This window comes from Croceibacter sp., from assembly GCF_002716225.1.
GTDB lineage: Bacteria > Bacteroidota > Bacteroidia > Flavobacteriales > Flavobacteriaceae > Croceibacter > Croceibacter atlanticus.
Genome location: NZ_PAZX01000007.1, coordinates 288,358 through 403,700 on the forward strand (window position 1 = coordinate 288,358; position 115,343 = coordinate 403,700).

At 34.3% G+C, this 115,343-nt stretch carries 99 protein-coding genes and 1 tRNA gene (2 of these 100 only partly in view); 58 read left to right on the forward strand and 42 right to left on the reverse strand.

Annotation, left to right across the window (positions count from 1 at the left end):
• The 6 genes from CL818_RS05065 to CL818_RS05090 form a co-directional block, all read left to right on the forward strand.
• Positions 1-116: the final stretch of a SusC/RagA family TonB-linked outer membrane protein gene (locus tag CL818_RS05065; protein WP_286972014.1), read on the forward strand. It extends 3,100 nt beyond the left edge of the window; 116 of the gene's 3,216 nt are visible here — the last part of the coding sequence; its start codon lies off the left edge, out of view; it ends in the stop codon at positions 114-116.
• A gap of 35 nt (positions 117-151) precedes the next feature.
• The gene (locus CL818_RS05070) at positions 152-1,594 is read left to right on the forward strand and encodes a SusD/RagB family nutrient-binding outer membrane lipoprotein (RefSeq protein WP_286972017.1); all 1,443 of its coding nucleotides are present in this window, start codon (positions 152-154) and stop codon (positions 1,592-1,594) included.
• A gap of 29 nt (positions 1,595-1,623) precedes the next feature.
• Complete coding sequence (locus tag CL818_RS05075) at positions 1,624-2,958, forward strand: SLC5/6 family protein (RefSeq protein ID WP_286972020.1); 1,335 nt, start codon at positions 1,624-1,626, stop codon at positions 2,956-2,958.
• Positions 2,943-3,767, forward strand: coding sequence for a metallophosphoesterase family protein (locus tag CL818_RS05080; protein ID WP_272972734.1), 825 nt, complete (start codon positions 2,943-2,945; stop codon positions 3,765-3,767). Before CL818_RS05075 ends, CL818_RS05080 begins: the two co-directional genes overlap by 16 nt.
• A 60-nt stretch (positions 3,768-3,827) precedes the next feature.
• Positions 3,828-5,138 carry a hydroxymethylglutaryl-CoA reductase, degradative gene (locus CL818_RS05085; protein WP_272972733.1) on the forward strand — a complete coding sequence of 437 codons (1,311 nt, stop codon included), beginning with the start codon at positions 3,828-3,830 and terminating at the stop codon, positions 5,136-5,138.
• A 2-nt stretch (positions 5,139-5,140) separates the two neighbouring features.
• Entirely contained in the window at positions 5,141-6,067 is a 927-nt protein-coding gene (locus tag CL818_RS05090) for a GYDIA family GHMP kinase (protein WP_272972732.1), read from the forward strand.
• A 49-nt stretch (positions 6,068-6,116) separates the two neighbouring features.
• Here CL818_RS05090 and CL818_RS05095 read toward each other — a convergent pair whose 3' ends face one another.
• The 7 genes from CL818_RS05095 to CL818_RS05125 all read right to left on the reverse strand — a co-directional run bounded on the left by CL818_RS05095 (position 6,117) and on the right by CL818_RS05125 (position 13,771).
• Positions 6,117-8,219, reverse strand: a complete 2,103-nt coding sequence (locus tag CL818_RS05095) for a peptidylprolyl isomerase (protein WP_272972731.1) — start codon at positions 8,217-8,219, stop codon at positions 6,117-6,119.
• Positions 8,220-8,315: 96 nt separating this feature from the next.
• Entirely contained in the window at positions 8,316-9,605 is a 1,290-nt protein-coding gene (locus CL818_RS05100) for a hemolysin family protein (RefSeq protein WP_013186605.1), read from the reverse strand.
• Entirely contained in the window at positions 9,605-9,799 is a 195-nt protein-coding gene (locus CL818_RS05105; protein ID WP_272972730.1) for a hypothetical protein, read from the reverse strand. The genes CL818_RS05100 and CL818_RS05105 overlap by 1 nt, the downstream gene beginning before the upstream one ends.
• Positions 9,800-9,830: 31 nt before the next feature.
• Positions 9,831-10,397, reverse strand: coding sequence for an LPS export ABC transporter periplasmic protein LptC (gene lptC, locus CL818_RS05110; protein ID WP_013186607.1), 567 nt, complete (start codon positions 10,395-10,397; stop codon positions 9,831-9,833).
• A gap of 1 nt (position 10,398) precedes the next feature.
• Complete coding sequence (locus tag CL818_RS05115; RefSeq protein WP_013186608.1) at positions 10,399-11,775, reverse strand: tetratricopeptide repeat protein; 1,377 nt, start codon at positions 11,773-11,775, stop codon at positions 10,399-10,401.
• A 14-nt stretch (positions 11,776-11,789) separates the two neighbouring features.
• A complete protein-coding gene (bamG, locus tag CL818_RS05120) occupies positions 11,790-13,043 on the reverse strand; it encodes a BamG family beta-barrel-assembly machinery protein (RefSeq protein ID WP_286972029.1) in 1,254 nt (417 codons plus the stop codon).
• Positions 13,040-13,771: a type III pantothenate kinase gene (locus CL818_RS05125; protein ID WP_272972728.1), complete on the reverse strand. Its 732-nt coding sequence runs from the start codon at positions 13,769-13,771 to the stop codon at positions 13,040-13,042. The genes bamG and CL818_RS05125 overlap by 4 nt, the downstream gene beginning before the upstream one ends.
• A 97-nt stretch (positions 13,772-13,868) precedes the next feature.
• On the opposite strand from CL818_RS05125, the gene CL818_RS05130 reads away from it, so the two are divergent.
• Positions 13,869-13,941, forward strand: a tRNA-Phe gene (locus CL818_RS05130).
• Between the two features lie 113 nt (positions 13,942-14,054).
• On the opposite strand, the gene CL818_RS05135 is transcribed toward CL818_RS05130, so the two are convergent.
• The 7 genes from CL818_RS05135 to CL818_RS05165 form a co-directional block, all read right to left on the reverse strand.
• Positions 14,055-14,564 (reverse strand): OmpH/Skp family outer membrane protein, encoded by a 510-nt coding sequence (locus tag CL818_RS05135; protein ID WP_013186626.1) that lies wholly within the window; start codon positions 14,562-14,564, stop codon positions 14,055-14,057.
• A gap of 55 nt (positions 14,565-14,619) precedes the next feature.
• Positions 14,620-15,447 carry an OmpH/Skp family outer membrane protein gene (locus tag CL818_RS05140; protein ID WP_219359769.1) on the reverse strand — a complete coding sequence of 276 codons (828 nt, stop codon included), beginning with the start codon at positions 15,445-15,447 and terminating at the stop codon, positions 14,620-14,622.
• Between the two features lie 33 nt (positions 15,448-15,480).
• Positions 15,481-18,039, reverse strand: a complete 2,559-nt coding sequence (gene bamA, locus CL818_RS05145) for an outer membrane protein assembly factor BamA (RefSeq protein ID WP_272972727.1) — start codon at positions 18,037-18,039, stop codon at positions 15,481-15,483.
• A 7-nt stretch (positions 18,040-18,046) separates the two neighbouring features.
• The gene (gene uppS / locus CL818_RS05150) at positions 18,047-18,787 is read right to left on the reverse strand and encodes an undecaprenyl pyrophosphate synthase (protein WP_272973097.1); all 741 of its coding nucleotides are present in this window, start codon (positions 18,785-18,787) and stop codon (positions 18,047-18,049) included.
• Between the two features lie 4 nt (positions 18,788-18,791).
• Positions 18,792-19,481, reverse strand: a complete 690-nt coding sequence (porG, locus tag CL818_RS05155) for a type IX secretion system protein PorG (protein ID WP_272972726.1) — start codon at positions 19,479-19,481, stop codon at positions 18,792-18,794.
• Between the two features lie 102 nt (positions 19,482-19,583).
• Positions 19,584-20,468: an NAD kinase gene (locus CL818_RS05160; protein WP_286972034.1), complete on the reverse strand. Its 885-nt coding sequence runs from the start codon at positions 20,466-20,468 to the stop codon at positions 19,584-19,586.
• A 3-nt stretch (positions 20,469-20,471) separates the two neighbouring features.
• Positions 20,472-21,128, reverse strand: coding sequence for a CBS domain-containing protein (locus tag CL818_RS05165; protein ID WP_272972724.1), 657 nt, complete (start codon positions 21,126-21,128; stop codon positions 20,472-20,474).
• A gap of 83 nt (positions 21,129-21,211) precedes the next feature.
• Between CL818_RS05165 and CL818_RS05170 the strand changes: the two genes are divergently transcribed.
• From CL818_RS05170 to murI, 9 genes are all read left to right on the forward strand, one after another.
• On the forward strand, positions 21,212-21,925 hold the full coding sequence (locus CL818_RS05170) for a pyridoxine 5'-phosphate synthase (protein WP_013186633.1): 714 nt from the start codon (positions 21,212-21,214) through the stop codon (positions 21,923-21,925).
• Between the two features lies 1 nt (position 21,926).
• A complete protein-coding gene (locus CL818_RS05175) occupies positions 21,927-22,688 on the forward strand; it encodes an alpha/beta fold hydrolase (RefSeq protein ID WP_272972723.1) in 762 nt (253 codons plus the stop codon).
• A gap of 107 nt (positions 22,689-22,795) precedes the next feature.
• Complete coding sequence (locus CL818_RS05180; RefSeq protein WP_272972722.1) at positions 22,796-24,043, forward strand: OmpP1/FadL family transporter; 1,248 nt, start codon at positions 22,796-22,798, stop codon at positions 24,041-24,043.
• 23 nt (positions 24,044-24,066) lie between these two features.
• A complete protein-coding gene (locus tag CL818_RS05185) occupies positions 24,067-25,575 on the forward strand; it encodes an SGNH/GDSL hydrolase family protein (RefSeq protein WP_272972721.1) in 1,509 nt (502 codons plus the stop codon).
• A 66-nt stretch (positions 25,576-25,641) separates the two neighbouring features.
• Complete coding sequence (locus CL818_RS05190) at positions 25,642-25,989, forward strand: phage holin family protein (RefSeq protein ID WP_272972720.1); 348 nt, start codon at positions 25,642-25,644, stop codon at positions 25,987-25,989.
• Between the two features lie 81 nt (positions 25,990-26,070).
• The gene (gene tig / locus CL818_RS05195; RefSeq protein ID WP_013186638.1) at positions 26,071-27,393 is read left to right on the forward strand and encodes a trigger factor; all 1,323 of its coding nucleotides are present in this window, start codon (positions 26,071-26,073) and stop codon (positions 27,391-27,393) included.
• Positions 27,394-27,482: 89 nt separating this feature from the next.
• On the forward strand, positions 27,483-28,157 hold the full coding sequence (gene clpP / locus CL818_RS05200) for an ATP-dependent Clp endopeptidase proteolytic subunit ClpP (RefSeq protein WP_272972719.1): 675 nt from the start codon (positions 27,483-27,485) through the stop codon (positions 28,155-28,157).
• Positions 28,158-28,178: 21 nt separating this feature from the next.
• Positions 28,179-29,411 (forward strand): ATP-dependent Clp protease ATP-binding subunit ClpX, encoded by a 1,233-nt coding sequence (gene clpX / locus CL818_RS05205; RefSeq protein ID WP_272972718.1) that lies wholly within the window; start codon positions 28,179-28,181, stop codon positions 29,409-29,411.
• A 68-nt stretch (positions 29,412-29,479) separates the two neighbouring features.
• Positions 29,480-30,271, forward strand: a complete 792-nt coding sequence (murI, locus tag CL818_RS05210) for a glutamate racemase (RefSeq protein ID WP_272972717.1) — start codon at positions 29,480-29,482, stop codon at positions 30,269-30,271.
• Here the strand turns inward: murI and CL818_RS05215 are convergent.
• A complete protein-coding gene (locus CL818_RS05215; RefSeq protein WP_272972716.1) occupies positions 30,268-31,611 on the reverse strand; it encodes a cytochrome-c peroxidase in 1,344 nt (447 codons plus the stop codon). The two genes, murI and CL818_RS05215, sit on opposite strands and share 4 nt — an antisense overlap.
• 60 nt (positions 31,612-31,671) lie before the next feature.
• Positions 31,672-32,949, reverse strand: a complete 1,278-nt coding sequence (gene brnQ, locus CL818_RS05220; protein WP_272972715.1) for a branched-chain amino acid transport system II carrier protein — start codon at positions 32,947-32,949, stop codon at positions 31,672-31,674.
• A 36-nt stretch (positions 32,950-32,985) separates the two neighbouring features.
• Here brnQ and CL818_RS05225 point away from each other — a divergent pair, with 36 nt between their 5' ends.
• Complete coding sequence (locus tag CL818_RS05225) at positions 32,986-33,777, forward strand: alpha/beta fold hydrolase (protein ID WP_272972714.1); 792 nt, start codon at positions 32,986-32,988, stop codon at positions 33,775-33,777.
• On the opposite strand, the gene thiL is transcribed toward CL818_RS05225, so the two are convergent.
• Positions 33,737-34,789: a thiamine-phosphate kinase gene (thiL, locus tag CL818_RS05230; protein WP_272972713.1), complete on the reverse strand. Its 1,053-nt coding sequence runs from the start codon at positions 34,787-34,789 to the stop codon at positions 33,737-33,739. The two genes, CL818_RS05225 and thiL, sit on opposite strands and share 41 nt — an antisense overlap.
• Before the next feature lie 48 nt (positions 34,790-34,837).
• Between thiL and CL818_RS05235 the strand changes: the two genes are divergently transcribed.
• From CL818_RS05235 to CL818_RS05315, 18 genes are all read left to right on the forward strand, one after another.
• The gene (locus CL818_RS05235) at positions 34,838-36,247 is read left to right on the forward strand and encodes a choice-of-anchor B family protein (RefSeq protein ID WP_272972712.1); all 1,410 of its coding nucleotides are present in this window, start codon (positions 34,838-34,840) and stop codon (positions 36,245-36,247) included.
• Between the two features lie 174 nt (positions 36,248-36,421).
• Positions 36,422-37,927: a choice-of-anchor B family protein gene (locus CL818_RS05240; protein ID WP_013186647.1), complete on the forward strand. Its 1,506-nt coding sequence runs from the start codon at positions 36,422-36,424 to the stop codon at positions 37,925-37,927.
• Positions 37,928-39,214, forward strand: coding sequence for a choice-of-anchor B family protein (locus CL818_RS05245; RefSeq protein WP_272972711.1), 1,287 nt, complete (start codon positions 37,928-37,930; stop codon positions 39,212-39,214). It begins immediately after the preceding gene.
• Positions 39,215-39,216: 2 nt separating this feature from the next.
• Positions 39,217-40,662: a hypothetical protein gene (locus CL818_RS05250; RefSeq protein ID WP_272972710.1), complete on the forward strand. Its 1,446-nt coding sequence runs from the start codon at positions 39,217-39,219 to the stop codon at positions 40,660-40,662.
• An 8-nt stretch (positions 40,663-40,670) separates the two neighbouring features.
• The gene (locus CL818_RS13535; RefSeq protein WP_353743979.1) at positions 40,671-41,441 is read left to right on the forward strand and encodes an MbnP family protein; all 771 of its coding nucleotides are present in this window, start codon (positions 40,671-40,673) and stop codon (positions 41,439-41,441) included.
• A gap of 7 nt (positions 41,442-41,448) precedes the next feature.
• Positions 41,449-42,528 carry a cytochrome-c peroxidase gene (locus tag CL818_RS05255; protein WP_286972050.1) on the forward strand — a complete coding sequence of 360 codons (1,080 nt, stop codon included), beginning with the start codon at positions 41,449-41,451 and terminating at the stop codon, positions 42,526-42,528.
• Between the two features lie 146 nt (positions 42,529-42,674).
• A complete protein-coding gene (locus CL818_RS05260) occupies positions 42,675-43,004 on the forward strand; it encodes a HesB/IscA family protein (RefSeq protein ID WP_041240912.1) in 330 nt (109 codons plus the stop codon).
• Between the two features lie 40 nt (positions 43,005-43,044).
• On the forward strand, positions 43,045-44,490 hold the full coding sequence (sufB, locus tag CL818_RS05265) for a Fe-S cluster assembly protein SufB (protein WP_286972053.1): 1,446 nt from the start codon (positions 43,045-43,047) through the stop codon (positions 44,488-44,490).
• Positions 44,491-44,523: 33 nt separating this feature from the next.
• Entirely contained in the window at positions 44,524-45,387 is an 864-nt protein-coding gene (locus CL818_RS05270) for an N-acyl homoserine lactonase family protein (protein WP_286972056.1), read from the forward strand.
• Positions 45,388-45,397: 10 nt separating this feature from the next.
• Positions 45,398-45,793: a hypothetical protein gene (locus tag CL818_RS05275; protein ID WP_013186655.1), complete on the forward strand. Its 396-nt coding sequence runs from the start codon at positions 45,398-45,400 to the stop codon at positions 45,791-45,793.
• A 26-nt stretch (positions 45,794-45,819) separates the two neighbouring features.
• A complete protein-coding gene (gene sufC, locus CL818_RS05280) occupies positions 45,820-46,572 on the forward strand; it encodes a Fe-S cluster assembly ATPase SufC (protein WP_286972059.1) in 753 nt (250 codons plus the stop codon).
• Positions 46,573-46,688: 116 nt separating this feature from the next.
• Positions 46,689-48,002, forward strand: a complete 1,314-nt coding sequence (gene sufD, locus CL818_RS05285) for a Fe-S cluster assembly protein SufD (protein ID WP_286972241.1) — start codon at positions 46,689-46,691, stop codon at positions 48,000-48,002.
• Positions 48,003-48,024: 22 nt separating this feature from the next.
• Entirely contained in the window at positions 48,025-49,263 is a 1,239-nt protein-coding gene (locus CL818_RS05290) for an aminotransferase class V-fold PLP-dependent enzyme (RefSeq protein WP_286972061.1), read from the forward strand.
• A 10-nt stretch (positions 49,264-49,273) separates the two neighbouring features.
• Positions 49,274-49,687: an META domain-containing protein gene (locus CL818_RS05295; RefSeq protein WP_286972066.1), complete on the forward strand. Its 414-nt coding sequence runs from the start codon at positions 49,274-49,276 to the stop codon at positions 49,685-49,687.
• 5 nt (positions 49,688-49,692) lie between these two features.
• A complete protein-coding gene (locus tag CL818_RS05300) occupies positions 49,693-50,118 on the forward strand; it encodes a SufE family protein (protein WP_502692209.1) in 426 nt (141 codons plus the stop codon).
• Between the two features lies 1 nt (position 50,119).
• A complete protein-coding gene (locus tag CL818_RS05305; protein ID WP_013186661.1) occupies positions 50,120-50,446 on the forward strand; it encodes an SUF system Fe-S cluster assembly protein in 327 nt (108 codons plus the stop codon).
• A 1-nt stretch (position 50,447) separates the two neighbouring features.
• Entirely contained in the window at positions 50,448-50,966 is a 519-nt protein-coding gene (locus CL818_RS05310; protein ID WP_286972069.1) for a DUF2480 family protein, read from the forward strand.
• 118 nt (positions 50,967-51,084) lie between these two features.
• Positions 51,085-51,999, forward strand: a complete 915-nt coding sequence (locus tag CL818_RS05315) for a DUF3078 domain-containing protein (protein WP_286972071.1) — start codon at positions 51,085-51,087, stop codon at positions 51,997-51,999.
• Between the two features lie 203 nt (positions 52,000-52,202).
• On the opposite strand, the gene CL818_RS05320 is transcribed toward CL818_RS05315, so the two are convergent.
• The 4 genes from CL818_RS05320 to CL818_RS05335 all read right to left on the reverse strand — a co-directional run bounded on the left by CL818_RS05320 (position 52,203) and on the right by CL818_RS05335 (position 60,389).
• The gene (locus CL818_RS05320) at positions 52,203-54,083 is read right to left on the reverse strand and encodes an OmpA family protein (RefSeq protein ID WP_286972074.1); all 1,881 of its coding nucleotides are present in this window, start codon (positions 54,081-54,083) and stop codon (positions 52,203-52,205) included.
• Positions 54,084-54,100: 17 nt separating this feature from the next.
• The gene (locus CL818_RS05325; RefSeq protein ID WP_286972077.1) at positions 54,101-55,033 is read right to left on the reverse strand and encodes a PorP/SprF family type IX secretion system membrane protein; all 933 of its coding nucleotides are present in this window, start codon (positions 55,031-55,033) and stop codon (positions 54,101-54,103) included.
• A 35-nt stretch (positions 55,034-55,068) separates the two neighbouring features.
• The gene (locus CL818_RS05330; protein ID WP_286972080.1) at positions 55,069-59,109 is read right to left on the reverse strand and encodes a T9SS type B sorting domain-containing protein; all 4,041 of its coding nucleotides are present in this window, start codon (positions 59,107-59,109) and stop codon (positions 55,069-55,071) included.
• Between the two features lie 305 nt (positions 59,110-59,414).
• Positions 59,415-60,389, reverse strand: a complete 975-nt coding sequence (locus CL818_RS05335) for an endonuclease/exonuclease/phosphatase family protein (RefSeq protein ID WP_286972083.1) — start codon at positions 60,387-60,389, stop codon at positions 59,415-59,417.
• Positions 60,390-60,518: 129 nt separating this feature from the next.
• Between CL818_RS05335 and hflX the strand changes: the two genes are divergently transcribed.
• Complete coding sequence (hflX, locus tag CL818_RS05340) at positions 60,519-61,742, forward strand: GTPase HflX (protein ID WP_286972086.1); 1,224 nt, start codon at positions 60,519-60,521, stop codon at positions 61,740-61,742.
• Between the two features lie 96 nt (positions 61,743-61,838).
• Here hflX and CL818_RS05345 read toward each other — a convergent pair whose 3' ends face one another.
• The 3 genes from CL818_RS05345 to leuS form a co-directional block, all read right to left on the reverse strand.
• The gene (locus CL818_RS05345; RefSeq protein ID WP_286972088.1) at positions 61,839-62,525 is read right to left on the reverse strand and encodes a zinc metallopeptidase; all 687 of its coding nucleotides are present in this window, start codon (positions 62,523-62,525) and stop codon (positions 61,839-61,841) included.
• 86 nt (positions 62,526-62,611) lie between these two features.
• Positions 62,612-63,001 (reverse strand): DUF1801 domain-containing protein, encoded by a 390-nt coding sequence (locus tag CL818_RS05350; protein WP_272972698.1) that lies wholly within the window; start codon positions 62,999-63,001, stop codon positions 62,612-62,614.
• A gap of 148 nt (positions 63,002-63,149) precedes the next feature.
• The gene (gene leuS / locus CL818_RS05355) at positions 63,150-65,984 is read right to left on the reverse strand and encodes a leucine--tRNA ligase (RefSeq protein WP_286972092.1); all 2,835 of its coding nucleotides are present in this window, start codon (positions 65,982-65,984) and stop codon (positions 63,150-63,152) included.
• A gap of 162 nt (positions 65,985-66,146) precedes the next feature.
• On the opposite strand from leuS, the gene CL818_RS05360 reads away from it, so the two are divergent.
• The 4 genes from CL818_RS05360 to truB all read left to right on the forward strand — a co-directional run bounded on the left by CL818_RS05360 (position 66,147) and on the right by truB (position 68,992).
• On the forward strand, positions 66,147-67,031 hold the full coding sequence (locus CL818_RS05360; protein ID WP_286972094.1) for a cell division protein FtsX: 885 nt from the start codon (positions 66,147-66,149) through the stop codon (positions 67,029-67,031).
• A gap of 131 nt (positions 67,032-67,162) precedes the next feature.
• Positions 67,163-67,423 carry a DUF3098 domain-containing protein gene (locus tag CL818_RS05365; protein ID WP_286972097.1) on the forward strand — a complete coding sequence of 87 codons (261 nt, stop codon included), beginning with the start codon at positions 67,163-67,165 and terminating at the stop codon, positions 67,421-67,423.
• 16 nt (positions 67,424-67,439) lie between these two features.
• Positions 67,440-68,234 (forward strand): undecaprenyl-diphosphate phosphatase, encoded by a 795-nt coding sequence (locus tag CL818_RS05370; RefSeq protein ID WP_286972100.1) that lies wholly within the window; start codon positions 67,440-67,442, stop codon positions 68,232-68,234.
• Positions 68,235-68,275: 41 nt separating this feature from the next.
• Positions 68,276-68,992, forward strand: coding sequence for a tRNA pseudouridine(55) synthase TruB (truB, locus tag CL818_RS05375; protein ID WP_286972102.1), 717 nt, complete (start codon positions 68,276-68,278; stop codon positions 68,990-68,992).
• Positions 68,993-69,726: 734 nt separating this feature from the next.
• Here truB and CL818_RS05380 read toward each other — a convergent pair.
• On the reverse strand, positions 69,727-70,350 hold the full coding sequence (locus CL818_RS05380) for a thioredoxin family protein (RefSeq protein WP_286972105.1): 624 nt from the start codon (positions 70,348-70,350) through the stop codon (positions 69,727-69,729).
• 66 nt (positions 70,351-70,416) lie between these two features.
• Between CL818_RS05380 and CL818_RS05385 the strand changes: the two genes are divergently transcribed.
• Entirely contained in the window at positions 70,417-70,986 is a 570-nt protein-coding gene (locus CL818_RS05385) for a DNA-3-methyladenine glycosylase I (RefSeq protein WP_286972108.1), read from the forward strand.
• A gap of 565 nt (positions 70,987-71,551) precedes the next feature.
• Entirely contained in the window at positions 71,552-72,247 is a 696-nt protein-coding gene (locus tag CL818_RS05390) for a DUF2490 domain-containing protein (RefSeq protein ID WP_286972112.1), read from the forward strand.
• Between the two features lie 7 nt (positions 72,248-72,254).
• On the opposite strand, the gene aat is transcribed toward CL818_RS05390, so the two are convergent.
• The 5 genes from aat to CL818_RS05415 all read right to left on the reverse strand — a co-directional run bounded on the left by aat (position 72,255) and on the right by CL818_RS05415 (position 77,839).
• Positions 72,255-72,893: a leucyl/phenylalanyl-tRNA--protein transferase gene (gene aat / locus CL818_RS05395; protein WP_286972114.1), complete on the reverse strand. Its 639-nt coding sequence runs from the start codon at positions 72,891-72,893 to the stop codon at positions 72,255-72,257.
• Between the two features lie 331 nt (positions 72,894-73,224).
• The gene (locus CL818_RS05400; RefSeq protein WP_286972116.1) at positions 73,225-74,190 is read right to left on the reverse strand and encodes a carbon-nitrogen hydrolase family protein; all 966 of its coding nucleotides are present in this window, start codon (positions 74,188-74,190) and stop codon (positions 73,225-73,227) included.
• Between the two features lie 703 nt (positions 74,191-74,893).
• On the reverse strand, positions 74,894-75,805 hold the full coding sequence (locus CL818_RS05405) for a geranylgeranylglycerol-phosphate geranylgeranyltransferase (RefSeq protein ID WP_286972118.1): 912 nt from the start codon (positions 75,803-75,805) through the stop codon (positions 74,894-74,896).
• A gap of 3 nt (positions 75,806-75,808) precedes the next feature.
• Positions 75,809-76,747 (reverse strand): mevalonate kinase family protein, encoded by a 939-nt coding sequence (locus tag CL818_RS05410; protein ID WP_013186685.1) that lies wholly within the window; start codon positions 76,745-76,747, stop codon positions 75,809-75,811.
• A 9-nt stretch (positions 76,748-76,756) separates the two neighbouring features.
• Positions 76,757-77,839 (reverse strand): diphosphomevalonate decarboxylase, encoded by a 1,083-nt coding sequence (locus tag CL818_RS05415; RefSeq protein ID WP_272972685.1) that lies wholly within the window; start codon positions 77,837-77,839, stop codon positions 76,757-76,759.
• 102 nt (positions 77,840-77,941) lie between these two features.
• Here CL818_RS05415 and CL818_RS05420 point away from each other — a divergent pair, with 102 nt between their 5' ends.
• The gene (locus CL818_RS05420; RefSeq protein WP_013186687.1) at positions 77,942-78,418 is read left to right on the forward strand and encodes a TspO/MBR family protein; all 477 of its coding nucleotides are present in this window, start codon (positions 77,942-77,944) and stop codon (positions 78,416-78,418) included.
• On the opposite strand, the gene dnaE is transcribed toward CL818_RS05420, so the two are convergent.
• Positions 78,415-82,779, reverse strand: a complete 4,365-nt coding sequence (gene dnaE / locus CL818_RS05425) for a DNA polymerase III subunit alpha (protein WP_272972684.1) — start codon at positions 82,777-82,779, stop codon at positions 78,415-78,417. The genes CL818_RS05420 and dnaE overlap by 4 nt on opposite strands.
• A 199-nt stretch (positions 82,780-82,978) precedes the next feature.
• Between dnaE and CL818_RS05430 the strand changes: the two genes are divergently transcribed.
• Together CL818_RS05430 and CL818_RS05435 are read left to right on the forward strand one after the other, a co-directional pair.
• A complete protein-coding gene (locus CL818_RS05430; RefSeq protein ID WP_272972683.1) occupies positions 82,979-83,674 on the forward strand; it encodes a carboxypeptidase-like regulatory domain-containing protein in 696 nt (231 codons plus the stop codon).
• Between the two features lie 37 nt (positions 83,675-83,711).
• Entirely contained in the window at positions 83,712-84,287 is a 576-nt protein-coding gene (locus CL818_RS05435; RefSeq protein ID WP_272972682.1) for an outer membrane beta-barrel protein, read from the forward strand.
• A 54-nt stretch (positions 84,288-84,341) separates the two neighbouring features.
• Here the strand turns inward: CL818_RS05435 and CL818_RS05440 are convergent, their stop codons facing one another.
• Both CL818_RS05440 and CL818_RS05445 read right to left on the reverse strand, forming a co-directional pair.
• Complete coding sequence (locus CL818_RS05440; RefSeq protein ID WP_013186691.1) at positions 84,342-84,842, reverse strand: ferritin-like domain-containing protein; 501 nt, start codon at positions 84,840-84,842, stop codon at positions 84,342-84,344.
• A 183-nt stretch (positions 84,843-85,025) separates the two neighbouring features.
• Positions 85,026-85,832: a DUF6252 domain-containing protein gene (locus CL818_RS05445; protein WP_272972681.1), complete on the reverse strand. Its 807-nt coding sequence runs from the start codon at positions 85,830-85,832 to the stop codon at positions 85,026-85,028.
• Between the two features lie 137 nt (positions 85,833-85,969).
• Here CL818_RS05445 and CL818_RS05450 point away from each other — a divergent pair, with 137 nt between their 5' ends.
• From CL818_RS05450 to CL818_RS05475, 6 genes are all read left to right on the forward strand, one after another.
• The gene (locus tag CL818_RS05450; protein WP_013186693.1) at positions 85,970-86,545 is read left to right on the forward strand and encodes a 30S ribosomal protein S16; all 576 of its coding nucleotides are present in this window, start codon (positions 85,970-85,972) and stop codon (positions 86,543-86,545) included.
• 14 nt (positions 86,546-86,559) lie between these two features.
• A complete protein-coding gene (gene rimM, locus CL818_RS05455; protein WP_272972680.1) occupies positions 86,560-87,084 on the forward strand; it encodes a ribosome maturation factor RimM in 525 nt (174 codons plus the stop codon).
• A 380-nt stretch (positions 87,085-87,464) separates the two neighbouring features.
• Positions 87,465-88,175: a tRNA1(Val) (adenine(37)-N6)-methyltransferase gene (locus CL818_RS05460; RefSeq protein ID WP_272972679.1), complete on the forward strand. Its 711-nt coding sequence runs from the start codon at positions 87,465-87,467 to the stop codon at positions 88,173-88,175.
• Positions 88,176-88,234: 59 nt separating this feature from the next.
• Entirely contained in the window at positions 88,235-89,413 is a 1,179-nt protein-coding gene (locus CL818_RS05465) for an acyl-CoA dehydrogenase family protein (protein WP_272972678.1), read from the forward strand.
• Positions 89,414-89,501: 88 nt separating this feature from the next.
• A complete protein-coding gene (locus tag CL818_RS05470) occupies positions 89,502-90,278 on the forward strand; it encodes a DUF3050 domain-containing protein (protein WP_013186697.1) in 777 nt (258 codons plus the stop codon).
• A 10-nt stretch (positions 90,279-90,288) separates the two neighbouring features.
• Positions 90,289-90,882 (forward strand): glutaredoxin family protein, encoded by a 594-nt coding sequence (locus CL818_RS05475; protein WP_286972129.1) that lies wholly within the window; start codon positions 90,289-90,291, stop codon positions 90,880-90,882.
• Here CL818_RS05475 and uvrC read toward each other — a convergent pair.
• Positions 90,879-92,675, reverse strand: a complete 1,797-nt coding sequence (uvrC, locus tag CL818_RS05480) for an excinuclease ABC subunit UvrC (RefSeq protein WP_272972676.1) — start codon at positions 92,673-92,675, stop codon at positions 90,879-90,881. The two genes, CL818_RS05475 and uvrC, sit on opposite strands and share 4 nt — an antisense overlap.
• Positions 92,676-92,808: 133 nt before the next feature.
• On the opposite strand from uvrC, the gene CL818_RS05485 reads away from it, so the two are divergent.
• Together CL818_RS05485 and CL818_RS05490 are read left to right on the forward strand one after the other, a co-directional pair.
• A complete protein-coding gene (locus tag CL818_RS05485; RefSeq protein ID WP_013186700.1) occupies positions 92,809-93,264 on the forward strand; it encodes a hypothetical protein in 456 nt (151 codons plus the stop codon).
• Positions 93,265-93,494: 230 nt separating this feature from the next.
• Positions 93,495-95,693 carry a TonB-dependent receptor gene (locus CL818_RS05490; RefSeq protein ID WP_502692213.1) on the forward strand — a complete coding sequence of 733 codons (2,199 nt, stop codon included), beginning with the start codon at positions 93,495-93,497 and terminating at the stop codon, positions 95,691-95,693.
• Between the two features lie 68 nt (positions 95,694-95,761).
• Here CL818_RS05490 and CL818_RS05495 read toward each other — a convergent pair whose 3' ends face one another.
• The 5 genes from CL818_RS05495 to CL818_RS05515 all read right to left on the reverse strand — a co-directional run bounded on the left by CL818_RS05495 (position 95,762) and on the right by CL818_RS05515 (position 103,486).
• Positions 95,762-96,898: an ATP-binding protein gene (locus CL818_RS05495; protein ID WP_286972137.1), complete on the reverse strand. Its 1,137-nt coding sequence runs from the start codon at positions 96,896-96,898 to the stop codon at positions 95,762-95,764.
• Between the two features lie 120 nt (positions 96,899-97,018).
• On the reverse strand, positions 97,019-97,768 hold the full coding sequence (locus CL818_RS05500) for a succinate dehydrogenase/fumarate reductase iron-sulfur subunit (protein ID WP_272972674.1): 750 nt from the start codon (positions 97,766-97,768) through the stop codon (positions 97,019-97,021).
• A gap of 6 nt (positions 97,769-97,774) precedes the next feature.
• Complete coding sequence (locus tag CL818_RS05505; protein ID WP_286972140.1) at positions 97,775-99,778, reverse strand: fumarate reductase/succinate dehydrogenase flavoprotein subunit; 2,004 nt, start codon at positions 99,776-99,778, stop codon at positions 97,775-97,777.
• A 7-nt stretch (positions 99,779-99,785) separates the two neighbouring features.
• On the reverse strand, positions 99,786-100,505 hold the full coding sequence (locus tag CL818_RS05510; protein WP_013186705.1) for a succinate dehydrogenase cytochrome b subunit: 720 nt from the start codon (positions 100,503-100,505) through the stop codon (positions 99,786-99,788).
• Between the two features lie 122 nt (positions 100,506-100,627).
• Positions 100,628-103,486 carry a WD40/YVTN/BNR-like repeat-containing protein gene (locus CL818_RS05515; RefSeq protein WP_286972143.1) on the reverse strand — a complete coding sequence of 953 codons (2,859 nt, stop codon included), beginning with the start codon at positions 103,484-103,486 and terminating at the stop codon, positions 100,628-100,630.
• A 271-nt stretch (positions 103,487-103,757) separates the two neighbouring features.
• On the opposite strand from CL818_RS05515, the gene CL818_RS05520 reads away from it, so the two are divergent.
• The 4 genes from CL818_RS05520 (at position 103,758) to CL818_RS05535 (ending at position 107,610) form a co-directional block, all read left to right on the forward strand.
• Positions 103,758-105,050: an aminopeptidase P N-terminal domain-containing protein gene (locus CL818_RS05520; RefSeq protein ID WP_286972145.1), complete on the forward strand. Its 1,293-nt coding sequence runs from the start codon at positions 103,758-103,760 to the stop codon at positions 105,048-105,050.
• A 123-nt stretch (positions 105,051-105,173) separates the two neighbouring features.
• Complete coding sequence (locus tag CL818_RS05525; protein WP_286972147.1) at positions 105,174-105,923, forward strand: SDR family NAD(P)-dependent oxidoreductase; 750 nt, start codon at positions 105,174-105,176, stop codon at positions 105,921-105,923.
• A gap of 17 nt (positions 105,924-105,940) precedes the next feature.
• Positions 105,941-107,086, forward strand: coding sequence for a methionine aminotransferase (locus CL818_RS05530; protein WP_286972149.1), 1,146 nt, complete (start codon positions 105,941-105,943; stop codon positions 107,084-107,086).
• An 86-nt stretch (positions 107,087-107,172) separates the two neighbouring features.
• Complete coding sequence (locus tag CL818_RS05535) at positions 107,173-107,610, forward strand: CARDB domain-containing protein (protein WP_286972151.1); 438 nt, start codon at positions 107,173-107,175, stop codon at positions 107,608-107,610.
• A 65-nt stretch (positions 107,611-107,675) separates the two neighbouring features.
• Here the strand turns inward: CL818_RS05535 and CL818_RS05540 are convergent, their stop codons facing one another.
• Positions 107,676-108,620 carry an NAD-dependent epimerase/dehydratase family protein gene (locus CL818_RS05540; protein ID WP_286972153.1) on the reverse strand — a complete coding sequence of 315 codons (945 nt, stop codon included), beginning with the start codon at positions 108,618-108,620 and terminating at the stop codon, positions 107,676-107,678.
• A 790-nt stretch (positions 108,621-109,410) separates the two neighbouring features.
• On the opposite strand from CL818_RS05540, the gene CL818_RS05545 reads away from it, so the two are divergent.
• The gene (locus CL818_RS05545) at positions 109,411-109,953 is read left to right on the forward strand and encodes a nuclear transport factor 2 family protein (RefSeq protein ID WP_286972156.1); all 543 of its coding nucleotides are present in this window, start codon (positions 109,411-109,413) and stop codon (positions 109,951-109,953) included.
• Between the two features lie 818 nt (positions 109,954-110,771).
• Here the strand turns inward: CL818_RS05545 and CL818_RS05550 are convergent.
• Positions 110,772-113,123, reverse strand: a complete 2,352-nt coding sequence (locus CL818_RS05550) for a M28 family peptidase (RefSeq protein WP_286972158.1) — start codon at positions 113,121-113,123, stop codon at positions 110,772-110,774.
• 143 nt (positions 113,124-113,266) lie between these two features.
• On the reverse strand, positions 113,267-115,343 hold the 3' portion of the coding sequence (gene alaS / locus CL818_RS05555) for an alanine--tRNA ligase (RefSeq protein WP_286972160.1). 536 nt of this gene lie beyond the right edge of the window; 2,077 of the gene's 2,613 nt are visible here — the last part of the coding sequence; its start codon lies beyond the right edge, outside the window — the gene reads right to left on this strand; its stop codon occupies positions 113,267-113,269.

Genomic DNA, 115,343 nt, shown 5'->3' on the forward strand with positions numbered 1-115,343 from the left:
CGCATTTTGATCCAGAGCAATTAGCCGTACAAGGACAAAGTTTTGTAAGTGGTGTAGAAGATATGAGTTATGCCACAACAAGAAGTATAGGTTTTAAAGCCGGATTTAATTTCTAATAAACACACTCGTTTGAGTGTTAAACACATACACAATGAAACATTTAGTATACATATTAAGCCTGTTTTGTCTATTAGGATTAAGCAGTTGCACCAAAGATTTTGAAGATATAAACACTAACCCGAACGCACCTAATTCAGTCCAGCCAAGTTTATTACTACGTCAAGTAATTTATGATTTTGGTGAGCAGATGAGTTATGAGGGCTTTGTGGCTGGAGATTTACTGTNACAACATCGTACAGCACTAGACTTTAATTTGTTTGACAGGCACGCATTAAAATCNCCACAACTAGGAGGAAATCCTTGGCCAATTTTTTATACAAANTTAAGAGATAACGAAATTATTATAAACCAATCTCAGAATGTTGAAACGTTTGCNGTATATGAAGGTCCTGCNCTAATAATGAAAGCTTATATGGCAGGTNTCCTAACAGATTTATTTGGAGACGTTCCTTATTCAGAAGCATTTAATGGTATAGATGGTACAGTAAAACCTAGCTATGACTTACAGGAAAATATATACAATGCAGAAGATGGCATATTTGATAATCTAGAAAAAGGAGTTGCAGCAATTAATGCATACCAAGGTGCAATACCTTTAGAAGGAGACATTCTTTTTAACGGAAATCTTCAGGCTTGGATAAAATTTGCAAATTCATTAAAAATTAAACACTTAATGAGAGTGTCTAATAAAATGGATGTGTCTTCAGAGTTACAAGCAATTTTTAATGAAGGCAATTATATTTCTTTAAACTCAGAAAATGCAATATTCAATTTTACGGCAACAGAACCAAACAGTTTTAGGCTAGCACAACTTAGAATAGGAGATTTTAACAATTTCGTTTTATCTGAAACTATGGAAAATGTACTTCAAGATCTAGAAGACCCAAGATTAGGAACATTTTTTAGACCATTCGATAATTCAGATTCTGGAGAATTTAACGGCTTAATTAATGGGATAGATGCTTCTCAAACAAGTATTGCACTANCAGATTATTCAAGAGCTGGCACNTTATTTAGAGAAGACACGTCTGGCTTAGATGCTAACTTTTCAACAGCTTGGGAAACAAATTTTTTCTTAGCAGAAGCTGCAGAACGTGGNATAATAACAGCTAACGCTCAACAACTATACGAAATAGGTGTACAGCAAGCTTTTGAGTTTTGGCTTACAGATCTTCCAGAAACATATTTAACTACTGGAAATGCTGCTTATGGCAACACAGGAAANAACTTATCGCAGATTCTAACCCAAAAATGGATAGCTAATATNATAAACGGTTATGAAGGTTGGACAGAATGGCGCCGAACAGGTTTCCCAGAATTTATGCCTGTAGATGCTAGCTTAAATGATGGGCTTATTCCTGTAAGAATGCCCTATCCATCTGAGGAAGAAGCTCTAAATGCAGATAATTATAATGAAGCTGCATCTGCTACAAATGGGAACAGTATTAATGCAGAAGTTTGGTGGAACGAGTAATTATTGGCTTTGCCTAAAAATTAAAACGTATGAGTGTAGANTACTGGCAATGGATTTTAGTAATAGGCTCAAGTCTGTTATTATTTTTNTTATCACCATTAGCAAAAAATGCATCAGANTTTTTTAAAGCAACTCACCGCAAAAAGGCTCCTAACGCATTAATGCTAACNGGAAGCCTTATAATCTCTTGGATTTTTGCTAAAAGCATTACNAATGCTGCAAACTTAGGATTAGATTATGGTATTGTTGGTGGTGTTGCATATGCTGGTTATTACTTAAGTTTTGCTGTTGCTGGTTTAATAATATATAAGATTAGAGTAAANGGTGGCTTTAGCAGCATACACGAGTTTTTAACTACAAAATTTGGAAAAGGTGCTGTTGCACTTTTCTCTATACTTATATGCATACGTTTATTTAATGAGGTGTGGAGCAACACTATAGTTATAGGAACTTATTTTGGAGATCAAGGTACACAAGCTTATTATTGGTCAATTTTAATATTCACAGCGCTTACATTAGCCTATGCATTAAAAGGCGGTTTAAGTAGNTCTATTTTTACAGATGTTATACAAATGGGGCTTTTTGCCATTTTACTCTCAGTTATCTTAGGCGTAATATTTACAGCAGAAGATTTTACNATAAAAGATGCCGCTACTTCTGGAACTTGGTCGTTAGACTTAGGTCTTAATTTATTTTTCGCAGCACTCATACAGTCGTTTAGTTACCCATTTCACGACCCTGTTCTTACAGATCGTGGTTTTTTGAGTTCACCAAAAGTTACACGGCGTAGTTTTATAATGGCAAGTATATTGGGCGCTATATGCATTATAATGTTTAGCATTATTGGGGTGTATGCACAAAGTGAAGGTTTTAAGGGTCAAGCAGCAGTTGAGGTTGGTAAGGCATTTGGTGTGGTTATATTATTGGTTATTAATTTTATAATGATTACTTCTGCAGCGTCAACATTAGACTCTACGTTTTCATCATTTTCTAAATTATTGGCTGTAGATCTTAATTTAGGAAACACATTAAAATTTGGTCGTTTGGCAATGATAGCAGTTGCTATCTTAGGAACCATACCAGTTTTTTTAGATGCTGAAATATTATCTGCTACCACAATTTCTGGAACTATGGTTATTGGGCTTACACCTGTTTTCTTATTCTGGAATACAAAGGTTCCTAAACTAAGCTTTTACCTAAGTGTGTGTTGCGGATTAGTATTTGGCTTTTTACTTGTTTTTGGCTGGTTTCCTGAAGCTCTTAAATTTTCAACCGGAAAATATGCAGATTTACTCTGGATTAATGTCTGGGGAATACTATGTTGTATGATGTTATATATGTTACCGAAATGGATAAAAAACTAACAGATTTAGGGACTGTAAATGGTAAAATGCTTTTGTTTGGAGGCGTTTATAGCAATTTACAAGCTCTTGAAGAACTTATAAGAATTGCAGATAAACAAGGTATACCGCCAGAAAATTGTATTTGTACTGGAGATATCGTTGGGTATTGCGCGCAACCAGAAGAGGTTGTTCAAACATTTAAAAAATGGGGCGCTAGGAGTATATTAGGTAATGTAGAGATACAGCTTCGTGATGGTGCAGAAGATTGCGGTTGTGATTTTAGAGAAGGTTCTAGATGCGATGGTTTTTCTCAACTTTGGTTTCCATATGCGCAAAGCAAACTCAGCAAATCCTCTTTAGATTATATAGCATCGCTTCCAGATCATATAACATTTAACTACGCTGGAAACCAAGTGGGCATTTTACATGGGTCATATTTTAATGTATCAGAGTTTATATACAAATCAACTAATTGGGAAGTTAAAGCACCAAACTTTTCAAAATTAAATGCAGATATAATTGTTGGTGGCCATTGTGGCTTGCCTTTTCAGCATTTGGAAAATGAAAAGTACTGGTTAAACCCTGGCGTTATTGGTATGCCTGCAAATGATGGCGAGCCACACGTTTGGTATATGACTTTTAATGACGATGGCTTATTTACATACAACCATCATACCCTTAAGTACAATTATAAATTAACAAGTTCTTTAATGCAAAATGGGTTGTTGCCAGAAGAGTATGCCAGAACCATAATTACAGGCATTTGGGATAACACAGAAATACTGCCTGCTTATGAAAGTGGCCTGCAAGGGTTTGGTATTGTGCTTTAAAGAGGTTAGTGTAAAAGAAACTAACCAAAACAATTATCTTTGCAGTCTTAAACTATTACTATGAGTAAAACCATTACTGGGTTTTCTAAGCTAAGCAAAGAAGAAAAAATTGATTGGCTAGTTACTACGTTTTTCGAAAAAAGTTCAAGCGCTGTACATATACTTAAACAATACTGGAACACCAATCAACAGTTACAACAACTGCATGACGAGTTTACAGAAAACACAATTTCAAACTACTATTTACCTTTTGGTGTAGCACCAAACTTTTCAATAAACGGGAAAAACTATGCTATACCAATGGCAATAGAAGAAAGCTCTGTTATAGCAGCAGCAAGTAATGCCGCAAAATTTTGGTTAAATAGAGGTGGCTTTAAAGCAGAAGTTTTAGATACTCAAAAAGTAGGGCAGGTTCATTTTACATTTCAAGGAAATGCAGAAATATTAAAGTCTTTTTTCTCTGAAGTTAAACCTAAATTACTGGCCTCTGTAGCAGCACTCACTAAGAATATGGAAAAGCGTGGAGGTGGCGTTTTAGATATTTCATTAGTTAATAAAACTGATGCTTTACACGGATATTACCAATTACATTGCACATTTGAGACGGTTGACTCTATGGGCGCGAACTTTATAAACAGTTGTTTAGAGCAATTTGCTGAAACTTTTAAGACTGAAGCGTCTTCATATGCAGCATTTAATGAGGAGTTACCACATATCGTAATGAGTATTCTTTCTAACTATGTCCCTAATTGTATTGTTAGAGCAGAAGTCTCTTGTCCTGTTGAAGAGCTTTCAGATTCTAAAATTCCTGACGGAAAAGAGTTTGCTGAAAAATTTATACAAGCCATAAATATTGCAGAAATTGAACCTTTTAGAGCCGTTACTCATAATAAGGGAATAATGAACGGAATAGATGCAGTTGTGCTCGCAACAGGAAATGACTTTAGAGCTGTTGAAGCAGGCATACACGCCTATGCTTCTAAAGATGGACAATATTCTAGCCTTACACACGCAAGTATTGATAATGGTATATTTAAATTCTGGATGGAAGTGCCTTTAGCCTTAGGAACCGTTGGTGGCTTAACAAGTTTACATCCTTTAGTAAAGTTAGCAATGCAATTATTAGGAAGTCCTAATGCAAAAGAATTAATGAAGATTGTTGCAGTTGCTGGATTGGCTCAAAACTTTGCTGCTATAAAATCTTTAACTACAACAGGAATACAGCAAGGCCACATGAAAATGCATTTAATGAATATTTTAAATCAGTTTAATGCTACTGCAGATGAGAAAATAGCAATGGTAAAACACTTTACTACAAATACTGTTAGCCATAGTGCAGTGGTTGATGCATTGGAAACTTATAGGTCTTAACTATGGTAGTAGAAAACCCTAAATATTTTTACAGTCCAGGTAAATTATTACTTACTGGAGAATATGTGGTTTTAGATGGTGCTAAATCTTTAGCAATCCCTACAACATTTGGTCAATCACTTAAAATAACTTCTATTCCAGAACAGGTTTTGCGTTGGCAAAGTGTAGATGTAAATAATAATATTTGGTTTCAAGCAGATTTTGAATTAGATACAACCTCAAAAGTAGTCACTAACTCAACTCTTGAAGTTGCCCAACGGCTTACACAAGTCTTACAAGTTGTTTGTGATTTAAATGATGGCTTTAAAGATAACTTTAAAGGAACACTTGCAATTACAGAGCTTGAATTTCCAAATAATTGGGGTTTAGGTAGTTCTTCTACGTTAATTAATAACTTAGCCAACTGGGCACAAGTTGATGCCTTTAAATTGCTTAAGCAAACTTTTGGAGGCAGCGGTTACGATATTGCTTGTGCACAACATAGAGCACCAGTTTTGTATCAACTAAATGATGGCTTAAATATTAGCACAGAGGTTTCTTTTAAGCCATCCTTTCATAAAGAGCTATTCTTTGTACATCTTAATAAAAAGCAAAACAGTAGAGACTCAATAAAGCATTATAGAAGTGTTCCTAAAGATACCTTACGTAATGTATTGTCGAAAATTTCTAAATTAACAGAACGTGTTTTAACTGCTAATTCAGTTCAGGAGTTTTCAGATACTTTAAATAAGCACGAAACTATAATTTCGCAACTTATTAAAACACCTACAATTAAGGAACAGCTATTTTCAGACTATCCTAAAACTATTAAAAGTTTAGGAGGTTGGGGTGGCGACTTTGTCTTAGTAGTGGGGAACCCAGAAGATAAAATCTATTTTAAGGAAAAAGGATACCATACTATTTTATCTTTCGCTGAAATGATTGCATAAAAAAACCTCCAACTTTAAATTGGAGGTTTTTTTTTGAATTAAGATTCTACTAGTAAAATCTAGATCTATTATCTTCAATCTCTGTAGCTTCTTTTAAAGCATTGTAAGCTTTAGTGTTTACTCCAGATGTTCTTTTATTAGATTCCTGAACTGAAAACGCTTTGTAGTTGTCTAATGGTGTAGCTTCGTTACGCTTTACAACTTTAACAACATACACTCCATTTTTACCTTGTAATGGAGCACTTGTAGCACCTTCTTTAAGGCTAAACGCTGCGCCAACAACTTCTGGCTCATTACCAGCACCTGTTAATGTTGGACTTTTAAGGTTTAGAGCGTTAGAAGTTTGAATTTGCACGCCTTGGTTTTGAGCAATTTCTGCTAAAGTATTTCCTTTAATACGAGATTTAAGAATCTCTGCTTTCTTATTATTCTTGATAATTGGAGTAGCAGTAATTGATGCATCTTCAACATTCATTAACCCTTTTTCATTCTCTCCAGTTACTTGCACTACAACATAACCTTGAGGAACGTCAAAACGCTTAACATCTCCAACATTAGTTTCTTCATTAAATGCCCAGCTTACAATAGAACGTTGTCTACCAACACCAGGAATATTTTCATCTAAAGCTTTAACACCTTTTACTGGTCTAGCAGTAAGATCACTAGATTTAGCTAACTCTGCAAAATCACCTTTTTTAGCTGCGATTTCAAACTTAGTTGTTTCAGCAAATAAATCGTTAGTAGTTTTTTCTGAAGCTTCAATCTCTCTTACTATTGTTGCAAGTTTAACAGCTTTTTCTTTATCTGTCTGTTCTTGTATGTCTATAATATGAAATCCGAATTGAGATTTTACAACTCCAAGATCTCCTTCATTATTTTGAAAAACATAATCGTTAAATACAGGAACCATACGACCTGGTGTAAAGAAGCCTAAATCTCCACCTTTTGCACCTGAAACCTTATCTGCTGAATAGGTAGTTGCAAAATCTGTAAACTTATTACGATCTCTTCTTAATACAGATGCAAGGCTATCTGCAAGTTGCTTAGCTTCTTCTTCTGTACGTTCAACATCTGTAGCAGTTTGTAAACCTGTATAAGATATTAATATGTGTCTTGCCTTGGCAGAATCTGGCATAGACTTAGTGTCTTCTAGTCTAGAAAGCTTTAAAGTGTTACCATCTCTGTATGGGCCATAAACCTCACCTTTATTTAAGTTGAATAATTCATCTGCAAAATCTTTAGGTAGGTCTTTTTTAAACTTGTAGTTACCATCGTAACGCACATCTGAGTTTGCATTAACAAAAGTCTCTAAGTTTTTAGAGTTTTTTAATCCTAAAAGTGTGTCTCCAGACTCTACTCTGTTTTCTGCCATTGCAGCAACTTCAGCTTTCATGTCTTCTACATCTGCATCTGAAGCTTTTTCTTCAAATAAAACATATTGTAAATCTCTACCAGCTTCGACAGTATACTTATCTGGGTGAGCTTTTATATATGCTTTAATTTCATCTTTGCTTACTTGTGCTTCACTTTCATCAACAGCTGTCCAAGGTATTTTTACATATTCTACATCAACAGTATTGTTTTCTAGTAAGTATGCTTGCTTACCTTCTAATAATGTTGCACCAACACCAGCTTTAATCATATTAAAGTACTGAGTTTCTTTAGCTGCTAAAGCAACTTGGTCTTCGTAGTTTTTCCACTGTTCGTAAGCTTGAGGAGAACTCGCTTTAATGTTAGCTAAATACTCTTGTAGTTTTTGCTCGCTAAACGTACCATTTTCATCAGAAAATGTAGGGTTACCTTCTAATTGTAAAGCCATTGTTGCTTTTAATTGTTCTGGGCTAACCTCTATACCTAGCTTTTCAAATTGCTGTGCCAATACTACTTCTCTAACTTTTGCATCGTAAACTCTGTTTACTGCTTGCATAGTAGATGCATTTGGTCCTAGTTGCTTAGAATATAAGTCAACTTGTTTAGCAAATTCTGTACGGTCTATATTTTCACCGCCAACTGTAGCTACTGTATTTTCACCTTTACCTGATGAAAAGCCGCCGTTTCTGATAACATCTGCTAATACAAATGAAAATAACGCCAATGCTATAATGATGATCAAGAAGATTGAGCGTTCTCTAATTTTGTTTAATACTGCCATTGTAATTTATTCTTTTGTCTTGAATAGTGGGCGAAAATAAGGTTTTAGCACATAACATGAAAGAAAATGTGTGTAAAAGTTACACGGTGTAAAGACCTAGTTTTCTTGGAGGTTATGTAGCTCTACTAGTTCTATTTTTGTGTTAGAAACTTCAAGAATGTGTAGTTTAAAGTTTTCAATTTCTACAATTCCGCCTTGTTCTGGAATGTCTTCTGTAAAGTGAACAATCATACCACCTAGGGTTTCATAATTTTCACTTTCAGGTAACTCTAGCTTATAGGCTTCATTAATATAATCTACTTCTAATCGAGCAGAAAATTTATACACATTATCATTAAGTACTTCTTCAGTAAGTATTACAGAATCATGTTCATCTTCTATCTCGCCAAATAATTCTTCTACAATATCTTCAACGGTAATCATGCCGCTTGTGCCACCATACTCATCTATAACTACAGCAATACTTTTTCTCTTTTTTATAAGTGTATTAAGAATATCCTTTATTAGCATAGTTTCAGGTACGAAAACTACTGGCATTAGAATTTCTTTTACCGTTTTAGGTTGCTTAAAAAGTTCGAATGAATGTACGTAACCTATAATATCGTCATTTGTGTCTTTGTACACTAGTATTTTAGATAGGCCTGTATCTGTAAATAATTTAATTAGATCTTTAGGTTCTGTAGTAATATCAACAGCAACAATCTCTGTACGTGGAATCATTACTTCTCTAGATTTTACTTCTGAAAACTCCAAAGCATTTTGAAAAATCTGTATTTCACTATCTACTTCTTCATGTTCCTCGATAGCCTCCATTTGTTCTGTAATGTAGTTACCAAGCTCTACTTTACTAAAGGCTAGCTGTACTTCATCTCCATCTGTTTTAAAGAATTTTTTTAATACAAGGTCTGAGACCCATATTACAAACGATGAAATAAAGCCAAATAAGATATAAAATACATATGCTGGTGCAGCAAATATCTTAAGTAAAGAATTGGCATAAATTTGAAAGAAGACTTTTGGTAAAAACTCTGCAGTAAGTAAAATTACGAGTGTAGAAATTATAGTTTGGGTGAGTAAACTAAGGTCTACAAAAATATATCGAAGTATCTCATTTTCTACAGGAAGCATGTTTTGAAACAATGCCAAGAGTAAATCGCCCATAAAAAATCCATAGATAACTAGGGCAATGTTATTGCCAACCAACATGGTTGCAATAAATTTTGAAGGTTTTTTGGTAAGACGTCTTAAGATATTGGCCAAGAAGCCGGCTTGCATCTTCTCTATTTCAATATGTATTTTGTTAGAAGATACATAAGCTATTTCCATTCCTGAGAAGAAAGCAGAAAGGATAAGAGATAAAACAATGATAATGATTTCAGAATGCATTATTCTTGACGATTGTTATCTTCAATTTTACGCCTAAATTTTCTTTTAAAAAAGAATAAAAATAGCGCAACTGCAGCAAACGCAAGAAGCATATAAGATCTGCCTCTGTCTGTTTCCCATATGCTTATAGCTTCACCAATAAACCAAACGGCTATGGCAATATAAGCGTATTCAAAAAATTTATAGAGTTTCATAATACTGTACAATAAGGTTGTAAAAGTACAGCTATTTTTCTTCTTCTTCTAAATACATGACACCAACGTCTGATCTGGATAGAAATTTGGTGAAATCCTTATTGCTGTCAAATCCTTCTCCATTTGTGGTAGAGCCACTAGGAAACAATGCAGTATAAGGTTGGTCTGTAAAGACCCATTGCTTTTGTTGGTCATAATATAATTGTTCTGCGTAGACAATAGTACTATCGCTAGTAACAATTTTTACATTTCCTTGTAAATCTATTAAGCCCGTTGGTTCATAGATTATTCCATAATCTGCATAAACTGTATTCTTTTTGTTACTGTCATCAAAAAAATCTACTGTTAATCCATCTGGAAATTCCCGATACGGAAATTCTTGATTTGAGTAATCTTTAAGTTTAGCACTTTTAAGGTTGGCTACCACTTTGCCAGAATCTGTATAAAAAAGATTTATCTCTTGTCCAATTGCCTGTGGGCCATCCTGTAATAACTCGAAGCTACGAACCTCGTTTAATTTTCCTTTACAAGAAAAAAGCATTGCTATAACAAAAGTTACAGCAATGCTCTTTATATATATATTATATGTGTTTTGCATTTTACAAGTTAGGAACCTTCACAGAAGATCCAATCCAGCATCCTATGTTTACTGTCTTTCCAGCCATGTTTGCTGAGAAGATATCAGATTTTTGTGGAGCTCTACCTCTGTAAGCTGCAGCAGCTTGATCTGCATTACTCTTAATTGAAGGATCTACACGACCAGCTTTAGACGCCATATCTGCAGCTAACCAATATACAGATCTCTTTTCAAAAGAAGTACCACCACAGTTGTTTACACTTTTAGCGTACATATCTGCAATTTTTAAGTATGCAACACCTAAAGAAGGCTTGTTTTGTAATGCTTTGTTGTAAAAGCTTCTTGCAGTACTGTAGCTACCTTTAGCTTTAGCGCTTTCTGCCAATCTGTAGTATACTTTAGCTCTCTTAGTTGGGTCTGTCTGTAACTCGGCAGACTCGTTGTAATATTTAAGCGCTTTAGTCATATTTCCAGCTTGCTCTTCTAATCTACCTAAGTAGAACGCAGAATCTGCAGAAGGCTCATTGGTGTGTAATGCTTCAACTAGTTTCTTAAATAAAGGATCATCTGTACAATCCTTACCACTTAAACGACCAGCAGCACTTTTTAACCAGTTGCTATCAGTTTTCTTTTCTTCAAACTGTCCTTGGTATAAAGGGATAAGATTTTCACAATCTGCAATTTTTCCAAACTTACCGTTAATACTTCCAGCTACTACACTGTAGTTTTTAAGATAAATTTCTCCATTCTTAAGACTAATCTTTTCAGATCTGTTAAGAGACTCTTGGTTATCTTGCTTTTCAATAAGAGGAGTTACTTTAACAGCTAACTCATCATTTTCTTTTTCAATTTTAGTGATTACCTCATCATATTTATCAAACACTTCTTGAAGATCTTTTTTACCAGCTTCTTGAAGGTCTATTAATAAAGAAAAGTAAGTAAGTAAACCTTTAGGACTTTTAAAAGATGCCTTATCTGTAGTCCAAGCTTTATCAAAAGCAGCATATTGCTCTTCTGTAGTACCTAATTTGTTATCGTACATTACTTGTGCTATATCTGCAAGAACATCTCCCTTATCTACTTTAGGGTCATTCTCAAAATATTTAAGTTTTGCTTGATGTGCAGCAATTAGATTTTCTGCATTTTGCTTTTTATTAGCTTCTGTGCTTTTATCTAAAAAATGCTTGTACATACGCACACCATATTGGTATGTTGCTAATGAGTATGAAGGGCAGTCTTTCACTAATGTTTCATAGTGAGGTTTTGCTGCGTCGTATTGCTTATTCTTAGCACTTGTTGCAAAAAGCGACAATTGTGTTGCACAGTCTGCAGCTTGTGCATTAGTGAACTGTATGCCTAGAAATAAAGCTGTTATTAATAAAGTTGCTTTAGTTTTCATAGTATTTAAAATGGTTAATTAAACTTAGTTTTTTCAAACCACTTGTCATTTAAAGACAAGCCGATTATAATATTGTAAAACGATTCTTTTATTAAGCCTGCATCTGTTGTACCACGTTGTCCGTATTCAAAAGATAGGTTAGCATTTGTAAATAATCGTCCTGCTGGTATACCTACTCCAAAAGATATGCCAAACTCGTTAATGTCTTCTCCTCTTAGGTTTAGACCGGTTTCTTCATATCGTGCTCCAAACCTATAAACAATTCTGTTTAAGTAACTTGTAAGGTCATTATATTTTGGAATATAAAAACCTCCAACTTTAAATTTAGAGGCGTCGTCAAAAATAACGTCTTCATTATTAAAAGAACGATTATTAAAGTTACTTTTTTGTGAATTTACATACTCAAGGCCTGCATACCACTTATTCGCTTTTCCTATCCCTAATCCTAAACTAATTTCTGAAGGGTTTTTAAAATCTGAATCTTCTAACTCAATATCTTGTCTGTCTGCTACTAATTCTTGTCCTGAGTTACCCACAATTACTGTAGCCAATTCCCTGAAGTTTTCAACATTTATAGTTGTTGAAGGCATATAGGTTGCTGTAGCTGTTAAGTCTAAATTCTCAGTTAATTTAGTGTCGTAAATAGCACCAACCTTAAAACTGAAGCCTAAGAAATCTGATCGGTTAATTTCTCTAGTTCCAAACTGAATGTCGTCTTGAAAGCGAATGCTTTTGTTTTGAATATTTCCAAAGTTATATTGAAAATCTACACCAATGTTAAAGTTGTCTGTAACTTTATAAGCGGTAGAAAGCGCTACTTTATTTAAGCCACCTCTACCAGTAAATTGGTCTGATGAGCTTAATGACTCACCATTATCAGGTTTTATGTTATAGCCAACTGTTGTGCTAGGATAAACTGAAAGTCCAAATCCTAGTCTACCTGCTGGAAATCCTAATGCTAAATAATCAAAGGTGGTGTGAGAAGCAGACTCAGAAGCATTTGCGTCTTCTAAACTTAAAGATTGGTGACTAGCTCCAACTGAGTAAGCAGTTAGGCGTAATTTCGCGAAACTTGCTGGGTTTTGTAAATTTATGTGAATGCTATCACTATAGGCACCCAAACCAGCCATTCCTCGCTGTTCTGCAGTTCCTCTAAATTTGGTTAAACCAATACCATAAAATGAATATGGAGATGAGGTTCCTTCCTGTGCACTTGCCGTCAACACTATACCTAAGAGCGCTACGATTACTACAAATCGTTTAATCATGTGTCTTTGTTAAATTCTAAAATATGGTTTAATCCTTCCAACAAAAAATTAGAGTTGGCAAAGATGCTATTTTTTATACGTTTAGACAAAAAATCAGCGTCTCCACCAGTAAAAATAACTGTTAAATCAGGATATTTTTCTTTATAACGGTTTATAAAACCATCTATTTCATTACAAGTACCCCAAATGGCACCACTTTGCATACTCTCAGATGTACTTTTTCCTATTAAGTTTACATTATCTGTAGCCTTAAGTAATGGAAGTTTTGCTGTAAATTCATGCATAGCCTTAAAGCGCATTTGTAATCCAGGTGAAATAGAACCTCCATGATATTTATTTGTACTATCAATAAAATCATAAGTTATACAAGTACCTGCATCTATAATTAAGATATTTTCATTTGAATATGCCTTAGCAGATCCAGCTACTAAACCTATACGATCTAAACCTAAAGTTTCTGGCGTATTGTAATTGTTTGTATAAGGGACGCTGGTAAATTGATTAAGTTGCAAAACAATAGTATACTTTTCTAAGAAATTTAAGTGTTCTATTGGGTAAGAAGACGTGTTAGATATTATAGAATGTGAGATATTAGACCAATTTTCTAATATTTCTTTAATTTTTTTTTCAATTTCATTAGATGAACAAATTGTTCTTTCCTTAAGGGTAACGTCCTCAAAAACTGCAAGTTTAGTTCTCGAGTTACCTATGTCTATTATCAAATTCATCTTTTTATTTATGGTTTTGTAAAATTACAAACGAATTTTTTAGTCTTTATGTTGTAGGGTTTCAAAATTGATTTTATATTTGCGCTCCTTAATAATAGGTACCTTAGCTCAGTTGGTAGAGCAACGGACTGAAAATCCGTGTGTCCCTGGTTCGATTCCTGGAGGTACCACAAAAACCCTGAAACATTTGTTTTGGGGTTTTTTGTTTTTTAATGTTGAGCATTCTATATAAAAAAAGCGCTTCAAATTTTGAAGCGCTTTTTAAGTTCTTAAAAGAAAAAGATTAGATACCTAAGTCTTTCTTTACGTCTGCCATAAGATCATAACCATCTGCAAGGATTACTCCAGTTCCAGTTGTAGAGTCTATAACATAATCAAAACCTTTAGCTCTAGCTACTTTTTGAACAGCAACACGAGCTTTCTCGTAAACTGGCTTTAATAGCTCAACTTCTTTCTTTTGAAGATCTTGTAATGCGTTTTGACGGTACTGTGCAATTGTTTGCTCTGTAGTTTGCATTTCTTGGCTACGCTTTGCATTTTCTTCAGCAGTTTTACTTTCTGCTTCTTGTGAGTATTGCTTGTATGTATTAGAGAACTCTGTCATCATTGTTTTGATCTCTGCATCATACGTGTTTTGAAGCTTCTCCAAATCGCTCATCGCTGTTTTATAGCCTGGCATAGCTTCTATTAGCTCTTGAGATGCAATGTGGGCTACTTTGCTTTGTGCCTGTGTAAATGCAACTGCTCCAATAGTTAAAGCGAATGCTATAATGAGATTTTTGTACTGTTTCATTTTAAAAATAATTAAGTGTTAATTTTTGTATTTATTATTATGTTGATTTTTTGGTCTATTGACCTCCGTTTTCTCGTTCTTCTTTTGCTTTTTCTCTTGCTTCGAGTATAGAGTCTTTGCGTCTTTGGCGCTCTTCTAAAAGCTTAGCTCTTCGAGCTTCATATTCTGCTTTTCTAGCATCTCTTATACTGTCACGTTGTCTTTTACGTTCTTCAATTAAAGTTTCGCGCTCGTTTTTCTTTTCTTGAATTTCTTGTTCTTTAGCTTCATCTGCAGCAGCTTCTTCTACACTTTTGTACTCTTCTTCAAGTACTTCTTCTTTTTCCTTTTTGCTAGAGACTTGCTTTCTCTTAGCAGCTCTATTAATGCTTCTTAAAATTTGGTCACTAATATCGTGACGCTCTGCAGCAAATAACATAACTAAGTCATTGCTTTTTTCAAAAACAAAATCGTACTTTTTTGCTTCAGATATTTCTTGAACTGCTGCAAAAACTTGGTCTTGTACCGGTTGTACAAGTCTTCGCTTTTGTATCATTAAATCTCCTTCTGGACCAAATCTGTCTTGTTGGTAGCTATATATTGCTTCACGTTCATATTTAATGTCTTCCTCGCGCTCTTCAATAAGTTCTTTAGTAAGTAGGGCTCTTTCATTGTCAAGATTTCTCTGCATATCTTCAATTGCAGCCATTTTCTGTTCAATTTCAGATTTCCACTTTTGTACTCTACCGTTTAGTTGCGTTTCGGCTTCTTTATACTCAGGTACATTCTCTAAAATGTAATCCATATCAATATAACCTACTCTTAGACTTCTGCCTTGAGCTTGAGATTGATGAAGACCAAAAAACAACAATGCTGTTACTACTAAAAGAACTCTTGTTTTCATACGTATTATGTTTATAGAAATAATCGTGCCAAATTAAAACTGTTGTCCAATAATGAAATGTGTTTCCCAACCATTAGAACCTGTTGTACCTGGAATAGGATCAAATCCGTATCCGAAATCTATACCTAATAATCCAAATGCAGGCATAAATATACGTAATCCTATACCAGCAGACCTATTTAATTGAAATGGATTAAAATCTCTAAATCCATCATAAGAAGCTCCACCTTCTGCAAATGCTAACATATAAATAGAAGCTGCAGGTTTAAGTGTAATTGGGTGACGTAACTCTAACGAGTATTTGTTATAAATTGTTGCACCATCATTTTGAGTGGCTTGACTTAAAGAACTTCTGTCAATTGGTACAAGAGATTGGTTAGGGTAACCTCTTAGTGCAATTGTTTCTCTACCATCTAAGCTAAATCCTCCAAGACCGTCTCCACCTAAGAAAAATCTTTCGAATGGAGGAACACCTCTATCTGAATTGTAGGCGCCTAAGAAACCATACTCTGCACTTGTTTTTAATACAAATTTTCCAACTAAACGATTATACCAAGTACCGTTAAATTTAATCTTGTAGTACTCTAGCCACTTAAATTTTTCTTGATCTACTTCAGCAGCTGTTAACGTACCTTCTTCCTGTTGTTGATTAAGCGCTTCGTAATCTGTACCATTCCATAATGAATATGGTGGTGACAATTTTGCAGTTACAGAAAACTGAGAACCAGACGTTGGGAATACCGGATTTGTTGCAGTGTTATCTCTGCTCAATCCAACTGTTAAAGCAAGGTTGTTTGAGTATCCGTCTCCAAAAGTAAATAAACCAGTATTGTAGTTTTGAAGGTTAAAGTGCTGAAAGCTAATTGCTCCAGATAATGTAAAGAAGTCATCTGGTACTCTTAGTCTTTTAGCAAGTCCTAAAGAACCACCAGTAATTAAAAACCTTCTATTTCTGTCTGTGTCTCTTTGTTGTGCGTTATAAAAATACTGTACAGTATGAGAAAGTGACGCAGAAAGTCTTACAGGTTTCTTGCCGCCTAACCAAGGTTCTGAGAAGCTTAAACTATACGTTTCGTAAAAGCTACTAGCTTGTGCTCTTACAGATAGTTGTTGGCCATCTCCCATAGGTAATGGTTTGTAGGCTTCTTTGTTAAATATATTTCTTATTGAAAAGTTGTTAAAAGATAGCCCTAGTGTCCCTACAAAGCCACCGCCACCATAACCACCTTGTAGTTCAATTTGGCTCGACCCTTTTTCTACAACAGGGAAAACCATATCTAAGGTTCCTGAGTTAGGATCTACGTTTTTAAACTGTGGTTCTAAAACTTCTGGATCAAAAAACCCAAGTTGCCCTAATTCTCTAATGGATCTTACCACATTACTCTTGCTGTATTTTTGACCAGGTTTAACGCGTAATTCTCTATATATTACATTGTCATTAGTCTTGTCATTACCAGTTACGGTAACGTGATCAAAATAAGCTATCTTGTTTTCTGAAATTCTAATTTCAAAATCTATGGTGTCATTATAAACTCTAGTTTCAACAGGGTTAATGGTTGAAAATAAATAACCATTATTTTGATAAAGGTTGGTAAGATCTACAGCATCTGGTTTTGTAGGGTCTGCAATTTGCTTTTCTAATAATGTACCATTGTAAACGTCACCTTTCTGAACATTAACTATTTGTTTTAACTGCTCATCTGTATAAACGCTGTTTCCTAAGAATGAGATGTTACCAAAGTAGTAACGGTTTCCTTCTTCTACATCTAACTCTAAAACAATACTATTATCATCTTTCTTTATAATAGTGTCATTAGTAATCCTTGCATCTCTATAACCTTTTTCTTTGTACTTTTTAATAAGGCTAGCCTTGTCACTTTTATACTCTTCTGCAATAAACTTAGATCTTTTCCAGAATCTCCAGAATTTCTTCTCCTTAGTTTTTTTCAGTTGTTTACTAAGCTTAGCGTCTGAAAGTGCTTCATTGCCATTAAATTGAATGTCATCAATTTTTACTTTTTCACCTTTATCTACATCAACAACCATTAGCACCTTATTGGAGTTAGGTAAGGTATCTTCAACTTTTACGGTGTTAATCTTAACTTTAGCGTTTAAGTATCCTTCTTCTTTATAAGAATTGGCAATACGGTTTTGTGTTGTTGTAATGAGGTTTTCTGTAACTCTTTTTCCTGCAGTTAACTTATTTTCTTTAATAAGTTCTTCCTTTTTCTTTTTGCGTTTAAGACCTCTAATTTTTGTTTCGGCAAGTTCAGGAAGTTCTTGAATTTCTATCTCAAGATCAACTACATCTCCTGTTATCTTAGTTACATATATATTAATGTCTGAAAACAAACCTAAATCCCATAGCTTATTAAGTACTTTACTAATCTTAGTACCTGGAATGAAAATTTGTTCACCAGTTTTAAGGTTTGTAAATGCAATTACTGTTTGCTCGTTATAACTCGTTGTTCCAGTTACATTAATTTCACCAATAGTATACTTAGTACTGTTAGGTGGAAGTTCTTTATCTTGAGCTTGGGTTGCAAAAGTTACTCCTATAAAGAATAGAAGGGTAAATAGTTTTTGTGTCATTCCTGCTTTAACTAAGTTGTTCACTCGTTTTTCCAAATCGGCGTTCTCTATTTTGATAATTGTGAATGGCATTTAATAGGTCCTTCTTTCTGAAATCTGGCCATAATACCTCGGTAAAAAATAATTCTGCATATGCAATTTGCCATAAAAGAAAATTGCTAATACGTTGTTCTCCGCTTGTGCGAATAAGAAGATCTACATCTGGTAAAAAATTTGTGTATAAATGCTCTTCTATTAATTTGGTGGTAATATCTTCTGGTGTAATTTGATTAGAAGCAACTTGCTCTCCAATACCTTTAACCATTTGAAGTATTTCTTCTCTAGAACCATAACTTAATGCAAGTGTTAGGTTCATATGAGTATTGTCTTTTGTTTTCTCTTTTACTTCTGCCAGTTCCTTTTGGGCTTTTTTAGGAAGACTTGTAATTGTACCTATTGTAGAAAGTTTGATTTTGTTATCCTGCAGTGTTTTAATCTCTTTTTTTAGAGAAGACACTAAAAGATTCATAAGCTTATCCACCTCAAATTTAGGACGATTCCAATTTTCTGTTGAAAATGCATAGAGTGTTAAATTCTTAACTCCTAATTCTGCACAACCCTCAACAGCTTCTCTAACTGCTTTTGTGCCCTTTTCATGACCAGCTACTCTTAACAAGCCTTGCTTTTTTGCCCATCTTCCATTACCATCCATAATTATGGCAATGTGTTTTGGTAAAGCGTCTTTATTTATAGTATAGTCTTTGGCCATATTATTAGAAGTTGCAATAACAAGGTTTTCTACCAAAAGAGTAGGTTAGTGTAATGCCTGTAAAGACATACCAATCATTAGTGTTTATATTTCCAAATGGTTGTGCACCGCCATCAGAACCTAGTTCTTCTGGATTGCTGCCATCTAAATTGTCTGTAAGTGTATAGCGTGCGCCTACTTCAAAACCAGCAATTAAATGCCTGCCAATGGTTGCTTTAAAGCCTACAACTGCAGGTATTGCTATATTTATATTATCGCCACCACGCTTTAGCTCTATACCATCTCTAAAAATTTGATTAGCATAAAAGCCAGTTAATCCTGTGTATAGGTAAGGTACGGCTTGTCTTTTGCCGTTATGCAGATTCCATTCCCAAAATGTATACTCTATACCCAAAGAAGCTTCTGTAATATTGTTAGTAAACTCATAACCTCTTTGTTGCCTTCTTGGCTCGTCTGAGTTAGCATCATCTGCATTAATTTCTGCGTGCAATAATGAAAACCTAAAAGAGTGCCTGTCACTGCGATTCCATTTGAACAACAAGCCGCCAGCCAACGAGTTAGGGTTTACGAAGCTAGAGTTGCCGACGTCTCCAATATAATTGGCGCCACCAACAAAGCCACCTATCTCATAGGTTTGTGAATACGTGTAAGTTGTACAAAAAATCATGATGATAAATGCGGTTAAATGCCTCATAGATTTTCAAAAGTTTGCAAATATAACAATAAAGTTCTCGTGCGTTGAATTTTCGACGATTTTGTCGTATTCTTAAAACACATCTATTAGATATTTATTGCTTTAATTGCGCTTGTCCTGACCCCAAAGTAACTTTTTCCTTAAAGTCTTAGGAAAGCTTGAGCCGTTTAGTTCTACTAAATGAATTTGAAACGGCGCCTTTTGTACTGTAAGGACGCTGTTTTTTTGAAGTGTTGCAATTCTTGAGTCCATACTTACTAAAAAAGTATCTTCTCGGGTAGAAACTTTTAATTTAATCTTGGTGTCATCCTTTATGATTAAAGGTCTGGCGTTAAGGTTATGTGGAGCAATAGGAGTTAATACAAAATTTTGAGTGTCTGCCATTATAACTGGACCACCACAACTTAAAGAATATCCTGTAGATCCAGTTGGCGTGGATACAATTAAACCATCTGCCCAATAAGCATTAAGATAATTGTCATTCAACCAAGTTTCCACAGTAATCATTGAAGTAGTGTTTCTCCTACTTACAGCAATTTCGTTTAATGCAAAGTTAAAATCGTTTATAGTTGCAGGCTCTTGTTCTGAGTTGATTTGTAAAACACTTCGTTTAGAAATAGAGTAATCTCCAGATAAAATATGACTAATACTTTCTTTTATCTCTTCTTTTTGTATTGTAGCTAGAAAACCTAAGCGGCCAGTATTAATTCCTACAATGGGAATGTTGTGGTGCCTTACATAGTAAATGGTTTTTAAGATTGTACCATCGCCACCTATGCTAAAAAAAAGATCATAACTGTCATCCAACTCTTCAAAAGTAGAAAAGTGATTGTACTCTTTCTTTATAGTCTCGTGGTGATTAATTATATCTAGGAAGTTTTCCTCTATAATTACATCAATTTGAGCTCTATCTAACTCATCTAGTAATTCTTGTATGTACTTACCAGCGTCTTTATGGTAAAATTGACCATATATACCTACTTTCATAACTTATATATTTAGGTATTTGTCAAGATATTTTGAGCGGTCTTTTAAATTCTTGTAAAAGGTGTCTTCTTGATGGGAAGAAACTATACTATAACCATATCTTCTAAAAGATTGTAAGACTTCATTTATGGCAGATTGCCCAATCTTTATTGTAAGCTGAACCATATCTTTTTCCATTTTTGAAATAAACGCACCAAGCACCTTTGCCTCGTTAGATTCAACTATCTGTGAAATTTCACTAAATGAGTAATCGTTTATACCTTTTTCTACAACTAAAATACCACCAGCTTCATTCAAGAAAGGTGTTTCATTAAATAAGTTTAGAATATCATTTAACTCAACGTAGCCAAGATATTTTTGATTTTCATCTAATACAGGCATTAGATTGGTATGGTTTTGAGCAAAATTCTCTAAAACATCTAGCCAGTTATCTGTAATTCTGCAGAAAAAAGTTTCAAATGCATACTGGCAATCTTGCAATGTCTTTCCAGATTCAAAACAACGCACATCATTTTCAGAAATACAGCCAATATAAACACCATCTCTAGCAACAGGAATATGTGTATAAGTAAGTTGGTCAAAAACATCTTTAACTAAGGCTATGTCCTGATTAATATCCTGTATGTCTATATCATTAATGATATAATCTTCAAAAAGCATATGCAAATTTTACTTGCAAATTAATCAATTTTAAAGACACCACCATGGTGCAACTTTGTATTTTTGTAATTCAATAATAAGTTATGACAAAATTAAGTGTAAATATTAATAAGATAGCTACTCTTAGAAACTCGAGAGGTGGCAATTATCCAAATGTAGTTCAAGTAGCTAAAGATGTGGAGCGTTTTGGTGGTCAAGGTATTACTGTGCATCCTAGGCCAGATGAGCGCCATATACGTTATCAAGATGTTAGAGATTTGGCACCTATTGTGACTACTGAGTTTAATATAGAGGGAAATCCAAATCCTAAGTTTATAGATTTGGTGTTGCAAAACAAACCGACACAAGTTACTTTAGTGCCCGATGCTGTTGATGCTATTACATCTAATGCTGGTTGGGATACTGTAAAGCATAAAGACTTTCTAACTGAAATTATTTCAGAGTTTAAAAACAACGGTATCCGTACATCTGTATTTGTAGATCCTGTTGCGGCAATGATTGAAGGTGCTTCAAAAATTGGAGCAGATCGCATTGAGCTTTATACAGAAGCTTTTGCAGATAAATTTACTATTAGCCCAGAAGAAGCTGTAAGACCATATACAGAAAGTGCAATGTTGGCACATTCTTTAAATTTGGGCATAAATGCAGGGCATGATCTGTCTCTTAAAAACATTGCTTATTTTAAAGAAAAGGTGCCATATTTATTAGAGGTGTCAATAGGGCATGCATTAATAGGAGAAAGTCTTTACTTGGGTCTTGAAACTGTTATTTCTAATTATTTAAAAGCATTAAAATAATATGAAGTTGCATTCTAATATAATAGGAGAAGGAAAGCCATTGTTAATATTACATGGTTTTCTGGGAATGGGAGATAATTGGAAAACACTTGCAAAGCAATTTTCTGAAGATGGTTATCAGGTTCATCTAATAGATCAGAGAAATCACGGTAGGAGTCCACATTCTGATGACTTTTCTTACGAGTTGTTAGCTGAAGATTTAAAAGACTATTGTAAACTTCATAATCTTGAGTCCAGTATTTTACTTGGTCATTCTATGGGAGGAAAAACAGCAATGCTGGCAGCTACTAATGCACCAGAGTTGTTTGAAAAACTAATTATTGTAGATATTGCACCCAAATCTTACCCGCAACACCATCAATCTATTCTTAAAGGATTGTCGTCATTAGATTTTAACACCATTAAAAGTCGAGGTGGTGCAGACAAAAAACTTTCAGAATATGTATCAGAATTAGGTGTAAGGCAATTTTTGTTAAAAAACTTATACTGGATTAAAAAGGGACAGTTGGCCTTAAGGATGAATTTAAAATCTTTAATTGAAAATATTGAAGAAGTAGGAAAGTCTCTACCTAATGGTAAAACATATAGTAAACCAACATTATTTATTAAGGGAGAACGTTCAGATTATATCATATCTGAAGACGAATCTTTAATTTTGAATCATTTTCCAGAGGCTAAAATTGAAAAAATTAACAACTCAGGACATTGGGTTCACGCTGAGAATCCTGACGCTTTTTACGCTAAAATTATGAAATTCATATAAATGCACTGTCTATATTATGTATGCATAATAATTTTGCCTAATCTGTTGTAGAGTTCATATTTTATTTTAAATTTACGACGTTAACAAAACCTTAAAAAACATATAATATGAAAAAATTATTAACGCTTGCTGTATTTACCTTGGCAATGGCATCTGTATATGCAGGTGGTTATCGAGTAAGCTTACAGGGACAACGTGCCTTGGCTATGGGACACACAGGTGTCGCTGTTGTAAACTCAGCAGAATTGGCATTTTTTAATCCTGCAGGTTTAGTATATTTAGAAAATAAGCTAAACGTATCTGTCGGTGGTTTTGGTGTCTTTTCAGATGTAACTTATCAAAACACAGAGTTTGGAACGTCTTCTCAAACAGACAGTCCAGTAGGAACACCTCTTTATCTTTATGCTTCTTATAAAGTGACAGATTGGTTTACAGCCGGTTTAGCCGTTTATACACCTTATGGTAGTACTGTAGAGTGGCCAACAGATTGGTCTGGATCTCATCTGGTAAACAGAATAGACCTTCAGGCTATTTACATTCAGCCTTTAGCATCATTTAAGATTAATGATATCTTGAGTATTGGTGGTGGTCCAATTTATGTAACTGGTGCAGTTGAGTTTAATAGAAACATTAACAGAACTCTTACAGACGAACAAGGTGTAAGATCTAATGTTACAATAGAAGATTCTGGAGTTTCAGAATGGGGATATAGTGTAAGTGCTATGTTTACTCCAACAGAAAAATTAAGAGTAGGTTTTAACTATAGAAGTGAGATAATTCTAGATTCTACAGAAGGAACAGCAACGTTCTCAAACTTCCCTAACTCTCCAGCAGTACCAGCAAATGGTGACCAAGGCTTTTCTGCAAGTCTTCCTTTGCCAGCAGAATTAACTGTAGGTGTATCTTATGAATTCTGTGATAAATTTACTTTTGCTTTTGATTATAACAGAGCTTTCTGGGATGTATACAATAATTTAGATATTCAATTTGAAGATGGTAACGAATCTTTAAACCCAAGAAATTACGAAAACGCAAATATTTGGAGATTTGGTCTTCAGTATGATGCTACTGAGAAAATCACTTTAAGAGGTGGTTACTATTTTGATGAGTCTCCTGTTCAAGAAGGCTATTTTGCTCCAGAGACGCCAAGAAACGACTCTCACGGATTTACTGGTGGTTTATCTTTCCAAGTAACGCCTAGCTTAGCAATAGATGCTTCTTTCTTATATGTACGATTTGAAGAGGTAGATGCTTCTTACGATTTTTATCAAGAAGATGGCCAAAATGTACCATTTGAAGGAACATATAAATCTAGCGCGTTCTCACCAGGTTTAGGTGTAACATACAAACTATAATAACACATTATATAAATTAGCATATGAAAAACTATATAAAATACTTTGCAATTCTTGCCTTAGGCTTTGTAGCTTGTGAGCCAGAATTAGACAATCCTATTGAAGATGGAGGCGTGTATGACTCTGGTGATGCAGACTTCTCTAACTTTGTTGCAGTTGGTAACTCTTTAACTGCAGGTTTTGCAGATAATGCATTATACCTTCAAGCACAACAAAGTTCTTACCCAAACATTCTTGCAAATCAATTTTCACTTTTAGGTGGCGGCGAGTTTACGCAACCATTAGTAAATGATAATGCTGGAGGTTTACTGTTAAGCGGTACTCAAATTACAGACAATCGTTTTGTGTTAGCTTTTGATGCTGCTGGAAATCCTGGTCCTGCTGTTTATACAGGACAAACTCCTACAACAGATATCTCAAACGTACTAAGTGGACCATTTAATAATATGGGTGTTCCTGGTGCTAAGAGTTTTCATTTAGGATTAGAAGGATATGGTAATGTAGCAAACTTTCCTGCTGCTGCAAACCCTTACTTTATAAGAATGGCATCTTCTCCAAACGCTACTGTTATAGGAGATGCTGTCTCTCAAAACCCAACATTCTTTGCGCTTTGGATAGGTAATAACGATGTATTAAGCTATGCTACAACTGGTGGTATAGGTGTTGATCAAACAGGAAATTTTGATCCTACAACTTATGGATCTAATGATATTACAGACCCAAATGTATTTGCACAGGTTTATAGCGGTTATGTATCAGCTTTAGCTTCTAATGGAGCAAAAGGAGTTTTAGTTAATATTCCAGATGTAACTTCTATTCCATATTTTACAACTGTACCTACAAACCCAATACCTTTAGATGCGCCTACGGCTGCATTTGCTAACGACGCTTATACGGATTATAATAACGCAATTGCACTTTATGCATCATTTGGAGTAATATCGCAAGAAGAAGCAGCGCGACGCAATATTAGTTTTCAGGCAGGTCAAAATGGAGCTGTAATCTTAGACGAAACATTAACGCCATTGGTAAACCCAACAGATGGATCTCAAATCCCACCATTACGTCAATCTGCGTCAGGTGATTTAATTACATTGCCAGCAGCATCTGTATTAGGAACATTAGCTAACCCAGATGATCAAACATCTGTAATTGGTGTAGCAGTTCCTTTACAAGATCAATTTGTTTTAATCCCAGAAGAGCAAACTTCAATTTCAAATGCATCTGCAGCTTACAATGCAACGATTCAAGGTTTAGCAGAAGCTAACGGCTTGGCTTATGTTGATGCTAGATCAGAATTAAATGCAGTAGCAAATGGAGGCATTAGTTTTGATGGCGGTACAATTACATCTGTTTTTGCAACAGGAGGCGCATTTTCATTAGATGGTGTACACCCAACGCCAAGAGGATATGCATTTACAGCTAACGCTATTATAGATGCGATTAACTCTACTTATAATGCTACTGTGCCAAAAGTTAATATTGGTTCTTATAGCACTGTTAACTTAAGTAATAGTGTTGGTGGAAACTAATTAGATAAAATTTATTAAATTTATAAAAGCGCTTCAAATTAATGAAGCGCTTTTTTTAATGATACTATGAAACTTATATTAAGACTTTTACTAACTGCATTAGCAGTTGTTTTATTAGCAAAACTCCTTCCTGGTATAACAGTTACGGGATACTTAAGTGCAATTATCGTTGCAGTGGTGTTGGCATTACTTAAATTAATTGTAAGACCTGTTTTAGTTATACTAACACTACCAATTACCGTGTTAACATTAGGGCTTTTCCTATTGGTTATAAATGCAGTAATTATTTTACTTGCAGATGCTTTTATAGATGGTTTTGCGGTAAGTGGTTTTTGGATAGCATTAGTGTTTAGTATCTTATTATCTATTATTCAATCTATATTGTTCTCTGTATTAGATACAGACAACGACTAATTAAGGCACAGCATTTTAGGAGTTGTAGGGTCTCAAGAAAAGCCGTATTTTTGCACTCCAATTTTTAAGAGGTTTTACAGAATGAATATCAAAAGAGAAGACATCGACTCGTTAAATGCAATAGTAACAGTTGATATTGCTAAAGAAGATTACAGCGAAAACGTAGAGAAAATACTAAAGAACTACCGTAAGACTGCTAATATACCTGGTTTTAGAAAAGGCCAAGTTCCTATGGGAATGGTAAAAAAGCAATATGGTAAAGCTGTATTGGTAGATGAAGTAAACAAATTACTAGATCAAGCCTTAAACAAATATTTAACCGAAGAAAAGTTAGATGTTTTAGGAAATCCACTTCCAAAAGAACAAGCAAACTTTGATTGGGATGCAGATGACTATAAATTTGAGTTCGAACTTGGTTTAACTCCAGAGTTTGAATTAGATCTTCAGCCAAAAAAGGCAATAACATCTTATAAAATCATTGCAGATGATAAGATGATAGATAGCCAGATAGAGCGTATACAAAAGCAATACGGTAAACTTGAAGCTAAAGATACAGTTGCTGAAGGTGATCTTGTTGCCGGTACTTTTAAAAATGAAGAAGAAGGTATAGAAAACACAACTACGCTTCCTTTAGAAAAGCTAAAAGGCAAAGCAAACCTTAAAAAGTTTGTGGGAGCTAAAGTTGGAGATACAATTAGCCTTAAAACAAAAGGTCTTTTTGAAGATGATCATGACCTAATGGAATTCCTTAAAGTTGAACATGACAAAGCACATGGTCTAGATATTCCAGTGACATTTGAAATCACAGAAGCAAATAAGCAAATTCCTGCAGAACTTGATCAAGAATTATTTGACAAGCTTTTTGGTAAGGATACAGTGAAAACTGTGACTGAGATGAAAGAAAAAATCAAGGAAGATGCAGAAGGGCAGTTTAAGCAACAGAGCGATCAGCAATTATTAACTGATGTTTCTGAGTATCTTATTGAGAACACAAAATTCGATTTGCCAGCAGAATTTCTTCAGCGTTGGATAAAAGCAACATCAGAAGAAGAAATCACTTTAGAGCAATCTAAAGAAGAATATGAAAAAAGTGAAAAAGGGCTACGTTTTCAGTTAATTGAAGCAAAGCTAATAAAGGACAACAACCTTAACGTTAACTTTGAAGATCTTAAAGCTTTTGCTAAAGATCGTATTAAGATGCAGATGGCTCAATTTGGTCAGATGAATCCTTCAGATAAAGAGTTAGAAGATATTGCTGCACGTGTACTAGGTAACCAAGATGAGGTTAAGCGTATGACAGAGCAGTTAATGAATGAACGTCTTTTAGGATTCTACAAAGAAAACGTGAAACTTAAAGAAAAAGAAATGAGCTACGAAGACTTCGTAAAGGAAGTTTACGAATAGTCGTTTAGCAGAATTAATAGTATCTTTAAAGCGTTAAGTCTGTTATAGGTTTAACGCTTTTTTTGTCAAAAAAGAAAAAGAAATTATCTATGGATTACGGAAAAGAATTTGAAAAATACGCAACGAAACATCACGGTATAAACAGCAATTATTATAATGATATTGTTAGTAGCATGATGCCAGTAGGGCTAACTCCAAATATTATTGAAGAACGCCAGATGAACATAGCAATTTTTGATGTGTTTTCTAGGCTAATGATGGATCGTATTATATTTCTAGGTACAGGAATTAACGACCAAGTTGCTAACATTGTACAAGCACAACTATTATTTTTAGAAAGTACAGATGCAAATAAGGATATTCAAATTTACATAAACTCACCAGGCGGAAGCGTTTATGCAGGTCTTGGTATTTATGATACTATGCAGTTTATAAAGCCAGATGTTGCAACTATCTGTACTGGTATGGCAGCTTCTATGGGTGCTGTGCTTTTATGTGCAGGCGCAGAAGGTAAGCGTAGTGGTTTGCCTCATTCAAGAGTTATGATACACCAACCTTTAGGAGGTGCACAAGGACAAGCAAGTGATATAGAAATTACAGCAAGAGAGATTCTTACGTTAAAAGAAGAGCTTTATAAAATTATCTCTAAGCATAGTGGTCAACCTTATGATAAAGTTTATGAGGATAGTGATCGTGACTATTGGATGAAAGCAGATAAAGCCAAGGAATATGGTATGATTGATGAAGTGCTTAAAAGAGAATAAGCAGAAACTAAAAAAAAAGTTATGGCTAAGGAAACCTTAGAATGCTCGTTTTGCGGGAGAAAAAAACCTGAAACCAATTTATTAATTGCTGGGTTAGATGCACATATTTGTGATAGGTGTATTGAACAGGCACATGGTATAGTTTTAGAAGAATCTAAACAAGATGCTACAGGAGAGCTTACTACAGAGTTAAAATTAAGAAAGCCTCATGCAATAAAGGCCTTTTTAGATGGGTATGTTATTGGGCAGGAACACACTAAGCGTGTTATGTCTGTAGCGGTATATAACCACTATAAGCGTTTATTGCAACAACCAAGTGATGATGATATTGAGATACAAAAAAGTAATATCATTATGGTTGGTCAGACAGGTACAGGAAAGACGCTTATTGCTAAAACCATTGCAAAGATGTTAAACGTACCTCTTGCAATAGTTGATGCTACTGTTTTAACTGAAGCTGGTTATGTAGGAGAAGATGTAGAGAGTATATTAACGCGCTTATTACAGGCAGCAGATTATAATCTGGAAAAAGCACAGCAAGGTATTGTCTTTATAGATGAAATAGATAAAATTGCTAGAAAGAGTGATAATCCATCTATTACTAGAGATGTTTCTGGAGAAGGTGTGCAGCAAGCATTATTAAAGCTTTTAGAAGGAACAACAGTAAATGTACCACCAAAAGGAGGAAGAAAACATCCAGACCAAAAGTTTATTGAGGTAGATACCGAGAACATTCTTTTTATAGCTGGTGGAGCTTTTGATGGTATAGATAGAAAGATTACTAAGCGTTTAAATATGCAGGCAGTTGGCTTTAGTGCATCTCTTAGTGAAGATCAAATTGAGAGAGATAATTTATTAAAGTATATTATACCTAAAGATTTAAAAGATTTTGGTTTAATACCAGAAATTATAGGACGCTTGCCAGTACTAACTTATATGAATCCTTTAGATAAAGGTACTTTAAGAGCAATACTTACAGAGCCTAAAAATGCCATTATTAAGCAATATAAAAAGTTGTTTGAGATGGATGAGGTAGATTTTCATATTACAGATGGAGCCTTAGATTATATTGTTGAAAAAGCTATTGAATATCAATTAGGTGCCAGAGGTTTACGATCGCTTTGTGAAGAAATATTTACAGATGCAATGTTTGATTTTCCAGATAGTGATGAAAAAGAATTTAAAGTAACTAAAGCTTATGCTGAGGAGAAATTAAATAAATCTATTATCAAAAAATTGAAAGCTGTATCATAAGTTTAAAATTGTATAATATTATTTCATAAAACTGCGCTTTTTTAAAGCGCAGTTTTTATTTTTAGGATATGCAAAACAATGCACCTATAGGTATTTTTGATTCAGGAGTTGGAGGTACCTCAATATGGAGAGAAATTCATCAATTACTGCCTTTAGAGCATACAATCTATCTTGCAGACAGTAAGAATGCTCCTTATGGTGAAAAAACTAAAGATGAGATTGTTAAACTTAGTATCAAGAATACAGAAAAGCTAATTAGCTTAGGTGCTAAAGTAATTATTGTGGCTTGCAATACAGCAACTACTAATGCCATAAAGCATTTAAGAGCAAATTACACATTACCAATAATAGCTATAGAGCCTGCTATAAAACCTGCAGCATTAAATACTAAAACCAAAGCAGTAGGAATACTTGCTACTCAAGGCACTTTAAACAGTGAGTTATTTACACAAACATCAGAGCTATATGCGAGAGATATAGATATTATTGAAGTCTTTGGTAAAGGTCTTGTACCTGAAATTGAAGCTGGCCGACAAGATGGAAAAGAGGTTGAGCGTTTGCTTAAATTATATCTAAAACCAATGCTGGATAAAAATATTGATTACTTGGTTTTGGGTTGCAGCCATTACCCGTATTTAATTCCTAAGCTTAAAGAATTGCTTCCTAAAACAGTAACAATAATAGATTCTGGCTTGGCAGTTGCAAGGCAAACAAAAGCAGTTTTAGAACATTATAATTTATCTGCTATTTCTCCACAGCCAGCACCAATATTTTATACTAATTCTGACAATTTAGAACCCTTAAGACAAATTGTAAATACAGATGAAAAGCGTTATTCTATACACTATTTAGATTTTTAATTGCAACCTAAATCAATTCTAGATTGCTCATCATTGTTAGGAAAACAATTACCAGAGTTAACAGTGTTGGGAACATAGCGTAATAAATCTGGGTCTCTTAAAGCGTCTTTCAGGAAAGCTGTTAGGTCTGTTATTTCATCATTGGTTAAATTTGAAGAACCAAATTGCGAAGCTAGTTGCGTAGAAGGAACTTCAGCGCTTTGTGCTACACCATTGTTCTTGTACTCTACAACCTCTCTAATGGTTGAAAACGTTCCGCCATGACCAAATGCACCAGCATCTGCTAAGTTATATAGCGTAGGTGTTTTAAATTTATAATCATCATCTGGGTTTTGTGTAAAACCACCACGTCCTTTTTTAACGCTTTCAAAATCAATAGATGGTAAAACCATGGCTTCTAGAGAACCATCAAAATCTCCAAAACCAAACGCGTGAAACTCTTGGTCTTTTAGTGCAGGACCATTGTGACACTGGTAGCATAAACCTTTATCGAAAAATAGATTTGCACCTCTTTTCTGTTGATCATTTAATGCTTCTAAATCTCCTTTTAAATACTCTTGCCAAGGCGCTTGGTTTGCAAGAATTGTTCTATTAAAAGCTGCAATTGCTAAAGCAGCTGTTTTTCTAGTATAACGTTCAGATTGTGGAATGTTATAAAATGCAGCATCAAACATCGTTCTGTAATTATAGGAATCTACAAACTCTTCATTAACTTTTAAACGGTGTTCTAGCTGGCCTTGCATAGCTTGTACCTCTACGCCTTGAAAACCTTCAGCATTTTCTGGAATATGATCCCATTGAGCTTCGGTACCTGCATTTGTTCCGGTGCCGCCAAATTGCCCATTCCATAACATAACATCTTGATAAGCTAAGTTTAAAAGTGTTGGTGGCCTTACTGCTTGTATATCTACTGAGTCTAGTGGCATTTCAGTATTAAATGTTCTTCCTTCGCCATTAACTCCAAAACCAATGCCGCCTTCTCCAATACCTTGTCGTCTTCCTGAGAAAAATCCAGAGGCTACAGGATGGCAAGTTGCACAGGTGTATTGCCCGTTCATTTCATCCATTTTGGGATTGCCGCCTAAAGCAGTTTCATGAAGTAATAGTTTCCCTAAAGCTACTTTTTCTGCAGTAATCGGGTTTAGTGGATCTTGAGGTATTCGGGAAAAATCATCACTATCTGGAAGAAGGTAATATGATGTGCCAACGCCGTTAGAAGCATTAATAAGATTAGTGATGAGCTCATCATCTAAATCGCTTGTATAGCTTTCATAATTAGCGTTTTCTGTTTGGCAGGATGACAAAACGATAACTAATACCAATGCGTAAAATACCTTCATATAAACGGATGTTAATAAGACGTTAAAGTTATAATTAACATGTGATATATACAAGAGCTCTTAAGTGATTGGTTTTCTTAGTGTTATTAAGTACCCAACACCAAAAGCAAAGGCAGCAGGAATAAGCCATCCGAGACCAAAATTAGATAAAGGTATGCTGTTAGAAATTGTAGATATTATCTGAGAGTCTGGAGCTATAACTTTTAAAGCGTCTGGTATACTAAATATAGAAGTGAAAATAACCACTAACTTCATGATTAGTTGATGCCTTAGTTTATCTGAAAGTATATTAAGAATTATTAATACTATGGTTAGTGGATAAACTAGCATAAGTATTGGTAATGCAAGAGTAATAATAAAATCTACTGAAAATGCGCCAACTACAATACCAAACAAACACGCAATAGTAACACTTGTAATATAGGAGTACTTATATTTAAATTGGTCTGAGAAAAAATCTGCAGTACCTGTTACTATGCCTACAGCAGTAGTAAAGCAAGCTAAAGATACCAGAATTGCAAGGCAAATACTTGCATAAGGCCCAAGTGTTAAACTGCTTATGCCAGATAATAATTGTGTTCTTGTAACGTCTTCACTAAAAAGATGCCCAAATAATGCACCTTCATAAATTAATCCGCAATAAATTATGAGTAATCCTAATGCAGATATTATTGCGGCTTTTGTTATTAGTTTTTTAGCTTCAACTTGATTGTTGTAGCCTTTAAGTTTTACCGAGATAATTATCACACCGCCAACAACCAATGCGCCAATAGCATCAAAAGTTTGGTAGCCTTCAAAAAAACCGTCAAGTATTGGAGTTTTGAGTGAAGACACTTTCATAGTTTCAGTATCCTCAAAAATTCCGAAGAAAATCATTCCTAATATTAAAATAAGAATAGCAGGAGTTATGTACTTTCCAATGTTATTTAATACAGTAGATCTTTTGGCAACAAATATGAAGACCAGTCCAAAATATAAAATGCTAACTGCTAACGGTGAGATGTTAAAGAATGGTTCAAAAGCCATCTCATAAGTAAATGCTGCAGTTCTCGGCGAAGGTATTGCAGCAGAAATGCTATATATTAAAATACAGAAAATAAGACTAAAGACTTTAGAGACAGGTTTGCCAAAATCATACATTGTGCCTTGTATTCTTGCATGAGCAAAAATACCTAGTAAAGGTATTCCTATAGCTGTGATTATAAACCCGATTGCTACTAAATACCATTCTTGGCCTGCTAAAAAACCCAACATAGGTGGTAGTACAATATTACCTACACCAAAGAACAGTGCAAATAATGCAAAACCTACTATAAAATCATCTTTGCGTAATCCCATTTAAAATCGAAACTTTGTGCAATATATACTTTTTGGATGATTATAAATTTTAGAGGAACGCAAATACATTATAATGTAGAAGGAAAAGGAGATGCTCTTGTTTTGCTTCATGGCTTTTTAGAAAGTAGTACAATGTGGAACTCATTAATGCCTGTACTTTCTAAGAGGTTTAAGATTATAGCTGTTGATTTGCCAGGTCATGGAAAAAGTGGGGTTTTTGGAGACATACATTCAATGCAATTAATGGCAGATTGTATTTTAGAAATTCTTAGAACGGAAAACGTGAAAGATGCTCATTTTGTAGGGCACTCTATGGGCGGCTATGTTGCATTGGCATATTTAAAGAATAACTTAGAGCAGGTAACTTCAATAACATTATTAAACTCAACTCCTTCAGAAGATTCTATATCTAGAAAGAAAAATAGAGAGCGTGCTGTACAACTCATAAAAAAATATCCTCAAGCATTTATTAGTATGGGTGTTACAAATTTGTTTGCCAATGAAAAAGCATCAATATATGAGGAAACAATCAAAGCCATGAAAGCTGAGGCAAATACATATCCTATTGATGGTATTATAGCAAATATAAAAGGTATGAAGACACGAGAAGATACACGAGAGTTGCTACGTAACTATAAAGGCCAAAAAAATATTATTACAGGAAAAGAAGATCCTATTGTTTTATTTAATGAAATTAAAAACATAGCAAAAGTAACAGATAGTAAACTGTATTCACTTTCTGGAGGACATATGAGTCATATTGAAGCTAAAAATGAAGTCTTAGATATTATTCTTCGTCTTGAAGCGCATTCCAGCCACGTGCAGTAAGTTCTATTTGCTGATTGCCTCTAGTAATAAGATGCTTTCCTTCAGATTCTGGTTTCATATGACCTATGATTGAAAAATTAGGGTTGCCTTTAATTTTTTCAAAATCTTTTTGGTCTACTGTAAATAAGAGTTCGTAATCTTCGCCACCACTTAATGCTATTGTTGTGCTATCTAAATTAAACTCCTCACAAACAGTTATCATGCTAGGGTCTAATGGTATCTTATCCTCAAATAAGTTAACACCAACGTTAGAGTGTTTGCATAAGTGTAAAGTTTCAGAAGACAAACCATCGCTTATATCTATCATAGATGTTGGCTTAACTTCTAACACATTTAAAAGTTCCTTGATGTCCTTGCGGGCTTCAGGTTTCATTTGTCGCTCTAACAAATAGGTATAAGGAGATAGGTCTGGTTGGTTATTAGGGTTTACCTTGAAAACTTCCTTTTCTCTTTCTAAAATTTGAAAGCCCATATAAGCTGCGCCTAAGTCGCCACTTACTACCAATAAATCATTTGGCTTTGCACCACTTCTGTAAGTTACCTCTTCTTCTTTGGCGTGACCTACAGCAGTAACAGAAATTATTAATCCAGATGTTGAAGACGTAGTGTCTCCACCTACTAAATCTACATCATAAATTTTACAAGCTAAGTGAATACCAGAATAAAGCTCTTCTAATGCTTCTAAAGGAAATCTGTTTGAAACTGCTATTGATACTGTAACCTGAGTAGCCTTAGCATTCATAGCATAAATATCCGATAAGTTTACCATTATTGCTTTATAGCCTAAATGCTTTAAAGGCATGTAAGACAAGTCAAAATGTACACCTTCAATTAAGAAATCTGTAGACACTAGTGTTTGTTCACCGTTAAAATCTAAAACTGCAGCATCATCTCCAACACCTTTTTTAGAAGACGTGTTTTTTAATTCAACATTGTCCATTAAGTGATCTATAAGTCCAAATTCTCCTAGTGAGGACAGGCTGGTTTTGCTAATATCTTTATTGTCAAACATTATCATATATTTACGAGCCACAAAATTAAAGTATTAAACCACAAAACCATGAAGCACCTATTACTTTCTTTATTTTTTATTTCATGCCTCTCATTTTCACAAACACCTTGCGAAAATGGCTTTGCAGGGATATACCCTTGCAACGGTTACGATTTAGTCTCTGAAATTAGCTTATCAACGCTTTCTGCAACTGCTAGTTTAGCAAATGATTCTTGGGGATGGACAGATCCAGATACTGGTAATGAATATGCAATTGTAGGCTTGAGTAACGGTACAGCTTTTATAGATATTTCAGATCCTGTAAATCCAGAACACTTGGGTACGCTACCTACACAAACATTTAATAGTTCATGGAGAGATGTGAAAGTTTACAATAACCACGCATTTATTGTGAGCGAAGCTGCTAATCATGGAATGCAGGTTTTCGACTTAACCAAATTAAGAAATGTAAACATATCTACTTTTTTATTTGCAGACGCTGTGTATAGTGAGTTTGGTAATGCGCACAACATTGTTATAAATGAAGACTCTGGTTATGCTTATGCTGTAGGGACCAATACATTTAATGGCGGTCCTCACTTTATTAATATACAAGACCCTCAAAACCCTGTAGCAGCTGGTGGTTTCGCTATGGACGACTATAGTCACGATGCTCAAGTAGTAACATATAATGGGCCAGATACAGAGCACGTAGGGAAAGAGATACTTATTGGTAGTAATGCCAGTATTGTTTCCATAGTAGATATTTCAGATAAATCTAATCCGGTTTCAATCTCTACAACATCCTATGGTCAAGTAGGTTACACGCACCAAGGTTGGTTTACAGAAGATCAACGCTATTTTATACTTGGTGATGAGCTTGATGAAACAGAAGTTGGATTCAATACAAGAACAATAGTGTATGATTTAAACGATTTAGATAATCCAGTTATTCACTTTGAATACTTTGGACCAACGCCTGCCATAGACCATAATGGTTATGTAAATGGGGATAATTTTTACCTTGCTAACTACAGAGCTGGTGTAAGAGTTTTAGATGTCTCGAATATTGCAGCTGGCGAAATGACAGAGATTGGTTTTTTTGATACTTATTTGGCTAATGACAGTGCTAACTTTAATGGTGCTTGGAATGTATATCCTTATTTTGAGAGCGGCAATATCTTAATAAGTGATATAGAACGTGGCTTTGTTTTAATAAAAAAGAGTGAGGAAGTATTAAATGTTTCTGAAGTTGATAATGAGGAGACATTTAATATTTATCCTAACCCAACTACCAATTACTTAAAAATATCATCTAACAATGCATTAAGCTCAATTGAAGTTTATAACGTTTTAGGAGAAATGGTGTTACAAGAAACAACAAGTTTAAAAGAATATACACTAAATGTAGAGCACCTGAGCCAAGGTGTGTATGTTCTTAATATAAATGGAAAAGCAACTAAATTTATAAAGAGCTAATATTAAAATTACAATGCACGCACTGTAAAATTCGATTAACTGAGTTTTTTATCGACAATACTAAGTAAAGCCGCTATCTGCGGCTTTTTTTTATGCCTTAATTAACAGCGATTTATATCGTAAAACTATCTCTTGAGTTAAATTGCAAGGTGATAATTGAAAATCTTAATTCCCATGAAAAAATCTCTACTCTTTATTGCCTTATTAACTATTTGTAACCTAAATGCTCAACTATTTGAATGTATTGGTGATGAAACTGCTGGTATAGGAACAGCAGGACCTTATTTATGTAATGGTTATGATCTTATGGCACAAATTACATTAACAGAATTTGATGCTGCTTTAGATTTAGGTCCAGCAACACCACCATCAACAGGTAGTGATTCTTGGGGATGGACAGATCCAGCTTCTGGAAGAGAATTTGCAATTATGTCATTTACTGAAGGCTTTGCCTTTGTTGAGATTACAGATCCAGAGAATCCAGTAATAACAGCTTCTGTTCCAATTACATCTACAGACGTACAAAGACTTTGGAGAGATGTAAAAGTATACAACAATCATGCATTCATGGTTGGAGAAGATGCAGATCAAGGTATGAAGGTGTTTAATCTTAATAGATTACTTACGGTTACTAATCCGCCAGAAATTTTTGAACCAGATACATTTTTTCAAGGGTTTGGTAGTGCTCACAACATAGCGATAAATGAAGATTCTGGATATGCTTACCCTATAGGCGCAAGAGAATTTGGAGGTAGTGGTCAAGTCAATGGTGGCGGTCCAATCTTTATAAACATTCAAGACCCAGTAAATCCAGTTATTGAAGGCGGTTACGATTCAACAGACGATATGGTAAACTCCTATACTCACGATGCACAGGTTGTAATATATGATGGTCCAGATACAGATTATACAGGACAAGAAATTTATATGGGAGCTAATGAGTCTACAATGATAATTGCAGATATTACAGACAAGTCCAATCCGCAATATATTAGTGATATTTCATATGCGTCTGCAACGTACACACATCAAGGTTGGTTTAGTAAAGACAAGCGTTATTTTTTAATGGGCGATGAGTTAGATGAAATTATGAATGGTTTGCCAACTCGAATAGCAGTTTATAATGTAGAAGATTTAGACAATCCTTTTGTGCATTTTATTTGGGAAGGTCCAACTACCGCTACAGATCATAATATGTATATCATAGATGATACCCTATATTTAGCAAATTATGCAGCAGGTATGCGTGTTCTGGATATAAGTGATATTGACAATATGAATTTTGTTGAAATCGGCTTTTTTGATACGTTGCCAGGTAATGATGTAGCTGGAACAGCATCAGCTTGGAATGTATATCCTTATTTCCCAAGCGGAAATTTAATTATTAGTGATGTAGCTGAAGGATTATTCATAGTTAAAAAAACAGAAAATCTTTCCGTAGAAGATATAAATAAAACAAATGTTACCATGTTTCCCAACCCTGCAAAAAACACTACAAATATAACTGTAGATGGTAATGTAATACAATCTATTAAAGTTTCAGACGTTCTTGGTAAAGAGATTTTTATGGTCTCTTCATTAAATAGTGATACTTTTACGCTTAATACAAGTAATTTTCAAACTGGCGTATATCTTATAACTATTAATGATAACGTCACAAAGAAACTAATAATAGAATAAATGAAAATAAAACACATTACCTGCTTAATTGTACTTTTTACATTTTTAATAACCCCATTTTCTTGTAGTGATGATGATGGAGTGCCTGTTACAGAAACTCCTACAGAAGAAGATCCTGGAGATGATGGCGGAAACGATGGCGGTGATGATGGTGGAGACAATGGCGGTAATGAAAATGCTGTTACTCCTTGCGAAGATGGCACTGCAGCAGGATATCCTTGTAATGGGATAGACCTTTTAGCAAATGTATCTTTACTTGAGATGAATGCAAGTGATGGTAATGATTCTTGGGGATGGACAGATCCAGACACAGGAAACGAGTATGCATTAATGGGATTAAATAATGGTACTGCTTTCTTAGATATTACAGACCCTTTAAACCCTGTGTATTTAGGGAAACTACCAACCCATACTACATCAAGTATATGGAGAGATGTCAAGACCTATAACAATCATGCATTTATTGTTAGTGAAGCTAATGGTCATGGAATGCAAGTGTTTGATTTAACAAGATTAAGAAATGTACAAAATCCTCCAGTACAGTTTACAGAAGATGCACATTATGATGGTTTTGGCGATGCTCATAATATTGTAATTAACGAGGATACTGGTTATGCTTACGCAGTAGGAACACAATTGTTTAATGGAGGTCCACACTTTATTAATATTCAAAACCCACTTAACCCAATTGGTGAAGGCGGCTTTGCTATGGATGATTATAGTCACGATGCTCAAGTTGTAACTTATACAGGTCCAGATACAGAACACTTAGGTAAAGAAATTTTAATAGGAAGTAATGAAACTATAATTTCAATAGTAGATATTACAGATAAATCTAACCCAATAGGACTGTCTACTATTTCTTATGAGCAAAGAGCATACACACACCAAGGTTGGTTTACAGAAGATCAAAGTCATTTCATTTTAGGAGATGAGCTAGATGAGGCGCAAATAGGCTTTAATACAAGAACAATAATTTTCGACTTTAGTGATTTAGATAACCCACAATTTAAATTTGAATATTACGGTCCAGAAGCTGCAATAGATCATAATGGTTATGTAAAAGGAAATGAGTTTTACCTGGCTAACTATACAGCAGGTTTAAGAATTATAGATGTATCTTCAGTAGCATCTTCACAAATGCAAGAAACAGCTTATTTTGATACATATCCATCTTCAAATTCTGCAAACTTTAATGGCGTTTGGAATGTGTACCCATATTTTTCAAGTGGTACAATACTTGTAAGTGATATAGATAGAGGTTTATTCCTCTTAAAGAAACAATAACAATGAATTTTATAATTACCCCAAACCGTTTTTTAGGCGCAATATTATCTGCACTAATAATAGTAATGAGCTTTTCTTGCTCTCAAGATGATAATGCAAATGTAAACAGCAATCCAGATGTTCCAGGCGAACCAGAAGATCCTGCAGAGGAAGTACCTGAATTTGCCGGAGAGCTAGATGTTGTAATGACTTATGGTGGGAGTAATCAAGATGAAGCAAAAGCTATAGTTGAAACGCCAGACGGAAATTTTGTAATAGTAGGGACAACAAGAAGTACAGATGGTGACATTGTAGATAAAGAAGCACCAAATTTTGATGTTTGGTTATTTAAAGTAAACCCACAAGGAACCATATTGTGGTCTAAAACCTATGGAGGCACAAATGATGAGTTTGGTGAAGATGTTATAGTTACAAATGATGGCGGTCTAGCTGTTATAGGTTATAACTCGAGTTCAGACGGAGACACCTCTTCAAATGCTGGTTTTTTTGACCATTGGTTATTAAAATTAGATGCTTCAGGAAATTTAGAATGGCAACAAAGCTACGGTTATGAAGGTCAAGACCAAGCGTTTTCATTACTTCAAACCGATGATGGCGGCTTTTTCTTTGGTGGCTATTTTGATGTTTCTGCGAGTAATGGTAATGGTAATGATGGTTTTACGGCAGCGAGCCAACAAGAGTCTTCAAACAACTTTACCAATAGTGCAGCATTGCATGGTGTTGGAGAATTTTGGGGCACCAAGGTAGATGCTTCTGGAGCGCTTCAGTTTAGAAGATATTTTGGGGGTTCAAGCAACGATAGGTGTTATGGAGTAATTGATACTGCAGATGGTGGCTATTTAATGGCTGGCGCTTCAGAAAGTACAGATTTTGATATTTCAAACAATAAAGGGAGTTATGACTTTTGGGTAGTTAAAGTTAATGCAGATAGAGAGCTAGAATGGCAACGTTCTTATGGAGGCTCTGAGATTGATATGGGCTTTGGCTTTACAGAAACTTTAGACGGAAATTACTTAATAACTGGAGATACAAGAAGTAGTGATCAAGACGTGTCTAACCTAAAAGGAAATGCAGACTTTTGGGCCGTAAAAATTAATGGCTCTGGAGATATAATTTGGGAAAACACATTTGGCGGAACTCAATTTGATGCAGCTAGAACAGTTGTGCAAATGTCTGATGGTCGCTTAGCTATTGCAGGCAGCTCAAGAAGTAATGATATAGATGTTGCAACAAATAATGGTCAAAACGACTGTTGGATAGCAATTGTAAGTTCTTCAGGAAATATCGACCAAACTTTTAGCGTTGGTGGTAGTGATTTAGACTTTTTATATGATATTTACCAGACCCAAAATAATGAACTTATAGCAGTGGGTTCTTCTTCAAGTAATGACCAAGATATTGTTCCAAACAGAGGAAGTTCAGACGTTGTTTTTATAAAAATCAATTAAATTTCAGAATGAAAAAATTAAGTATTCTTGCAATAATTGCTCTGTTTTTTGCCTCTTGTAATACAGATGAAGATGCAAATAGAAACTCAGAATTAGGGAATCCTACTTTTGGAAACGTAACTTTTACATTTGCAAATGAGGTAGATGGTGAGCCTCTACAGTTAGGGTCTACAACCTATGTAAATTCTAACAACGAAACGTATTCTGTCTCAGATTTAAAATACATAATTAGCAATATTGTTTTAATAAATGATAATGGCTTAGACTATGTGGTACCTGAAGAAGACAGTTATTTTATTATAGATCAGCAATTGTCAAGCTCTTTAACCATAACCTTGCAAGATGTACCGTCCAGAGATTATTCTGGCATTTCATTTGGATTTGGTGTAGATCAATTTAAATACCCATTAAATGGTGTAATGAATTTTGTGCCAAGAGCAGATGAGGCAGGAATGCTTTGGAGCTGGTCTGCAGGATACCGTTTCTTGAAGTTTGAAGGCGATTATACTACTGAAGAAAATGCAGAGCCTACACCNTTTATTGTACACGTAGGAAGTCANGGTAGCACGTTAGANAACTATCAGGAAATTATAATGCCGCTTTCTAACTTTACTGTAAGAGATTCTGAAACGTCTGCATTTGGAATAAAAGCAGACATCAGNAATATTTTTGATGGTAATAACAATTACTATTTCNAAACGAATAATGAAGTAACTATTGATCCCGTAAATGCTCCAATCATATCAGATAATATGAAAACAGTATTTACAATAAACTAATACATATTTGAAGAATTTCTGGTTCATAAGCATTTTTGCACTCTGTTTAGCGTGCAGTTCAGATTCAAGTGGTGAAGAAACAATTACTGAAACACCACAGGATGACGAATATATTCCTGTACCAGATTCTAATTTAAATTTTCAGGTACCANCTAATTTTCCAGANGCTACTTATGATATAAGTAACAATCAACCTACTCAAAATGGTTTTGAGTTAGGGAAAAAGTTATTTTATGACGGCAAATTAGCCTCAGATAATGTAGTGTCTTGTGGGTTTTGCCATATTCAAGATTTTGCATTTACACACCACACTCATATTGTAAGTCATGGAGTAGATGGAGCTTTAGGCACAAGAAACGCACAACCTTTATTCAATTTAGCGTTCTTAGATGNGTTTACTTGGGATGGTGCAGCNCAACATTTAGACACNCANCCTATTATACCAATCACTACAGATGTAGAGATGAACTCAAGCTTTAATGAGATAATCTCAAAATTAAGTGAAGACCAGACCTATCAAAACATGTTTAAAGATGCGTTTGATAATGGTGAAATTAGCTCAGAAAACATTTTAAAGGCATTGTCTCAGTTTATGGTTATGATGGTATCTTCAAATTCAAAATACGATCAAGTTGTAAGAAATGAAGGTTCAGTCTTTACAGAAGCAGAAGAAGCAGGCTTGGCTATATTCGAACAAAAATGTGCCTCTTGCCATGCAGGTCCGCTATTTACAGACCAATCTTTTAGAAATAATGGTTTGCCTGTTGATGCGCAATATAATGACATAGGAAGAAAACGTGTAACAGGACTAGATGAAGACCTGCGTAAGTTTAGAGTTCCTACATTAAGAAATATAGAGGTTACCTTTCCGTATATGCACGACGGCAGGTTTCAAACCCTTACAGATGTGCTAGATCATTATTCAGATGGTGTTCAGGAAGATGTTACATTAGACCCAGTTTTTGTTCAGGAAAATGGTTCTAGAGGAATTCCACTTTCAAATTTAGAAAAAGATCAATTGGTGGCTTTTTTAAAAACACTTACAGATAACAGTTTTATCTTTGATGATCGCTTTTCAGAATTTTAATTCTTTTTAAACATAGCGTGTAAGAATCCCATATTATAAGGGACAAACACACTATAAGTTTTTTCAATAACTACATTACATTAACGCAGAGACTAATTATGGTAAAACAAGCCATTTTCAGTATATTTGCACATATTTTCAAAACGATGATTAAAGTAAGCGAAGGCGCAAAAAATAGAATCTCATCTCTCATGGCAGAGAGTGGTTATGATGCATTAAAAGATTACGTTCGAGTAGGCGTAAAAAGTGGCGGTTGCAGCGGGTTGTCTTATGACTTAGATTTTGATAATAAGACAGAAGAAACCGATAAGGTTTTTGAAGACAACTCAATTAAAATTGTAGTAGATAAACGAAGCTTTTTATACCTAGTAGGAACAACCTTAGAATATAGCGGTGGTCTTAATGGTAAAGGTTTTGTTTTTAATAATCCAAATGCACAAAGAACTTGCGGCTGTGGAGAAAGCTTCTCGTTATAAAGAGGTAGCTTAATTCACTAAACAATTAGAATTATATTTAATGGCATATACAGAAGACGATTTACAGAAAGAGCTCGAAACTAAAGAGTATAAGTACGGATTTTATACAGATATAGAATCAGACACNTTTCCTGTTGGTCTAAATGAAGATATTGTAAGAGCAATTTCCTTAAAGAAGGAAGAGCCAGAATGGATGACAGAGTGGCGTCTTGAGGCATTTAGAGAATGGGAAAAAATGGAAGAGCCAGATTGGGCAAATGTAAATTACCCAAAACCAGACTTCCAAAACATCTCTTATTACTCTGCTCCTAATAAAAAACCAAAGTACGAAAGCTTAGATGAGGTAGATCCAGANTTATTGGACACGTTTAAAAAGCTTGGNATATCTATAGATGANCAAAAGAAGCTTGCTGGAGTAGCGGTAGATATTGTTATGGATTCAGTTTCTGTAGCAACAACATTTAAGAAGACATTGGCAGAAAAAGGAATTATATTCTGCTCAATTTCTGAGGCTATAAAAGAACANCCAGAACTTGTAAGAAAGCATATTGGTAGTGTGGTGCCTCAAAAAGATAATTTTTATGCAGCATTAAACTCTGCTGTATTTAGTGATGGTTCTTTTTGCTACATTCCAAAAGGTGTGCGTTGCCCAATGGAGTTAAGTACTTATTTTAGAATTAACCAAGCGGGAACAGGACAGTTTGAGAGAACTTTAGTNGTTGCAGATGAAGGCAGTTATGTAAGTTACTTAGAAGGTTGTACTGCGCCATCTAGAGATGAGAACCAATTACACGCAGCTGTTGTAGAGCTTATTGCTTTAGATGATGCTGAGATTAAATACTCTACAGTACAAAACTGGTATCCTGGTAACGCAGAAGGAAAAGGTGGTGTTTTTAACTTTGTGACTAAAAGAGGNATTTGTGAGAAAAACGCGAAAATTTCTTGGACTCAAGTAGAAACNGGAAGTGCTGTAACTTGGAAATACCCTAGCTGTATTTTAAANGGAGATAATTCTGTTGGAGAGTTTTACTCTATNGCAGTNACAAATAATTACCAGCAAGCAGATACTGGAACTAAAATGATACACTTGGGTAAAAACACCAAGAGCACCATTATATCTAAAGGTATTTCTGCAGGACATTCTCAAAACAGTTACAGAGGNTTAGTTCAAATAAACTCTAGAGCTACAAATGCGAGAAATTTTTCGCAGTGTGATAGTTTGTTAATGGGTAATAAGTGTGGTGCTCACACATTTCCATATATAGAAACAAAGAATAAAACAGCACAGGTAGAGCACGAGGCNACAACAAGTAAAATTGGAGAAGACCAAATATTCTATTGTAACCAACGTGGTATAGATACAGAAAAAGCAATTGCATTAATNGTAAATGGCTTTAGTAAAGATGTATTAAACAAGNTGCCTATGGAGTTTGCTGTTGAAGCTCAGAAATTATTAGAGATTTCNTTAGAAGGCTCAGTAGGATAAGANATTTAAAGCTTTAAACTAAAAANACAAACAATGAAACAATTATTTATCATAGCAACCTTANTTTGCTTTGTAGCTTGTAAAGATGCAGAAACAAAAGAAGTTAAGCCTTCTGAAGCTGAAACAGAACAAGAGTCTGTAAAAGTAGAGCTGTATAAGTTTGATGGTGGTCAAGTNACNGCTAACAAGCTAAGNTTGTTTTCTGAAGGTGATAAATATAAAGGAGAGTCTAAAACATTGGCAGATGGTTTCTACCTAATTAAGCATCCTAAGGGAATGTTATTATGGGATACAGGATTNCCAGAAAATTTAGTNGGNAATGAGCCATNTACAACTCCAGATGGCGGTTTTACAATAACTAGAAAAGACTCAATAGTAAACCAATTAGCTACANTAAATGTTACTCCANAAGANGTAAATTATATTGCATTTTCACATATTCATTTTGATCATACAGGAGCTGCAAACCATTTTANAAATTCAGAATGGTTGGTGCAAGATTCTGAGTATAAATTTGCAAATGGAGATTCAATAAAAGGAAATTCATTTTACGCACCAGCAAGTTTTTCAGAATTAAAAAAAGTAGTTCAATTATCTGGAGATCATGATGTGTTTGGAGACGGCACAGTAGTCATTAAAAATATGCCAGGTCATACAATNGGTCATCAGGTGTTAATGGTACGTTTACCAGAAACNGGTAATGTATTGTTATCTGGAGATATGTATCACTTTGAACAAAATAGAGAAGAATCTGTNGTGCCACAGTTTAACTACAGTATTCCACAGTCAAAGAAATCTATAGCAGAGTTTGAAGAATTTGCTAAACAAAACAATGCTAAAGTAATTATACAGCACGACGCTAAAGACTTTAGTGAAATGCCAGCAGTATTAAANTAATAATATAACTATGAAACATCTTTTTATTGCTTGTCTGTTACTAATTGGTTTAAGTTCTTGTAAGAACGATGTAGAGACAACTCAAGATAATACAGAAGAAACGGTAGTAGATAGTATTCCAACTATAAAAGGAGAGTTTATCTATATAGCAGATGCTGCGGTATTAAAAGGAGATAATTTTATATATGGTGTAAAAATAGACGCCAAGGCACAAGAATTAGCAGAGCGAGTAAAGCCGCTAAAAAGAGAAGATTTCGATATGGTTCCTGTTGAGGTAAAGGGTAAAATTATGCCTAATAAAGAAACAGAAGGTTGGGACGAAATTGTTGAAATTAGAGAAATAATAAAAGTATCTGCACCTACATCAGAACCTGCAGTAAAAGTAAAATCAAACGATAATAAATAGGTAACACCTATTTTGAATTTTAAGATATGTTAAAAATTAAGAACCTGCATGCAAGTGTAGACGGAAAAGAAATTTTAAAAGGGATAAACCTAGATATTAAAGCTGGAGAAATTCACGCTATAATGGGCCCTAACGGTTCAGGTAAAAGTACATTNGCATCTGTGATTTCTGGGAAGGAAGAGTATGAGATGACAGAAGGTGAAATCATACTTCATGATGAAGAAATTTCTGAAATGGAAGCAGATGAGCGTGCACACAAAGGTGTATTCTTGTCGTTTCAATATCCTGTTGAGATTCCTGGNGTGTCTGTAACTAACTTTATGAAGACTGCTATAAACGAATCTCGTAAAGCAAGAGGCTTAGAAGACATGCCAGCTAAAGATATGCTTAAGCTTATTAGAGAAAAATCTGAGCTNTTAGAGATAGACCGTAAGTTNTTATCTAGAAGTTTAAATGAAGGGTTTTCTGGTGGTGAGAAAAAGAGAAATGAGATTTTTCAAATGGCAATGCTAGAACCAAAATTAGCAATCCTAGATGAAACTGATTCTGGTCTTGATATAGATGCACTTAAAATTGTAGCAAACGGTGTTAATAAGCTNCGTAGTAAAGATAATGCTGTAATCGTAATTACTCACTACCAACGCTTATTAGATTATATCGTACCAGATTATGTACACGTTTTGCTTAATGGTAAAATTGTAAAATCTGGCACCAAAGAACTGGCTTATGAGCTAGAAGAAAAAGGTTACGATTGGATTAAAAAAGAAGCAGTACACTAAGAAAGTTAGAATCTGCTAGAAGTTGCAAAGCATCTTATATATAGATGTAAAATGTTGAATTGAAGGTGGCAAAATTAAAATGCCACAAAAAACTTCCTGTTTATCAGGATATAGATATGGATTTAAAAGATAAATTGTTGTCGTCTTTCTTGGCTTTTGAAGATGGTCGAGATGTAAACAACTACGTTCATGATATAAGATCTGAAGCTATTAAAGCTTTTGAAGAGCAAGGCTTTCCTACCAAAAAGCAGGAAGCTTGGAAATACACCTCTCTCAATAGCGTGCTTAAGCAAGATTATAGCATATTCCCTAAAAAAGAAGACGCTATAGATTATCGTGATGTAAAGAAGTATTTTATTCATGATATAGACACGTATAACATTGTGTTTATAGATGGTATTTACAGTTCACATTTGTCACAAACAACACACGATAAGTTTGATGTGTGCTTAATGTCTTCAGCTTTAAATCACGAAAAATACAAACCAGTAATAGAGAATTATTTTAATAAAATAGCTCCTAAAGATGGTTTAAATTCTTTAAATACAGCATTTTCTCACGAAGGTGCATATATCCATATTCCTAAAAATAAGCTTGTAGATAAGCCTATACAAATTGTAAATTTTGCTACAGGCAATGAGGCTTCATTACTATTGCAACCAAGAAACTTAGTGGTTGTAGGAGAAAATTCTCACGTTCAGATTATTGAGCGTCATCAAAGTTTAAATGACAATCCTGTATTCACTAATGCTGTTACAGAGATCTTTGCAGATAAACGTGCAATAGTAGATTATTATAAAATACAGAANGATAGGCAATCTGCCTCTTTAATCGATAATACCTATATAGACCAAAAAGGAGAAAGCTTATGTAGCGTACATACCTTTTCTTTTGGAGGAAAGTTAACGCGTAATAACCTTAACTTTTATCAAAANGGAGAGCGTATAAACTCTGTTCTTAATGGTGTGACAATTATAGAAGACAAACAACACGTAGATCACAATACATTAGTGCATCACATAGAGCCAAATTGTGAGAGTCACCAAGATTACAAAGGTATTTTTGATGATAAAGCNGTAGGTGTTTTTAACGGTAAAGTTGTTGTAAATAAAGAAGCTCAAAAGACTAACGCCTACCAAAGTAATAACAACATTTTGGTAAGTGATAAAGCAACAATAAACTCTAAACCTCAATTAGAGATTTTTGCAGATGATGTACGCTGTACGCACGGTTGTACAATTGGTCAATTAGATGAAGACGCCTTATTCTACATGAAATCTAGAGGAATTCCTCACAAAGAAGCANGAGCNTTATTAATGTATGCATTTGCAAACAACGTTCTTGAAAGTGTGAAAATTCCAGAGGTTAAAAAGAGAATCAATAAAATTATAGCAAACAAGCTAAATGTAAGTTTAGGATTCGATTTGTAATAACAGTCTAAAATAGTCCACAATGAATAGTGTAGCAAAAAACAATACGTTTAATGTGGAAGCTATAAGAAAAGACTTCCCAATTTTAAACAGAAGCGTTAATGGTAAGCCATTGGTTTACNTTGATAATGGNGCAACAAGCCAAACACCTCAAGCTGTNATAGATGTTATTGTAGNTTACTACAGTAATTACAACGCTAACATACATAGAGGTGTACATACGTTATCTCAAGAAGCAACAGATAAATATGAGGAAGCACGTAAAATTATTCAGGCACATTTTAATGCAAAACATGCCTATGAAATTATTCTTACNTCTGGTACCACGCAAAGTATAAACNTAGTAGCTANTGGCTACAAATCTTTACTTAAAAAAGGAGATGAAGTTATTGTCTCTGCTTTAGAGCACCACAGTAATATTGTGCCTTGGCAAATGGCATGTGAAGTTAGTGGAGCAACCTTAAAGGTNATTCCTATGACGCAAGACGGTATATTAGATATAACTGCCTACAAAGCGTTAATAAATGAAAANACGAAACTTGTATTTTGTAANCATGTATCTAATGCCTTAGGNGTCATAAACCCTATTGANACTATTATAAAAGAAGCNCATAAAGTTGGTGCAAAAGTGTTGATAGATGGCGCACAAGCTTGTCCTCATATTAAGCCAGATGTACAAGAATTAGATGTAGATTTTTATGTAGCCTCTGCACATAAAATGTGTGGTCCTACAGGAGTNGGNATGTTATANGGAAAAGAAGAGCTTTTAAATGCATTGCCGCCTTATCAAGGTGGTGGCGAAATGATAGACCAAGTAACGTTTGAAAAAACAACCTACGCAGGTTTACCACATAAATTTGAAGCAGGAACACCTAATATATGTGGTGGTATTGCTTTTGGTGCCGCTATAAATTATATGAATGCNATTGGGTTTANAACTATAGCAACATATGAAAATGANCTACTAGAATATGCTACAGAGCAACTTAAGGCATTGGGCGATGTAAAAATATATGCAGACACTAAAGATAAAACTGCTGTTATATCGTTTAATATAGAAGGATTGCATCCTTATGATATTGGTACTATAGTTGATAAACTTGGTGTAGCGGTAAGAACAGGTCACCACTGTGCGCAACCAATAATGGACTTTTTTAAAATTCCGGGAACTATACGAGCATCATTTATGTTCTATAATACCAAAGAAGAAATCGATATCTTTATAAAAGCCGTAAAACGTGCTAAAATGATGTTATCCTAAAAAAAGAATTATGAAAGCAATATTAAAAATAAGCCTAATACTTACTATATTNTGTNTGTATTCTTGTGCAGAAACACAACAAGTGTTAGAAACAACAGGACGTGTGCAATTAGATGGAACGTATACAATCACTANCTTAAATGGAGATTCAGTTAATGGAATGACCATAAATTTTAGTGGNATCACAAAACGAGTTTCTGGTNACGGTGGTTGTAACCAGTATTTTGCAGATTATACATTAAATAACCTTACACTAAGTATAGGTGATATAGGNGCAACAAAAAAAGCTTGTCCTAATTTAGATAATGAAACTGAGCTTTTTGAGGCATTAGCAAATGTTGGTAGCTATAACTCTGTAGGCAAAAGTTTAACCTTATATTCTAAGGACAATAATGATGTTTTAATTGAAGCAACAGAAAACTAAGAGGTTTGAGTAATATTAAAGACATACAAGAAGAAATTATAGANGAGTTTGCCATGTTTGACGACTGGATGGACCGCTATGAATATATGATAGAGCTAGGTAAATCTTTACCACTTATTGATGAGAAATATAAAGTTGAAGAAAATCTTATAAAAGGATGNCAAAGTAAAGTTTGGGTTCACGCCGAGATGAATGATGAGAAAATAAGCTTTACTGCAGATAGTGATGCAATTATAACCAAAGGTATTGTAGCAATATTAATTAGAGCTTTTAGCAANCAACATCCTAAAGATATTTTAGATGCAGACACNCAATTTATAGATGAAATTGGGCTTAAAGAACATTTATCTCCTACACGAGCTAATGGCCTTGTAAGTATGATAAAACAATTAAAGATGTATGCCATAGCATACCAAACACAACTAAATTAACATGGCAGAAGAAACTTTAAATACAGAAGAGTTAGGAGAAAAGATTGTACGCGTACTTAAAACAATTTTTGACCCAGAAATCCCTGTAGATATATATGAACTTGGTCTTATTTATGATGTTTTTGTAAATGAAGATGATGAGGTTAAAATCTTAATGACATTAACTACACCAAACTGCCCAGTTGCAGAAACATTACCAAAAGAGGTAGAAGATAAGGTGAAGTCTTTAAAAATGGTTAAAGATGCAGAGGTCGAAATTACTTTTGATCCGCCTTGGAGTCAAGATTTAATGAGTGAAGAAGCAAAGCTTGAATTAGGAATGCTATAATATGGCAACTGAAGAATTTGGATACGAGATTAAAAATAGAGTTGCAAATAGCAAACTCAAAACATTTGATTTAGAAACTTTATACCCCAAAGAGCCAACTTTTCAACTCGATATAAAAGATTGGTTACTGGAAGAGTTGGTATTGCAGGAAAATAAGTTTAGAGAACATGCAAAAGCTCATGATTGGAGTAAATACAAAGATGCTAATTTGTGTTTACATTGTTCTTCTGAAGCAATAATACCTGCTTGGGCGTATATGTTACTAACAACATATGCTTCAGAATTCACTAAACTCACTATTGTAGGTNCCTTNGANACACTTAATACATTGCTTTTTAATGAAGCCATTTCAAATTTAGATGTATCTTCCTATAAAGATGCACCTGTAATNGTAAAAGGNTGCTCTAATAAGCCAGTACCTCAAAATGCATATGTTTTACTTATTCAAAAATTACAGCCAGTAGTAAAAAGCTTAATGTTTGGAGAAGCTTGCTCATCTGTTCCGCTTTATAAGAAGTAAAGTATTACACCGANAAAATTTACACTTAATCGATTAAGGGCAACCGTTCTTAATCGATTTTTGTTAAAGACCCTATAAGTATTATTTTTGAAAAAAATTAAACAATAAACAACCTACCATGAAAAAACTAATTATTGCATTAGCAGTATTTNCAGGAGTATCTTCTGGATTTGCTCAAGATGAAAAAGAACAACCTAAAGAAGGATGGACACGCGCAGGACAATTTTCATTACTATTTAACCAAGCTGCTTTTAACGCAGAGTGGCAAGGTGGTGGTACATCTAACTACGCTGGAAACATTGGTATTACGTATGATTTTAATTACAGAAAAGGNAAGCTTTCTTGGGATAATAAAATTATTGGAGAGTATGGTCTTACAAAGATTAAAGACGATGAGTTTACGCGTAAAACAAATGACCGCCTAGAGTACAATTCAATATTAGGTAGACAATTAGAAGAAAGTAACTGGTACTTATCTTTCTTTTTAAACTTTAAAACTCAATTTGCTAAAGGTTATGAGTTTAGTGAAGNGGAGTTTACAAATACAGATGGTGTTTTAGAGACTCGTACAGTNAGAACTGAGTATACACACTTCTTATCTCCAGGTTATTTNCAATTTGGTCCTGGCATGCTTTGGAAGAAAAGTGAAAACCTATACGTTAATATAGCACCAGCAACAGCAAGACTTATTTTTGTTGATAGTGATTTTACATCTATACCTGGATACGTAGATGGTGATTATTTTGGAGTTGATGCTGGAGAGTCAACTCGCTTTGAATTTGGTGCAGCAGTTTCGGCATACGCTAAGGTGCAGTTGTTAGAAAATGTATCAATGGAAAATATCTTAAATCTATATTCTAACTATTTAGAAGACCCTCAAAATGTTGATTTAGATTATACAATGAATCTTAATATGAAAGTAAACAAATANTTGTCTGCTAATGTAATATTCCAAGCTATTTATGATGATAATGCTGTTGGAGCATTTCAAATTAGAGAAGTGCTTGGTGTAGGATTCAACTACGGATTTTAATATCTCTTACAGCCCCAAATCTACATGGTCAACCTATTAATTTAGGTTGGCCTTTTTTTATGCGTTTATTTAAACCTGANACAGCTTCTTAATAGTTCTTAAAGCATCAATTTAATGAGTTGTTGTANGTTATTTAAAACTTACAGATATAAAAAAAACCCAATGCAATTGCATTGGGTTTAAAAATTAAGACAATTAAATTTTTATTTTTTAATGATTACAAACTCAGAGCGTCTATTAGTTTGTCGTTGTTCATCAGAACAATTTTCACCACATTCAACTGCTGGTTTGCTTTCACCAAAACCTTTACCAGAGATTCTTTCTTTTGCAATACCTTTTGATACTACATATTGAACTGTACTCTTAGCACGACGTTCAGATAAACTCATGTTGTAGTCATTAGGACCTTTNTTGTCTGTATGACTTTCTACAAAAATCTCCATTTCTGGATATTTATTCATAACCTGTACAAGCTTATCTAATTCAAAAGCAGCTTGAGGCTTAATGTTAGATTTATCATAGTCAAATAGTATTGGGTTAAGAATAACGCGATCTTCNGTAACTATAGCTTCAATTGGTTTTAACCTAACAGTTAATTCTTTTGTTGCGTCTTTTGTTGCTGCCATAGTAACCGAATTACTTTCGTAATCATCTATGTTTACTTGCGCTTGATATGCCTGCTCACATTGTACAGTAAAGTTTGTCATACCATTAGCGTCTGTCACAACAGTTGTTATTTTATTCTCTTTGTCATCATACAAATCTACATTTGCATTAGAGATTGCATTATTGGTTTTGTTATCTACAACTTTAACAGCTAATTGAACTTCACATAACGGCTCAATTAAAGTGACACCATATATATTGTCTACTAATGCTTTTCCTCTGTTAGAAGATACGTAGCCGTTCCCAGATTCAAGGTTTAGAGTAAATGCAAAATCATCTCCTTTACTATTAACTGGAGTACCTATGTTTTTAGCTTTTCCATATTGACCATTGTTGTTTGAAGCATAAAATACATCTAAACCTCCAAGACCTAAATGACCATCACTTGAAAAATAAAGAGTTCCATCTTCATCNACGTGAGGAAAGTTTTCTCTTCCAGCAGTATTAATATTAGCGCCTAAATTTTTAGGAGTTCCGAATCCGTTAGAGGTAACCTCTACCATGTAAATATCAGATTGGCCTTGTCCTCCAGGCATATCGCTAACAAAATAAAGTGTTTTACCGTCTTTACTTAAAGCAGGATGACCTATAGAATATTCAGAATTGTTGAATGGTACAGACTTAACATCTTTCCAAGTGCCGTTTACATTTTCAGCAAAATAAAGCTGTAATTGTCCTACGCCATTTTCATCTTTACCATACTTACCATCTAAGTATTGGTTTCGAGTAAAATACATACGATTTCCATCTGAAGAAATTGCGACAGAACCTTCATTGTATTTTGTGTTTACTTCACCTTTTACAAGTTCTGGTTCTTTGTAAGTTCCTTCAATAATATCTGCTTTATAAATATCTAAAGTAGGTTGTTCATTCCACCCATACTTTTTTCTACTTTTATTTCTAGCAGATACAAAGTATAAAGTATTTCCGCTTACAGCACCACCAAAATCTGAATACTCAGAATTTAGCATTTCAATAGCTTCTAAAGTAAATTTCTCTTCGCTACCTAATAGTTTAGGAACATAGTTAGGGTTTTCTAAAAATGTAATAGCGCGATCATCGTTAGGTGCATTTTTTGCAAACTGCATCATAACTTCATTACTCTTTTCGTACTTGTTGTTGGCTTTTAACATTTGAGCATATCTAAATAATTGCTCATTTGTAGCATTACCGTCTTTTACAACTTTAGCATAATAGGTCTCTGCAGCTTTTGTATCGTAAATGTTATAATTAGCTTCTGCCAATTGTGCATANACATATGTGTCTGCTTTACCTTTTTCAATCAACTTTTCGTAATCCTCTATGGCTTCTAAAAACTCATAGCGGTCAAAATGTTTGTCTGCTTTTTTGGTGTCTGCATTCTGCGCTTGCATATAACTAAAACTAAGCGCAACTAATAGTGTATAAATATATTTCATAGTAGTGTCTTGAGGGTTTAGAAATAACGTGGAGAACGGAATGTTTTCTTGTTAAAGAATACATCAAAGATTACCATAGCTTCAAAAGATGAAGGTGCATAGTCACCTATGTCTGACAATACGTAGTCATAGGCAAATCCTAATTGAACCCAATCTGTAGCTCTTATGTTAATAAGACCACTAACGGCATCTTCTAAACGGTATGAAGCTCCAATTTCTAATCTGTCGTACATTAAAAAGTTTGCATTTACATCAAAAGACACAGGAGCATCAAATGCTGTTTTTACTANAGCAGATGGTTTAAATTTTAGGTTTTCAGAAACTTGAAACACATATCCTGCAGTTGCAAATAAGTGCTCAACCTCATTACCTAACTCTAGGTCGTTTCCATTTTCATTAATTTCTAAATGAGTAGCATTTAAAAAGTTAGGGATGGAAGCACCTACATACCAATTGTCNCCATATAGTAAGAAACCAGCACCAAAATTAGCAAATGTTTCATTTGAGTTTTGTGAAAATGCTTGATCGTTATTGTCTTGAGAGTTGTTACCAACATCTATAAGTCCTACATCGTGAAATGTAGCACCTGCTTTAACACCAAATGCTAATTTGGTNGTTGCTCCTAAATCTAAGCGATAAGAAAAGTCTGCATAAACGTTAGTTTCTTTTACAGGACCATTTTCATCTGCAATTGCAGAAAGACCTAATCCTGTTTTTTCTCCAACAGGTGAGTGTGCAAAGAAAGTAAATGTTTTTGGTGCGCCTCTAAAGCCACTCCATTGGTCTCTATATAAAACACCAACATTTAAGTTTTCTTTTATACCAGCATATGCTGGGTTTACAACACTCATGTTGTACATGTATTGGGTGTATTGTGGGTCTTGTTGAGCTGTTGCAAACTGACTTGCAAACAGCAGAACAAAACTCGAAATTACCAGTAGTTTTTTCATAGTGAAATAATATAAAATTTTTGGTTCTAGTTAGTTTAGTTAGCGTTACGGTTTAGGTAAATCCATCCCGTTTGCATATCTCCAAATACAGGGTCTGCACCATTAAGCTTAATTACATAATAGTATGTTCCTGTTGGTAACTTGTCCCCATTATCAGATTGGCCACACCAGTCTGCAACGTAATTGTTTTTCTTGAACACAGATCTTCCGTGACGGTTAAACAACTCTAATGATGTAATTCCTGTTCTTTCAGATAAGAATTCTAAATCTAAACAGTCATTAAATCCTGGAGTAGTGTCTGGTGAAATTCCTTGAGAGATTCTACAGTTATCTATTTCATAACGCTGTACATCTATAGCGTTGCTACCTGTACAAGATCCTTTTGAAACGACTACGTAAACTCCTCTAGGAGATTGNGGGTCTGATGGTATTTCAATAGTTAGAGTATCATTAGTTTCTCCAGTTAATGGTGTACCATCTTCCTCAAACCATTGGTAAGTTANGCCAGACTCACTTGCAACTGCAGTAAGAGTAATGTTGTCTCCNCCGCAACCAAATACAGTGTCTTCTCCACTGTTTATTTGAACAGTTATATCATCTCTTAAGTTTAATGTTACATTATCTGAACTGCTACAAGCTCCTGCAGTAACTACAACTGTATAGTTACCATCTTCTATAGCTTCTAGAGTTGCGTTGGTTTCTCCAAAAATAACAGTACCATTTAAAGACCACTCAAAAGTTACATCTGCAACATTATAGTTACTAGGTGTTGCATCTAAAACCTCAGGAGTTTCAAAACAAGTTTCAAAATTCTCTCCTAATTCAATTGCTGGTGCNTCNCCTTCTGTAATTGTAACAGAATCTGTAGATGTACATTCTCCAGAAGTAACAGTAACGCTATACGTACCTAAGTCTGTAGTNGATAGTGTAGCATCTGTTTCTCCAGTTAATACTGTACCATCTAAAGACCACTCGAATGTNGAGTCTGCTACATCATAATTACTTGGTGTNGCGTCTAAAATTTCTGGTGTTAGGAAACAAGATGTGAAGTCTGCACCAAGGTCAACAGCAGGAGCATCTCCTTGTTGAATAGTAATAGAGTCTGTTGCTGTACAAGTTCCTGTAGTAACAACAACACTNTAAACTCCTGTTTGAGANATTGTAAGTGTAGCATCTGTTTCTGCAGCTAATACATTACCATCTAAAGACCACTCGAACGTTGTGTCTGCTACATCGTAATTTGAAGGTGTAGCATCTAAAACAGCAGTGTCTACAAAACAGCTGTTAAAATCTACTCCTAAATCTACATCTGGAGCATCTCCATTTGTTATAGTAATAGAATCTGTGTCTACACAATTTCCAACTGTAACTGTAACNGCGTAAACTCCTACAGAGGTTATATCTAAAGTTGCGTTAGTTTCTCCTGTTAATACACTTCCATCTAATGTCCACTCAAAAGTTGCGTCTGCAACATCGTGATTAGAAGGTGTAGCATCTAACATTTCTGGAGTAATAAAACAAGTTGAGTAATCTTCNCCTAAATCAAAAACTGGAGATTCACCATCATTAATAGTAATAGTATCTGTAGTTGAACAAGTTCCTAAACTTACAGTTACAGAGTAAGTACCATTTTCTGTAGCAGAAAGAGTAGCATCTGTTTCATCTGTAAGTAATGTGCCATCTAAAGACCAAGCAAAAGTTACATCNGCTGGAGCATAATTAGAAGGTGTTGCATCTAAAACAAATGGATCTACAAGACAAGATGCAAAATCTTCACCTAAATCTACTATAGGAGCTTCACCATCTGCGATAGTAATTTCATCTGTAGATTCACAAGCACCAACAGTAACTAAAACAGAATATATACCATTTTGAGTAGCTGAAAGTGTAGGGTTAGTTTCTGCTGTTAAAACAGTACCATCTAAAGACCATTCATATGTTGCATCTGCAGGATCATAATTAGAAGGTGTAGCATCTAAAACAACAGGGTCTACTAAACAAGATGCAAAATCTTCACCAAGATCGATCATAGGTAGATCACCAGGCGTAATAGTAAGTGTNTCAGATTCAGAACAAGCTCCTAATGCTGTAACTGTTACGGTATATGTACCTANTTGTGTTGCAGAAAGAGTAGCGTCTGTTTCAGTTAATAATTCATTACCATCTAAAAACCACTGGAAAGTCACATCTGTAAGTGGATAGTTACTTGGCGTAGCATCTAATATTGCTGGAGTTTCTAAACAAGAGCTTATGTCTGCACCAAGATCAAACAATGGAGTTGTTGCTACTGTAATACTTTCTGTAAGAGAACAAGAATCTACAGTAACTGTTACTGTGTAAGTTCCGGGATCTGTTACAGTAATTGTAGGTGTAGTTTCAGATGTACTCCATTCATAAGTAGGTGTACTCATTGAGCTGTTGTTAGAAACAGTAGCGGTTAAATCTGTACTGCCAACAAAACAACCATCTGTAGCATCACTTGTAACTTCTAAATCAAAATCTGCATTTAATGTTACAGTAACGTCATCTGTAACCACATTTGGTGTACCATCACAATTAAAGTAAGTTGTAGAGGCAGTATATGTAGTAGTTTGTGTTGGTGTTACAGTTAATTCTAAATCTGTACCCACAACGTTTCCGTCTTCATCTTGCCACTCAAAAATATAAGCACTGTCTCCAGCGTAGCTAAATCTGTACAGTTCGTTTTGAGCTTCCCAAGCACCACCATTTCTGTCAGCTGGAGCAAAACCGATAGTACCATCTGCATTTTGAATACCCGCAATAGCAAACCCATCATTCCAAGCTGTACAAACTGGCNTGTCTACAAGGTTAATATCTATAACATTGGAAGATTCATAAAGTATAATTTGTTGCGTTGTTTCAAAGTTGCTACAAGAACCACTGAAGTGAACAACATCTGTATAATTAATTACAAATTGTCTAGAAGGTGCAGATCCTAAAATAGTATACTGTATTTGTGNAGGNTCTCCNGAAATTGCNGGNTTAATATCGTGCCAAGCACCCATAATNGAGTTTACAGGAATNTCTGGNCTNGGTANNGCNTCNCCAGCATCTATGTTCCAAGGGCAAAATGCGCCTGCTTCATCTAAATCGAAAGTTACAAGACCATTTGCNCCAATAAGTATTTGNCTATAAGTTTCACCAAAGAAACAGAAATCGAAACCAAGATCGATTACTTCAGACCAACGGTCATCAATTGTTAAGTTAGTTGGTGTACCATCTCCACCAGTTGGAGGTAAAATACATCCGTCTAATTCGTTAATGTCATAGTTTTGAAGGTCTATACCGTTAGCATGAACATTTGCAGTAAGCGTTACTTCTGGGCTAGGGCACACCACTTCTAAATCTTCACCAGCGTATACTATAGAACACTCGTTAGGTGGCGGTGGACATAAGAAAGATAACGGCTCACTAATTTCAACACAATTAGGGTCTTCACTAGCGGCTGTAATAATTACTTCATCTGATGCAGCAAATGGTCCAAGAACCACAGTACCAACATCATTTAAAATTTCTCCTGCACCACCAAGGTTATCAGATATATTTAAAGAGCTTATGCTACCAAAATCTGAAACGTTTACCTCTACACTATATTCAAAGTTGTCACAATTTCCATTAACAACATTAAAATCAATAGTAGGAGCTATACACGTTTGACAGCCAATTTCAAAATTCCACTCATCTTGAGAACCACTTGAACAACTTACAGACGAGTCTGACTGTATTTGTAGGGTGATAGTGTCTCCTGTAGAAGTCCAGGTAAAACCTGACAAATCTCCTGAGTTACCATAAGGGTTGTCTTCATTAAGATTTGTACCGTCTGNATCTAAGACTAATACTTCGTCAAAAGTTTGTTCTGTTTCTCCACTTATAAAGGTAAGTGTTAAGGGGAAACCATCGTTGCTTTGAAATACTAATTGGGTGTTGTCGCTATTTCCGTAACAATAGGTTTGGGAAACCGTTCCAGCACTACAATCAATAATTGTTTGTCCAAAGGTCATAACTGGAAATGTTATGGCTAATACAAACAATAGAAAAGGTAATTTTTTCATCATTTATCTTATAATTTGTTATGAAGTCGTGAATATATATAATTCATCAGGAATACTAAACCTTTGTTAACATTTTAACTGTACATATTTTATGTAATTTGAATGATTTGATAATAATATGACAATTAAGTAACAATATTTATGAGAATAGTTAAATTTGAACCACCTTAAAATCGTAATATTATCATAAAATTTAGTTAATATTAGGTTTAATATTTTTTTCATATTTCTATAAAAAACCTGTTTTAACCGATAAAGAAATACTGAAAGTGTAAGTGAATTTTAAGTGTTTCTTACATACTATTGCATTATTCTAATTTTTCTAATGTTACGTAAACCGGAAAATGATCACTGTATCCACCTGTATAGTTTCTGCCACCAAATGTTCTATGTGGTGTTCCTTTATACTTTCCGTGACGTTGTTTTAAAAACTCCGGATCATATATTGAGGCACTCTTAAAGTTTAATTTTTTCTTTTGATATTTTAAAAATGAGTGACTTATAATAACTTGATCAAACAAGTTCCAATGTCCTTTGTATTTAGTGGTTCCTTTAGATTTTGTGAGAAGCGTTTCCATAGGGTTATACAAACCAAACTCAATTAAGCTTTTAATTGAGTTGTCNTGTGGATCATCATTAAAATCTCCCATAACAATAAATCGTTGATTGGGTTGCTCTTTAGATAGCGCTCTTAAAATAGCCTTATTTTTAGATGCAGCATTTAATCTTTTGTACTCTGTAAGACCAGAACCGTCTCTCCTTGAGGGCCAATGATTAACTAAAAAAGTAATTTGCTCTTGTAGTAAGGTACAAGAAACTTGTAATATGTCTCTTGTAAAGTCTCTAANACCTTCAGGAGTTTCAATATANAGCTCGTGTGATTTAGATTGAGTAATGTTAACGTAGTTTTTCCTATAAAGTAAAGCCGTGTCTATGCCACGTTCGTCTGGAGAGTTGTAATGAACAAAGTCATATTTAAGAGAACTCAAGGCTTCTGTATTAACAAGGTCTTTCAATACTTTTTTATTTTCAACTTCAGCTAGGCCAATAATTAATGGCGGATGCTTGTGTGTATCTGAAGTGCCAATTGAAGCNATAACCTTGGCAATTTTATTTAACTTTTTTTCATACNTGTTTTGATCCCANTTTCTATCTGAGGTTGGTATAAAATCGGTATCTAAAATATTAGTGTCTTGTATGTGGTCAAATAAATTTTCAACATTATAAAAGGCAATGGTATATAGAGATTTTTTCTTTTTCTTAAAAAAGTTAGGTAGCTTCATCTGCAGTTTCAGTTTATAATTTAAAAATACAATTTCCCNACAGTAATCTTGTGTAAGCCTATGGGATTATCTAATACTAGTTAATATTCATTTTTATTTAGCAAATCTGATATTTTGTATCTTTGTAAGATGCTAGAAAAGAATACAACAGAATATGAAAGTGCTGTCCTCATAGGTGTCATCACCCAATTGCAGGACGAAGAGCAATCTAAAGAATATCTTGACGAGTTAGAGTTTTTAACCTATACGGCTGGAGGTGAAGTGCTAAAGCGTTTNACTCAGAAATTAGANCANCCTAACCCTAAGACATTTATAAATAGTGGTAAGTTAGAAACTGTNAGNCAGTTTATTGAAGAACACGAAGTAGGTTCTGCCATTTTTGATGATGAATTGTCTCCTGCACANCAAAAAAATTTAGAACGCATATTAAAATGTAAAGTTGTAGATAGAACGTATCTCATCTTAGANATTTTTGCACAGCGTGCTACAACCAGTTATGCTCGTACTCAAGTNGAGTTGGCGCAATATGAATATTTACTNCCTAGATTAGTAGGATTGTGGACACACCTTGAAAGACAACGTGGTGGTATTGGTATGCGTGGTCCTGGTGAAACAGAGATTGAAACAGATAGACGTATAGTACGCGATAAGATCTCACTTTTAAAGAACAAGATTAAGAAGATAGATAAGCAAATGGAAGTTCAACGTGGTAATCGCGGCCAATTGGTACGCGTTGCNTTGGTGGGATATACAAATGTTGGAAAATCTACCTTAATGAATGCAATTAGTAAAAGTGAGGTGTTTGCAGAAAACAAACTTTTTGCAACGTTAGATACCACTGTGCGAAAAGTAGTAATNAGAAACCTTCCGTTCTTGTTAACAGATACTGTTGGGTTTATTAGAAAACTTCCTACACAGTTAGTCGAGTCATTTAAATCTACATTAGATGAAGTTAGAGAGGCAGACTTGCTTTTGCATGTTGTTGATATTTCTCATCATAATTTTGAAGAGCATATTGCATCTGTAAATCAGATTTTAGATGAAATAGATAGTGCAGATAAACCGTCTATTATGGTCTTTAATAAAATTGACGCCTATGAGCCAGAAACCATAGATGAAGACGATTTAGATACAGAGAAAACTACAAAGCACAATACTTTAGAAGATTGGAAGAAAACTTGGATGAACAGAACCGAGTATGGTTCTCTCTTTATATCTGCATTAAATAAAGATAACTTTGATGAACTGCGTAAAACAGTTTATAATGCAGTTAGAGAAATACATGTTACTCGTTTTCCTTACAACAGTTTTTTATATCCAGAATATGATGATGATTTTAACGAGCAGCAGTAAANAGTACTTAAACTNNAGCTATAGCTGAAAGGCAGAANAAAAAAAGCAGAAGCATTAATTAATGCTTCTGCTTTTTTTAATTTATAACNTTATATACTAGTCTCTACCTAAGTAAATNCTAATAAANTATAGTANNGTAGCTAAAGATCCTACTGCAGCAACNACATAAGTTCTTGCNGCCCATTTTAATGCATCCTTACTACCAGATAATTCTTGTTGAGTNACAATGTTTTCTCGNTCAAGCCAAGCTANTGCTCTGTTACTAGCGTCATACTCTACNGGTANTGTAATAAAGCTAAATAACGTTCCCATAGCAAACATAATAATACCCACTAAAAGTAAAGTATTACCAAATGCGGTTGTTGCAGCTAATACTAAACCNCCCATAATTACCCATTGTGAATATTTAGAAGCAATACTTACCATTGGTACTAACTTGCTACGCATAGTTAACCAAGAATATGCTTTGGCGTGTTGTACTGCGTGTCCTACCTCGTGAGCAGAAACTGCTGCTGCTGCTGCATTGCGTTGAGAGTAAACACCTTCACTAAGATTTACAGTTTTATTACTTGGGTTGTAATGATCTGTTAACATTCCTGGTGTCGAAATTACTTTTACATCTGTTATGCCATGATCTGCTAACATACGTTCAGCAATCTCTGCACCACTCATTCCATTTTGTAAATGTACTTTAGAGTAGGTTTTAAATTTTGTCTTTAATTTGTTGCTCACGTACCAGCTTACTAGCATAATAAGTCCCGCGAGTATATAATAGCCCATCATAGGTTCTAAGTTTTAATTGATTAAATATACAGAATAGATAGCAAATTATTTGCCAATATGAAGTTAAGGCAAAATGGCAGTTTCAATTAATTGAGACGTTCAAGTTTTCCCTTTCGTTTCACAATGTTTTTATAGTCCCATTGAATATCTTCAGCTTTTTTTAGCCAGCGTTTAATATCTTCAGCATCAATTTGGTCAACAACATTATATATAATTTCTGAAGCTTTAAAGGTGCCAATTGCTTTTAGATTGGGTTCTTCAAAAGACTGTCCGCTCCAAAACATTAAACGCAAACCACGCTTCAATTTTCCATACCCAACAATAGGGTTACCATTAATAAACCAAACCGGATGTGCATGCCATATTTTAGATTCGGTATAGTTAAGATTCATGTCAATAATATGAGCAAGCTTGTCACAAATAGCATCGTAAGGCGCTTCTTTAGCGCTGTTGAATGTTTTTATTTCGGATTTCATAGACACTAATTTATCGCTGAATTATTATTATTTCAAGCAACGATACGGAATCTTTTAAATAGATTTTTTTACTTGACGCAGATTCTGAATCAAGTTCAGAATGACAAGAAAGAAGACTAATTTCTATTCGTAATTCCTGATATCTAGCTTACCCAACAATGTTTACAATCTTTCCTGGAACTACAATAACTTTTTTAGGGGTTCTGCCATCTAGGTATCCTGCAGTTTTCTCGTGTGCCATTACTGCTTTTTCTATGTCATCTTTACTAAGGTCTGATGGTAACTCCATAGTAAATCTCATCTTTCCATTAAAAGAAATAGGATAAGCTTTGCTACTTTCTACCAAGTGTTTCTCTTCAAATTTTGGAAATTCTGCAGTAGCTATAGAAGTGCTGTGCCCTAGTTTTTCCCACAACTCTTCTGCAATATGAGGTGCATAAGGTGAAATTAAAACTGCCAATGGTTCAAGAATAACTCTCGAATTACATTTTTGAGATGATAATTCATTTACAGCAATCATAAACGTAGAAACCGATGTATTAAAGCTGAAATTCTCAATATCCTCCTCAACTTTTTTGATGGTTTTATGTAGTGTTTTTAAACTTTCTTTATTTGGTTCTGCATCTGTCACTTCAAAGTTCTCGCCGTTATGATATAGTTTCCATAATTTCTTTAAGAACGAGTGCACACCTGTTATACCAGCTGTATTCCAAGGCTTGGCTTGCTCAAGCGGACCTAAAAACATCTCATATAATCTTAATGTATCTGCACCATATTGTGCACAGATATCATCTGGATTAACAACGTTGTATTTAGATTTAGACATTTTTTCAACTTCGTGACCAACTATATATTTATTGTCTTCTAATATAAATTCAGCATCTTTAAACTCTGGTCTCCAAGCTTTAAATGCTTCAAGGTCCAATTCGCTTGAAGCGTTTACCATACTAACATCTGCATGTATTGGCTGAACGTTCTCATCACCAATTAAATTTTTAGAAATAAATACATTGGTCTCTTCTTTTCTATAAACAAAAGCACTTGTCCCCAAAATCATTCCTTGATTAATCAACTTCTTGGCAAATTCTTTTACAGGAACTGCTTTGATGTCATACAGGAATTTTGTCCAAAAACGTGCATATAGCAGGTGACCTGTAGCGTGTTCGCTACCGCCAATGTATAAATCTACCTCTTGCCAGTAGTTCATAGCATCTTTGCTAGCAAAGGTTTCGTTGCGCATTGCTTTTTCCATATATCTAAAGAAATACCATGAACTTCCAGCCCAACCTGGCATTGTATTTAATTCTAATGGAAATACAGTGTCANTATTTACTAAGTCATTNCTTACAACTTGNGCANTTTCTGTGTTCCAAGCCCAAACATCTGCACGACCTAAAGGTGGCTCGCCTTCTTCCGTAGGTAAATATTTTTCTACTTCTGGAAGTGTAATTGGCAAATGCTTCTCTTCAATCATTTGAGGAATGCCATTCTTATAATATACAGGAAATGGTTCTCCCCAATAACGTTGACGGCTAAATACCGCATCACGTAATCTATAATTGGTTTGTCCTTGCCCAGATCCTTGTTCCTCTAATTTATAAATAGCCAATTTCATTGCCTTTTTGTAAGGCAAATCATTTAAAAAGTCAGAATTGGTAATTATAGTTTTTTCTTTATCTGCAAAGGCTTCTTCAGAAATATCAACATTCTTAAAAATGTTTACAATTGGTGTCATACCTTCTTGTCCCGCAAAATGGTTAGCAAAATCATAATCACGTTGGTCACCACAAGGTACCGCCATTACAGCACCTGTACCGTAACCTGCTAAAACGTAATCACCAATCCAGATGGCAACCGGTTCTTTAGTGAATGGGTGCTCTGCATAAGCTCCTGTAAATACACCACTAATGGTTTTCACATCGGCCATACGCTCACGTTCACTTCGCTTTGCTGTCTTTTCTATATAAGCTTCAACAGCGTCTTTTTGTTNTGGTGTAGTTAATTTTGCCACTAACTCGTGTTCTGGAGCTAATGTCATAAACGTCACACCAAAAATGGTATCTGGNCGTGTGGTGAACACGCCTATTTTTTCATCGTGCCCTTTTACTTTAAAATCTACGTGNGCACCAATNGATTTTCCAATCCANTTNCNNTGNGATTCNTTNANNGGTTCTGGCCAATCTATATCATTTAAATCTTGTAATAGACGTTCAGCATAGGCTGAAATTCGCATACTCCATTGTGTCATTTTTTTACGAACGACAGGAAAGCCACCACGTTCTGAAACACCATTGACGATTTCGTCGTTAGCGAGAACNGTNCCTAATTCTGGNCACCAGTTCACTTCACTTTNAGCTAAATAGGTAAGGCGATATTTTAGTAGAATATCNGCTTGTTCTTTTTCAGAATAGTTGCTCCATTCTTCAGCAGAAAATGTTTCAGTNTCTGCATCGCAAACGGCATTTACATTAGAGTTACCTTCAGTTTCAAATCGCTTGATAAGGCTTTCAATAGATTCAGCTTTATCAGAATCATTGTCATAATAGTGATTAAACAGTTCAGTAAAAATCCANTGNGTCCACTTATAAAATTCTGGTTCGCTTGTTCTTAACTCTCTACTCCAGTCAAAAGAAAATCCTATCTGGTCTAATTGGCGACGGTAGGTTTTTATATTTTCTTCTGTAGTAATTCTTGGGTGTTGTCCTGTTTGTATAGCATATTGCTCTGCAGGCAATCCAAANGANTCATAACCTTGTGGNTGTAATACATTAAAGCCTTTATGACGTTTGTATCGCGCATAAATATCACTTGCAATATACCCAAGAGGATGCCCTACGTGTAAGCCAGCACCACTAGGATAAGGAAACATATCTAGCACATAGTACTTTGGCTTCTCGCTAGTATTACTAGCGTGAAATGTACCGTTCTTGGCCCAATACTGTTGCCATTTTTTTTCAATCTCGTTAAAGTGGTAATTGCTCATTTGTGATGTGTATGCTGTTAAACCTATTTTTAATAAATAGATGTCTGATAATTAGATTTTGAAGCTGCAAAAATAACATTAATGTACGACAACGTAAACTTTGAACGTTGTTAGTTAAGCAGAACCGATTTCTTTAGTATTTTTACCAAAACAAACCTACAAATGGCTCGCAAATCGTCTTTTGAACGTTATCAAAAACGCCGCTTGATTACGTCCTACTTTTCAGTGGTAATTAGTATCTCTCTTGTCCTATTTTTATTAGGATTGCTAGGTCTTTTAGTTTTAAATACTAAAAAGGTAGCAGATCACTTTAAGGAACAAATTGCATTAACTATTTACTTAAAAGATAATGCCAAGGATGTAGAGATTAAACAACTGCAAAAGAGTTTAGCGCTTGCAGAGTATACTAAATCTGCCACATTTGTAAGCAAAGAAGAAGCAGCACAACAACATAGCCAAGATATTGGTGAAAATTTTATGGATTTCTTGGGCTACAACCCTTTACAGAATAGTATAGATGTTTTTATGAATGCCGATTATGTAACGTCTGAAAGAATTGAAGAAATTTCAACAGAGATTACTGCTAAAGATTTTGTTGATGAGGTTACCTACGACAAGCCTTTAATTTCATTATTAAATGATAACGTAAAACGAGTTACATTTTGGGTTTTGGTAATAAGTGGCATATTTACTTTTATTGCTGTATTACTTATAAANAGCTCTATTAGGCTTTCGGTATATAGCAAACGTTTTACTATTAAAACTATGCAAATGGTTGGTGCTACTAAACGTTTTATACGAAGACCGTTTATATGGAAGAGTGTAAGATTAGGAATGCTTGGCGCATTTTTGGCACTTTGTGGTATGGCGGCAATTTTATATTACTTAAACGAGAGCTTTCCAGAATTAAATATTTTGAGCGATCCAATTTTAGTTGGCGCTTTATTTTTGGGTGTNTTTGTTGTAGGTATAATAATCACTTGGATTTCTACGTTTTTTGCAACACAGCGTTTCTTAAACTTAAAGACAGATGAGCTGTATTATTAAGTAGTAGCCTTTTAAAATTTGGTATATCGCTTTATATAGTTCTAAGAGATAAATATGTTACTTTGCAGCTTATAAATACTTTTTTATACAAAGGATTATAAACGCTAAAAGAGTACTGAAATTTAATAATTATGGGAGAACAAAAACGAAAAGAACAACGCGAACCTAAGTTTATCTTTACAAAGAAAAACTATCAGGTTATGGCTATTGGCCTTGGTGTTATTGCTTTAGGGTTTATCTTAATGTCTGGTGGTGGCAGNGATGATCCAGATGTGTTTAACCCAGAAATTTATAACTTCAGACGCATACGTTTAGCGCCATTTTTAGTCTTATTAGGTTTTGGGATTGAGGTGTATGCAATCCTTTTAAANCCAAATAAAAAGAAAAAATAAGCGTTAAAATTTACTTATGAGCGAATTAGACGCACTCTTACTTGGTATTATACAAGGTCTTACAGAATTTTTGCCCGTATCTTCTAGTGGGCATTTAGAANTAGGAAAAGCAATTTTAGGTGACACAAGTTTACCAAGTGAATCTTTGTTGTTTACCGTAGTAGTTCATTTTGCAACTGCACTAAGTACTATTGTTATTTACAGAAAAGACATTTTAGATATTTTAAAAGGCTTGTTTCAATTTAAATGGAATGANGATTTAAAGTTCTCCTTAAAAATTATNTTATCAATGATACCTGCTGCTGTNGTAGGTGTTCTCTTTGATGAGGAGATTGAAGCTTTATTTAATGGCAATATCTTGTTTGTAGGCTTTATGCTTATTGTAACAGCTTTGTTATTATGGTTGGCAGACAAAGCTAAAGACACCAATAAGAATGTCTCTTTTCCAAATGCATTAACTATAGGAATTTCTCAAGCAATAGCTATTTTACCTGGAATTTCAAGAAGTGGTGCAACCATATCAACAGCTGTTCTTCTAGGAATAGACAAAACCAAAGCAGCTCGATTTTCTTTCTTAATGGTNGTGCCNTTAATCTTAGGTAAAATTGCGAAAGACATTATGAGTGGAGACATAACAACTACGTCTTCAAATAATTTGGTCTTAATTATTGGCTTTATATCTGCGTTTGTAGCAGGTCTTGTTGCGTGTACCTGGATGATAAAATTAGTTAAGAANAGTAAACTGTCTTATTTTGCTATCTATTGTCTTGTTGTAGGTTTAATAGCAATTGGCGTTGCCTATTTTCAATAGTATCTTTTAAGAATTCTTACCTTTGAAACTTAAATTTTCACATGTCTCAAAGTCAATTTTCTGCAGAAAAATTTAAAGAAGGTCAAGTTCTTTTACTTGATAAACCCTTAGAGTGGACCTCTTTTCAAGTGGTGAACAAAGTGCGTTGGATGATTAGAAAATCCTGCGATATTAAAAAGATAAAAGTAGGTCATGCAGGAACGTTAGATCCATTAGCAACGGGATTGNTACTTATCTGTACTGGAAANTTTACNAAAACCATTAATGAGTTAATGGGACAGGAAAAAGAATATACTGGCACAATTACTTTAGGNGCAACCACTCCTAGCTATGATCTTGAAACAGANGTTAATGAAANCTTTGATATATCTCACATCACGGCAGATTTAATACACNACACTACAGCCCAATTTACAGGTGATATTTTACAACAGCCACCTATATTTTCAGCATTAAAAAAAGATGGNGTTCGTCTTTACGAACACGCGAGAAAAGGTGAAACTGTNGANATTCCTAAAAGNCAAGTCCATATTTCAGCATTCGAAATAACCAATATCGATATGCCAAATGTAGANTTTAGAGTAACGTGTAGTAAAGGGACTTATATTAGGAGCTTGGCTAATGATTTTGGAAAGGCATTACAATCTGGAGGACATCTTAGTGTGTTAAGACGTACTAAAATAGGAGACTTTAACGTTAATGACGCGTTAAAAATAGAAGATTTTGCACGGTTATTGCCTGATTTTGAGGAGAATTAGTGTCTTTAAGAATTATATTTACACACTTGAATTTAACGAACTCACATAAAGCCCTTTTATTGTCCATAGCATTTGTGGGCGTATTAATAATTGCATTGTTCAGTTTTAAAATGAACCAGGAACAAAAGCAAAAAGAATTGCTTATGGAGTTAGATATAGAAGAACAATTAGCTCAAATTAAAGAGCAGGAAGAACTACCTCCAAAACCACAAACAACTAAAATTACAAAGTCTGTTACCAATGAAGCATTTAACGAAAGTGAGCAAGTTACAGATGAAGATTTTGAAAGTAGGATGCAAGACATTATTGAGCGTAATGCAGAACAACGTGAAGCTTTAGAAAGCTCTAACTCTTCTGGTTCTGAAGATTTAGATAGTGGTCAAGGCAATGCTAAAGAAACTAGTAAGCCAATCTCTAAAGCAGATGCAAAGCAGACAACTTCTAAATATAAAAGTAACAGAAGAAGTAATATTTCTTATTANTTACCTACNAGAGACAANNTNAAGATACCTAACCCAATATACACGTGTGATCAAGAAGGTACTGTTGTTATAAATATTACTGTTAATGAATACGGGTTGGTTACAAAAACAGACTATAATAGGTCTCAATCAACGACNAGTAANGGNTGTTTNGTAGATGAAGCATTATATTATGCAGAACGTGCTCGNTTTAGTGAAGACATTTCAAAAGACAATCAAAAAGGTACAATTACGTACCAATTTCAGAATTAATTAAGCTAAAATAATCTTGGGCTCCAAAAGCGTTAAGAAGTCGTTTATAATAGTTTCTCCTTTATCTTTATTATACCAAACTTGTAAGTGCTCTTTAAATTCAGGATCTAAAGCACCGTGTAACGCTTTGTANTCTGCTACCATTTTTGTGGCAACAGNNGGTCTTGGNCCCCAATCTGCATCAATACTATCTGTAGCTTCATTATATAAAATAACCTTTGGAATTGCCTTCCCACCATTGGTTAAGAAACAGCTCATAAGTTCAGGATGTTCATCTCTTAGTACAATCTTTAAGTTGAAGTTAGAATTGAGTTCCACAATTTTTTGAATTACAGGTAAAATTTGAGCAGCATCTCCACACCAACCTTCAGTAATAACTAAAAACGTAATAGGTGTTTTAAAGGCTTCAAATTTTTGCTGTGCATTTTCAGAAATTTTAATGGTCTTACCAAGNCGCTTCATACGTCTGTCATTTAANACGCTGTAATCTAACAATGCTTCAGTTTGTTCATTTCCTGTAGACTTGTTTTGAAGTATTAAGTTAGACACCAATGTTCTATAAGTATCATAAGACATTCCTGTTTTTAAACTTTCTTTTACTATTTGAAGCACTGCTGAACTCATAATCACTAATTTTTATAATCTGTCGGTAAGCCTTATTTTTACTTACTCACAATTTATAATAAAGATATGGAAAAGCATCGCTGTGGCTGGTGTATAGGAGATCCTTTGTATGAGGNTTATCACGATTTAGAATGGGGTGTTCCTTTGTATGACGAAGACCAGTTGTTTGAGTTTCTTATCTTAGAAACATTTCAAGCGGGTTTAAGTTGGATAACCATNCTTAGAAAGCGNGAAAATTTTAGGGCTGCATTTCAAAACTTTGATTATAAAAAAATAGCGCAATATAACTCAACAGACATTGAGCGACTTATGGCAGATGCTGGTATTGTAAGAAACAGATTGAAAATAAAGGCCACCATAACTAATGCCCAACAATTTATGAAGGTGCAAGATGAGTTTGGGAGCTTTTCAAAATACATTTGGGGCTTTGTAAACCATAAGCCAATACAAAATGCCGTTAAGCATTATAAAGAAGCACCAGCAAACACACCTTTAAGCGATACTATAAGTAAAGATTTAAAACAACGCGGATTTAAATTTGTAGGTTCAACCGTAATTTATGCACATATGCAAGCCACAGGAATGGTGAATGATCACGAGGTTAATTGTTTTAGGTATAACGAAGTTAAATTATAAATGAGTACAATNTATAAATATGCGTTATATACAGTTGTTTTCTTTTTAACGGCTACAGGATNTAGCCAAGTTAAAAAAGAATANGAGAAACGTATTTCTGAAGCTGACTTTCCTNCTGAAGCTTTGTCGTTAATCTCACCATTTAAAAAAGAATTTAANCGACTTANATACTACAAAGAATTTGATGGCGACAACCAAAGTTTTGAAGCTAAGTTTAAATATGAAAGTAGCCATTATAGCGTAGAGTTTAATAATGAAGGTAAATTAGAGGATGTTGAGCTTAAGCTCTCAAAAAATAAACTTCCAAAAGCACTTTGGGAAGCAATTAAANTAAATTTAGACTCCAACTACGAACGTTGGAAGCTAGAGAAACTACAATGCCAATACAGCCATATAAATAACCCAAAAGAAACTTTAGAAAAAGCATTAAATAAAACTCAAANTAAACAAGAAAACTATGAGTTAATAGTTGCTATAAAACAAAAAGGGAAGCTTAAAAAAATGGAGATTCTTTTTAATGCAAGAGGCGAAGTTTTAAACCGTAGAGATATACTAAGACGTTCTTATGATTTCCTTATTTTCTAAAGTATTACTAGGTGTGTTTTTATGTCTTGGCTTTTTGGGCGCAGCTCAAGATGGTACAACGCTATTAAATCAATCTTCAATTAAACTCAATATAAAAACAGAAACGCGTTGGTCTTATAATTTTGGCACAGAATATAGAACCTTATTAACCGAGTCTATTGGTAATTCACCATTAAAGTTTGATAGTCAACATTTAGAGTTTTCNCATAATACAAGTTATGAGGTAGGCTTTTATGCAACTCTAAGTTTAGGGGTAATGTATAGATTTAGAAATCCTTTTGAAGCTAATAAAGGGAATGAGTTTAGAGTGTCNCAACAATATAGCTANGCAAAACCTTTTAATGCTATTAGGNTAGGTCANCGTATTAAGGTAGANGAGCGTATTTATGACAGCGAAACTGTTATTAGAACTCGATATAGGATTGCTTTAGATGCACCATTGAGTGGTTTAAAATTAGATACGAAAGAATTTTATGGTGTAATATCAACCGAAGCTCTGTCAAGTTTTAGTGAGAAAGCGAAACCAGAAATAGACCAACGTTTTACTTTAGGGTTGGGCTATCAGCTTTATAAGAATATGAAGTTACAAGGTGATGTTGAATATAGGTTTGAAAATTATTTTAATACTACAGAACAACGCATGTTTCTNAATTTAGGGCTTATAGTCTCAATGTAATACTTGACTATTTTAGAAACTCTAAAAACGATTCCCTTGAAATTTCTTTAGCACCTAGACGTTCCAAATGATTAGTGTGCATCTGGCAATCAATAAGTTTTACACCTTCGCTTTCAAGTNTTCTCACTAATGATATAAACCCGTATTTTGAGGCGTTACTAACTTTTGTAAACATNCTTTCTCCACAAAACAGGTGTTTGTCTTTTAGATAAATGCCATACAAACCGCCTACCAGTAAATTGTCTTGCCAAACCTCTACAGACGTTGCAACACCTTGNTGGTNTAATTCTGTATAAGCATCAATCATTTGNGATGTAATCCAAGTACCNTCTTGGTCTGGTCTCTCAATTTCTGAACACGCAGTTATAACATCTTTAAAATGGGTGTTGTATGTTACTTTAAACTTTTGTTGATTAANTAATTGGCGCATACTTTTATNAACCTTTAGTTCTTTTGGAAANANCACCATNCTTGGATTTGGTGACCACCACATAATCATTTCGTCATCATTAAACCAAGGAAAAATACCAGAGTTATAGGCTAATAACAAACGTTCTGGAGATAAATTTCCNCCTACAGCCAACAAGCCATCTTGATTAGCTTCACTCGGATTGGGGAACCATAACGTCTCGTCTAATAAGTACATTTACTTGGCAGTTAAAGTGTTGCTAATGTTAAATCTATAATATGCGGTTGTATGTCTGACTTTTTTTAGTCATATTTGAGGTAACCTTTATAGCATAAATTTTGTTCATCATTGCTTTTTTAGAGTTTTGTCTATACGGGTTAACCTAAAACCAAAATATGAAACGCTTCGCTTTTGCGAGGCGTTTCGCTTTCTATNAACTTTTATTAAGNTTAAAAAAGCTGTCTACGCAAACTTAGTAAATACTAAAAAGAGAAGTGAAATCTTGATGAAAGCTTTTTAATAACAGTGCGGTTTTAAAAGTNGTAAAGTCATTATCTCTTTTATATGCTTATTTTNAGTCTTTAAAAACTACTGTGCTTTGGCGTTCTCTATTCACGTGCAGTTGTGTAATATCTGGTCTTGAGTAATGTCCAACAGGATCAAAATTTTGGCGCTCTTTATATACGCTCTTAAAATCTATAGTTTTATAAATAATACCTTCTTTATTAATTACTGGCTCTAAAAGAAATTCACCATCTGGGCCAGCAATTGCAGAACCACCATTACTAAGTTGTGTTGGTGCATTTTTTAATATGTCATTTAAAAAAGGTGTGTCTTCAGGAAAATCTTTAGTGGTCATAACACTCGACACAGAAACGACAAAAGAACGAGACTCTCTAGCAATANAACGCGTAATATCTTTTGTGTTATGCTCACTGCCAGGCCAAACAGCAATATGTAAATTTTCACCTTGTGCATAAAGAGAAGCTCTAGGTAAAGGCATCCAATTTTCCCAGCAATTAAGACCGCCAACTGTAAATTGCTTAAGCTTGTGTACTTGTAAGCCATGACCATCTCCTGGAGACCACGTTAGGCGTTCATCATAAGTAGGTTGTAATTTCCTGTGAACAGACTTAATCTCNCCNNCTGAATTTATAAACACNAAAGANGCATATAGGCTATGACCACCACGATCCTTAGGGCGTTCTATAATGCCAAGATAACATGACATGCTGTGAGATTTTAGCGTATTACAAATTTCATCTAAGTCACCATCCTCTATACATACTGCATTATTACAATAATGTGCGTGCAAAGTTTTATTAGTGTCTAAATTCCAACCAGCGCCATTGGTGTAAGCTAACCAATGTGGGTAGCCAGGTAAAACACCTTCTCCAAATACTATTAACTCTGCCTGTTCTTTTCCAGCATTATTTATAGTGTCTATTATTTTTTCTGTAGTGGCTTTTTTATTTAGCCATACTGGAGAAATTTGGGCTAAAGCAAGGTGTAATGTAGATGAATTGGTTGTCATAAAAATGCGCTTATTTTCTATTGGTTAAGATAAGATAACATTTGTAATTTTTAAACCTATGTTAAACATACTGNTTCCCTTAATACATATACAAATAACATATAAAAGGATGCTTTTAATTGCTNTAAAAATAGTCCCTTAANTNNNTTAATGAGAATAAATGAATTGTAACCGAAATGTAAATTATATGCTGATTTAATTTAGTGACAACCTTATGGTTATGATTGCTTAATTGAATGTTTTTGAGTGGATTAACATNCCTTGGTATATTAGCATTGTCATTTATTAATCAATAAAAAAAATCAAAAAAAATGAAAACGCTAATTACAATTATTGCAGTAAGCCTGATGACATTAACCTCATCTTTTGCAAACACAGATCCTCTTGAAGATGATGCCAAAGAACAGCTTAGAGAGCAAGTTATGGNATTGTTAGAAAACCCAACTGTTGAAGTAGACAACGCTTCAATAAGCAGTACAATTACTTTTACAATTAACTCTAATGGAGAGTTGGTAGTTTTAGATGTAGCTACAAAGAACACACAGGTAAAACAGTTTGTAATTAAGACCTTAAATTACAAGAAGACGACAATGGTACCACAAAACTTCGGAAAAGTGTTTAAAGTAAAGTACACTATAGAGAAAGCTTAAAACTAACAAGAGTTTTTGCTAAGAACCTGTTTCAATCCTGAGACAGGTTTTTTTTATAGAATCCTATTTANTAAAAGTTGAACATCAATCAATACAATACTCAAAACACCAAGAACTATAATAAACTTGAGGAAATTGTGAAGCAACACATATTGTATTTTCGAAGTAGAAANCCATAAAAACAAACAGAAGACAATAAGTANAATTATGCTTCCGTAGAAATAGAAATCCATATACCCTAACTTAAACTTAGTAATGAGNAGNAATATAGGTNCTAAAGTTAGCATAGCTAAAATTGTTAGCATCTTCTTGCTAAATGTAACGCCATAGGTAACTGGAATTGTATGATAGTCTTGTGCTAAATCTCCTTTTAGGTTCTCCAAATCTTTTACCAATTCTCGCATCGCAATTACTAAAAATAGGAATGTCGCATGTACAAATATGACTAAGTCGAAGTTTTTATAGTATACAAATACAGCAAAGAATGGAACTACAGCCAAAACTGAAGCCGTTATATTTCCTACAAATGCAAACCTCTTAAGTTTATGCGAGTAAAACCAAATAGCAAAAATATAGACACTAAAAAAAAGCACAGCTTTAAATGAAATATAACTGGCCAAAACAACCGATAAAAAATTAAAGATAAAATAGGTGTTTAGTTTAGTGCGTTGTTTTACATAGCCGTCTATTTTGCTTTTTAATGGTCTGTTTATAACATCTTTCTCGGCATCGTAAAAATTATTTATAATGTAGCCGCCAGCAATTGCCAAAGCAGATGCTATTACCAGTATAAAAAGGTTGTGGTCAAACAATACTTTAGATAATGGCAGTTGCGGTGCCAAAATATAAATAGAGGTAAGGTATTGTGCTAAGATTATAACTAAGATGTTATAACCTCTAATTGATGAAAATAAACTTAAGATTTTTAGCAACACGACCTTATGAGTGCGCTTTAGGAAAGACATAACTTAAAAGTTGTAAACGACTTCTAAATTATGGCCTTGTAAAGATTTTCTAGCTTTGTCTATATCTTCTGTAAAGCCTAAAATATAACCACCGCCACCAGAACCACAAAGTTTCAGGTAATAGTCATTAGTGTCTATGCCTTGTTTCCATAAATTGTGAAACTGCTTAGGAATCATAGGTTTAAAGTTGTCTAAAACAACATGAGATAGTTGTTTAATATTCCCGAATAAAGATTTTACATCACCTTTAAGAAAATCATCTACGCAAGCATCTGTATGTTTTACAAACTTGTCTTTTAGCATTTTTCTAAAACCTTCTTGCTTCATGTTTTCCATAAACAATTGTACCATAGGAGCAGTTTCTCCAGTGCTACCGCTATCTAATAAGAAAACAGCACCTTTACCATTTTCTGTTTGAGAAGGTATGCCTGCTGGTTCAATATTATCTTTGCTATTAATTAAAATAGGAATGCTTAAATAGCTGTTTAACGGATCTAAACCTGAAGACTTTCCGTGGAAAAACGATTCCATTTCGCCAAAGATAGATTTTAACTTCAGTAATTTTTCTCTAGTTAAATTTTCAAGTACAGTAATTTTATCTTGCGCGTATTGGTCGTAAATGGCAGCTACTAAGGCACCACTACTACCAACACCATAACCTTGAGGAATGCTAGAATCAAAATACATTCCTTTAGATATATCTGCATTTAAGCTTTCAATATCAAAAGAAACAAGTTCTGGTTGTTCTATCTGTAGGGAGTTTAAGTAATCTGCAAAGCGTTTAAGGTTGCTGTTGCTATCTTTAGTCTTGTCACTTTTATTCTCATCTATTTTAAGAGCGCCATTATAAAAATTATAAGGAATAGATAAACCTTTAGAATCCTTAATGATACCATACTCTCCAAAGAGTAAAATTTTAGAATAGAATAAAGGACCTTTCATAAACTTAAATTAAATTATAACAGAAGCGCCGCTTCCTACATTATCACAAAGATACTCACCATTTTTACAATATGCAACTAACTCTTTTTTAATGAAATCCAAGGTTTTGTCAGCTTCGTTTTTGGGGTAGAGAAGGTGTACATTTGCACCAGCATCTAATGTAAAGCAAAGATTTAAATTGGTTTCTTTTCTAAACGCCCAAATCCTATTAATTATTTCAAGAGTATTCGGTTTCATTAAGATAAAATAAGGGTTGCTTGTCATCATCATAGCGTGCAAGGTTAATGCCTCACGCTCTACTAAGCTTATAAAGTTTTTTAAATTTCCAGATTCTAATATTTCTAAAAGACTAACCATGTTGTCTTGTGCTTGGTTAAACCGTTGTTCAGAAAACGGATGACCGTACATAAGTTGATGTCCAACTGTACTAGATACTTGCTTTTCGCCCTTATCAACAAGTAAAATAGTGTCTTGGTAATCTTTAAATACAGGATCTATTTTATCATATTTTATGGCATAGTTATTTGTACTTTCAGGAATAGCTTCATGTTTTCCCCAAATCATCATCGGTCCATCTATACTTCTACTTGCGCTTCCAGAGCCTAAACGTGCTAAAAAAGATGCTTTATTCTGAAAATATAAATTGTCTTTTAAGTTATCGATTTGCTTTTCTAATGCAACTAAACACATGGAAAGCGCAGCCATCCCACTAGCAGATGATGCTATTCCAGAACTATGCGGAAAACTGTTGCTAGTTTCAATTTTAAACTTATAGTTTTTTAAAAAAGGTAAATACTCTTCAATTCGCTCAAAGAATTTCCCAATCTTAGGTTCAAAGGATGTTGTTCTTTCACCATCTAAATAAACCTGAAAGGAATAGTCATTTGTTAAGTTTTCCTTTTTCTCAAAATGCAATGTTGTTATAGTCTTACAGGTATTAAGCGTAAGACTAATAGATGTGTTTTCAGGAATTTGAATATCTCGTTTTCCCCAATATTTCACTAATGCTATATTGCTTGGCGCTTCTGAAGTTATGCTGCCTTTTTCTGGAAGTGATGAATAGTCTTTCATCAAAAATTTAGATGCTGTCATACCGCAAAGATACTATTGATTATGATTTGTAAACCCTGTTTTACTTTTTAATACAATTGGAAAACTAAAAACAATTCCTAAATTAGTAGCAACTAACAACACATGACCAAGAAAAAACTCATAAGAATACTATTGGCAATTGCAATTTGTCTAATAGTTGGTTTTTTAGGAGCTTACGCAACACAAGCTAGTGTTGCTACGTGGTACTCTACATTAGAAAAACCAAGCTATAACCCCCCAAATTGGGTGTTTACACCAATTTGGACAACATTATATGTGTTAATGGGAGTTGCTGCAGGCCTGGTTTGGAGCAAGGGTTTTTACCACCTTTGGGTAAAGACTGCTTTATACCATTTTGGATTTCAGTTATTGTTAAGTTCTGCATGGTCTGTCGTATTTTTTGGCTTACAATCTCCGTTGTTTGCACTCTTTGTAATTTTAACTCTATTTGTGCTGATACTTTTAACTATAAAATGGTTTAAAATTGTTAAGCCGATTGCAGCATATTTAATGATACCTTATCTACTTTGGGTAGGCTTTGCAATAGTTTTAAATTTTGAGATTTGGCGCCTTAATTAATTTAATTTATAGTGTACCGCTTTGTTTTGAAGCGTTGATAATAAGTCTTTATTTATATTAATCTTATGCTTTCTGCTAGGCATGTGTAGCTTCACTTTGTCTTCCATTTCATAAACAACAAAGTTGAGTAGCTTGTCACCTTTGTGCTCATCTAATATAGATTTTAAACTCTGTATGTCATCACCCTTTAATTCATTTACATTTATTTGAATGGTTAGTTTTCTTGCATAGCGCTCTAACACATCCTGAAGCATTTCAAAATTATTAAACTGTATTCTCGGATCACTCTTTTTGCCAGTTTGCCTATTTGTAAAACCTTCTCTTATAAATGCTTTTACATACAGAAATGAATTAGGGATTAGCAAGTGTCTGTACTTTAGGTAATCTTCGCCATAAATTTTAAACTCATAAGTGTTATGGTAATCTTCTGCAGTAAAAATTGCCCAACCTTTATTAGTTTTTGTGGTTAGGTGCCTAATATCCGTAAGAATACAAGCTAATGATAGCTCTGCATTTAGCACCTGTTGTAAATCTTCAAGGTAATTGAGGTTAGCGTTACAGAAAGACTTCATTTCTATATTATAATCATCTAACGGATGCCCAGAAATATACATACCTACCACATCACGCTCTTTCCTTAATTTTTCCATAGTTCCCCATTCTTCACAAGGAGGCACTACAGGTTCTGGAATTTGAACTTCACTAGCTTCACCAAATAAACTTACTTGAGAGGAGTTTTTGTTTTCCTGGTACTTTGCAGCATATCTTATTACTTTTTCCAAGAAAGTGATGCCGTCACCTTCATCTAAAAAATACTGTGCTCTGTGAGTGTCCTGAAAACTATCAAAACCACCAGCTAAAGCAAGATTTTCAAAAGCTTTTTTATTGGCAGCACGTAAATCTATACGTTTAGCCATATCGAAGATCGATTTAAAATGACCGTTTTCTTTTCGCTCTGCTACAATGGACTCTACGGCACTTGAACCCACACCTTTTATTGCTGCCATACCAAAACGAATGGCACCTTCTTTATTTACAGAAAATTTTCTGAAAGATTCATTAACATCTGGACCTAACACATCAAGTTTCATACGTCTGCATTCTTCCATAAAGAATGTTACCTGCTTTATGTTGCTCATGTTGTTAGATAAAACCGCAGCCATATATTCTGCAGGAAAGTGTGCTTTAAGGTAGGCTGTTTGGTAGGCAATCCAGGCATAACACGTAGAGTGAGATTTATTAAAAGCATAACTTGCAAAGGCTTCCCAGTCTTTCCACACTTTTTCTAATTTTTCTGCATCATGACCTTTAGCTGAAGCCTGCTCAATAAATTTAGGTTTCATTTTATCGAGTACAGCTTTTTGCTTCTTACCCATTGCTTTACGAAGGATATCTGCTTCACCTTTTGTAAAATCTGCAAGCTTTTGAGATAAAAGCATTACTTGCTCTTGGTAAACCGTAATACCATAAGTTTCCTTAAGATATTCTTCCATTGCAGGTAAATCATACTCTATGTCTTCATCGCCATGTTTTCTGGCAATAAAACTTGGTATATATTCCATTGGTCCTGGACGATAAAGCGCGTTCATTGCAATAAGATCATCAAAGACTGTTGGTTTTAAAGACTGCATATGTTTCTGCATTCCTGGAGATTCATATTGAAATATACCTACGGTTTCACCACGTTGGAATAGTTCATATGTTTTTTCATCATCTAAAGGAAAACTGTCTGGGTCTAATTGTACGCCGTGTTTTGCTTTTACAATTTTTACGGTGTCCTTAATAAGAGTAAGTGTTTTTAGACCAAGGAAATCCATTTTAAGTAGTCCAGCATCTTCTACTACAGAGTTGTCAAATTGTGTGATGTATAATTCACCATCCTTAGACCTTGCAATAGGAACAAAGTTGGAAATATCATCTGGTGTGATTATAACGCCACAAGCGTGTACACCAGTATTTCTTACAGAACCTTCTAAAACACGAGCCTGATTAACGGTTTGAGCCTGTAAATCATTTCCGCCTGAAATGCTTAAAAGTTCTTTTACGCCTTCAAAATCTTCACTTCTAAATTTTCTGGAGAGCTCTTTTTCATCTACGCCAAATATTTTACCAAGCTTAGTCATATCTGGAATAAGTTTGGCAATCTTATCTGTTTCGTGCAACGGTAAATCTAAAACACGACCGGTATCTCTTATGGCAGATTTTGCTGCCATAGTACCGTAAGTTATAATCTGTGCTACTTGATCACTACCATATTTTTTAATTACGTAATCCATGACACGGCTTCGACCTTCGTCATCAAAATCAATATCAATATCGGGCATACTTACACGATCCGGATTAAGGAAACGCTCAAAAAGTAGATCGTATTTAATAGGGTCTATATTGGTAATTTTTAAGCAATAAGCTACGGCACTACCAGCAGCAGAACCACGACCTGGACCAACAGAAACGTCCATGTTTCTTGCTTCTCTAATAAAGTCTTCTACAATTAGAAAATATCCAGGATACCCTGTTTTTTCAATAATAGATAGCTCAAAATCTAAACGCTCTTTAATCTCTGGAGTTATCTCTCCATAACGTTCTTTTGCACCTTCATAAGTAAGGTGTTTTAAAAATGCATTTTCACCTCGTTTGCCTCCATCATCTAAATCTTTAGAATCTTTAAATTTTTCAGGAATTTCAAAGGCTGGTAATAAAACGTCCCTAGCAAGATCAAACCCTTCAATTTTATTTACAACGTCTTGCGTATTGGTAATTGCTTCTGGAAGGTCTTTAAATAAAGCCTTCATTTCATCATTACTCTTAAAATAGTATTCTTGGTTGGGTAAACCATAACGATAACCCCGTCCTCGGCCAATAGGTTTGCTTTGCTTTTCTCCATCTTTTACGCAAAGTAAAATGTCATGAGCATTAGCATCTCCTTTTGCTGTGTAATAAGTATTGTTGCTTGCAACTATTTTTATGTCGTGCGCTTTGGCTAGTTTTATTAAAATCTCATTAGCACGACGTTCGTCTTCTTGGTCATGGCGCATAATTTCCATGTAAAGGTCTTCTCCAAAATGAGATTTCCACCAAAGTAAAGCTTCTTCGGCTTGCTTTTCTCCTACATTTAAAACCTTACTTGGTACCTCTCCATATAGGTTTCCTGTTAAAACAATTACATCTTCTTTGTATTTTTCTACAACAGCTCTGTCTATTCTTGGTACATAATAAAACCCTTCTGTATAAGCTATAGATGCCATCTTAGCCAAATTATGGTAGCCTTTTTTAGTTTTTGCAAGCATTACTATCTGGTAACCGTTATCCTGTCTGGATTTATCATTGTGATCTTCACAGACCTGAAACTCGCAACCTACAATGGCTTTTAAAGGCTTTTTGTCTGGGTCTTCACTACCTGCTAAAGATTTGTTATAAGTATTAACGGCTCTCACAAAATGAAAGGCACCCATCATATTGGCGTGATCTGTGAGCGCTACACCAGGCATATTGTTAGCTATAGCATTGTCTACTAAATCCTGGATACTCATTGTAGACTGAAGAACAGAGAATTGGCTGTGATTGTGTAAGTGGGAAAACGTAACTTCTTCTAAGACAGCAATGTTTTCTTCTAGCTCTTCCTCTGATATCTCATCGACTCCTTGTTCTTTTTCAAGAGCTTTTCTTATTTGTTCTGAAGCTTTCTTGAGGTTAATATGCTTTAACCCTATAAGTTGAATTGTCTGTGGGTTTTCTTCAGAAAAATTCTCAAAATAATCTGGAGACACGTCTAACTCTTCAGCTGTATAAATACGCTTTCTTACAAGTTCTAAAAAACATCGCGTTGTTGCCTCAACATCTGCAGTGGCATTGTGAGCTTCATTAAAAGCTTTGTTAAATAAGAATTGGTGAAGTTCTGTAAGGGTAGGCAGTTTAAATTTTCCGCCACGACCACCAGGAATTTTACAAAGTTCTGCTGTGGTTTCTGTACAAGTGTCTAAAACAGGTAGCTCTTGTAATGGGTTGTCTATGCCTTTTCTGTAAAACTCGGCACCCATAATATTAATATCAAACGCAACATTTTGCCCTACAACAAATTTTGTCTGTTTTAAGGCTTCATTAAATTTATGAAGTGAGTCTACCAGGTTTACACCTTTTTTATCTGCTAACTCTGTAGAAATACCGTGAATTTGCTCTGAGTCATACGGGATATTAAAACCGTCTGGTTTTATAAGCATATCATCGTGAGACACCAACTTACCCATGTCATCATGAAGCTGCCAAGCTATCTGTATACAACGTGGCCAATTATCTGTATCTGTTATTGGAGCGTTGTAATTTTTAGGTAAACCAGTTGTTTCAGTATCAAATATTAAATACATATGTATTTGAATGTTAGAGTTATATGGGTAGGTTTTAGTGTCTTGATTTCAGACAAAAAAATGTGTTTAAAAGTATAAAAAATGAACGTTTTAAATGCTGAATTATTTGTTGAGTTGTTCACATAATATCAAATTAAAACATTCTTTACACGCAACCTTATTTAATGACACTCATCTATAAAACAACTAAACTACTCAAATGAAACATTTTAAATTTATCTCTTTCTTCTTGCTATTCCTACTTTTTCAGTCTTGTATTTTTGCTGATGATTTAAATGTAGAAGACAACTCCAGATTGCAGTTTGTTGGTCGTGTAATGTCTGATGCTAATAATCCTGTTGTTGGGGTTTCTGTAATTGCTAAAGCAGACTCATATGTTGTAGGCTCTACAACTACAGATGCAAATGGTTTTTTCGATCTTATTTCTCTAGACGCTACTGGAAGAACTTTTAATAACACATATGGTTTGGAGGTTGTTGTAAATGAATTTTCTTTAGATAATGAGTCTTTAACTGAGCACACTTCTGTTTTTATTGATAGTAGAGATCGGTTTTACGATTTTGAAACTATCGAACTTAAGACAAGTGCCCAACTCGCATTAAATATTCAAAATACAGAGAATACTTCTGATACCTTTTCTTGGTCTTTGCACTATACAAATACACAGTGTAATCAAGTTTTTGTAGAAGGTCAAATGCATGAAGATGAGTCGGACTGTTATTCGCAAACCTCCGTTTTTAGGACATTAAATGAAAATACACCAAATTTTAGCAGATCCTATTCTGTAGTTCTTAATACTGAAGCTCAATTTACATATAGTGTAAACGGTTCTGATCCTATAACAGAACTTATACAAATTAATAACCCAAACACTGTATACAATGTTGAGTATTAGATTAAGTATAGTTTTTTGTTTGGTATTAAATAGTTGTTTGTTTTCACAAAACAATACCAGAGAAGGTGAAGAGGCTGTAGAGTTTTATGATGTAGGTTTTATAAGTATTTCTCCCTATTACCCAATTGCGATTGGTGATAATTTTGCAAGCAAAGCCCAAAATACAAATTTAGGTGCGCAATTAGAGTCTAGGTTTGTTATAGCAGACCATATTTTGATAGGTGCAAGGTTAAATATTTTTTCAGGACAGGTAACAAAACCAGAACTTGTAGGTAATTATGATCTTAGAAATGTAAATTTAATAGGTATAGAAGCTGGTTATAGAATTCCAACCTTAAAGAACTTTGATTTGACCTTTTTAGCTGGAATAGGTGCTATAGAATACCGGAATGATGTAGATGGAGAAATATTTGAAGATACAGGAGAAGCTTATTCACTTATGGCAGATGCGGACTATAAGTTTTCAAGGCATTTTAGTGCATTTTTAACTGCAGAATATAGGTATGAGTCTCTTAATACTAAAGCTCCAAATACAACAGTTGCATTTAATAAAGCTTCTTATATAGCGTTGTCATTTGGGATAAGATTTTACTTTCTCAACGAACGTGATTAAATAAAAAAAGCCGAATCTTATAAAATTCGGCTTTTTAAACTTTGAGGCTTTATATTAAGCTACTATCTCTAAAGATTTTACGTCTTTAAGAGCACTTTCTACATTATCTTTCTGTGTTTTTAAAACAGAAGATGTGCTTGGTGGTAAGTTTGTTTCGTTTATAATTTCATTATAATTTTCAACAAACGCTTTTTCACCTCTAATAGCTTCCTCTAACATAGCTTCTTCATCATTAGCGACAAATTTAGATTTAATATTCATCCAAAATCTATGTGCGTCTCCACTAATACTAGTGCCTTTGTCTGGCTCTTGTCCAAAACTCTTAATCTCATTCTTTAATTGGTGCCCAAAGTCATATCTGTCTTTAGCTCTATTCTCGAAATAAGATTTTAGTTGAGAATTTTTTACATTTTCAGCTGCTTGTTTATAACCAGCTTCTGCATCATAATTCTTCTTTAGTAATTCGTTTAATTTATTTGAAACTTGCTCTGTATACTTCATAATAGTAATATTTTGGTTAGCAGACTTTATTTTAAGATGAGGTCTGTTTGTCATCTATTCCAAAGATAAGAAGCTAAACCCTACCTATTTGCCTGTTTAACGCACCTTAACTCAAACACACTTTTGTTTAACATATTTTAATAATAAATAAACAGGTGTTGTGATCTATTTGTAAAAACCGTTAACAAAAAAAGCACTCCTAAGAGTGCTTTTTACAATTTAAGATTGGTTATAATTTTAATAAGTAATAGTAAAGTTACCGTTGGTTACCATAATACCACTAGTTGTTTCAAATTGAAATGATCCAGAAGCAGTTCCTGCTGCATTATCATTAGTTGTAATAGTTATCATACCACTAATAGCATTTTCTGAGCCACCACTAATTGCATAAGATGCTCTGTAGTCTCCACCTTCAGTAATTTCATAATCACCTGTTGCGGTATCTAAAGGAAACGATAAATTGATAACAAAGTTTTGTTGGTTGTTTGCTATAATAAATAATGTATTTCCTGCAATGTTAGTTTGAGTGGTTACGGCTGTATAGTTTGCACCATCTACTAGTGCTGTAAATTGGTCATTATTTTGGCCGCCATCTCCAGGTACAGCATTTGTAATAGGAACTTCATAAATTATACCTTCCTGAAAGTTTAAGGTGTCGTTTATACCTGGTCGCCTTGCATTAAAATTAAATGTAGCTGTAATTTTTCCTTCCTCTATATTAGAAATTACTATTTTACCGTTACCTGAGTTGTCTGTAGTATAAAAAGCATCATCAAATGTTGTGAAGTTAGCTTCACTATTGCTGTCAGACCCAAACAAATAGGTGCCAACTTCTAAAGATTCTGCAGTTACTTCAATAGTTTCAAGAGCAGTTTCGCCAGATATAGTAACAGAACCATCAGTATTAATTGTTGCGTTGCTTGTTACGGCTCTAAAAAACACATTGTCAACTTCACCTTGCAATGCAGGTGTATTTGTTTCGATGGTTTCACTGCAGCTAGATGCTAATAAAAGGGTACTAAATAGTAGGAGTAGGTTTCTCATAATTAAATATAGGACAAGTTTATCTACAAATGTAATTAAAAATTTGAGCTAACATACTTGCAGTAAGAAAAATATAGTATCTTTGCGCTCTTATAAAAATTAATAATAGAGGTCGAGAACCTCACAAATTAATCACTATGCCTGTAAAAATCAGACTACAAAGACACGGTAAAAAAGGTAAACCATTTTATTGGATTGTTGCTGCAGATTCACGTTCTAAGCGTGATGGTAGGTACCTAGAGAAATTAGGAACTTACAACCCAAACACTAATCCAGCTATTATTGACTTAGATATAGATACTTCTGTAACTTGGTTAAACAATGGTGCACAACCTACAGATACTGCTCGTGCAATTTTGTCTTACAAAGGTGTTATGCTTAAACATCACCTTGCTGGTGGTGTACGTAAAGGTGCTTTAACTGAAGAGCAAGCTGAGAAGAAATTCGCTGCTTGGTTAGAAGAAAAAGAATCTAAAGTTAACGCTAAGAAAGATAAAGTATCTAAAGATGCAGAAGCTGAAAAGCAAAAAGCATTAGATGCTGAAAAAGAATTAAACGCTAAGAAAGAAGCAGAAGCTAAAGAAGCAGAAGAAGCTGCTGCTAAAGCTGAAGCTGAAGCAAAAGCGGCTGCAGAAGCAGAAGCTGCTGCTAAAGAAGAGACTGCAGAAGATGCAGACGCTTCTGAAGAGAAAAAAGAAGACTCAGCTGAGTAATTAAAGAACTAGCGATGACAAAAGAAGAATGCTTCTATTTGGGGAAAATCGTTAGTAAATTCAGCTTTCGTGGTGAGGTTCTAGCTAAATTAGATACCGATGAACCCGAACTTTACACAGAGATGGAATCAGTTTTTGTTGAATTCAACAAAAACTTGGTTCCATTTTTTTTAGAACGTGCACAACTTCATAAAAGCACGTTGCTAAGAATAAAATTTGAAGACGTAGAAGAAGAGGCAGATGCAGATGACCTTATTGGAGCTGAGCTTTATTTGCCGCTTTCTAGTCTTCCTAAACTTGATGACGACAAGTTTTACTTTCACGAAATCATAGGATTTAAAGTAACAGATGAATCTTTTGGGTATGTTGGGGTTATTAAAAGTATTAATGATCAAACCTCCCAAACCATTCTAATAATAGACAGAGAAGGAAAAGATGTTCTTGTGCCTTTAAACGATGATTTTGTTACTAAAGTAGATAAGGAAAACAAGACCATGACTCTTAATACTCCAGATGGTCTAATAGACATGTACCTTTAGCAGTAATTAACATTTTTTCAGGAAAGTTTAGGCTTTTTCCTACAACCGTAAACAAAAGTTAAACAAATATTAGTGAACCTGAGGTTTGCTGATTATAATTTATTATCTTCGTGAGGATTAACAAAAAAAGAAGAATTAATACACCTTCTTGTTAATCTAAACCGAGAACATTTAAGTTTTCATTTAAGAGGTGAGTCCCGCAAATTGCGGGACTTTTTTTGTTAAAAAATATTTAAATTAAGATAAATTAACATAAATTTGATGTGTTGGCGTTTAAGAAGAATTAATACACCTTCTGGCTAACTGTGAAAACTTTAATGTTTTTATATTTAAAAGGTAGTCTCGTTTCGTAAGATTCGAGACTTTTTTAATTTTACACTATGTTTAAATTCAAGCACTTTAATATCGAGGATAAAAATGCCGCAATGAAAGTAGGTACAGACGCTGTACTTCTCGGTGCTTGGGTTAAAATCTCAGATTCCTGTAGCTCTATTTTAGATGTTGGCGCAGGTACAGGCGTTATTGCATTACAGATGGCACAACGCAGCAATGCAGAACAGATAGATGCAGTTGAGGTAGACGGCGATGCCTATGAGCAAACTGTAGAAAATTTTGAAAACAGTGATTGGGGAGACAGGCTTTTCTGTTATCATGCAAGCTTTATTCAACTTGTGGAAGAATTAGAAGGTGATGAGTTTTATGACTTAATTATATGTAATCCACCATTCTTTTCAGAAGATTATAAATCAAATACATCACAAAGAGATCAAGCTAGGTTTCAAGACGCACTACCTTTTCAAGACTTAATTTTTGGAGTTTCTAAATTATTGTCTCCAAACGGACAGTTTTCAGTTATAATTCCTTTTTCAGAAGAACAAAAATTTATTGAGATTGCAAAAGAACATAATCTGTATCCGCAACATATTACTCGTGTAAAAGGTCATGCCACTGCGCCCATAAAACGAAGCTTGCTTTCACTAAACTCTAAAAATGTTGAAGTAATAGAGGACGAATTAATTATTGAAATTTCAAGGCACAACTATACAGACGCCTATAAAAATTTAGTGAAAGATTTCTATTTAAAATTATGAAACGTTAAGTTGTCTCACGAGTAAGCATTAATTACATTTGTGTTACTAAAACGATTGAGATGAAACCCGATTTATTCGAAGCTCCAGATTATTATAACCTAGATGACTTATTAACAGAGGAACACAAACTTGTTCGCAATGCAGCACGCGATTGGGTTAAGCGAGATGTTTCTCCTATAATTGAGGAGTATGCTCAAAAAGCAGAGTTTCCTAAGCAAATTATAGGTGGCCTTGCTGAAATTGGTGCATTTGGCCCGTACATACCAGAAGAATATGGTGGTGCAGGATTAGACCAAATTTCATATGGTCTTATTATGCAAGAAATAGAACGAGGTGACAGTGGTGTGCGTAGTACAGCATCTGTACAATCTAGTTTAGTTATGTATCCTATCTGGAAATATGGTTCTGAAGAGCAACGCAAAAAGTTTCTTCCTAAACTTGCTTCTGGTGAGTTTATGGGTTCATTTGGATTAACAGAGCCAGATCACGGCTCTAATCCTGGCGGAATGACTACTAACTTTAAAGACAATGGAGACCATTATTTATTAAATGGCGCTAAACTTTGGATTAGTAACTCGCCATTTTGTGATGTAGCAGTTGTTTGGGCTAAAAACGAAGAAGGCAGAATTCATGGATTAATTGTTGAGCGTGGTATGGAAGGGTTTTCTACTCCAGAAACACATAATAAATGGTCATTACGTGCTAGTGCTACTGGTGAGTTAATTTTTCAAGACGTAAAGGTTCCAAAAGAAAATTTATTACCAGGAAAAAGTGGTTTAGGAGCTCCTCTTGGTTGCTTAGATTCTGCAAGATTTGGTATTGCTTGGGGTGCAATAGGTGCAGCTATGGATTGTTACGACACAGCTTTAAGATACTCTAAAGAACGTATCCAGTTTGGTAAGCCTATAGCTGGTTTCCAACTGCAGCAAAAAAAATTAGCAGAAATGATAACCGAAATTACTAAAGCACAATTATTAGCTTGGCGATTAGGAGTACTTCGTGAAGAAGGCAAGGCAACATCTGCACAAATATCTATGGCAAAACGAAATAATGTAGAGATGGCTATAAATATTGCAAGAGAGGCAAGACAAATGCTAGGTGGTATGGGTATTACTGGAGAGTATAGTATTATGAGACACTCAATGAATTTAGAAAGTGTTATAACCTACGAAGGAACTCACGATATACACTTGCTTATAACAGGATTGGATATTACAGGAATTTCAGCTTTTAAATAAAATAAAAGCTGTTAAACAATATATAAAGTAGAGGTAAGGCTTTAGCAATCACGCTAAAGCCTTTACTTTTGCAAAAATTTTGCCTCACATGATTTCAACAATCGAAGAAAAAATACAACCACTTCAGGATAAGCTTCAAAACCATTCGTTGTATAATAAAATTAAGACACCAGAAGAGTTGCAGATCTTTATGCAACATCACGTATTTGCGGTGTGGGATTTTATGTCTTTACTAAAATCATTACAATTTAAGCTTACAAAGACTAAAACACCTTGGATACCTATAGGGTCTCCAGAAATTAGATACTTAATTAATGAAATAGTCTTAGCTGAAGAAACAGATGTAAATTTAAAAGGAGAGCGCCAAAGCCATTTTGAGATGTATATAGATGCAATGAAAAAAGCAGGTGCAGCAACAGAACCTATTGAGGAGTTTTTAAAGCATATAGAACACGGCACAGATATTTTCTTAGTTATTGCAATAAGTGAGTTGCCTATGAGTGTAAAAGAATTCCTGAAATTTACGTTTGAGGTGATTGAAGAAGATAAGCCACACAAAACCGCTGCAGCATTTACATTTGGTAGAGAAAATCTTATTCCAATGATGTTTAATAGTATTATTGAAAAGATACAAAAGGAGTTTCCTAAAGATGATTTAGAGCTGTTTAAATATTATTTTGATCGTCATATTGAGTTAGATGAAGATGAGCATGGACCAATGGCTCTTAAAATGATTGAAAATCTATGTGGAGATGATGAACAAAAGTGGAAAGAAGTTGAACAAGTTTCTAAAGAGGCTTTAGAAAAACGTTTAATTTTATGGAATGGTATAGAATTAGAAATAGAGCACCACGTACCAGCTTAATACTTAACACATGAAATATTTAGTACCCTTAATATTTATTTTTACGTCTTTGTTGGGAATGTCTCAAAACGAAGCAATAAGTGTTGATGTTGCTAAAGATAACGATACACTTATTTTCTTTGTATCTAATAATACAGACTTTACTCAAGATGTGATTTTTACTGTAAAAGATCTTGAAGGATTAGAAGGAAACACAAACCCTTTATTAAAACGAATAAACCCTCAGGTAACAGATATTTTTCACAAACTAAAGATTACAGGTCCTTACAATTATAATTTTGGTTTTTTAAATGAATTTCCAAAAGAACACCTCATTAATGAAGCGTTTACAGTAGGAGATGATATCTTATTAAATAAAGGGATTGTGATTTTTGAAAAAACAGATTGCGGAAGATGCCAAACAACAATGACCTATTTAAACGCTAAAAACAAACCTTACGCTAAGCTTAACATTACAGACAACCCAATGTATAACCAATTAATGTGGGAGTTGTTAGAGCTTAATGGATATTTAGGAGATACTGTAAAAACGCCAGTAATTTTAGTTAACGGAGCAATTAGTTTTTCTCACGAAGATTTAGAAGGTTTCTTAGAGCAGCTCTAGTTTTCTTTATTGTAAAATTCATAAACTAAGCTTGCCTTTGCTACACCAACAACCTGTTCAAGGTCTTCTCTTTTAGCCGATTTAATTTTTGAAATACTTCTAAAGTGTTTTAATAACTCGACTGCAGTTTTTTCGCCTATTCCAGTTATATTTTCAAGTTCAGTGCCTAAAGCAGCGCTACTTCGTTTTTGTCTGTGAAACGTAATACCGAAGCGGTGTGCTTCATTCCTAAGGTGTTGTATTATTTTTAAAGACTCAGATTTTTTGTCTAGATACAAAGGGTATTTATCTGTTGGGTAAAATATTTCCTCTAGGCGTTTAGCAATACCTACAATAGCAATCTTTCCACGTAAATCTAAGTCGTCTAATGCTTTTACGGCCGAAGATAGTTGGCCTTTACCACCATCAATTATAATTAATTGCGGTAAGGGTTGGTCTTCATTTAAAAGACGCCTATAACGTCTAAAAACCACTTCCTCCATACTGGCAAAGTCATCTGGACCTTCAACAGTTTTAATATTAAATTTTCTATACTCGCTTTTGCTAGGTTTACCATCTTTAAACACCACACATGCTGCTACAGGATTTGTACCTTGTATGTTAGAGTTGTCAAAACATTCAATATGTCTTGGTTCTTCATTAAGCCGTAAATCTTCTTTCATTTGCGCCATAATACGCTTAACGTGCCTATCTGGGTCTACAATTTTCATTTGTTTAAAACGCTCTTGCCTAAAATATTTAGCGTTTCTGGTAGAAAGGTCTACAATACTTTTCTTGTCTCCTAGCTTAGGAACGGTCACCTTTAAATCTTCACCTACCTCAACATGCATAGGCACATAAATTTCTTTAGATTGAGAGTTAAAGCGTTGTCGTATTTCAATAATACCAAGCTCTAGTAACTCTTGGTCACCTTCATCTAACTTCTTTTTAAGTTCAATAGTGTGTGATCTTATTATTGAACCGTGAGATAACTGTAAAAAATTAACGTACCCAAAGCCTTCATCACTAACAATTGAAAATACATCAACATTATTAATTTTAGGATTTACTACTGTAGATTTGCTTTGGTACTTTTCTAAAACTTGTATCTTTTCTTTTATACGCTGAGCATCTTCAAACTCCATACGCTCTGCGTGACCTTTCATCTGGTCTTTAAACTTAATGAGCGAATCTTTAAAATTTCCTTTTACAATTTGTCTTATATGATCAATATTGCTATGGTATTCCTCTTCTGTTTGGTAACCTTCACAAGGACCTTGACAGTTTCCTAAATGATACTCTAAGCAAACTTTGTATTTACCGGCATCTATCTTTTCTTCAGCTAAATCATATTTACAAGTCCTAAGTTGGTATAGGCCTTTAATAAGGTCAAGCAAGGTATGTACCGTTTTCATACTTGTAAAAGGACCATAATATTCGCTGCCATCTTTAATAACACGTCGCGTAGGAAATACTCTAGGAAAGCGTTCTTTTTTAATGCAAAGCCAAGGATAGGTTTTGTCATCACGAAGCATGACATTAAAACGAGGCTTCAGTTTTTTAATTAAGTTGTTTTCTAGCAGAAGTGCATCTGTTTCAGAATTAACTACTATATGCTTTATGTTTTTAATCTTCTTTACCATCACACCAATACGATGACTGTCGTGCTTTTTAGTAAAGTAGGAATTCACCCTTTTTTTTAAGTTTTTAGCCTTTCCAACATATAAGATTTTATCATCCTTATCAAAATATTGGTACACGCCAGGACTGCTTGGCAATGTCTTTACTTGTATGTCTAAAGGTGGTCTTTCCATTACTTTCAAAGGTAAAATATTTAAAGGCTGTAGTAAAATGGGTGCTACTTGAGGACGTTAAACTTTTACTAAATGTATAGGAGTACCCCTATTTTAAAAATCTCTACACCTAATTTTATCGTTAATACTTAAGATGAGTAAAAATGTACACAATGCTAACCTATCATATGTAGGACGATTTTTCGTCTTAATATTAGCTGTGTGTTATTTACTTACGCCACTGCATCAAACCTTAAAAAACAGTATTCACGACATATCTCACGCTATTACAAAGGTTGAGGCGCAGCAGCACCAACACCAACACATAGCAAACTCCAAAATGGGAAGACGTGTTATGGCGCACAATCACAGTCATAACACCCATCAACATAAAGTTTTGTCGTTTTTTAATGCACTTTTTGATAGTGACACTTCTCCAGATCAAAATTTAAAAGACTCAGATGTTAAAGTAGATAAGCGAGTTGTAGATATTGAAACACCTATATTTTTAAAGCCAACGTTATTTCAAGATCATAAATTTAGTTACCTACTAATATTGAAAACTTCAGATAGAGGTTTAGACTCTCCGCCACCAGAACACCTTTCATAGTTAATTTTTGGGCATAATGTTAAGAAACCAAGCGTATTAAAATACGTTTTTTCTAAACATGGCACTAGTGTCTTAATACTAGTAATTGTACTATGTATTGCAATAATTCTGTGATACTTCAATTGTCCAAACACGTCCTTATTTTTTTTCATTTAATGTATTGCTCAGGCCTGTTTGGCTTAAGCTTTAGAAAATATAATTTAACTATGAAGACACTTTTCTTCACTTTTATGCTGTGTGTGTCAGCATCACTATTTGCACACGATTTAAACGGTACTGTAGTAAACCAAGACAATGAACGTTTAGAAGATGTTTATGTGTTTAACCAAAGAACAAGCACTGCTGTTTATACAGACCATAATGGTAATTTTAAATTAGAAGATGTAGAGGTTGGCGATATTATTATGCTATCCTATATAGGATTTAAAAACTACACATTAACCATAACAGAAAAAGATTTAAATAGAATCATAACCATATCATTAGAACAAGCCAATATTTCATTAACACAAGTACAAATTACACCAGAAGTTAATACACTTAACAAATTTGTAGATGTAGATATTAAAACTAATCCTGTAAAGTCCTCACAGGAATTAATGAGAAAAGTGCCAGGTGTTATTATTGGTCAACACGCTGGTGGTGGTAAGGCAGAGCAAATTTTCTTACGTGGTTTTGATGTAGATCACGGTACAGATGTAGCTATAGGTGTAGACGGTATGCCTGTAAATATGGTATCTCATGCACATGGNCAAGGTTATGCAGATTTACACTTTCTTATCCCAGAAACTGTAGANAACATCAATTTTGGGAAAGGGCCATATACTGCAAGTGTTGGTAACTTTAATACNGCAGGTTATTTAAACTTTAAAACCAAAAAACGTATTGAAGAAAGTAGTGTGTCTTTAGAGTATGGTCAATTTGAAACTTTAAGAACAGTAGGAGTATTTAATGTATTAGATGATGATAATCATAGTGCTTATGTAGCAGGTTCATTAAACTTAACCGATGGTCCTTTTGAGTCTTCTCAAAACTTTAATAGGTATAATGTAATGGCCAAGTACAATTACAGGTTGCCTCAAGATCAAGAATTAACATTAACAATGTCTCATTTTACTAGTAAGTGGGATGCTTCAGGGCAAATTCCNCAGCGCGCAGTTGACCAAGGTCTAATTGGTCGATTTGGAGCTATTGATGACACAGAAGGTGGCCAAACCAGTCGTACTAATATTAATATTGAACACACTAAGTATTTAACAGATACAAAGACATTAAGTACCAATGCGTTTTATAGTAAATACGATTTTGAGTTGTTCTCCAACTTTACATTCTTTTTAGAAGATCCCGAAAATGGAGATCAGATTCGCCAATTTGAAGACCGTAATTTATATGGTTTTAAAACTGTGTTAAGCGATAAGTTTTATGATACCGCCACTAACTTTGAATATCAAGCAGGATTTGGTTTACGTTATGATAATGCAGATGATGTNCAGTTAAGCAGAACTAAAAACAGAAAAGAATTGCTGGAGCGTTTAGCNTTTGGAGATGTAGACGAAACAAATATTTACGGTTTTTTAAATACTGAATTTGAGTTTGGAGACTTTAAGCTTAATCCAGGTTTACGATTAGATTACTTTAAGTTTGATTACGTAAATAACTTAACTGAAACTTATGACAATGCATCAGAAACTAAACTAACCGCGAGCCCTAAACTTAATCTTATTTATACACCTACTAATACGGTNCAGCTTTTTGCTAAAACAGGTATAGGGTTTCACTCTAATGATACAAGAGTAGTAACTGCAAATAACGGTGAGGATATATTACCATTAGCATACGGTGCAGATTTAGGAGGTATATTTAAAATTACAGACAACTTAGTATTTAATACAGCGTTGTGGTACCTGTTTCTTGAGCAAGAATTTGTTTATGTAGGAGATGCGGCAATAGTTGAGCCAAGCGGAAAAACTAGACGTTTAGGAATTGATGCTGGATTACGATATGAGCCACTTTCCTGGTTGTATTTGTACTCAGATATTAATTATACCTACGCACGTTCTATAAATGAGCCAGAAGGCCAGGATTATATACCCTTAGCACCAGATTTTACTTCTACAGGAGGAATTACAATACAAAACCTTAATGGCTTTTCAGGTGGATTAAATTATAGGTATTTAGATGATAGAGCTGCAAATGAAGATGACAGTATTGTAGCTGAAGGTTATTTTGTTACAGATGCAAATATTAACTACACCTATAAGAATTATACATTTGGNATCGCTATTGAAAATTTACTTGATACAGANTGGAATGAAACTCAATTTGCTACAGAAAGTAGATTGCAAAATGAAGTAGAACCAGTAGAGGAGATTCACTTTACACCAGGAACTCCATTTTTCTTAAGAGGAAAGGTTACTGTTACATTTTAAGATTTAATTAGTTANTACATTCAAAACCCATTTAAACACGTTTTAAATGGGTTTTTANGTACGAGACACTAATTGTATTTTACCTTTCTTAAAATCCTAACGCTGTCTTTAAAGTTAGAATATGCATCTGTATCATAGGATTTTAAATGATACTTAGCAGACTCTAGTTTTATCAAGGCATCTTCAAATTCATTAAAATAACAAATGAGATAGGTTTGCGGTAGTTGAAAAACATCTAATTTTTCTGCTGTAGTAAGTGGTGCTTTNTTTTTTAACTTCTCCAACAATNTATTGGCAGAATTATAAATATGANACAAGGTTTTCTTATCATATTGTGGNGGCTTAAATAGCAATTTGGTTTCTATGTCATAACTCACATTATCTTTAAACTTTATAGAAACCTCTTCAAGTGGGTAATATTTTTTTTGATGTTGCAGTCCTAAATATACATATTCAATAATTTGAAATTCATCTTCTGTAATGCTAAAACTTACTTCATCTAATTCAGAATAAAAAAGCTTTACTTGTTCATTAATCAAAGCAATATCTACTCTGGAATAGTAAACATTTTCTTTCACTGTTTTTTTCTTTCCAGCCCAACANACNACAAAGTACTCCTTAAATACTTTGTATTTGGGATTAAAATCTTTACGCTTATTCAAAAAATCAAAAACACCATCTAAGGTTAGTTCTACATTGTTTTGAGCGTGATCCTCAATTGCTTTTACTATTTCTGAATTTTTGTCTTCAATCTTTAAATCATAAACCTTTGGCATAGATATGCTACCGTCTCTAAAAAATACAGAGCCTCCATAGTATTTCCATATGTTCTTTCTAAGCGAACAAATTTTTCCTTTATTGGGTCTAATTGTTACTAATCCTACAACCTTGTCATCTGGCAAATGTGGAAAAGGTATGTTTTCATATGCTACAATTGGAGCATTACTTAAATACGCGTTTACTAAATTTTGAATTTTTGCATCGTCATAGAAATCGACACCTGAAATACTGTTATCTTCATCTTCTACGCCAATAACTATATAGCTGTTGTTTTCTGGGTTGCTATTTGAAAGTGCACAAATATGTTTAAGAAATTTGGCTTTNCCTTCTTTGCTACCTAAGCTAATCTTNCGNTTTTTNTCATAAAAGCTGTTNTCATCATTGTGAGCAAGTAGGTGCTTTATAAGAAGNCGTTTATTAATCACTACNGAAGATTTTCTTCTAGAAAGATAACAAAGATTTTAGCTATTACAGTTAAGTTATTATAAAACAAAAACCTCCTACAATTTAATTGTAGGAGGTTTTAAATATTGTAAAATGTGTTTTTAAGATTCTTTTACGCTTGCAGTAAGATATTCGCGGTTCATACGTGCAATGTTTTCTAAAGAAATTCCTTTTGGGCATTCTATTTCGCAAGCTCCAGTATTTGTACAGTTACCAAATCCTTCCTTGTCCATTTGCTCTACCATATTTAAAACTCTGCGAGTAGCTTCAACTTGACCTTGAGGTAACAATGCAAACTGGCTTACTTTAGCAGATGTAAACAACATAGCACTTGCATTTTTACAAGCTGCTACACAAGCACCACAACCAATACAAGTAGCTGCATAGAATGCATCATCTGCATTTTGCTTTTCAATAGGAATAGCATTTGCATCTTGAGTGTTACCAGATGTGTTTACAGAAACGTAACCACCTGCTTGCTGTATACGATCAAAAGATGTGCGATCTACTACTAAATCTTTAATTACAGGAAATGCCTTTGCTCTAAATGGCTCGATAGTAATTGTATCNCCATCATTAAACATTCTCATGTGTAATTGACAGGTCGTAACTAATCGGTCTGGACCGTGAGGCTCACCATTAATTTGTAAAGAGCAACTACCGCAAATTCCTTCACGACAATCGTGATCAAACTCAACAGGCTCATCACCTTTGGTTATTAATTCTTCATTAAGAACATCTAACATTTCAAGGAAAGACATGTCACCGTCTATACCGTCTATATTATAAGTCTGTATACCACCTTTGGTATCAGCATTCTTTTGTCTCCAGATTTTAAGTGTCAACTTCATAGTATCTTATTTGTAACTTCTGGTTTTAACTTCAATATTTTCGTACTCCAAGTTCTCTTTATGTAGTACTGCGGCACTTGGTTCACCTTTGTACTCCCAAGCAGCTACGTACATGAAGTTTTCATCATCACGCATTGCTTCACCTTCTTCTGTTTGGTACTCTTCTCTAAAGTGACCTCCACAAGATTCATTTCTATGTAGTGCATCTTTAGCAAAAAGCTCTCCTAGCTCTAAGAAGTCTGCTACTCTTCCAGCTTTTTCAAGCTCTTGATTCATTTCATTTGCATCTCCAGGAACTTTTACATCTCTATAAAATTCTTCACGCAACTCCTTAATTTCGGAGATTGCAGACTCAAGATCTTTAGCATTTCTGCTCATCCCACATTTGTTCCACATAATAAGCCCAAGCTTTTTATGGAAGTGGTCTACAGATTTTGTTCCATTGTTGTTTGCTAATTTATTTAAGCGGTCAACTTGTAGTTTTTCAGCTTCATCAAACTCCTTAGTGTCTGTAGGTATTGGTCCTGTACGAATATCATCTGCTAAATAATTACCAATTGTATATGGCAATACAAAATAACCATCTGCCAAACCTTGCATTAAGGCACTTGCACCTAATCTGTTTGCACCGTGATCACTAAANTTAGCTTCACCTGTAGCAAATAATCCTGGCACTGTAGTTTGTAAGTTATAATCTACCCAAATACCACCCATAGTGTAGTGAACAGCTGGATAAATTTTCATTGGAGTTTCATATGGATTCTCATCTACAATCTTCTCATACATTTGGAATAAGTTACCGTACTTGTTCTCGATAACTTCTTTTCCTAATTCTTTTATTTTAGCATCAGAAGGNTTGCTTATTTTTTGAGTAGCTGCAGCTTCTTTACCNTAACGTTGTATTGCAGAAGCAAAATCTAGGTATACTGCTTGTCCGGTTTTGTTAACACCATAACCAGCATCACAACGTTCTTTAGCGGCACGAGAAGCAACATCTCTAGGAACTAAGTTACCAAAAGATGGGTAACGACGCTCTAAGTAATAGTCACGATCTTCTTGCTTTAAATCTGTTGGTTTTAATTTACCTTCTCTAATCTTCTTAACATCTTCAATATGTTTTGGTACCCAGATACGACCATCGTTTCTAAGAGACTCAGACATTAATGTTAATTTTGATTGGTGATCTCCAGAAACNGGNATACACGTTGGGTGNATTTGTGTGTAGCAAGGGTTTGCAAAGAATGCACCACGCTTGTGAGCTTTCCAAGCAGCTGTTACGTTACTACCCATTGCGTTTGTAGATAGGAAGAATACGTTACCGTAACCACCAGAAGCAATTACTACAGCATGTGCTGAGTGGCGTTCAATTTTTCCTGTCTTTAAATCACGAGCAATAATACCACGTGCTTTGCCATCAATTTTTACAACGTCAAGCATTTCATGACGTGTGTAAGATTTTATTTTACCGCGGTTTATTTGTCTGTTCATTGCTGCGTATGCACCAAGAAGCAATTGTTGTCCTGTTTGTCCTTTAGCATAAAACGTACGCGANACTAATACACCACCAAAAGAACGGTTGTCCAAAAGACCTCCATACTCACGTGCAAAAGGAACACCTTGTGCAACACATTGGTCAATAATATTAGCAGAAACTTCAGCTAATCGGTATACATTCTCTTCACGAGAACGGTAATCGCCACCTTTTACAGTGTCATAAAATAAACGGTAGGTAGAGTCACCATCTCCTTGATAGTTTTTGGCAGCATTAATACCACCTTGTGCAGCAATAGAGTGCGCACGTCTTGGAGAATCCTGGTAACAAAATGTTTTTACATTATAGCCTAATTCAGCTAAAGTAGCAGCAGCAGANCCACCTGCTAAACCAGTACCTATGATGATAACATCTATATTACGTTTGTTAGCTGGGTTAACTAGGTTAATGCTATTCTTATGATTGGTCCACTTTTTGGCAAGTTCGCCTTGTGGTAATTTTGAATCTAATATTGACATACTTCTGCTATATTAATGATTGAAACGCTTGCTGAATTAATAATACAACCTCATTGTCGTGTAGGTTAGGCACAGAAACCAAATGATGGTAAAGTGCTATAAACACAAATCCTGCAGGTATTACAATGGCGTAAGCTTTGGCAAATTTGCTAAATGCACCTCTGTACCCTTTTGTCCAGCCTAAAGATTGCATAGAAGATGCAAAGCCGTGGAAAAGGTGAAGTGCTAAAAACACAAATGAAATAACATATAGTCCTGTTCTTACTGGACTTTCAAATTTGTGTACCAGCTCTGGGAAATAACGATCCTCTACAGCTTCAGACACATCTACATATTTATAGATAATCTCTGGAACCCAAAAATCATAAAAGTGCAAGCCTAAAAAAGCTAATACTACTAATCCTGAATATATCATATTACGAGATACCCAAGTAGAATTTTCGTTGCCTTTAAAACTTACATAACTAATACCACGTGCATTTCTGTTTCTATATTCTAAAATGAAGCCCATTATAAAATGAAAGAGCACACCGAATATTAATACAGGCTGTAGTAAAAATTGAACAACAAAGTTTGTACCCATAAAATGAGAGGTTTCGTTAAATAAGTCTGGACTTATAACGGACATCATATTAATAGTAAAATGTTGAGCTAGGAAAAAAACAAGAAACAAACCAGAAAGTGCCATAGCAACTTTTCTAGCGATAGAAGAGGAATTAACTCCCATTGGTTACGTTTTAAATTAGGAACACAAAAATACGGCGCAAATAGCTGTTTCACAAATATTGAAACCTACAATGCGCCTTATTTAGATTGTTTATAAGTTGTTTAACCTTTAAAGCTATTAAACTATTTCACTTTAAAGAGATTAGTTTGTGTTTTANCATTCCCAGAAATTTCGATAGTATAGGTTCCTTTAGGTAAATAGTAATTTCCATTAGATGCTTTTTCAAGATTTAGATCTTTGTCTTCTTTGCGTAAATGTNTTACACNAGAATCTGATAAGGTTAGATTATAATTAGCATAGTTAAACCCTTTTGAAGCATTTATAGCTTTAGAGAATAGTGTCTTATCATCTTTAGAAAGAACCTTTAAGGTATAATNACCANTAGCATTGGTNTAAAATTTAATTGGTAAGCTAGGCTCATAGGCNTCTAACCAAGAGCTCCAAGAACTTCCCCAACGTGATGACTTTCTAATATCTTCTATTTCATAGACAATTAAAATATTGTCATTATTACTGTCAAAACTTTGTAAAGGTTCAATGTTTGTTTTGTAAATACTACGACCGTGAGTACCTAAAAGCAAATCTTTAGCTTCGGTTTGTATTTTAATATCGTGTACTGCNACATTTGGTAAACCTTCTGAAAAAGCTTCCCATTTTTCGCCATTATTAAAACTAACATAAGCACCATTGTCTGTTCCTAGATATAACACGTCTTCATTTTCTGGATCCTCAACAATGACATTTATAGGAGATGCAGGTAGGTTGCTGCTTATGTCTTCCCATGTAGTTCCGTAGTCATTGCTCNTATATACATAAGCTCCAAAATCATCAAACCTATACCCGTTAAGTGTTACATAAACACGTTCTTTTTTATGTGAAGAAGCTTCAACTCTGCTAACCCATAAATCTTGAGGTAAAGTTTTAGAAATATTTCTCCAGTTGCCACCAGCGTTATTGCTAACATGAACTAAACCATCATCGCTACCAGTATAAAGTAACCCAAATTGAAATTCAGACTCATCTATAGTTGTTAATGTTCCGTAAGCAACATTACCTTTCTTGCCGCCANTGGTAAGATCTCCNGATATAGCAGTAAAATCTTTGCCTTGATTCATAGAGCGCATTAGTTTGTTGCCTCCTAAATATAAAATATCTTGATTGTGGGAACTTAATAAAATAGGTGTTTGCCAATTAAACCTGTAAGGTGTTTCTCCTAGTTCATGTTTAGGTTGAATATAAGCTTGCTCACCAGTTTCTCTGTTTATTCTAAAATAATTTCCAAATTGGAAACCTGTGTAAACTATATTGTGATCTCTGTTATCTACTTGTATTTGCATACCATCGCCACCCATTATACTCTTCCAAGGATATTGTCCTTCTTGGTGCCAAGATTTATCTTCTGGAGCATTATGAGCGCCAACCCATACACCATTATCCTGTAAGCCACCATATACATTGTATGGTGTTTCATTATCTACCTGTATAGCATAAAATTGACCAACAGATGGTTGGTTGGCTTTAATCCAATTTTCACCATCATCATATGTAATGTTNACACCACCATCATTACCATTAATTAGGTGGTTAGGATTNTTTGGGTTTATCCAAAGTGCATGATGATCTGCGTGTACATTTTCTGCACTTATGCTTTTAAATGTTTTACCACCATCCTTAGATTTTAGTATTGGTACGCCAGATATATAAATATGGTCTTTGTTTTTNGGATTTACTTGTATTTGCGCAAAGTAGTAACCATAGCTGTAAAAGAGATCATCAATATAATCTTCATTCATTTTAGTCCAACTCTTTCCGCCATCATTGCTTCTGTATACTTCTGCTCCAACCACTGGTGTGTCAAATAATAATGAATTTGCATCTTCTAAATACTTAGCAAGATCTACAGGTTTTACAGAGCCTGTACGTACCATTTGTTTTACATTTTCTGCTCTGTATTTTTCTTGAAACCCATTTTCTTTAAGGTAAGCATTTAGTTTCTTGTCTTCTAAAGATAAGAAGGTTTGTGCAGTCATTGCTTTAAAGTCATCCTTCTTAAGTTTCCCAGAAGTGTTGTCTTCATTTTTAGATGTCTTTTCTCTTCGGAATTGACTATCGTGTACTGCATAAACTGTATTGTCATCGTAAACAGCAAGGCCTATCCTTCCTACACCTTGTCCTGTTGGAAATCCAGAGCCTTTAAGGGAAATCTTCTCCCAAGTGTTTCCTGCATCGGTACTTTTATAAATTCCAGAACCTTCACCGCTTCCGTCAAAATTCCAAGCTTTTCTGTCTTTATCCCAAGACGCAGCAAATTGAATATTAAAATTTTCTGGAGATACAGCCAGGTCAATGATGCCACTTTCAGAATTAACGTATAAGGTTTTATTCCAAGTTGTACCGCCATCGGTTGTTTTGTATACACCACGCTCTTCATTTTCTGAATATAAATGTCCTACTGCAGCAACCACNACTTCATCTGGATTATTAGGNTTTATATGTATTCGGCCTATGTGATGTGAGTCTAATAAGCCTTTGTTAACCCAAGTTTCACCTTTGTCTGTACTTTTTAAAATACCTATACCAGCATAACTGGAGCGAGAAGAGTTATTTTCTCCTGTACCAACCCATATTGTTCCGTTTTTCCAGTCTACTGCAATATCACCTAGGTTTTGAGTATCACTATTATCCATAATTGGCGCGAATGTGGTGCCATTATTGTGCGTATACCAAAGACCGCCACTAGCATAGGCTACATAAAACTCAGACGGCATATTTGGGTTAACATCTACATCTACAACACGACCACTCATAACTGTTGGTCCTATATTTTCAAAAGGAACATTTTTTACGATGGAAGTTTCCATCATAGTTGCTTTTTGCTGTAAAGATTCTTTAATTGTTTGAGCAGATGTTGCTTTGGTTTGTGCAAAACTTGTAAGTGCGAGACCAATACAAGCTATCGTGGTAAGATATGGTTTAATCATTATAGTGGTTGTTTTTAGAAGGCTCAAATTACAAAATACAAATCTAATTTTTATCATTTTTTACCCTATTGAAAGTGTCTTTANGTGCATGATTAAGATTTTAACTTCAAAAGATTGCAAAAACTTCAAATTTACACTCAGTTTAACACGCATTGATTGTCAATTTCTTAATTTTGNAAGACTAGCAAATTAGTGCCAGTTATTGCATTTTTAGCATACTGGATAATCTTTATTTTTTAACCTAAAACGATCTGCATAGCAGAGAATGAGTATGAAGTACGACCCAATTAATCCGAAATTATTTATTAAGAACCGTAAAAATTTTATGGCTCAGATGAAACCATCTAGNCTTGCAATTTTTAATTCTAATGATATATATCCTGTAGGTGCAGATAGTACCATGCCCTTTAACCAAGCAAGAGATATCTTTTACTTGAGTGGTGTAGACCAAGAAGAAAGTATTTTAGTATTATTTCCAGATGCTCCAAAAGAGAAGCATAGAGAAATATTATTTCTAAAAGAAACTAACGAACACATTGCTGTTTGGGAAGGAGAAAAGCTTACAAAAGAAAAAGCCTTAGAAACTACAGGTATAAAAACGGTGTATTGGCTTAAAGAGTTTGATAAAATTCTTTTTGAAGTTATGACTCAATGTGATACTGTATATATAAATACAAATGAGCATTACCGCGCAAATATTGAAACAGAAACTCGAGAAGCACGATTTGTAAAAGGATTATTAGAAAAATATCCAGCACATAGTGTNGCTAAAAGTAATCCTATCTTACAACGATTACGCTCTGTGAAAGACCAGATAGAGTTAGATATAATGCAANAGGCNTGTAATATCACAGAAAAAGGATTCCGTAGGTTATTAAACTTTGTGAAGCCNGGTGTTTGGGAATATAATATAGAGGCAGAGCTTATGCATGAGTTCTTAAACAATCGCTCTAAAGGGTTTGCATANACACCAATTGTTGCCAGTGGTAATAATGCTAATGTTTTACATTATATAGAAAATAACCAACAGTGTAAAGATGGCGATTTAATACTTTTAGATGTAGGAGCAGAGTATGCTAATTACAGTAGTGATATGTCTCGTACAATTCCTGTAGGTGGTAAATTTACCAAGCGCCAAAAAGAAGTGTACAATGCAGTAAATAAAGTAAAAAATGATGCAACTAAACTATTGGTGCCAGGAGCATATTGGGAAGANTATCANGTAGAAGTTGGTAAGATGATGACATCTGCATTGATTGATTTAGGTTTGTTANANAAAGCCGATGTGAAAAATGAAAACCCAGACTGGCCAGCATACAAAAAGTATTTTATGCACGGTACCTCTCACCACATAGGGTTAGATACGCATGATTATGGTTTACTTCATGAGCCAATGCAGGCAAATAATGTATTTACTGTAGAGCCAGGAATTTATATTCCAGAAGAAGGATTTGGTATTCGATTAGAAGATGATTTGGTTATACAAGAAAATGGCGAACCATTTAATTTAATGGGCAACATTCCTATTGAAGCAGATGAAATTGAAGAGATAATGAATAGCTAATAAAGTTAAAATACTTTTAAGTTGATTATATTTATTCTGGTGATAGCGTTTTAGGACACATCACCAGAATTTTTTTNTAATAACATTGGCTAATNAANGTAGTATAGGACTATTNATATAATTATGAAAACAGCATTAATAACAGGCGCAAGTAGTGGTATTGGGCGNGCAACAGCAATAGCATTGGCNAAAGCAGGATTTAGCTTAATTCTTTGCGGAAGGCGACAAGAACGCTTAGATGAATTAAAAAATAAATTGAGCACATTNGGCAGAATGCATACGCTTAATTTTGACATAAGAGATAAAGATGCCGTCTTTAANGCTNTTGATAGTTTGCCTTCAGATATTAAAGCTATAGATGTGCTTATAAACAATGCGGGAAATGCGCACGGTCTAGATCCTATTGAAAAAGGAAGTTTAGAAGATTGGGATGCCATGTTAGATATTAATGTAAAAGGCTTGTTGTATGTAAGTAANGCTATTTTACCAGGAATGNTACATAGAGAATCAGGTCATATTATTAATGTAGGNTCTACTGCAGGAAAAGAAGTATACCCAAATGGAAATGTGTATTGTGCCAGTAAACATGCTGTAGATGCACTAAACCAAGCAATGCGAATTGATCTTAATGGAAAAGGTATAAGAGTTGGTGCCATTAATCCTGGAATGGTAGAAACTGAGTTTAGTAAAGTGCGTTTTAAAGATGATGTAGAGAGAGCAGAAAANGTATATCAAGGTTTTCAGCCATTAAAACCAGAAGANGTTGCAGATATTATNACGTTTATGGTAACAAGACCNTATCACGTAAATATNGCAGATCTTACAGTAATGTGNACTGCACAGGCTTCTAGTACCATAGTAAATAAAGCCTAACTTTAAAAATTTCAATAATGTCTTTAGTTCATACCAAACTACCAAATACAGAAACTTCAATCTTCTCAGTAATGAGTAAGATGGCTAATGAATATAATGCATTAAATCTTTCTCAAGGGTTTCCAAATTTCGAAAGTGATCCAGAGCTTATTGCATTAGTTGAGCGCGCTATGATAAATGGCCATAACCAATATGCGCCAATGCCTGGTGATATTTTCTTAAGAGAACGTATTATTGAGAAAACAAATACGTTACATAACAGCAACTATACTTCAGAAGAAAACATTACTGTTACAGCTGGNGCAACCCAAGCTATTTTTACAGCAATAGCAGCAACNATACATAGAAACGACGAGGTAATTATATTTACGCCTGCATATGATTGTTANGCACCATCTGTAGAGTTGTTTGGTGGTGTGGTTAAAGCAATACAGTTGAAAGCTCCTCATTTTACACCAGACTGGAATATAGTTAAAGATACCATTACAGATAAAACTAAGATGGTTATCATAAATACACCTCATAATCCTACTGGTACTATTTGGAGTGAAGAAGATATGCTCACTTTACAATCATTACTAAAAAATACAAACATACTTTTATTGAGTGATGAGGTGTATGAGCATTTAATTTATGATAATGCTACACATTATAGCGCTGCAAAATTTGAAGATTTAAGACAACGTAGTTTTATAACAGCTTCTTTTGGAAAAACATTTCATAACACNGGCTGGAAAATGGGCTACTGTATAGCNCCAAAAGAGNTAACTAAAGAGTTTCAAAAAGTACACCAGTACAATGTNTTTTCNGTAAANGCACCTATACAGAAAGCNCTAGCAACGTATTTAAATGATGCATCACATTACTTGAAGCTGAGTGACTTTTATCAGCAAAAAAGAGACTTTTTCTTAAAGCAAATACAATCATCTCGATTTAAATTTACACCTGCTAAAGGCACGTATTTTCAATCATTAGATTTTTCNGAGATAACAACTGAAAGTGATGTTGTGTTTGCCGAGCGNTTAACAAAAGACTACGGTTTGGCAACAATACCAACTTCAGTTTTCAATAAAAATAANGAAGATTTTAAATTGTTAAGAGTNTGTTTTGCCAAAACNGATAGCACGTTAGAAAAAGCAGCCAGCATACTTAATAGTATTTAACATACTTTAAAACTAACTAACAGTATTTTAATAGTTGTTCTTATAGTNTNNCCTNTTTCATTTTTAGTTTTATAAAAAAAACAATTATGAATTATACACTNAAGANCATTTATAAAATACTAACTATTGTAACCTTAGCTTTGTTTGGTTTTACAACCCAAGCACAAGCAGACTTAACAATTAATGGTTATTTAGAATCTGGCGATGAGGTTGCTAATGCAGGAGATAGANTTTCATTAGAGTACGTTATGCGTAATTTAGGAAATTATGATGTTGAAGATCCTGTTGTAAGCTTTTACCTTTCTGAAGATCCTATCGTAGGAGGTAATGATTATTTCTTAGAATCTGAAGATGGTTCAGACCTTGAAGCTTATGAGGTTGAAGATGAAAGTGAACAAGTTCCACTACCTTACAATATTCCTAGAGGACAATACTATGTGCTGTTAGTTATAGATCCTTACGATTACGTGTCAGAACGCAACGAAGGAAATAATGTTGAAGCTGTACCAATCACAATTCAATAATAACAAGACATTTAAGTATTAAAAAAAGACGAACTATTTAGTTCGTCTTTTTTATTCAGTTTGTTTTAAGATTCTTTAAGTCCGTTTAGCATAGCCTTACTTGTCTTTTCAAGATCAAATTCTGTTTTCCAGTTCCAATCTTTTTGAGCGGCGCTGTCATCTATCGAGCTTGGCCAAGAGTCTGCTATTGCTTGGCGGTAATCTGGGTTGTAGATAATTTCAAATTCTGGGATATGAGACTTAATAATTTTTGAAATGTCTTTAGGCGTAAAGCTTAATCCGGCAAGATTATAGGCGCTTCTTATAGTAAGGTTTTCTGCTGGCGCTTGCATTAACTCTAATGTGGCACGAATAGCATCATCCATATACATCATAGGTAGCGCTGTATTTTCAGATAAGAAACACTCATACTTTTGTTCTTTAAGCGCTTCAATATANATATCTACAGCATAGTCTGTTGTGCCGCCACCTGGTAAAGTTTTGTAGCTTATTAAACCAGGATATCTTATACTTCTTACATCTACCCCATATTTATTAAAGTAGTACTCACACCANCGTTCTCCTGTTTGTTTACTTATACCATAAACAGTGCTAGGCTCCATTATTGTTGTTTGTGGCGTNTCGNTTTGTGGNGTTGTAGTACCAAATACAGCAATACTAGATGGCCAAAATATGCGTTCTATCTTTTTTTCTTTTGCAAGATTTAAAACATTGAATAAAGAATTCATGTTAAGGTTCCAGGCACGCATAGGGAATTTTTCTGCAGTGGCACTAAGCATNGCAGCCATAAGNTAAACAGTGTCTACTTCGTAATGCATGACAACCTCTTCAATAGCTTTTAAATCTGTAGCATCTAACTGCTCAAAAGGACCAGAAGCCATAAGAGTTTCGTTACCTTCTCTAATATCACCAGCAATAACATTATCNGNACCATAAAGGNCTCTCAGCTTCATTGTGAGTTCAGTTCCAATTTGTCCGCAGGCACCAATAACAAGAATAGTTTCAGGCATAATAGTTGTAATTTTTTTTGAGGTTTCAAAGGTATTTAATTTTAATACAGAAAGAGAACTCTTTTTAATAATCTNAGTATNTTTAAGAGCACAACGTGTGAACCGATGCTTATATTAAATGATATTGAAGGGTTTGTGGTTTAAAAGCGATAATTTACTTTTACNAAATGAAGTTATTAAGAATTTTAGGTATANCAATANTTGTATTTACTNCTTGTGAAGATAATACCACTGTAACAGAAAATGCTGCAGTTGGGCAAGACTCTATAGTACTTAATCAAAAAGTTAAGTCTGGCAAAACAATACAAGTTACCTTGCAAAGCGAACCAAATGAGATTGTGGTAAATTGGTTGGCATATATTACAGCACAAGATGAAATACGTAATTTAGAGAATGCAAGCTTGCAAAATGTAGTAGAAAAAGCAGTGCCATTATCTAAAATAATGACAGAGCTAAGAAGTACTGTGCCAGAGAAATTATCCTCTAAGGCAGTTATGTCTAGGCTTGTTGTGTTAGAAACAAAAACAAAAATCTTAGANCAGTTAACCAGAAGACAAACNTTAGATGCAGACAAGGTTTTAGTTATAGCTAAAGAATTACCACAGGATTTTGAGAACTTTAAGCTTCAGCTAAATGAATTATTTTTAAAGACACCAGATCAATTCGAGATAGAATTAGATGATAGGTTAGATTCAATTCAAAAAGCAAATGAAGAAAATTCTCAATTACAATTAACTCCAAAAGAGTTGGAGCCTAATGAATTTAAAGTTTTAGGATCAGACAATTAATTATGAAACAACTATTTACCTTATTTATAGCTATTGCACTTTTAAGTTGTAATGACCATCCACATGATCATGATACATTAACAGAACCTGTTTTACAGCCTAAAACAGAGGTGAAGAAAGAAATTAACTCCAGATTAGATGCTTGGCATAAAGCTGCTGCTGAAACCAATTTTGACACCTATTTTAATATAATGACAGATGACGGTGTTTTTATAGGAACAGATGCNACAGAAAATTGGCAAAACTCTGATTTTANAGAATTTTCAAANCCTTATTTTGATAANGGTAAAGCGTGGAATTTTACAGCATTAGACAGAAATATTTATCTAGGAGAATACCAAGATGTTGCTTGGTTTGATGAACTTTTAGATACTCAAATGGGCATCTGTAGAGGTAGTGGTGTTTTGGTAAAAGACAGTTTAAATTGGAAAATAAAACATTACGTATTATCCATAGCGATACCTAATGAAAATGTAAAAGAAGTTACAGCTCTTAAAAAAGAGTTTGATGATGCACTTATAAAACGCCTTTCACAAAACAATTAAAAGTTTAAAGCTCCTTATTAAACTCAAACCCCAATAGAGTATTTAATTTTTGAGAGTAAATTACTTTACCCTTAGACACAGACTCTTCATCAAATTGAGGTTTTACTAAATCCATAGCTTCTGCTTTAAATTGATAGTAATTTTTACGGGTTTGGTGTATAGGGTTTACAGCATGAAATGTTTCTCCAAAAATNCCCTTGTTAATTATAAGGTTTAAAATGTTAACTGCATCTTCTTGATGAATCAAGTTTACTGGAGCTTCTGGGTTTTTAAGGTCTGTTTTACCAGACAATGAAATAGCAGGNTGCCTGTCGCCNCCAATTAAACCTCCAAATCTTACNATTGTAGTATTAAATTCTTTGGCTTGTTTTACTAAAGTTTCACCTTNAATTAGTTTTCTGGCTTTTTTTGAGATTCCGTTAGGTTCAGTTTCTTCTGTAATAACTTTAAAACCATCTTCGTCTGCTTCTTCATCTTCAAATACAGATGTGGTGCTTACATAAAGTAAGTTCTTTACATCAGACTCTTTTAAAACAGACATGAAATGAGCAATTTTAGATGCATAATTTAACTCTGGCTGTTTTCTTAAACGTGGCGGAAAAGCCATAACTAATGTCTCTGTATCTTTAAGGAATTCTAAAATATCACCATCTATATTGTGTTCNTTAAGCTCTATATTAAATGGTACGATACCAACTTCAGACAACAGTTTAAGGTTCTCTTTTGTTGTTGTACTTCCTTTTACAGTGTAGCCTTGGTCTAAAAGTTTTTTTCCTAGAGGTAGTCCTAGCCAACCAGTGCCTAATATTGAAATTGTTTTATTCATAAACGTTTATAGGTTTAGGTATTGGAGTAAAATCCCAAGTATTTAAGTTAATTGTTTTTTTAGAAATTATAGCGTCATTAAGTACAAATGGCTTTGGTATCATAGTGTTATTACGTTGTTGTAATGGCACTTCAGGATTAGTTAATAAATCATTAGACGCTTCATAAAGCACAAATTCTGGTTTATGATTTTTGTCTAATTCAATACTCAATCTTAGTGTATCCATATCTGTAACATAATACGTTAGTACATGATTACTATAGCGTTTCTTGTATTTGTGAGNCCCTTCATTTTCTTTATCTGAATTTCCTACAGTAAGATTATTAGCAGAAAACGACTTAAAACTTATGGTGTCTTTTGTATATAGCTCCATACGATTTAGTCTTCTGTTAGGAGCTATTTTAAAATGATAGNTTGTTGTGGCGGCAGAAGAGCTATCATTTCTAATAATTTCTATACTAGGTTCTGGTACACTAACTGGCGGTGCAATTTTAGAAAATGTGTATCNAGTATTNTATTTGCTTTTAAANGTTACCTCAGGCTTATACTCAATAGGNTCNTCTCCTAAAACACTCTTTGTCCAATCATCTAAAATTGAATCATAAGTATACCAATGTGCTTTTAAATCGTCTTGATTAAAACTATAAACCAAACTATTTGGTTTTGGTTGTTCCTCACTAAATTGAGCATTAAGATGTGCTTTTATAAAGAATACAGCGCTTAACAAAAGAAATACACTTCCAAATATATATTTGCGTTTATAAAAGCCGAATACCGGTAATAATAAACCAAAAAGNAATACGGTAAATAAAGAACTTACCATGAGCATTTTTAAACCTAGNCCTACTGGNAAAAATTGAATAAGTGGCGCTAATATTATAATACTTAAGCCATTTATAAGAGCTAAAAGTAAAGGCATTGGCTTTCGTTGTCTTATACAAAGCCAAAAAGACAATAATCCTAAAAATACAGGAATTATAAAAAACGAAGCTCCTTTTAAGCCAATGGCAATTGCTATACATACAATGAGCCATATAGTAATTGGCGCAATTAAAAGATTAACTGTGGTAAGTGTTTTTGCCAAGCGAGCGTAAACAAACCAAATAATACCAAGAGTAAGACAAACAAAAGCTGCTATATAGAAGTGACCGTTGTAAGTGAAACCCTGTAAAATTTCTTGATATTGAGGATATATAGCCAACAGTGCTTTCCATCCTAAAAAAGAAATTAATGGTGCGCCTATAAGAACTACTAAAAAAGGAATAAACCCTAAAAACAGCTCTTTACTTTTTAATCTTCTTTTTTTGAAACCATATAACAAAAGCCCAATAAACAAAAGTATTGCAAGTATTAACATAGGTGTTACCCAAGCAAAAGGGTAATGCACTAAAGTAGAAAACGGTAAATCAAAATAAACATCGTCATTTTCTGCGTGTAAATTATCAAGGTTTGTGTTGCTAAAGTGTTTAAGCAATGGCATTANGTAACTGGCTTGATGTGCCAAGGAAGTTTTATCTAAACGCTGTGGGCTGTCTAAAGCAGTGTGGTAATCATAATGATCATCAATAAAAGCAAAAAAGAAAGAGTTTATATTCTTGTCTTCTCTAAATATAGTTGAGTCTGTATCATTAGGTAAAAGTTTATAAACACTATACATTAATGATGTTGCCACAGGAAACTCAACATTTGCTTGATTAAACGAAGCTATTAAACCGGAGTTTCCACCATTTGTTTCAACAATCATATTACTTGGTCCGCCACTACCGCGAGCTTCAAAATTTAAAACGAGACCTGCNTCATTAACCCAATCATGTTCATTTACAAAAAGTTTTGCACCATTTAATCCTAGCTCTTCAGCATCTGTAAATAATATAATNATATCATTTTCATGTGAAGTTTGGTTGCTTAAAAACGCTCGAATACTTTCAAGAATTGTAGCAACACCACTTCCAGCGTCGCTAGCACCTTTAGCAGAATGAGGATTACTATCATAGTGAGACATAAGCACCAGAGCTTTNGCATCTGGATTAGTGCCAGGTATTCTGGATANAATATTTATGGGCTTTACNAAGATGCCATCATCAGATAAGCAATAGCCTTCTTGAGTTTGAACTTCTAACCCCATTTTTTGCAACTGCTGTACAATGTAGTTTCTTACAAATGCATGTTTAGTTGTGCCAACAGCATGAGGATTTTGCCCTATCTGCTCTACATGACTAAATGCTCTATCCATACTAAAGCCAGAAGTGGTGTAATTGGCNTNTGGCAGCAATCTTGCGAAACTAAAATATAGTAGAGCAAGAATTAAAAATAGACTTGTAAGTGTAGAAAATAAGTTTTTCATAANACGAAATCGTAAAACTTAAATTTATGAAATAATAGTGTCAATATATAAATTCTAGTCAAGTGGTTTTGTATGTCATGAAAAAAGCCTCTATAACTTAAAAGAGATAAGTTNTAGAGGCNTGATAATTAAGTTACTCAATATTATTTTATAATATCTTTAGAAGCTTGAAGCGCTGCAGAGATACCATCTGGGTTTTTNCCACCTGCAGTAGCAAAAAATGGTTGACCGCCACCGCCACCTTGTATGTGTTTCCCAAGATCTCTAATAATTTTACCAGCATTTAAATCTTTTTCGGCTACTAAATTTTTAGATATATAACAACTNAATAAAGCTTTGCCATTATGATTAGAGCCAAATACTAAAANTAAATTATCTACCTCACCGCCAATTTCAAAAGCTAAATCTTTCATACTACCAGCATCTAAATCTATTTCTTTAGCAAGAACATTAATACCATTTATGGTTTCAAGTTCTTGTTTAAGCTCTGCTTTTAAATGTTTTGCTTTATCTTTTAATAATTGCTCTACCTGCTTTTTAAGCTCAGAGTTTTCTTCTTGTAATGAGCTTACTGCTTTTACAGTATCTTGAGGATTTTTAAGAATACTCTTTACATCTTCTAAAATCTGATTTTGTTTTGCGTAGTAAGTATCAACAGCATCATTACTAATAGCTTCAATACGTCTTATGCCAGATGCTACAGCACCTTCAGAAATTATTTTAAAGTGTCTTATTTCNGAGGTATTGTTAACGTGTGTACCGCCACAAAGTTCCATAGATTTACCAAAGCGAATTGTTCTAACAGCATCNCCATATTTTTCGCCAAANAATGCAATTGCGCCTTCGTCTAATGCTTTTTGATGAGGTNTNTTTCGTTGTTCTTCCAGAGGAAGTTGTTCTCTTATACGAGCGTTTACAAAATCTTCAACTTGAGTTAGCTCTTCTGCTGAAACCTTCGAGAAATGTGAGAAATCAAACCTTAAATTTCCACTATGAACCATAGATCCTTTTTGCTCAACGTGAGTTCCTAAGACAGATCTTAATGCTTGGTGTAATAAGTGTGTGGCAGTATGGTTAGAGGCAGAGCGCATACGTTGCTTGCTGTCTACAACTGCTTTAAATGTAGCTTCTGGGTGTTTTGGAAGGTTTTTAGTAAAATGTACAACTAAGTTGTTTTCCTTTTTAGTATCTACAATATAGACAACGTCGCCGTCTGGAGATTCTAAATATCCTTTGTCTCCAACTTGACCACCACCTTCTGCATAAAACGGAGTTAAGTTAAACACAAGCTGATACATTTCTCCATCTTTCTTATTTTCTACTTTACGGTAACGCGTTAGTTTAACCTGAGCTTCTAAATGGTCATAACCAATAAACTCTTGTTCAGCATCATCAATTAATGTAACCCAATCTCCTGTTTCTGTTTTAGTAGCTTCTCGAGAACGGTCACGTTGCTTTTTTAATTCAGCGTCAAATTCAGCTTCATTTAAAGAAAAACCACGTTCTCTTAAAATTAGAGAAGTTAAATCTATAGGGAATCCATAAGTATCATAAAGCTCAAAGGCTTTCTTGCCTGAAATTTCTTTGCTTTTAGATTTTTCGATAATGTTATCTAATAAAACAAGACCTTGATCTAATGTTCTTAAAAAAGAACTTTCTTCTTCTTTTATAACATTGTAAATAAGGTTTTCCTGCTTAACCAACTCTGGGTAAGCGTCTCCCATTTGTTTAGTAAGCGTCTTCACCAATTTATAAATAAATGGTTCTTTAGTGTTTAAGAATGTAAAGCCATAACGTATACCACGACGTAAAATACGGCGTATAACATAACCTGCTCCAGTGTTACTAGGAAGTTGGCCATCTGCAANTGAAAAAGCAACTGCGCGTACGTGGTCAGATATTACTCTTATGGCAATGTCTGTTTTTTCAGAAGAACCATAGGTTGTAGCTGTAATNGTTTCTATTTCCTTAATAAGTGGNGTAAAAGCATCTGTNTCATAATTAGAGGTTTTATCCTGTAATACCATACATAAACGCTCAAAGCCCATACCTGTGTCTACATGTTGTGCAGGTAGTTTNTCTAAAGAGCCATCTGCTTTTCTGTTGAATTGCATGAAGACTAAATTCCAAATCTCTACTACTTGAGGATGATCTTCATTTACAAGCTNTGCACCAGATACTTTATCTTTTTCTTCTTTNCTACGTAAATCTACGTGTATT

Bases quoted from the DNA above. Each gene is read 5' to 3' on its own strand.
- CL818_RS05430 (WP_272972683.1), top strand. From the start codon at position 82,979: ATGAAACATTTTAAATTTATCTCTTTCTTCTTGCTATTCCTACTTTTT.
- CL818_RS05450 (WP_013186693.1), top strand. From the start codon at position 85,970: ATGCCTGTAAAAATCAGACTACAAAGACACGGTAAAAAAGGTAAACCA.
- CL818_RS05485 (WP_013186700.1), top strand. From the start codon at position 92,809: ATGAGTAAAAATGTACACAATGCTAACCTATCATATGTAGGACGATTT.
- tig (WP_013186638.1), top strand. From the start codon at position 26,071: ATGAATATCAAAAGAGAAGACATCGACTCGTTAAATGCAATAGTAACA.
- CL818_RS05100 (WP_013186605.1), bottom strand. From the start codon at position 9,605: ATGCATTCTGAAATCATTATCATTGTTTTATCTCTTATCCTTTCTGCT.
- CL818_RS05215 (WP_272972716.1), bottom strand. From the start codon at position 31,611: ATGAAGGTATTTTACGCATTGGTATTAGTTATCGTTTTGTCATCCTGC.
- bamG (WP_286972029.1), bottom strand. From the start codon at position 13,043: ATGATTAAACGATTTGTAGTAATCGTAGCGCTCTTAGGTATAGTGTTG.
- CL818_RS05245 (WP_272972711.1), top strand. From the start codon at position 37,928: ATGAAAATAAAACACATTACCTGCTTAATTGTACTTTTTACATTTTTA.
- clpX (WP_272972718.1), top strand. From the start codon at position 28,179: ATGGCTAAGGAAACCTTAGAATGCTCGTTTTGCGGGAGAAAAAAACCT.
- CL818_RS05410 (WP_013186685.1), bottom strand. From the start codon at position 76,747: ATGAAAGGTCCTTTATTCTATTCTAAAATTTTACTCTTTGGAGAGTAT.
- CL818_RS05420 (WP_013186687.1), top strand. From the start codon at position 77,942: ATGACCAAGAAAAAACTCATAAGAATACTATTGGCAATTGCAATTTGT.
- porG (WP_272972726.1), bottom strand. From the start codon at position 19,481: ATGAGGCATTTAACCGCATTTATCATCATGATTTTTTGTACAACTTAC.
- murI (WP_272972717.1), top strand. From the start codon at position 29,480: ATGCAAAACAATGCACCTATAGGTATTTTTGATTCAGGAGTTGGAGGT.
- CL818_RS05135 (WP_013186626.1), bottom strand. From the start codon at position 14,564: ATGAAACAGTACAAAAATCTCATTATAGCATTCGCTTTAACTATTGGA.
- bamA (WP_272972727.1), bottom strand. From the start codon at position 18,039: ATGACACAAAAACTATTTACCCTTCTATTCTTTATAGGAGTAACTTTT.
- CL818_RS05090 (WP_272972732.1), top strand. From the start codon at position 5,141: ATGGTAGTAGAAAACCCTAAATATTTTTACAGTCCAGGTAAATTATTA.
- brnQ (WP_272972715.1), bottom strand. From the start codon at position 32,949: ATGGGATTACGCAAAGATGATTTTATAGTAGGTTTTGCATTATTTGCA.
- CL818_RS05250 (WP_272972710.1), top strand. From the start codon at position 39,217: ATGAATTTTATAATTACCCCAAACCGTTTTTTAGGCGCAATATTATCT.
- CL818_RS05260 (WP_041240912.1), top strand. From the start codon at position 42,675: ATGATTAAAGTAAGCGAAGGCGCAAAAAATAGAATCTCATCTCTCATG.
- CL818_RS05465 (WP_272972678.1), top strand. From the start codon at position 88,235: ATGAAACCCGATTTATTCGAAGCTCCAGATTATTATAACCTAGATGAC.
- CL818_RS05175 (WP_272972723.1), top strand. From the start codon at position 21,927: ATGAAGTTGCATTCTAATATAATAGGAGAAGGAAAGCCATTGTTAATA.
- uppS (WP_272973097.1), bottom strand. From the start codon at position 18,787: ATGGCCAAAGACTATACTATAAATAAAGACGCTTTACCAAAACACATT.
- uvrC (WP_272972676.1), bottom strand. From the start codon at position 92,675: ATGGAAAGACCACCTTTAGACATACAAGTAAAGACATTGCCAAGCAGT.
- clpP (WP_272972719.1), top strand. From the start codon at position 27,483: ATGGATTACGGAAAAGAATTTGAAAAATACGCAACGAAACATCACGGT.
- CL818_RS05190 (WP_272972720.1), top strand. From the start codon at position 25,642: ATGAAACTTATATTAAGACTTTTACTAACTGCATTAGCAGTTGTTTTA.
- CL818_RS05105 (WP_272972730.1), bottom strand. From the start codon at position 9,799: ATGAAACTCTATAAATTTTTTGAATACGCTTATATTGCCATAGCCGTT.
- CL818_RS05440 (WP_013186691.1), bottom strand. From the start codon at position 84,842: ATGACAAACAGACCTCATCTTAAAATAAAGTCTGCTAACCAAAATATT.
- CL818_RS05225 (WP_272972714.1), top strand. From the start codon at position 32,986: ATGATTATAAATTTTAGAGGAACGCAAATACATTATAATGTAGAAGGA.
- CL818_RS05460 (WP_272972679.1), top strand. From the start codon at position 87,465: ATGTTTAAATTCAAGCACTTTAATATCGAGGATAAAAATGCCGCAATG.
- CL818_RS05235 (WP_272972712.1), top strand. From the start codon at position 34,838: ATGAAGCACCTATTACTTTCTTTATTTTTTATTTCATGCCTCTCATTT.
- CL818_RS05350 (WP_272972698.1), bottom strand. From the start codon at position 63,001: ATGAAATCCGAAATAAAAACATTCAACAGCGCTAAAGAAGCGCCTTAC.
- lptC (WP_013186607.1), bottom strand. From the start codon at position 10,397: ATGCAAAACACATATAATATATATATAAAGAGCATTGCTGTAACTTTT.
- CL818_RS05095 (WP_272972731.1), bottom strand. From the start codon at position 8,219: ATGGCAGTATTAAACAAAATTAGAGAACGCTCAATCTTCTTGATCATC.
- CL818_RS05185 (WP_272972721.1), top strand. From the start codon at position 24,067: ATGAAAAACTATATAAAATACTTTGCAATTCTTGCCTTAGGCTTTGTA.
- CL818_RS05475 (WP_286972129.1), top strand. From the start codon at position 90,289: ATGAAATATTTAGTACCCTTAATATTTATTTTTACGTCTTTGTTGGGA.
- CL818_RS05305 (WP_013186661.1), top strand. From the start codon at position 50,120: ATGGCAGAAGAAACTTTAAATACAGAAGAGTTAGGAGAAAAGATTGTA.
- CL818_RS05165 (WP_272972724.1), bottom strand. From the start codon at position 21,128: ATGCTTTTTGAAGATTATATCATTAATGATATAGACATACAGGATATT.
- CL818_RS05085 (WP_272972733.1), top strand. From the start codon at position 3,828: ATGAGTAAAACCATTACTGGGTTTTCTAAGCTAAGCAAAGAAGAAAAA.
- CL818_RS05080 (WP_272972734.1), top strand. From the start codon at position 2,943: ATGGATAAAAAACTAACAGATTTAGGGACTGTAAATGGTAAAATGCTT.
- CL818_RS05180 (WP_272972722.1), top strand. From the start codon at position 22,796: ATGAAAAAATTATTAACGCTTGCTGTATTTACCTTGGCAATGGCATCT.
- CL818_RS05445 (WP_272972681.1), bottom strand. From the start codon at position 85,832: ATGAGAAACCTACTCCTACTATTTAGTACCCTTTTATTAGCATCTAGC.
- dnaE (WP_272972684.1), bottom strand. From the start codon at position 82,779: ATGTATTTAATATTTGATACTGAAACAACTGGTTTACCTAAAAATTAC.
- CL818_RS05415 (WP_272972685.1), bottom strand. From the start codon at position 77,839: ATGACAGCATCTAAATTTTTGATGAAAGACTATTCATCACTTCCAGAA.
- CL818_RS05275 (WP_013186655.1), top strand. From the start codon at position 45,398: ATGAAACATCTTTTTATTGCTTGTCTGTTACTAATTGGTTTAAGTTCT.
- CL818_RS05170 (WP_013186633.1), top strand. From the start codon at position 21,212: ATGACAAAATTAAGTGTAAATATTAATAAGATAGCTACTCTTAGAAAC.
- CL818_RS05140 (WP_219359769.1), bottom strand. From the start codon at position 15,447: ATGAAAACAAGAGTTCTTTTAGTAGTAACAGCATTGTTGTTTTTTGGT.
- CL818_RS05160 (WP_286972034.1), bottom strand. From the start codon at position 20,468: ATGAAAGTAGGTATATATGGTCAATTTTACCATAAAGACGCTGGTAAG.
- CL818_RS05510 (WP_013186705.1), bottom strand. From the start codon at position 100,505: ATGGGAGTTAATTCCTCTTCTATCGCTAGAAAAGTTGCTATGGCACTT.
- CL818_RS05125 (WP_272972728.1), bottom strand. From the start codon at position 13,771: ATGAATTTGATAATAGACATAGGTAACTCGAGAACTAAACTTGCAGTT.
- CL818_RS05470 (WP_013186697.1), top strand. From the start codon at position 89,502: ATGATTTCAACAATCGAAGAAAAAATACAACCACTTCAGGATAAGCTT.
- CL818_RS05115 (WP_013186608.1), bottom strand. From the start codon at position 11,775: ATGAAAACTAAAGCAACTTTATTAATAACAGCTTTATTTCTAGGCATA.
- CL818_RS05240 (WP_013186647.1), top strand. From the start codon at position 36,422: ATGAAAAAATCTCTACTCTTTATTGCCTTATTAACTATTTGTAACCTA.
- thiL (WP_272972713.1), bottom strand. From the start codon at position 34,789: ATGTTTGACAATAAAGATATTAGCAAAACCAGCCTGTCCTCACTAGGA.
- rimM (WP_272972680.1), top strand. From the start codon at position 86,560: ATGACAAAAGAAGAATGCTTCTATTTGGGGAAAATCGTTAGTAAATTC.